Annotated in this window: 112 protein-coding genes, 1 tRNA gene and 1 riboswitch (1 of these 114 running past the window's edge); of the genes, 68 read left to right on the plus strand and 45 right to left on the minus strand. The window is 71.5% G+C overall.

Annotated features, from left to right (window positions below; all coding sequences use genetic code 11):
* Window positions 1-243 precede the first annotated feature (243 nt).
* Window positions 244-453: a DNA-binding protein gene (locus AB0I71_RS11280; RefSeq protein ID WP_357583388.1), complete on the plus strand. Its 210-nt coding sequence runs from the start codon at window positions 244-246 to the stop codon at window positions 451-453.
* Window positions 454-964: 511 nt separating this feature from the next.
* Entirely contained in the window at window positions 965-1,855 is an 891-nt protein-coding gene (locus AB0I71_RS11285; protein WP_357583390.1) for a hypothetical protein, read from the plus strand.
* A 235-nt stretch (window positions 1,856-2,090) separates the two neighbouring features.
* Here the strand turns inward: AB0I71_RS11285 and AB0I71_RS11290 are convergent, their stop codons facing one another.
* The 11 genes from AB0I71_RS11290 to AB0I71_RS11340 form a co-directional block, all read right to left on the minus strand.
* Window positions 2,091-3,515, minus strand: a complete 1,425-nt coding sequence (locus AB0I71_RS11290; RefSeq protein ID WP_357583392.1) for a hypothetical protein — start codon at window positions 3,513-3,515, stop codon at window positions 2,091-2,093.
* A 295-nt stretch (window positions 3,516-3,810) separates the two neighbouring features.
* A complete protein-coding gene (locus tag AB0I71_RS11295; protein ID WP_357583394.1) occupies window positions 3,811-4,221 on the minus strand; it encodes a hypothetical protein in 411 nt (136 codons plus the stop codon).
* A 103-nt stretch (window positions 4,222-4,324) separates the two neighbouring features.
* The gene (locus AB0I71_RS11300; protein ID WP_357583396.1) at window positions 4,325-5,176 is read right to left on the minus strand and encodes a MarR family winged helix-turn-helix transcriptional regulator; all 852 of its coding nucleotides are present in this window, start codon (window positions 5,174-5,176) and stop codon (window positions 4,325-4,327) included.
* Window positions 5,177-5,387: 211 nt separating this feature from the next.
* Complete coding sequence (locus tag AB0I71_RS11305) at window positions 5,388-5,624, minus strand: hypothetical protein (protein ID WP_357583398.1); 237 nt, start codon at window positions 5,622-5,624, stop codon at window positions 5,388-5,390.
* Window positions 5,621-5,887 (minus strand): hypothetical protein, encoded by a 267-nt coding sequence (locus AB0I71_RS11310; RefSeq protein ID WP_357583400.1) that lies wholly within the window; start codon window positions 5,885-5,887, stop codon window positions 5,621-5,623. Before AB0I71_RS11310 ends, AB0I71_RS11305 begins: the two co-directional genes overlap by 4 nt.
* A 146-nt stretch (window positions 5,888-6,033) precedes the next feature.
* Window positions 6,034-6,939, minus strand: coding sequence for a tyrosine-type recombinase/integrase (locus AB0I71_RS11315; RefSeq protein ID WP_357583402.1), 906 nt, complete (start codon window positions 6,937-6,939; stop codon window positions 6,034-6,036).
* Window positions 6,940-7,033: 94 nt separating this feature from the next.
* Window positions 7,034-7,108 (minus strand) — tRNA-Val (locus AB0I71_RS11320).
* Window positions 7,109-7,194: 86 nt separating this feature from the next.
* Complete coding sequence (locus AB0I71_RS11325) at window positions 7,195-7,659, minus strand: peroxiredoxin (RefSeq protein ID WP_357583404.1); 465 nt, start codon at window positions 7,657-7,659, stop codon at window positions 7,195-7,197.
* 54 nt (window positions 7,660-7,713) lie between these two features.
* Complete coding sequence (locus AB0I71_RS11330) at window positions 7,714-8,151, minus strand: DUF3052 domain-containing protein (protein ID WP_204006050.1); 438 nt, start codon at window positions 8,149-8,151, stop codon at window positions 7,714-7,716.
* Between the two features lie 109 nt (window positions 8,152-8,260).
* Window positions 8,261-11,083 (minus strand): transketolase C-terminal domain-containing protein, encoded by a 2,823-nt coding sequence (locus tag AB0I71_RS11335; protein ID WP_357583813.1) that lies wholly within the window; start codon window positions 11,081-11,083, stop codon window positions 8,261-8,263.
* A gap of 37 nt (window positions 11,084-11,120) precedes the next feature.
* Complete coding sequence (locus tag AB0I71_RS11340; protein ID WP_357583406.1) at window positions 11,121-11,612, minus strand: MarR family winged helix-turn-helix transcriptional regulator; 492 nt, start codon at window positions 11,610-11,612, stop codon at window positions 11,121-11,123.
* Window positions 11,613-11,808: 196 nt separating this feature from the next.
* Here AB0I71_RS11340 and AB0I71_RS11345 point away from each other — a divergent pair, with 196 nt between their 5' ends.
* Window positions 11,809-13,476 (plus strand): alkaline phosphatase D family protein, encoded by a 1,668-nt coding sequence (locus AB0I71_RS11345; RefSeq protein ID WP_357583408.1) that lies wholly within the window; start codon window positions 11,809-11,811, stop codon window positions 13,474-13,476.
* Window positions 13,477-13,608: 132 nt separating this feature from the next.
* Here AB0I71_RS11345 and AB0I71_RS11350 read toward each other — a convergent pair whose 3' ends face one another.
* Window positions 13,609-14,013 carry a YjbQ family protein gene (locus AB0I71_RS11350; protein WP_204006046.1) on the minus strand — a complete coding sequence of 135 codons (405 nt, stop codon included), beginning with the start codon at window positions 14,011-14,013 and terminating at the stop codon, window positions 13,609-13,611.
* Window positions 14,014-14,188: 175 nt separating this feature from the next.
* Between AB0I71_RS11350 and aceE the strand changes: the two genes are divergently transcribed.
* The 3 genes from aceE to AB0I71_RS11365 all read left to right on the plus strand — a co-directional run bounded on the left by aceE (window position 14,189) and on the right by AB0I71_RS11365 (window position 19,528).
* Window positions 14,189-16,933 (plus strand): pyruvate dehydrogenase (acetyl-transferring), homodimeric type, encoded by a 2,745-nt coding sequence (gene aceE / locus AB0I71_RS11355; protein WP_357583411.1) that lies wholly within the window; start codon window positions 14,189-14,191, stop codon window positions 16,931-16,933.
* A gap of 376 nt (window positions 16,934-17,309) precedes the next feature.
* The gene (locus tag AB0I71_RS11360) at window positions 17,310-18,599 is read left to right on the plus strand and encodes a choice-of-anchor B family protein (protein WP_357583413.1); all 1,290 of its coding nucleotides are present in this window, start codon (window positions 17,310-17,312) and stop codon (window positions 18,597-18,599) included.
* Window positions 18,596-19,528 carry a hypothetical protein gene (locus AB0I71_RS11365; protein WP_357583415.1) on the plus strand — a complete coding sequence of 311 codons (933 nt, stop codon included), beginning with the start codon at window positions 18,596-18,598 and terminating at the stop codon, window positions 19,526-19,528. The genes AB0I71_RS11360 and AB0I71_RS11365 overlap by 4 nt, the downstream gene beginning before the upstream one ends.
* Before the next feature lie 91 nt (window positions 19,529-19,619).
* Here the strand turns inward: AB0I71_RS11365 and AB0I71_RS11370 are convergent, their stop codons facing one another.
* Window positions 19,620-20,066 carry an SRPBCC family protein gene (locus AB0I71_RS11370; RefSeq protein ID WP_093401307.1) on the minus strand — a complete coding sequence of 149 codons (447 nt, stop codon included), beginning with the start codon at window positions 20,064-20,066 and terminating at the stop codon, window positions 19,620-19,622.
* Window positions 20,067-20,252: 186 nt separating this feature from the next.
* Between AB0I71_RS11370 and AB0I71_RS11375 the strand changes: the two genes are divergently transcribed.
* Genes AB0I71_RS11375 through gltX form a run of 3 tightly spaced genes read left to right on the plus strand, consistent with a single transcriptional unit; the run spans window position 20,253 to window position 24,330 of the window.
* Complete coding sequence (locus AB0I71_RS11375) at window positions 20,253-21,602, plus strand: GH1 family beta-glucosidase (RefSeq protein WP_357583417.1); 1,350 nt, start codon at window positions 20,253-20,255, stop codon at window positions 21,600-21,602.
* Entirely contained in the window at window positions 21,599-22,870 is a 1,272-nt protein-coding gene (locus AB0I71_RS11380) for an MFS transporter (protein ID WP_357583419.1), read from the plus strand. Before AB0I71_RS11375 ends, AB0I71_RS11380 begins: the two co-directional genes overlap by 4 nt.
* A 50-nt stretch (window positions 22,871-22,920) precedes the next feature.
* On the plus strand, window positions 22,921-24,330 hold the full coding sequence (gene gltX / locus AB0I71_RS11385) for a glutamate--tRNA ligase (RefSeq protein ID WP_357583421.1): 1,410 nt from the start codon (window positions 22,921-22,923) through the stop codon (window positions 24,328-24,330).
* Window positions 24,331-24,365: 35 nt separating this feature from the next.
* On the opposite strand, the gene AB0I71_RS11390 is transcribed toward gltX, so the two are convergent.
* Window positions 24,366-24,923 carry a copper resistance CopC family protein gene (locus AB0I71_RS11390; RefSeq protein WP_357583423.1) on the minus strand — a complete coding sequence of 186 codons (558 nt, stop codon included), beginning with the start codon at window positions 24,921-24,923 and terminating at the stop codon, window positions 24,366-24,368.
* Between the two features lie 275 nt (window positions 24,924-25,198).
* Between AB0I71_RS11390 and AB0I71_RS11395 the strand changes: the two genes are divergently transcribed.
* On the plus strand, window positions 25,199-25,846 hold the full coding sequence (locus AB0I71_RS11395; protein WP_357583425.1) for a hypothetical protein: 648 nt from the start codon (window positions 25,199-25,201) through the stop codon (window positions 25,844-25,846).
* Window positions 25,847-25,921: 75 nt separating this feature from the next.
* Here the strand turns inward: AB0I71_RS11395 and AB0I71_RS11400 are convergent, their stop codons facing one another.
* The gene (locus AB0I71_RS11400; protein ID WP_357583427.1) at window positions 25,922-26,287 is read right to left on the minus strand and encodes a hypothetical protein; all 366 of its coding nucleotides are present in this window, start codon (window positions 26,285-26,287) and stop codon (window positions 25,922-25,924) included.
* Between the two features lie 167 nt (window positions 26,288-26,454).
* On the opposite strand from AB0I71_RS11400, the gene AB0I71_RS11405 reads away from it, so the two are divergent.
* The 5 genes from AB0I71_RS11405 to fabF all read left to right on the plus strand — a co-directional run bounded on the left by AB0I71_RS11405 (window position 26,455) and on the right by fabF (window position 31,269).
* The gene (locus AB0I71_RS11405) at window positions 26,455-27,702 is read left to right on the plus strand and encodes a helix-turn-helix domain-containing protein (RefSeq protein WP_357583429.1); all 1,248 of its coding nucleotides are present in this window, start codon (window positions 26,455-26,457) and stop codon (window positions 27,700-27,702) included.
* A gap of 78 nt (window positions 27,703-27,780) precedes the next feature.
* Entirely contained in the window at window positions 27,781-28,776 is a 996-nt protein-coding gene (locus AB0I71_RS11410; protein ID WP_357583431.1) for an ACP S-malonyltransferase, read from the plus strand.
* Window positions 28,773-29,717 carry a beta-ketoacyl-ACP synthase III gene (locus tag AB0I71_RS11415; protein ID WP_357583433.1) on the plus strand — a complete coding sequence of 315 codons (945 nt, stop codon included), beginning with the start codon at window positions 28,773-28,775 and terminating at the stop codon, window positions 29,715-29,717. The genes AB0I71_RS11410 and AB0I71_RS11415 overlap by 4 nt, the downstream gene beginning before the upstream one ends.
* Before the next feature lie 83 nt (window positions 29,718-29,800).
* A complete protein-coding gene (locus AB0I71_RS11420) occupies window positions 29,801-30,040 on the plus strand; it encodes an acyl carrier protein (RefSeq protein ID WP_007072348.1) in 240 nt (79 codons plus the stop codon).
* A 2-nt stretch (window positions 30,041-30,042) separates the two neighbouring features.
* Window positions 30,043-31,269: a beta-ketoacyl-ACP synthase II gene (fabF, locus tag AB0I71_RS11425; RefSeq protein ID WP_357583435.1), complete on the plus strand. Its 1,227-nt coding sequence runs from the start codon at window positions 30,043-30,045 to the stop codon at window positions 31,267-31,269.
* An 88-nt stretch (window positions 31,270-31,357) separates the two neighbouring features.
* Here fabF and AB0I71_RS11430 read toward each other — a convergent pair whose 3' ends face one another.
* A complete protein-coding gene (locus AB0I71_RS11430) occupies window positions 31,358-33,091 on the minus strand; it encodes a glycoside hydrolase family 3 N-terminal domain-containing protein (protein WP_357583437.1) in 1,734 nt (577 codons plus the stop codon).
* Window positions 33,092-33,178: 87 nt separating this feature from the next.
* Window positions 33,179-33,670 (minus strand): DUF3145 domain-containing protein, encoded by a 492-nt coding sequence (locus AB0I71_RS11435; protein ID WP_210940138.1) that lies wholly within the window; start codon window positions 33,668-33,670, stop codon window positions 33,179-33,181.
* A gap of 305 nt (window positions 33,671-33,975) precedes the next feature.
* On the opposite strand from AB0I71_RS11435, the gene AB0I71_RS11440 reads away from it, so the two are divergent.
* The gene (locus AB0I71_RS11440) at window positions 33,976-34,305 is read left to right on the plus strand and encodes a hypothetical protein (protein ID WP_204006014.1); all 330 of its coding nucleotides are present in this window, start codon (window positions 33,976-33,978) and stop codon (window positions 34,303-34,305) included.
* 91 nt (window positions 34,306-34,396) lie between these two features.
* Here AB0I71_RS11440 and AB0I71_RS11445 read toward each other — a convergent pair whose 3' ends face one another.
* On the minus strand, window positions 34,397-35,050 hold the full coding sequence (locus AB0I71_RS11445; protein WP_357583440.1) for a carbonic anhydrase: 654 nt from the start codon (window positions 35,048-35,050) through the stop codon (window positions 34,397-34,399).
* 148 nt (window positions 35,051-35,198) lie between these two features.
* Between AB0I71_RS11445 and AB0I71_RS11450 the strand changes: the two genes are divergently transcribed.
* From AB0I71_RS11450 to AB0I71_RS11475, 6 genes are all read left to right on the plus strand, one after another.
* Entirely contained in the window at window positions 35,199-36,122 is a 924-nt protein-coding gene (locus AB0I71_RS11450; protein ID WP_357583442.1) for an alpha/beta hydrolase, read from the plus strand.
* 133 nt (window positions 36,123-36,255) lie between these two features.
* Entirely contained in the window at window positions 36,256-38,370 is a 2,115-nt protein-coding gene (locus tag AB0I71_RS11455; RefSeq protein ID WP_357583444.1) for an AAA family ATPase, read from the plus strand.
* Between the two features lie 94 nt (window positions 38,371-38,464).
* Window positions 38,465-39,382 (plus strand): cation diffusion facilitator family transporter, encoded by a 918-nt coding sequence (locus tag AB0I71_RS11460; protein ID WP_357583446.1) that lies wholly within the window; start codon window positions 38,465-38,467, stop codon window positions 39,380-39,382.
* Between the two features lie 151 nt (window positions 39,383-39,533).
* A riboswitch (cyclic di-AMP (ydaO/yuaA leader) is annotated at window positions 39,534-39,665 on the plus strand.
* A 4-nt stretch (window positions 39,666-39,669) separates the two neighbouring features.
* The gene (locus tag AB0I71_RS11465; RefSeq protein ID WP_357583448.1) at window positions 39,670-40,773 is read left to right on the plus strand and encodes a hypothetical protein; all 1,104 of its coding nucleotides are present in this window, start codon (window positions 39,670-39,672) and stop codon (window positions 40,771-40,773) included.
* Window positions 40,774-40,938: 165 nt separating this feature from the next.
* Window positions 40,939-41,964, plus strand: coding sequence for a PfkB family carbohydrate kinase (locus AB0I71_RS11470; protein ID WP_357583451.1), 1,026 nt, complete (start codon window positions 40,939-40,941; stop codon window positions 41,962-41,964).
* Window positions 41,961-42,785, plus strand: coding sequence for a 5'/3'-nucleotidase SurE (locus tag AB0I71_RS11475; RefSeq protein ID WP_357583453.1), 825 nt, complete (start codon window positions 41,961-41,963; stop codon window positions 42,783-42,785). Before AB0I71_RS11470 ends, AB0I71_RS11475 begins: the two co-directional genes overlap by 4 nt.
* Window positions 42,786-42,795: 10 nt before the next feature.
* Here the strand turns inward: AB0I71_RS11475 and AB0I71_RS11480 are convergent, their stop codons facing one another.
* Window positions 42,796-43,161 (minus strand): STAS domain-containing protein, encoded by a 366-nt coding sequence (locus AB0I71_RS11480; RefSeq protein WP_099850669.1) that lies wholly within the window; start codon window positions 43,159-43,161, stop codon window positions 42,796-42,798.
* Window positions 43,162-43,498: 337 nt separating this feature from the next.
* Here AB0I71_RS11480 and AB0I71_RS11485 point away from each other — a divergent pair, with 337 nt between their 5' ends.
* The 4 genes from AB0I71_RS11485 (at window position 43,499) to AB0I71_RS11500 (ending at window position 45,844) form a co-directional block, all read left to right on the plus strand.
* The gene (locus AB0I71_RS11485; RefSeq protein ID WP_357583455.1) at window positions 43,499-43,645 is read left to right on the plus strand and encodes a hypothetical protein; all 147 of its coding nucleotides are present in this window, start codon (window positions 43,499-43,501) and stop codon (window positions 43,643-43,645) included.
* Between the two features lie 167 nt (window positions 43,646-43,812).
* Complete coding sequence (locus AB0I71_RS11490) at window positions 43,813-44,226, plus strand: hypothetical protein (RefSeq protein ID WP_357583457.1); 414 nt, start codon at window positions 43,813-43,815, stop codon at window positions 44,224-44,226.
* Window positions 44,227-44,533: 307 nt separating this feature from the next.
* Entirely contained in the window at window positions 44,534-45,223 is a 690-nt protein-coding gene (locus tag AB0I71_RS11495; protein WP_357583459.1) for a BON domain-containing protein, read from the plus strand.
* Window positions 45,224-45,298: 75 nt separating this feature from the next.
* Window positions 45,299-45,844: a DsbA family protein gene (locus AB0I71_RS11500; RefSeq protein WP_357583815.1), complete on the plus strand. Its 546-nt coding sequence runs from the start codon at window positions 45,299-45,301 to the stop codon at window positions 45,842-45,844.
* Window positions 45,845-45,877: 33 nt separating this feature from the next.
* Here the strand turns inward: AB0I71_RS11500 and AB0I71_RS11505 are convergent, their stop codons facing one another.
* Entirely contained in the window at window positions 45,878-48,805 is a 2,928-nt protein-coding gene (locus AB0I71_RS11505) for a LuxR C-terminal-related transcriptional regulator (RefSeq protein ID WP_357583461.1), read from the minus strand.
* Window positions 48,806-49,068: 263 nt separating this feature from the next.
* On the opposite strand from AB0I71_RS11505, the gene AB0I71_RS11510 reads away from it, so the two are divergent.
* The 5 genes from AB0I71_RS11510 (at window position 49,069) to serS (ending at window position 54,378) form a co-directional block, all read left to right on the plus strand.
* Window positions 49,069-49,488, plus strand: coding sequence for a hypothetical protein (locus tag AB0I71_RS11510; protein ID WP_357583817.1), 420 nt, complete (start codon window positions 49,069-49,071; stop codon window positions 49,486-49,488).
* The gene (locus AB0I71_RS11515) at window positions 49,485-50,639 is read left to right on the plus strand and encodes an alcohol dehydrogenase catalytic domain-containing protein (protein ID WP_357583819.1); all 1,155 of its coding nucleotides are present in this window, start codon (window positions 49,485-49,487) and stop codon (window positions 50,637-50,639) included. The genes AB0I71_RS11510 and AB0I71_RS11515 overlap by 4 nt, the downstream gene beginning before the upstream one ends.
* A 43-nt stretch (window positions 50,640-50,682) precedes the next feature.
* A complete protein-coding gene (locus tag AB0I71_RS11520) occupies window positions 50,683-51,870 on the plus strand; it encodes a saccharopine dehydrogenase NADP-binding domain-containing protein (protein ID WP_357583463.1) in 1,188 nt (395 codons plus the stop codon).
* Window positions 51,871-51,915: 45 nt separating this feature from the next.
* Window positions 51,916-52,995 (plus strand): MerR family transcriptional regulator, encoded by a 1,080-nt coding sequence (locus AB0I71_RS11525; RefSeq protein WP_357583821.1) that lies wholly within the window; start codon window positions 51,916-51,918, stop codon window positions 52,993-52,995.
* Between the two features lie 102 nt (window positions 52,996-53,097).
* Window positions 53,098-54,378, plus strand: a complete 1,281-nt coding sequence (gene serS / locus AB0I71_RS11530; protein ID WP_357583465.1) for a serine--tRNA ligase — start codon at window positions 53,098-53,100, stop codon at window positions 54,376-54,378.
* 81 nt (window positions 54,379-54,459) lie between these two features.
* On the opposite strand, the gene AB0I71_RS11535 is transcribed toward serS, so the two are convergent.
* The 4 genes from AB0I71_RS11535 to AB0I71_RS11550 all read right to left on the minus strand — a co-directional run bounded on the left by AB0I71_RS11535 (window position 54,460) and on the right by AB0I71_RS11550 (window position 59,202).
* Window positions 54,460-55,335 carry a cytochrome c biogenesis protein CcdA gene (locus AB0I71_RS11535; protein ID WP_357583467.1) on the minus strand — a complete coding sequence of 292 codons (876 nt, stop codon included), beginning with the start codon at window positions 55,333-55,335 and terminating at the stop codon, window positions 54,460-54,462.
* Window positions 55,335-55,925: a redoxin family protein gene (locus AB0I71_RS11540; RefSeq protein WP_357583469.1), complete on the minus strand. Its 591-nt coding sequence runs from the start codon at window positions 55,923-55,925 to the stop codon at window positions 55,335-55,337. Before AB0I71_RS11540 ends, AB0I71_RS11535 begins: the two co-directional genes overlap by 1 nt.
* A 62-nt stretch (window positions 55,926-55,987) precedes the next feature.
* Window positions 55,988-57,448: an NADH-ubiquinone oxidoreductase-F iron-sulfur binding region domain-containing protein gene (locus AB0I71_RS11545; RefSeq protein ID WP_357583823.1), complete on the minus strand. Its 1,461-nt coding sequence runs from the start codon at window positions 57,446-57,448 to the stop codon at window positions 55,988-55,990.
* Between the two features lie 2 nt (window positions 57,449-57,450).
* Complete coding sequence (locus tag AB0I71_RS11550; RefSeq protein ID WP_357583471.1) at window positions 57,451-59,202, minus strand: ferric reductase-like transmembrane domain-containing protein; 1,752 nt, start codon at window positions 59,200-59,202, stop codon at window positions 57,451-57,453.
* A gap of 285 nt (window positions 59,203-59,487) precedes the next feature.
* Between AB0I71_RS11550 and AB0I71_RS11555 the strand changes: the two genes are divergently transcribed.
* The 3 genes from AB0I71_RS11555 to AB0I71_RS11565 all read left to right on the plus strand — a co-directional run bounded on the left by AB0I71_RS11555 (window position 59,488) and on the right by AB0I71_RS11565 (window position 62,623).
* Window positions 59,488-60,936, plus strand: coding sequence for an alpha-amylase family protein (locus tag AB0I71_RS11555; protein WP_357583473.1), 1,449 nt, complete (start codon window positions 59,488-59,490; stop codon window positions 60,934-60,936).
* 286 nt (window positions 60,937-61,222) lie between these two features.
* Entirely contained in the window at window positions 61,223-62,071 is an 849-nt protein-coding gene (locus AB0I71_RS11560; RefSeq protein ID WP_357583825.1) for a L,D-transpeptidase, read from the plus strand.
* A gap of 105 nt (window positions 62,072-62,176) precedes the next feature.
* Window positions 62,177-62,623 (plus strand): hypothetical protein, encoded by a 447-nt coding sequence (locus AB0I71_RS11565; protein ID WP_357583475.1) that lies wholly within the window; start codon window positions 62,177-62,179, stop codon window positions 62,621-62,623.
* Between the two features lie 31 nt (window positions 62,624-62,654).
* On the opposite strand, the gene AB0I71_RS11570 is transcribed toward AB0I71_RS11565, so the two are convergent.
* Window positions 62,655-64,751, minus strand: a complete 2,097-nt coding sequence (locus AB0I71_RS11570; RefSeq protein ID WP_357583477.1) for a prolyl oligopeptidase family serine peptidase — start codon at window positions 64,749-64,751, stop codon at window positions 62,655-62,657.
* Between the two features lie 66 nt (window positions 64,752-64,817).
* Window positions 64,818-65,621: a hypothetical protein gene (locus AB0I71_RS11575; protein ID WP_357583479.1), complete on the minus strand. Its 804-nt coding sequence runs from the start codon at window positions 65,619-65,621 to the stop codon at window positions 64,818-64,820.
* A gap of 135 nt (window positions 65,622-65,756) precedes the next feature.
* Here AB0I71_RS11575 and AB0I71_RS11580 point away from each other — a divergent pair, with 135 nt between their 5' ends.
* On the plus strand, window positions 65,757-66,896 hold the full coding sequence (locus AB0I71_RS11580; protein WP_357583481.1) for a site-2 protease family protein: 1,140 nt from the start codon (window positions 65,757-65,759) through the stop codon (window positions 66,894-66,896).
* A gap of 75 nt (window positions 66,897-66,971) precedes the next feature.
* Here AB0I71_RS11580 and AB0I71_RS11585 read toward each other — a convergent pair whose 3' ends face one another.
* Window positions 66,972-68,207 (minus strand): D-arabinono-1,4-lactone oxidase, encoded by a 1,236-nt coding sequence (locus AB0I71_RS11585; protein WP_357583483.1) that lies wholly within the window; start codon window positions 68,205-68,207, stop codon window positions 66,972-66,974.
* A 59-nt stretch (window positions 68,208-68,266) separates the two neighbouring features.
* Between AB0I71_RS11585 and AB0I71_RS11590 the strand changes: the two genes are divergently transcribed.
* Window positions 68,267-68,695 carry a hypothetical protein gene (locus tag AB0I71_RS11590; protein WP_357583485.1) on the plus strand — a complete coding sequence of 143 codons (429 nt, stop codon included), beginning with the start codon at window positions 68,267-68,269 and terminating at the stop codon, window positions 68,693-68,695.
* Window positions 68,696-68,851: 156 nt separating this feature from the next.
* On the opposite strand, the gene AB0I71_RS11595 is transcribed toward AB0I71_RS11590, so the two are convergent.
* Window positions 68,852-69,781: an LLM class F420-dependent oxidoreductase gene (locus AB0I71_RS11595; RefSeq protein ID WP_357583487.1), complete on the minus strand. Its 930-nt coding sequence runs from the start codon at window positions 69,779-69,781 to the stop codon at window positions 68,852-68,854.
* A gap of 255 nt (window positions 69,782-70,036) precedes the next feature.
* Between AB0I71_RS11595 and AB0I71_RS11600 the strand changes: the two genes are divergently transcribed.
* A complete protein-coding gene (locus tag AB0I71_RS11600) occupies window positions 70,037-72,199 on the plus strand; it encodes a carbohydrate-binding module family 20 domain-containing protein (RefSeq protein WP_357583489.1) in 2,163 nt (720 codons plus the stop codon).
* A 123-nt stretch (window positions 72,200-72,322) separates the two neighbouring features.
* Here AB0I71_RS11600 and AB0I71_RS11605 read toward each other — a convergent pair whose 3' ends face one another.
* The 3 genes from AB0I71_RS11605 to AB0I71_RS11615 are packed head-to-tail and all read right to left on the minus strand — an operon-like array spanning window position 72,323 to window position 74,294.
* Window positions 72,323-73,018, minus strand: coding sequence for an ABC transporter permease (locus AB0I71_RS11605; protein ID WP_357583491.1), 696 nt, complete (start codon window positions 73,016-73,018; stop codon window positions 72,323-72,325).
* Entirely contained in the window at window positions 73,015-73,938 is a 924-nt protein-coding gene (locus AB0I71_RS11610; protein WP_357583493.1) for an ABC transporter ATP-binding protein, read from the minus strand. Before AB0I71_RS11610 ends, AB0I71_RS11605 begins: the two co-directional genes overlap by 4 nt.
* Window positions 73,935-74,294 (minus strand): GntR family transcriptional regulator, encoded by a 360-nt coding sequence (locus AB0I71_RS11615; RefSeq protein WP_357583495.1) that lies wholly within the window; start codon window positions 74,292-74,294, stop codon window positions 73,935-73,937. Before AB0I71_RS11615 ends, AB0I71_RS11610 begins: the two co-directional genes overlap by 4 nt.
* 150 nt (window positions 74,295-74,444) lie before the next feature.
* Here AB0I71_RS11615 and AB0I71_RS11620 point away from each other — a divergent pair, with 150 nt between their 5' ends.
* Both AB0I71_RS11620 and AB0I71_RS11625 read left to right on the plus strand, forming a co-directional pair.
* A complete protein-coding gene (locus AB0I71_RS11620; RefSeq protein WP_357583497.1) occupies window positions 74,445-74,972 on the plus strand; it encodes a SigE family RNA polymerase sigma factor in 528 nt (175 codons plus the stop codon).
* Window positions 74,969-76,123: a hypothetical protein gene (locus AB0I71_RS11625; protein ID WP_357583499.1), complete on the plus strand. Its 1,155-nt coding sequence runs from the start codon at window positions 74,969-74,971 to the stop codon at window positions 76,121-76,123. Before AB0I71_RS11620 ends, AB0I71_RS11625 begins: the two co-directional genes overlap by 4 nt.
* A 97-nt stretch (window positions 76,124-76,220) precedes the next feature.
* On the opposite strand, the gene AB0I71_RS11630 is transcribed toward AB0I71_RS11625, so the two are convergent.
* A complete protein-coding gene (locus AB0I71_RS11630) occupies window positions 76,221-77,258 on the minus strand; it encodes a hypothetical protein (RefSeq protein ID WP_357583501.1) in 1,038 nt (345 codons plus the stop codon).
* Window positions 77,258-77,527 carry a hypothetical protein gene (locus tag AB0I71_RS11635; RefSeq protein ID WP_357583503.1) on the minus strand — a complete coding sequence of 90 codons (270 nt, stop codon included), beginning with the start codon at window positions 77,525-77,527 and terminating at the stop codon, window positions 77,258-77,260. Before AB0I71_RS11635 ends, AB0I71_RS11630 begins: the two co-directional genes overlap by 1 nt.
* 269 nt (window positions 77,528-77,796) lie before the next feature.
* On the opposite strand from AB0I71_RS11635, the gene AB0I71_RS11640 reads away from it, so the two are divergent.
* The 4 genes from AB0I71_RS11640 to AB0I71_RS11655 all read left to right on the plus strand — a co-directional run bounded on the left by AB0I71_RS11640 (window position 77,797) and on the right by AB0I71_RS11655 (window position 82,418).
* Window positions 77,797-78,165, plus strand: a complete 369-nt coding sequence (locus AB0I71_RS11640; RefSeq protein WP_357583827.1) for a YciI family protein — start codon at window positions 77,797-77,799, stop codon at window positions 78,163-78,165.
* Window positions 78,162-79,415, plus strand: a complete 1,254-nt coding sequence (locus AB0I71_RS11645) for a sigma-70 family RNA polymerase sigma factor (protein WP_357583829.1) — start codon at window positions 78,162-78,164, stop codon at window positions 79,413-79,415. Before AB0I71_RS11640 ends, AB0I71_RS11645 begins: the two co-directional genes overlap by 4 nt.
* A gap of 101 nt (window positions 79,416-79,516) precedes the next feature.
* Window positions 79,517-80,206, plus strand: a complete 690-nt coding sequence (locus tag AB0I71_RS11650; RefSeq protein ID WP_357583505.1) for a dihydrofolate reductase family protein — start codon at window positions 79,517-79,519, stop codon at window positions 80,204-80,206.
* A gap of 73 nt (window positions 80,207-80,279) precedes the next feature.
* On the plus strand, window positions 80,280-82,418 hold the full coding sequence (locus AB0I71_RS11655) for a DUF4153 domain-containing protein (RefSeq protein WP_357583507.1): 2,139 nt from the start codon (window positions 80,280-80,282) through the stop codon (window positions 82,416-82,418).
* A gap of 41 nt (window positions 82,419-82,459) precedes the next feature.
* Here AB0I71_RS11655 and AB0I71_RS11660 read toward each other — a convergent pair whose 3' ends face one another.
* Entirely contained in the window at window positions 82,460-83,695 is a 1,236-nt protein-coding gene (locus tag AB0I71_RS11660; RefSeq protein WP_357583509.1) for an acyl-CoA thioesterase/bile acid-CoA:amino acid N-acyltransferase family protein, read from the minus strand.
* A gap of 159 nt (window positions 83,696-83,854) precedes the next feature.
* On the minus strand, window positions 83,855-84,763 hold the full coding sequence (locus AB0I71_RS11665) for an aminoglycoside phosphotransferase family protein (protein ID WP_357583512.1): 909 nt from the start codon (window positions 84,761-84,763) through the stop codon (window positions 83,855-83,857).
* 268 nt (window positions 84,764-85,031) lie between these two features.
* Here AB0I71_RS11665 and AB0I71_RS11670 point away from each other — a divergent pair, with 268 nt between their 5' ends.
* Window positions 85,032-86,126: a hypothetical protein gene (locus AB0I71_RS11670; protein ID WP_357583514.1), complete on the plus strand. Its 1,095-nt coding sequence runs from the start codon at window positions 85,032-85,034 to the stop codon at window positions 86,124-86,126.
* Between the two features lie 65 nt (window positions 86,127-86,191).
* Here AB0I71_RS11670 and AB0I71_RS11675 read toward each other — a convergent pair whose 3' ends face one another.
* Window positions 86,192-87,100, minus strand: coding sequence for a LysR family transcriptional regulator (locus AB0I71_RS11675; RefSeq protein ID WP_357583516.1), 909 nt, complete (start codon window positions 87,098-87,100; stop codon window positions 86,192-86,194).
* A gap of 70 nt (window positions 87,101-87,170) precedes the next feature.
* Here AB0I71_RS11675 and AB0I71_RS11680 point away from each other — a divergent pair, with 70 nt between their 5' ends.
* From AB0I71_RS11680 to AB0I71_RS11705, 6 genes are all read left to right on the plus strand, one after another.
* The gene (locus AB0I71_RS11680) at window positions 87,171-88,049 is read left to right on the plus strand and encodes a dihydrodipicolinate synthase family protein (protein WP_357583518.1); all 879 of its coding nucleotides are present in this window, start codon (window positions 87,171-87,173) and stop codon (window positions 88,047-88,049) included.
* A 126-nt stretch (window positions 88,050-88,175) separates the two neighbouring features.
* Window positions 88,176-88,583, plus strand: a complete 408-nt coding sequence (locus tag AB0I71_RS11685) for a YciI family protein (RefSeq protein ID WP_357583520.1) — start codon at window positions 88,176-88,178, stop codon at window positions 88,581-88,583.
* A gap of 6 nt (window positions 88,584-88,589) precedes the next feature.
* Window positions 88,590-89,735 (plus strand): DUF6596 domain-containing protein, encoded by a 1,146-nt coding sequence (locus AB0I71_RS11690; protein WP_357583522.1) that lies wholly within the window; start codon window positions 88,590-88,592, stop codon window positions 89,733-89,735.
* Between the two features lie 59 nt (window positions 89,736-89,794).
* The gene (locus tag AB0I71_RS11695; protein WP_357583524.1) at window positions 89,795-90,235 is read left to right on the plus strand and encodes a VOC family protein; all 441 of its coding nucleotides are present in this window, start codon (window positions 89,795-89,797) and stop codon (window positions 90,233-90,235) included.
* Window positions 90,236-90,370: 135 nt separating this feature from the next.
* The gene (locus AB0I71_RS11700; RefSeq protein WP_357583526.1) at window positions 90,371-90,949 is read left to right on the plus strand and encodes a LemA family protein; all 579 of its coding nucleotides are present in this window, start codon (window positions 90,371-90,373) and stop codon (window positions 90,947-90,949) included.
* 11 nt (window positions 90,950-90,960) lie between these two features.
* Entirely contained in the window at window positions 90,961-92,829 is a 1,869-nt protein-coding gene (locus AB0I71_RS11705) for a hypothetical protein (protein ID WP_357583528.1), read from the plus strand.
* A 55-nt stretch (window positions 92,830-92,884) separates the two neighbouring features.
* On the opposite strand, the gene AB0I71_RS11710 is transcribed toward AB0I71_RS11705, so the two are convergent.
* Genes AB0I71_RS11710 through AB0I71_RS11720 form a run of 3 tightly spaced genes read right to left on the minus strand, consistent with a single transcriptional unit; the run spans window position 92,885 to window position 94,049 of the window.
* Window positions 92,885-93,241: a nuclear transport factor 2 family protein gene (locus AB0I71_RS11710; protein WP_357583530.1), complete on the minus strand. Its 357-nt coding sequence runs from the start codon at window positions 93,239-93,241 to the stop codon at window positions 92,885-92,887.
* The gene (locus tag AB0I71_RS11715; RefSeq protein ID WP_357583532.1) at window positions 93,238-93,705 is read right to left on the minus strand and encodes an SRPBCC domain-containing protein; all 468 of its coding nucleotides are present in this window, start codon (window positions 93,703-93,705) and stop codon (window positions 93,238-93,240) included. Before AB0I71_RS11715 ends, AB0I71_RS11710 begins: the two co-directional genes overlap by 4 nt.
* Window positions 93,702-94,049 (minus strand): metalloregulator ArsR/SmtB family transcription factor, encoded by a 348-nt coding sequence (locus AB0I71_RS11720; protein WP_357583534.1) that lies wholly within the window; start codon window positions 94,047-94,049, stop codon window positions 93,702-93,704. The genes AB0I71_RS11715 and AB0I71_RS11720 overlap by 4 nt, the downstream gene beginning before the upstream one ends.
* Before the next feature lie 210 nt (window positions 94,050-94,259).
* Here AB0I71_RS11720 and AB0I71_RS11725 point away from each other — a divergent pair, with 210 nt between their 5' ends.
* On the plus strand, window positions 94,260-95,042 hold the full coding sequence (locus tag AB0I71_RS11725; protein WP_357583536.1) for an aminoglycoside phosphotransferase family protein: 783 nt from the start codon (window positions 94,260-94,262) through the stop codon (window positions 95,040-95,042).
* A gap of 60 nt (window positions 95,043-95,102) precedes the next feature.
* Here the strand turns inward: AB0I71_RS11725 and AB0I71_RS11730 are convergent, their stop codons facing one another.
* Window positions 95,103-98,258: a tetratricopeptide repeat protein gene (locus tag AB0I71_RS11730; RefSeq protein WP_357583538.1), complete on the minus strand. Its 3,156-nt coding sequence runs from the start codon at window positions 98,256-98,258 to the stop codon at window positions 95,103-95,105.
* A 395-nt stretch (window positions 98,259-98,653) separates the two neighbouring features.
* Here AB0I71_RS11730 and AB0I71_RS11735 point away from each other — a divergent pair, with 395 nt between their 5' ends.
* A complete protein-coding gene (locus AB0I71_RS11735) occupies window positions 98,654-99,007 on the plus strand; it encodes an STAS domain-containing protein (protein WP_357583540.1) in 354 nt (117 codons plus the stop codon).
* Window positions 99,008-99,020: 13 nt separating this feature from the next.
* Here the strand turns inward: AB0I71_RS11735 and AB0I71_RS11740 are convergent, their stop codons facing one another.
* Window positions 99,021-100,277, minus strand: a complete 1,257-nt coding sequence (locus AB0I71_RS11740; protein ID WP_357583542.1) for a PP2C family protein-serine/threonine phosphatase — start codon at window positions 100,275-100,277, stop codon at window positions 99,021-99,023.
* Window positions 100,278-100,767: 490 nt separating this feature from the next.
* On the opposite strand from AB0I71_RS11740, the gene AB0I71_RS11745 reads away from it, so the two are divergent.
* Window positions 100,768-101,196 (plus strand): hypothetical protein, encoded by a 429-nt coding sequence (locus AB0I71_RS11745; protein WP_357583544.1) that lies wholly within the window; start codon window positions 100,768-100,770, stop codon window positions 101,194-101,196.
* 134 nt (window positions 101,197-101,330) lie between these two features.
* Here the strand turns inward: AB0I71_RS11745 and AB0I71_RS11750 are convergent, their stop codons facing one another.
* From AB0I71_RS11750 to AB0I71_RS11760, 3 genes are all read right to left on the minus strand, one after another.
* Complete coding sequence (locus AB0I71_RS11750) at window positions 101,331-101,930, minus strand: hypothetical protein (protein ID WP_357583546.1); 600 nt, start codon at window positions 101,928-101,930, stop codon at window positions 101,331-101,333.
* A 72-nt stretch (window positions 101,931-102,002) separates the two neighbouring features.
* Window positions 102,003-102,734 carry a hypothetical protein gene (locus AB0I71_RS11755; protein WP_357583548.1) on the minus strand — a complete coding sequence of 244 codons (732 nt, stop codon included), beginning with the start codon at window positions 102,732-102,734 and terminating at the stop codon, window positions 102,003-102,005.
* A 273-nt stretch (window positions 102,735-103,007) separates the two neighbouring features.
* Entirely contained in the window at window positions 103,008-104,207 is a 1,200-nt protein-coding gene (locus AB0I71_RS11760; RefSeq protein WP_357583550.1) for a site-specific integrase, read from the minus strand.
* 222 nt (window positions 104,208-104,429) lie between these two features.
* Between AB0I71_RS11760 and AB0I71_RS11765 the strand changes: the two genes are divergently transcribed.
* A complete protein-coding gene (locus AB0I71_RS11765; RefSeq protein WP_357583552.1) occupies window positions 104,430-104,642 on the plus strand; it encodes a DNA-binding protein in 213 nt (70 codons plus the stop codon).
* Window positions 104,643-104,651: 9 nt separating this feature from the next.
* Here AB0I71_RS11765 and AB0I71_RS11770 read toward each other — a convergent pair whose 3' ends face one another.
* Window positions 104,652-105,110: a hypothetical protein gene (locus AB0I71_RS11770; RefSeq protein ID WP_357583554.1), complete on the minus strand. Its 459-nt coding sequence runs from the start codon at window positions 105,108-105,110 to the stop codon at window positions 104,652-104,654.
* 476 nt (window positions 105,111-105,586) lie between these two features.
* On the opposite strand from AB0I71_RS11770, the gene AB0I71_RS11775 reads away from it, so the two are divergent.
* The 14 genes from AB0I71_RS11775 to AB0I71_RS11840 all read left to right on the plus strand — a co-directional run.
* Window positions 105,587-105,775, plus strand: a complete 189-nt coding sequence (locus AB0I71_RS11775) for a helix-turn-helix domain-containing protein (protein ID WP_357583556.1) — start codon at window positions 105,587-105,589, stop codon at window positions 105,773-105,775.
* Between the two features lie 4 nt (window positions 105,776-105,779).
* The gene (locus AB0I71_RS11780) at window positions 105,780-105,950 is read left to right on the plus strand and encodes a hypothetical protein (RefSeq protein WP_357583558.1); all 171 of its coding nucleotides are present in this window, start codon (window positions 105,780-105,782) and stop codon (window positions 105,948-105,950) included.
* Window positions 105,947-106,141 carry a hypothetical protein gene (locus AB0I71_RS11785; RefSeq protein WP_357583560.1) on the plus strand — a complete coding sequence of 65 codons (195 nt, stop codon included), beginning with the start codon at window positions 105,947-105,949 and terminating at the stop codon, window positions 106,139-106,141. Before AB0I71_RS11780 ends, AB0I71_RS11785 begins: the two co-directional genes overlap by 4 nt.
* Window positions 106,138-106,290, plus strand: a complete 153-nt coding sequence (locus AB0I71_RS11790) for a hypothetical protein (RefSeq protein WP_357583562.1) — start codon at window positions 106,138-106,140, stop codon at window positions 106,288-106,290. The genes AB0I71_RS11785 and AB0I71_RS11790 overlap by 4 nt, the downstream gene beginning before the upstream one ends.
* Window positions 106,287-106,622: a hypothetical protein gene (locus AB0I71_RS11795; protein WP_357583564.1), complete on the plus strand. Its 336-nt coding sequence runs from the start codon at window positions 106,287-106,289 to the stop codon at window positions 106,620-106,622. The genes AB0I71_RS11790 and AB0I71_RS11795 overlap by 4 nt, the downstream gene beginning before the upstream one ends.
* Window positions 106,622-107,023 carry a hypothetical protein gene (locus tag AB0I71_RS11800; RefSeq protein ID WP_357583566.1) on the plus strand — a complete coding sequence of 134 codons (402 nt, stop codon included), beginning with the start codon at window positions 106,622-106,624 and terminating at the stop codon, window positions 107,021-107,023. The genes AB0I71_RS11795 and AB0I71_RS11800 overlap by 1 nt, the downstream gene beginning before the upstream one ends.
* A 313-nt stretch (window positions 107,024-107,336) precedes the next feature.
* Window positions 107,337-107,663 carry a hypothetical protein gene (locus tag AB0I71_RS11805; RefSeq protein WP_357583568.1) on the plus strand — a complete coding sequence of 109 codons (327 nt, stop codon included), beginning with the start codon at window positions 107,337-107,339 and terminating at the stop codon, window positions 107,661-107,663.
* A 31-nt stretch (window positions 107,664-107,694) separates the two neighbouring features.
* The gene (locus AB0I71_RS11810) at window positions 107,695-107,913 is read left to right on the plus strand and encodes a hypothetical protein (RefSeq protein ID WP_357583570.1); all 219 of its coding nucleotides are present in this window, start codon (window positions 107,695-107,697) and stop codon (window positions 107,911-107,913) included.
* Window positions 107,910-108,371, plus strand: a complete 462-nt coding sequence (locus AB0I71_RS11815; RefSeq protein ID WP_357583572.1) for a hypothetical protein — start codon at window positions 107,910-107,912, stop codon at window positions 108,369-108,371. Before AB0I71_RS11810 ends, AB0I71_RS11815 begins: the two co-directional genes overlap by 4 nt.
* 120 nt (window positions 108,372-108,491) lie before the next feature.
* A complete protein-coding gene (locus tag AB0I71_RS11820; protein WP_357583574.1) occupies window positions 108,492-109,526 on the plus strand; it encodes a hypothetical protein in 1,035 nt (344 codons plus the stop codon).
* Between the two features lie 265 nt (window positions 109,527-109,791).
* Window positions 109,792-110,259 carry an HNH endonuclease signature motif containing protein gene (locus AB0I71_RS11825; protein WP_357583576.1) on the plus strand — a complete coding sequence of 156 codons (468 nt, stop codon included), beginning with the start codon at window positions 109,792-109,794 and terminating at the stop codon, window positions 110,257-110,259.
* Window positions 110,256-110,723, plus strand: coding sequence for a hypothetical protein (locus AB0I71_RS11830; protein ID WP_357583578.1), 468 nt, complete (start codon window positions 110,256-110,258; stop codon window positions 110,721-110,723). Before AB0I71_RS11825 ends, AB0I71_RS11830 begins: the two co-directional genes overlap by 4 nt.
* Entirely contained in the window at window positions 110,720-110,893 is a 174-nt protein-coding gene (locus AB0I71_RS11835) for a hypothetical protein (protein WP_357583580.1), read from the plus strand. Before AB0I71_RS11830 ends, AB0I71_RS11835 begins: the two co-directional genes overlap by 4 nt.
* Before the next feature lie 568 nt (window positions 110,894-111,461).
* Window positions 111,462-111,479, plus strand: partial view of a hypothetical protein gene (locus tag AB0I71_RS11840; protein ID WP_357583582.1) — the start only. It continues 597 nt past the right edge of the window; the window shows 18 of its 615 coding nt (coding positions 1-18); it begins with the start codon at window positions 111,462-111,464; the stop codon falls past the right edge of the window.

Genomic DNA, 111,479 nt, shown 5'->3' on the forward strand with positions numbered 1-111,479 from the left:
CCTCGGCGGGCGGCGGTATCAGCCGCCGGTCGGGGCAGGGCCAGCGGAGGCCGCAGGTGCAGTGCCGCCAGCCCGTCCGCCAGTTCCGGCGGTGGATAGGACCGGCAGGGATGGGGCGGGGTGGGTTCGTCCAGGGCAGCGGCATACGGCCATCGTTGGCCGATGCCCTACCCCTGTCAAGGTGCAGGTTGCACCCAGACAGGGATGCGGTTTGACAGGCTGCGGCGTGGCTACCCTGCGCGAATGCCAGCCAGGCCGAAGCACCTGTACGGGCGCGGGGAGATCGCCCGCCGCCTCGGGGTGTCGCGGCAGCGGGCAGGGGACATCATCGACCGCCCGGACTTCCCGGCCCCGTACGACGTGCTCGGGATGGGCGCGGTGTGGCGGATCGCCGACGTAGAGCGCTGGATCGCGAACCACCGCCCGCACTTGGGTGAGCCAGAGGGCGAGTAGCTGCCCCGCGCCCTGATCGAGCAGTGATCAGAGGAAGATCCGGCAGGCGCTAGGCGATCCGGGTCGCGACCCGGATGCGCACTCCCCGACCACGCGGGGAGAGCTACTGATTGTGCTACCCGTCACACCTATTCGCCGTTCGCGCGTGGCGGGTTGACCGACGAATTGCCCTGCCATGGGAATCGCGTCAAGTGGGGTGTGGTCGAAACCACCACAATCGGTACTTATTACCTCCACATGAGGTGGCACCTCGTCCGAACCGTCCGGACAACGTCGACGCATGAGCCGCGCTGGTGTTTCACATGAGACATAGTGAAGAAGATTCGGATTATCTCCATGACAGACAGTAGTTGATGCTCATGCGCCTCACGCGACTTGTTCACATGAGCCGCATGAGGTACCGTTCCTGCTGCCACAAGTTCCACCTTGGAGAGACCGGCTGGATCACGAGTCGGATCGCCCAGGGTCTCAATCAACGTGCCCTTGTACGGGCGAAGGAGTGAATCAGACTATGGCGCAACCACACCTGCGGTCCGTGCCCGCGACCGAACTGTTCTCCGCGTCGGCCGACGCGGAGAACCCTGCGCCGGCGGCTGCCGCGCCGCCCGCCTCCCCCTCGTCGTCCAACACTCGCGCCGCGAATCAGCGGGTGCGCGCGAGCAAGAGCCTCCCGACCGACCGCATGAAGTTCGAGGCTCAGGTCGAGCTGCTCCAACGGTTCGGCCGCCTGAGCGGCAGCCAGAAGCGAGCCGTGACGAGCGAGGAGGTCGCTAAGGCACAGGGGGTCGTGCCCAACACGGCTTCGCTGAACAACGGCTTCTTCGTTGACGCCGGCTGGCTCCAGCGGTCTGGGCGCGGGAAGTACACCGCCAGCGACGCCCTCCTGGCGTACACGCAGCGGGTGCAGTTCGACTCGGCGAACGCACACAGCGCCGCCGGCCTCCTCGCCGAGGAGATGAAGAAGTCCTGGTACTGGCAGGTCCTCGCGGACCAGGTGAGCGGTGGCGGCCTACCTCGGACGGAGGCCATGGTGCTTCTTTCCACCGCCGCCGGTGCCGGCCAGGAGTACAAGGTCCAGCTTGAGAACGTGCTCCAGTGGCTCCAGTTCGTCGGCCTGGTCCAGCTCGACGAGAAGTTCGTCCGGCCGGGTTCCGCCGCCGGGGTTGTCGCCACGGAGGACGCTCCGACGGCTGGGTCGGATGCTGCCCCCGATGAGCACACGACGGGTGATCACATGGACCAGAGCAAGAACCGCGTACCGGAGCGGAAGGACGTGGTGCTAGCGTTCAGCGCCGATTTCAAGATCAGTGCGGCCGAGTTGAAGGCGCTGTCACCCGATCAGATCCGGGCACTGTTCGAGGCGATCGGTACGGTCACCGCGCTGACGGCCCCTAAGGAGTAGGGGCGCTGGAGCGGCCCGCCCCGTGAAGGAGTGAGATCTCGCCACAAGTTCCCAAGCTCTGGGGCGGGCCGCAATCAGCTAGGGCGAGTGTAACGCAGCCAATATCAACTGGCGCAAGCCCCTGTAATACGACCGTGTCCAACGATACCCGGCATGGACTATCGCAAGACGTTCCGAGCCACGGCGGCCCGCCCCCAGAGGACTGGGGCACGGGCCGCCGTGCTGCCCGTGAGGACTAGAAGCCGGCAGGGGCAGCGAGCCCGGTCCCGCTGATCTTGCCGGGGTTGTTGGTGTACCGGCCGAACGTGTACGCGAAGTATCCGTAGCAGACCAACAGCACCCCGAGCGTCGACGCAGCCGCCTGCTCCGCGCGGATGAACACCGGCGCGTTGGGGTCCTCCCACAGGTGCATCTCCCGGGAGGCGACGACGTAGATCTCATCCTGGCTGCCGCCGGTAGTCGTCGGCACGTTCGCGTCGACGATCACCCGCAGGCCATTCGACAGGATGCCCCGCACCCCCGGTCCCTGGTCGGTGACGAGCTGGATGCCGCCGGACTGCGCGGGTACCTGCGCCGTGCCGATGAAGGGCCAGGAGGTGCCGACCTGCGCGCACAGCCAGTTCCAGCGGCGGGGGTGCATCACCACGTAGTCGGGCATGACCATGCCGCCGAGTGCCTGCTCTAGCTTCGACTGCGCCTGGAAGATGATCGGCCACAGCTCGGGGGCGGTCGGGTCGGCGTCGGTGTACGCGGTGTTCTGCGCCACCGCGCTCAGCCCGGTGGACGCCTGCGTGATCATCGTCCGGTCAACCTCGGACGCGTAGCGGCGCAGCAGGTCGTCCATGACGACGTCCTCGACCCCGGTGCCGCGTTCGACGGCCTGCCGGGAGATCGTCTGCTGACCGGCGGCGGTCTGCACATTGATCGTCAGCAGGGTGTCATCGGCGTTGGTCTCCGAGACGGCGGTGTTCTCCGACGCCTGGAGGGCGACGCTGGTCGCGGTGGTGATCCGGGAGATGTTGACCTGCATACCGTCGGCGGGCAGCGGGTGCGTGTTCGCGGCATTGGCAAGGGGCCGCATGTTGGCGATTGCGGGCGCGTACAGGTCCGTCAGGTATTGCGGGACGACGAGGCCGCCGAACGCGCCCGTACCGACCGCCCGCTGCTCCAGGTAGGCACCGCGCTCGACCTGCTCTTCGCGGGCGTGGCGGGCAAGGCGCTGCTGCGCGCCGGGGTCGTTGAAGAGGAACTGGCGGGCGACGTCGCGCACGAACTGGGAGCCTGTGCGGTCGTTGCCCGGGTTGTAGGTGCGCTCCTCCGCACCTATGCGGGCAACGCCGTCGTAGGCGAGGCGGCGCTGCGGCTGCGCGGCGGTGCGGTACGTCGTCCGCTGGTCGGCCTCAATCTTCCGCTCCTCGTCGCGAGCTTCGTAGACGTGGGCCAGCGTCGCGTCGATGTCCTTGATGTCGGCGTCGGCCTTCGCGCGGGCAGCCGCCCGCGCTTCGAGCTTGGCCTCCTCCTCCACCGTCAGGTGGGTGCGGCCGTCCCGCTCGGCGCGGGCGAGGATCAGCCTGGCGTCGGTCCTCGCCCGTTCGCGCCGCTCGACGGCCTCGGCGCGCTTGGCCTCGCCGTCGCGGATGAGTTCGTCCAGTGTTGGCATGTTTCACACCTCGTGAATGCGTAGTGATCGAGGTGTGCCGCGAGCCATCCCGGAGCGCCTGTCGCCTACCGCGCCCCGCATCCGTGGGCTGATCAGGTGCCAGCGCTCAACGGGAGCCCGCCTACCGGACATCTGCCGCCAGCGGTGCTCCGTGCACAGCGCCCAACTAGCCGGGGAAGGGCGGGTCCGTACATCCGCGTTAGCGGCCCGCCCCGGCAGTCAGGAAAGGAGTGAACTCGGCCATGACTCCGAGATCGACGTCGAAGTTACGCCGAGTGATCACCGAACCGCGAGGTCAGGGCGCACCCCCCGCCCTGCGGGCCGCCGCGTCGGTGAGGAACGCCGCCAGGCGGGCCTCCCAACCATCCGTCCCGTACTCGGTGATCCCGACCCCGTTCCACCAGGCCATCGCGCAGGCGATCAACAGGTGAGGGTCGGTGTTCGCCAGGATGACGGCCGCGCCCTCCTGGTCGCCGCGCAGAAAGGCCAGCGCCAGCGACGCGACCGTCGCCTCATCCGGCGGCTCCGCCCCGTCCGCCCCGGCGGGTACGGCTGTCACGCCCGGACGGGGCGTCTGCACCCCGAACACCCCCACCTCCAGGGCTTCGGCCAGCAGTGCCGCCGCGAACCCGGCTGTGGGCACATCAGCAGCAGCAGCGGCGGCAGCCAGGCGGGCAGCCGTCGCCTCGTTCAGCGGAATCTCCATGATCAAACCCCTCCTTGTGGATCAACTGCATGGACTTACGGCCGGTAGAAAAAAATTGCTCAGGCAAGTGCGCGGCCTGTGCCGGCGGCGGCCCTAAAAACGATCATGAGTTCCCTTCTAGGGCGTCGGCTAGCTCCGCCTCGATGTCGTCGGCGTCCATCTCGTTGATCGTTTCCCGCAGGAAGTTGAGGTCGAGGTGACCTTCGGGCGCGAGGTTCCCCTTGGCGATCCAGCGGCGTTCGGATTCCAGCCAGGCTCGTGTGAGGGCTTCACCTTCCTCGGGGGTCAGCTTCGGGTGGGCATCGACGAATAGCTGTCCGCCGTAGTGGATGTACCGGCGTTCGGCGTCGGTGTAGTCGGCGGCTTGGCCGGTAGTGCTGTGCCGCGTAGCGGTGCACGGCACTACCGGGTCCAAGCCGTGATGTTTTGGAGAAACATCACGGCTTGGAGAGAAGGGCTGGCCTGTGGGCCAGGCATTCCGGGCCTGTGGGCCAGCCTTTCGTGCCTGTGGGCCAGGCATTCCGGGCCTGTGGGCCAGCCTTTCCCCGCGTGAATGCCTGGCCTGCGGGCCAACCTTTCCGACGTTGAATGGTTGGCCCGCAGGCCAGGCATTCTGGTCAGTTGGTGGCGGAGGGGTGCCGGTGATCAGCACTGGCAGCCGGTACGTCGTCTGTGCACCCCGGTAGGCGTAGACGGGTCGCCCCCGGGCGTCGGTGCCCCGCTGCACCCGCACCTCGTAGCCGGCATCCCCGAGGCGTTGCAGCACCCGCGACAACCCGTTGGGCTGGATACCGAGGAGGGCCGCCAGGTCCCATGTCGGGCTAGGCCATGCCTCGCGGGTGCCGTCGTTTGCCCGCTCGGCGATAGCCCACAGCGCCAGCCGCTCCGGTGCCTTGATCGTGTGCGGTGCGCGGGGTAGCCACGCCTTCACCTCGTTGACCAGCTTGAAGCCCATGGCGGAGCCCCCTGTTGTCCTGCGTACCTGCGGGCTCCTGGTCTGGGTGTCACGTAGGTACGCTGGGACGTGACGCCCGCTTGGCTAGTTGGTCTGTGGTCGTTTGGTACTCGGCCCTGCTGCGTGGGCCTTGTCCTAATTGGTCCTTCTGCGGGGACTGCTGCTGATCCGCCCGCCCTCCCGGCCTGGTCACCGGGAGGGCGGCGGTGTCTCATCCGCCGTCGTCAGACTCGGCGTCGGGTGCGGGTGCGTTCGCGGCGATCAGCGCAACCAGCCGGTCCGCCGCCTCCCGGATGTCGGCCCACGCCGCCCGGTCGAATTCGTAGACCAACCCGGGGCGGCGGGCCGCTAGCAGGGCTTCACAGGAGCGGGCTCCTGCGGCGACCTGGTAGGCGCACCCCCGGAACTCCCGGGAGTCGGCGCTGCCGGTGGGCCGCTTCGTCGTCACGCTGCTGCCTGCCGTGCCGACTTCGAGCGGGTGTAGGCGAGACGCGCCATGTGCTCGCGGCGGCGGGCGAGGGCGCGTCGCTCCAACTCCACCCCGGACAGCCGCTCGCCGCGCGCTGCGGCCTCAGCCGCGACCTGATCACGAAATTTGTTGAGGAGCCCTTCCTGCCCGCGCTGCGCGCCCACCTTCGGGTCCTCACGGGACCAGCGGGCGAGGGCCGCGAGGCGGGCGCGGTGGCTACGTTCCTCGGGAGATAGCGGCATGGAGCCTCCAACGTTCAGCGGGGTGCGCTGGATCGCGGCAGGTTCGCCCGCCGCGTTCTAGTTGGTCAGCTCCGGCCTGGTCAGGAGGTCGCGGTGACCTCCTCCGGAGGGGTGCAGGAGCGCAAAGCTAGCACGCCGTCATGCGGTCACAAACGGTCACCGGGTGCCAGCCTGCGCCCGCTATCCCGCGCCCGCTCCGAGGCCGTAGACGCCGCGTAGCGGGTCAACATCTGCGGGGAACGCCAGCCGGCGAGGCGCATGATCTCCTCCTCCGGCATGTGCGCCGTCTTCATCATGTGCGCCCACGAGTGCCGGAGGACGTGCGGATGCAGGCCGTCGATACCGACGGCGTTGCCCCGCCGCTCGACGACCTGGTAGATGCCGGACGGCGTCAGCGGCGGCTTCCCCTTCTCGCCGAGCCACAGCTCGTCGCGCCATGCCTCCTTGTGGCGCTGCCGCTCGGCTACGTACCTGTCCAGCGCCCACGCCGCCTTGCGGCCGAAGGTGACGACGCGATCCCGCCGCCCCTTCCCGCGCACCCGCATCTCCCGGTGGTCTAGATCAACGTCCTCGACGCGGAGCCCGGACAGCTCGGACCGTCGCACCCCGGAGTCCATGAACAGGTACAGGATTGCCAGGTCACGCCGCTGCGTGAACTCCTTGCCCTCGCACGACTTGAGCAGAGCCTTCAACTGATCGGGGCGCAGCACCGGGACCGGCTGTTCGGGCACGATCGGCGGTGCCATCCCGAGCATCGGGTTGGGTGCATCCTCCTCGTTGCTCCACCACTTCCAGAACTGCTGGAGGGCACGGAAGAGGTTGTTGGCGTACCCGGCTGATCGGGTGTCCAGGATGCCGATGATGAAGTCCCGGATGTGCTCCGGGCGCACGTCGGCCCAGTCGGTGACGCCCTGCCCTGCTGCCCAGTCGGCGAACTTTCGGGCCGCCCCGGTGTAGATCGTGATGGTGTTGTCGGACTTGTTTTCGTATCGGAGCCATCGTCCGAAGCTGGCGATTGGCCGGTCGAGTGGGGGTATGACCGATTTAGGCATGGCGGCACTTTACATCTGGCTCAGCGGCATGCACGAGGGCGAGATTGATGCGCGGAAGATCGAAGAGGTGCGTTTTCGCAGGTGAAGGGCTTGCTGGTGGGCGCGGCAGGTTTCGAACCTGCGACCCCTCGCTTGTAAGGCGAGTGCTCTCCCACTGAGCTACGCGCCCGGAACGCCGTACGGCGGGCCGGCGGTTGGCAAGCTTACCCTGCCACCCGCCGGCCCGGGCGGACGCCTCGCACCGGTGCACCCGGCTCAGGCCGCGGCCTCCGCCAGGGCCTTGCGCCAGCCCTGCTGGTCGCGGGCCTCACCGGGCATGTTCATCTCGGCGAAGCGAACCACGCCGGCCCGGTCGATCACGAAGGTGCCCCGGTTGGCGATGCCGGCAACCTCGTTGAAGACGCCGTACGCCTGAGCGACGGCGCCGTGCGGCCAGAAGTCGGACAGCAGCGGGAACTGATAGTCCTCCCGGTCCGCCCAGACCTTGTGGGCGAAGACCGAGTCGACGCTGACGGTCAGCAGCTGGACCTCGTCGTTGACGTACTCGGCGAGGTTGTCTCGTGCCTCGGTCAGCTCACCCTGGCACACCCCGGTGAACGCCAGCGGGTAGAAGACCAGCAGGACGGTGCGCCGGCCCCGGAAGTCGGAGAGCCGGACCTCCTGGTTGTTCTGGTCCTTCAACACGAAGTCGGGCGCCTCGGCGCCAACCTCGATGGGCATGCCAACTCCTCGGATCGGTTCGGGGACGGCCTCGATCGCTCGCCGTTGGTCGGGCTACTTCTTGCCCTTGGCGCCGCGACGTAGCACGAGTCGGGCACCGCTCCAGTCCTTGCCGGCGTTGATCGTGGAAGTCTGCTGGAGGCCGGCGGTGGGTGCCGACTCGGCGACCTCGCTCGGCTCGACGTGGCCCTCGCGGCCGGCCTTGGGCGTCAGCAGCCACACGACCCCGTTGTCGGCCAGTGGGCCGAGGGCGTCGACGAGCAGCTCGAAAAGATCACCGTCGCCGTCCCGGTACCAGACCAGCACCGCGTCGACCACCTCGTCGGTGTCCTCGTCGACAAGATCTCCACAACGGTCGGTCAGGGCGTCCCGGAGATCGGAGTCGACGTCGTCGTCGTAGCCCATCTCCATGACGACCATCCCCGGCTCGATGCCGAACCGGTCCGCCAGGCTGCGTACCCCGTCAGCAGCCTGACCAGCGGTCGCGCTCACTGTCGCGTGCCTCCTCATCTCGTCCGAGCCGGCGTCTGCTCGACGCCGTCAGGCAAAGTCCACACAGTTGTGCCCTCCTGCGCAAGTGGCGCACCGGGTGGAACGAAATTTACCGTGCCAGCAGCGTACGGGCACCCTGGGTGATGGCCTCCTCGGACACCAGGACCTGCCGGGCGGCCGGACCCAGCGGCACAAATGAGTCAACCGCCGCCACCCGGCGTGCCGCACCGACATATCCGGCATCCACCAGCGCGGCGATCACCCCCTCGCCCACCCCACCGGATCGGCGTGTCTCGTCCACCACAAGTACCCGGCCGGTCGCGGCGGCCTCCCGGATGAGGTCGGCCACCGGCAGCGGCGCGAGCCAGCGCAGGTCCACGACGCGGGTGCCGATCCCCTCGTCGGCAAGCGCCGAGGCGGCCCGCAGCGACATCCGGACGCCGTTACCGAAAGTGATGATGGTGACGTCGTCGGCCGTACCGACCCCGTACACCCGAGCCCGTCCCACCGGCACGTGGCCGCCGGCCCAGGCACCGGGCTCGGCATAACCGGCCAGCCACTCACCGTCACCGTCGGTGTAGAGGTCGCGGGTGTGGTAGAGCGCGATCGGCTCCAGGAACACGCAGACGCTGCCGTCCACGGCCGCGCTCGCCAGGCAGGTCCGCAGCATCGCCGCCGCGTCGTCGGGCCGGGCCGGCACGGCGATCACCAGGCCCGGCACGTCCCGCAGCACGGCCACCGAGTTGTCGTTGTGGAAGTGCCCACCGAAGCCCTCCTGGTACGCCAGCCCGGCCACCCGCACCACCATCGGGTTGCGCCACGCCCCCTGCGAGAAGAACCGCATGGTCGCCGCCTCGCCCCGCAGCTGGTCCTCGGCGTTGTGCAGGTACGCCAGATACTGGATCTCCGGCACCGGCAGCATCCCGGCCAGGCCCGCGCCGAGACCGAGGCCGAGGATCGAGGTCTCGTCGAGCAACGTGTCGAACACCCGGGCGGCGCCGAATCGGTCACGCAGTCCCTTGGTCACCCCGTAGACCCCGCCCTTGGCGGCCACGTCCTCGCCGAAGACCGCCATCTGCGGGTGGTTGAGCAGCCCGTCGGTGAGCGCCGCGTTGATGCTCTGCGCGAGGGTGAGCGGCCCGGCCAGTTCCGGGGGTTTACCGCCGAACGCCTCGGCCCGCGCCCCGGCGTCCGGGCCGGCGGCGCGGGCGCCCGCGTCGGCGACCGCCAGGGCGACCCGGACCGGCCGACGCGGCGCCAACGGGGCGATCACCTCGGCGGCGGCGGCCAGCTTCGGCTCGTCGAGCACCTCCTCGGCGATCCGGCGGACCTGCCAACCGATCTCGTCGTAGCGGTCCAGCAGTTCCGTGCCGCTGGCCAGGCCCCCCTCGACAAGCCGCCGCGCGGTGGCGACGACCGGATCCCGGGCCACGTCGGCGGTGATCTCCGAGGCGGGGCGGTACGCGCTCTCGGCGTCCGCGCCGGCGTGGCCCATCAGCCGGACCGTGGTCAGGTGCAGCACGGCCGGGCGTCGGTGCCGGCGTACCCAGGCCGCCGCCTCGACCGCCACCTCGTACGTGCCGACCAGGTCGGCGCCGTCGGCGGCGAAGTACCGGATGCCGGGCTTGGACCGCAGGGCCGTCGCCACCCACCCCTGCGGGGACCGGACACTGATGCCCAGCCCGTTGTCCTCGCAGACGAAGAGCACCGGAATGCGCAGGCCGGTGTGGTCGTACCAGCCGGCGGTGTTGAACGCGGCCGTGGCGCTGGCATGGTTGATCGAGGCGTCCCCGAACGAACAGACCACGATGGCGTCGGCCGCCCAGGGTGCCGGTTCGGGTTCCGCGCCGGTTCGGTTCGCTTCCCCTCGGGCGTCCAGCCGACGCAGCCGCTCCACGGCGAGGCCCATCCCGACGGCCCGGGGCAGGTGCGAGGCGATGGTGGAGGTCGTCGGCACCACGGCGAGGTCGGCGCGGCCGAACACCTTGTGCCGGCCACCGGCGATCGGTTCCTGGCTGGAGGCCACCATGCCGCGCAGCACGTCCCGGGCCGCGTCGGTGTACGCCCGGGACACCGGCCGCTTGACCACTGTCATCCGGATCCCGCCGGGCCCGTCGCCTTCGCCGGGTCCGGTTACCGGCACGGTCACGGTGACCGGCCGGGAGCCGGCCGGTGGTACCGCTGCCGGTTGGTCTCCGGCTGCGGGCAGTTCCCCCGCCGGGTTGCCGCCGGGTTCGACGGCGCCGGTCCCGGTGGGGTCGGCGGTGGCATCGTCCGCCCGGTGCACCGCCGTCGTGTCGGGTTGGTCCGCGCCGTCGGTCGAGTCGCTGCCCGCCGGGACCGGATCGGTCGCCGGCCGGTCCGGCGCGACGGGGGCCTCCCGTCGGCTGGTCCCCGCCGGGTCCGGGCCGACGGACACCTCGGCGGCCCGGCCGGACGGACCGGCCTCGGCGGCGTCCGTAGCCCCACCGGCCCCGGCAGGCTCGGCGGCCCGGCCACCCGACGGCATGGGCGGCACAGACGCGGACGGCACAGCCGGCGCTGGCGGCGGTACAACCGGGGCGGACGGCGCAGCCGGGGCGGACGGGTCGGCCTGGGCGGCGCGGACGCAGTAGAAGGCACCGGAGCGGTAATGCAGCAGGGCCGGGTCCGTGGGCCGCAGGGCCGCCGCCACCGCCGCGTTGCCCTCGTGACCGGCGGAGCCGATGGTGTAGTAGCCCTCGCCGAAGCTGCGCAGCCACCGGCCGGCCAGGTCGAGTTGTCGGCTGGTGACCTGGGCGTCGAAGAGGTCCAGCAGTTGGGCACCGGTGAGCGTGCTGCCCTCGGCCACCTGGCCCGCCGGGTCGGTACGGTGCGGCGGTGCGGCGAGGGCGGCCAGGGACTCCCGGAACCGGTCGTCGAGATCCTGCGGGGTGGTCACGTCCGACAGCATTACCGACCGGGGCACGCCTCGCACAGTCGAGTGTGTTTCACGCCGGCCCGGTCGGGCCGCAGTCCTCCGGGCAGCCGCCGTCGGAGACCTTCCACACCAGGTCACGCAGTGCGGCGAGTTCCTCGGTGTTGAGCGGGGTCAGCAGCCGGGAGTCGGAGAGCACGAGATGGACCCGCTCGCGCATCCGCCGGCCGGCGTCGGTCACCACAAGCGTCTTCTGCCGTCGGTCGTTCGGGTCGACCCGGCGCTCGACCAGCCCCGCCTGCTCCAGCTTGTCGACCAGGCCGGTGACGTTGGACCGGTCGCAGCGAAGCTGGTCGGCCAGTTCGCGGGCGGGCAGCGGTCGGTCCGGGTCGAGTTGGTACAGCGCGCGGGCGACGGCCGGGGTCAAGCCCAGCGCGGCGATGTCGAGATCCTGGTGGTGCCGCAGGGCGGAGGCGACGTGCATGATCCGGCGTACCGCGTCACCGGCCAGCCCGGTGCGGTCGGCCGGTTCCTGGCCGGCCGGGGCGATGATCGGCCGTGACATGGTCACATCCTAGGGTCGCGGACCGCCTTCGACCTCGGCCACCTGGCGATGATGCGGGCGGCGGACGTCCGTCGGTTCTGCTCCGCTCGGCCCTTGTTCGGACAACAGCGGCGGGAAAGGGTCCTTTCTTTCACCCACGATTCATCGACGGAAGCGAGTCTCCCCGTGGACCACGTACCGACCTGGGGAGGCAAGCGTGTCGTTGTCCCGACGTACCATCCTGCTTTCCGGCCTGGCCGCGAGTGCGGCCGGTGCCGCCGGCGTCGCCGGTGGCGCCCTGCCCGCGAGCGCCGCGCCGGCCCCGTCCCGTCCGCGCGTCAGAGCCATGGCCTACCCGTTCACCCTCGGTGTCGCCTCCGGTGACCCTGACCACGAGGGCTTCGTGCTCTGGACCCGGCTGGCGCCGCAGCCACTGGCCGAGGACGGTCTCGGCGGCATGCCCGCCCGCACCGTGCCGGTGTTCTGGGAGCTGGCCGCCGACGAACGGTTCCGTCATGTCGTGCGGCGCGGAGTCGTCGACGCGCACCCGGCGAGCGCCCACAGCGTGCACGTCGAGCTCACCGGCCTGCTGCCCGGCCGGGAGTACTTCTACCGGTTCCGCGTCCAACGGCACCTGTCGCCGGTTGGTCGGACCCGCACCGCTCCCGCACCGTGGACCCTGCCCGCGACGCTGGCCATGGCCTTCGCCTCCTGCTCGCAGTACGAGCACGGGTACTTCACCGCGTACCGGCGGCTGGCCGAGACCGAACCGGAGATCGTCCTGCACCTGGGCGACTACCAGTACGAGTACGCCCGCGACACCTACACCGCACCGGGTGGGAACCCGCGCGATCATGAGGGTCCGGAGACCCGGACGCTTGCCAACTACCGACAGCGGCACGCCCAGTACAAGACCGACCCGGACCTCCAGGCGGCCCACGCGGTCGCGCCGTGGGCGGTGGTCTTCGACGACCACGAGGTGGAGAACAACTGGGCCGACGACGTACCCGAGGCGCCCGACCCGGAGTTCCCGGCCCGGCGGGCGGCCGCCTTCCGCGCGTACTACGAGAACATGCCCCTGCGCCGGACCTCGCTGCCCCGCGGCGTCGACATGCAGCTCTACCGGCGGCTGCGGTGGGGCCGGCTGGCCACCTTCCACCTGCTCGACACCCGGCAGTACCGCGACGACCAGGCCTGCGGTGACGGCTATCAGTCGTGCCCGGAAGCGGCCGAGCCGAGCCGTTCCATTCTCGGCGAGCGGCAGGAGGCGTGGTTGCTGGACGGGTTCCGCCGCTCCTCGGCTCGCTGGGACCTCCTCGCCCAGCAGGTCTTCTTCGCCCAACGGGACCGTGACTCCGGTCCACTCACGGTGACCAGCATGGACGCCTGGGACGGTTACGTCGCCTCGCGGGACCGGATCACCCGGGGCTGGCTGGCCGCCGGGGTACGCAACCCGGTCGTGCTCACCGGTGACGTGCACGCGCACTGGGCCAGCGACCTGAAGCTCGACTACGCCGACCCCACCTCACGCACCGTCGGCAGCGAACTGGTCTGTTCCTCGATCACCTCGGGCGGCGACGGGGCGGACTCGGCGACCGGCACGCACCCGTGGCTGGCCTGGAACCCGCACCTGCGCTTCCACAACAACCTGCGGGGGTACGTCCGCACCATGATCACCCGGGAACAGCTCACCGCCGACTTCGACGTGCTGCCGTACGTGAGCAGCCCGGGTGCCCCGGCCCGTACCCGGGCCCGGTTCGTCATCGAGGACCGCGTGCCGGGGCTGCACCTGACCCGGGACGATCCGCCGGCCGCCACCAGGGCCGTCGGTCCGGAAGCCGACGCGGGGCAACGAACCGTGGAGAGCGAGACCCGTCGCCCCTGACCGGTACGCCCGGCAGGAATCGCCGGGCCGCCGGTGACCGCGCCGTCTCCACCGGGGCGACGCGGTCACCGCGGCGGCGTGACGGGGGCGGGCGAGCCGGTACCGGGTGACGGGTGGGACGGACGGGAGCGGTCAGCCGGCCAGGAAGGAGAAGCGGACCTGCCGGGTCGGGTTGTCGCCGTTGGTGTCGACCAGGCAGATCGACTGCCAGGTGCCCAGGGCCAGCCGCCCGCCGAGTACGGGCAGCGTCGCGTACGGGGCGACGAAGGCGGGCAGCACGTGATCGCGGCCGTGGCCCGGTGAGCCGTGCCGGTGCCGCCACCGCTCGTCGGTCGGCAGTACGGCGTCCAGCGCGGTGAGCAGGTCGTCGTCCGAGCCTGATCCGGTCTCGATGATCGCCACGCCGGCGGTGGCGTGGGGCACGAACACGTGCAGCAGCCCGTCGCCGCTGCCGGCGACGAACTGCTCGGCCTCGGCCGTGATGTCCCGGACGGTCGGCCGGGAACCGGTCCGGACGGTGATCAGCTCACTGCGCACACCCGCATTCTTCCGCACCCGGCCGTGGCCCGCCGAGACCACCGCCGACCGACATAGTTACTGGTGGGTACGTGTGTCGAGCGTCGCCCTTCCGCCGGGTGGACGTGACGGCGAGTGCCACGACGGGGCAGGATGGCGCTAGAGACCTATCCCACACACAACCGAGGGAACGCCTGTGGCTACGGAACGCAAGCGCCCGGTGATCACGGCCGGCCTGCCGAGCCAGCTTCCGGACATCGACCCCGAAGAAACCAGCGAGTGGGTCGAGTCGCTCGACGGTGTCATCGACGACCGTGGCACCAAGCGAGCCCGCTACGTCATGCTGCGGCTGCTGGAGCGCGCCCGGGAGCGTCAGGTCGGCGTGCCGTCGCTGACCACCACCGACTACATCAACACCATTCCGCCGGAGCGCGAACCGTGGTTCCCCGGCGACGAGCACGTCGAGCGCCGGATCCGGGCGTACGTGCGGTGGAACGCGGCGATGCTCGTGCACCGCGCGCAGCGGCCGGAGATCGGCGTCGGTGGCCACATCTCGACCTTCGCCAGCTCGGCCTCGCTCTACGAGGTCGGCTTCAACCACTTCTTCCGGGGCAAGGAGCACCCGGGTGGCGGCGATCACATCTTCTACCAGGGGCACGCGTCCCCCGGCATGTACGCGCGGGCGTTCCTGGAGGGCCGGCTCAGCGAGAACCAGCTCGACGGCTTCCGGCAGGAGCTGTCCCACCCGGGCGGCGGCCTTCCCTCGTATCCGCACCCCCGGCTGATGCCGGACTTCTGGGAGTTCCCCACGGTCTCCATGGGTCTGGGTGGCCTGAACGCCATCTACCAGGCCCGGTTCAACAGGTACCTGCAGCACCGGGGCATCAAGGACACCTCCGACCAGCACGTCTGGGCGTTCCTGGGCGACGGCGAGATGGACGAGCCGGAGACCCTCGGCGCGATCGGGGTGGCCGCCCGCGAGGAGCTGGACAACCTCACCTTCGTGATCAACTGCAACCTGCAACGGCTGGACGGGCCGGTACGCGGCAACGGCAAGGTCATGCAGGAGCTGGAGGCGTTCTTCCGGGGCGCCGGGTGGAACGTCATCAAGGTGGTCTGGGGACGGGAGTGGGACCCGCTGCTCGCCGCGGACACCGATGGCGCGCTCGTCAACCTGATGAACACCACGCCCGACGGCGACTACCAGACCTACAAGGCGGAGTCCGGGGCGTACGTGCGGGAGCACTTCTTCGGCCGTGACCCGCGCACCCGCAAGATGGTCGAGGGGCTCACCGACGACGAGATCTGGAACCTCAAGCGGGGCGGACACGACTACCGCAAGCTGTACGCGGCCTACAAGGCGGCGACCGAGCACACCGGCCAGCCGACCGTGATCCTGGCGAAGACGATCAAGGGCTGGACGCTCGGCTCACACTTCGAGGGCCGCAACGCCACGCACCAGATGAAGAAGCTGACGCTGGAGGACCTGAAGACCTTCCGCGACCGGCTCTACCTGGACATCCCGGACTCGGCGCTGGAGGAGAACCCCTACCTGCCGCCGTACCTGCGGCCGGACGAGAAGTCCGACGAGATGCAGTACCTGCACGAGCGGCGCAAGCAGCTCGGCGGTTACCTGCCGACCCGGCGGACCAGCGCCAAGAAGCTCGCCATCCCCGGTGCGGAGCGCTTCGCCGACGTCAAGCGTGGTTCGGGCAAGCAGAAGGTGGCCACCACGATGGCCTTCGTCCGGCTGCTCAAGGACCTGATGAAGGACAAGGAGTTCGGCAAGCGCTGGGTGCCGATCATTCCCGACGAGGCGCGCACCTTCGGCCTGGACTCCATCTTCCCGACCGCCAAGATCTACTCGCCGCACGGCCAGCGGTACACCTCGGTCGACCGGGAGCTGTTCCTGTCGTACAAGGAGTCGACCGCCGGGCAGATCCTGCACGAGGGGATCAACGAGGCCGGGTCGGTCGCCTCGTTCACCGCGGCCGGCACGTCGTACGCCACCCACGACGAGCCGATGATCCCGATGTACATCTTCTACTCGATGTTCGGGTTCCAGCGCACCGGCGACGGCTTCTGGGCCGCCGCGGACCAGATGACCCGGGGCTTCGTGCTCGGTGCCACCGCCGGACGCACCACGCTCAACGGTGAGGGGCTCCAGCACGAGGACGGGCATTCCCTGCTGCTGGCCGCCACCAACCCGGCGGTCGTCGCGTACGATCCGGCGTTCGCGTTCGAGATCGCGCACATCATGGAGAACGGCCTGCACCGGATGTACGGCGAGGAGCAGGAGAACGTCTTCTACTACCTCACCGTCTACAACGAGCCGATCCACCAGCCGGCGGAGCCGGAGGGCGTGGACGTCGAGGGCATCGTCAAGGGAATTCACCGCTACTCCCCCGCCCCCTCGCTGGACGGGGACGCTCCCCGGGCGAACCTGCTCGCCTCCGGCACCGGCATGCAGTGGGCGCTCAAGGCGCAGCAGTTGCTGGCGCAGGACTGGGGGGTGGCCGCCGACGTCTGGTCGGTGACCTCCTGGACGGAGCTGCGCCGCGACGCGGTGCAGTGCGAGGAGTACAACCTCCTGCACCCGGGCGCCGAGCAGCGGGTGCCGTACATCCAGCGCAAGCTGGCCGACGCCGACGGCCCGAAGGTCGCGGTCAGCGACTGGATGCGTGCGGTGCCGGACCTGATCTCCCGGTGGGTGCCGGGCGACTGGACCTCGCTGGGCACCGACGGCTTCGGCCTCTCCGACACCCGGCACGCGCTGCGGCGGCACTTCAACGTCGACGCCGAGTCGGTGGCGGTCGCGACCCTGCGACAGCTCGCGCTGCGCGGGGCGGTGCCGGCCCACGTGCCGGCCGAGGCGGCCAAGAAGTACGCCATCGACGACGTCAACGCCGCCCCGGTCGGCGAAACCGGCGGCGACAGCTAAACAGCTCCATCCCAAGGGCCCGGCGTGCACCGCACGCCGGGCCCTCCCACATCCCCCCAGCCCTGCCCCTCACCCCGCCCCCACCCCCCCTCTGCCCCGTTGATCATGAGGTTAGCGGCGTTTTGAAGATCGACAACTGCCGCCAACCTCATGATCAACGGGGCTGGGGGCGGGGGGCAGGGCGGGGTCGGGGTGGGGGTGGTATGACGCAGGTGGTATTGGATGGTGCTATCGCCTGTAACAGGGTTAATTCAGAATGGTCGATAGGCGTTTGGCCCTCGTGGGCACTGGGTCGGTTCGGTGGACTATCCCGTCGCGCCGTCCCACCGCCGGCCCGGACGCTGTCGACGCTCCGGCGCGACGGGAGGGAGTGCACATGCGACCTGTCCGGATCGGTCTCGCCCTGGCCGTCGGCGCCCTGGTGGTGTCGATGTTCCCGGCGGGCTCCCCCTCGGTGGCGCACGACCCGGCCACCCCGGCCGGGCGCGCGTCGGCGCAGGAGTTCATGGCCCAGCGCGAGCCCACCCAGCAACTCGTCGCGGCCGCCGCCGCGACCTGCACCAACGGTCAGGCGGCGGGTTACCCCTGCCGCAACGTGGACCTGCTGTCGTTCCTGCCGCTGTCCAGCATCGGCGGCAGCCAGGCCAACGACATCTGGGGTTGGACAGACCCCCAGACCGGCAAGGAGTACGCGCTTGTCGGCCGGCGCAACGGCACCTCCTTCGTGGACGTGTCCAACCCGACCGCCCCGGTCTACCTGGGCAACCTGCCCGCGTACCAGAACCGGACCGCGATCTGGCGTGACATCAAGGTCTACCGGGACCACGCGTACGTGGTGGCGGACGTCTCCGGGCACGGCATGCAGGTGTTCGACCTGACCCGGCTGCGCGGCGTCACCACGCCGCAGACCTGGACAGCGAACGTGCACTACAGCCAGTTCGGCAACTCGCACAACATCGCCATCAACGAGCAGACCGGGTACGCGTACGCGGTCGGCACCAACACGTGCAGCGGCGGCCTGCACATGGTCGACATCCGCACCCCGAAGTCCCCGGTGTACGCCGGCTGCGTCAGCAACGACGGCTACACCCACGACACCCAGTGCGTGGTCTACCGGGGTCCGGACACCGCCTACACCGGGCGGGAGATCTGCGTCAGCTCCAACGAGGACACGGTGACAGTGGTCGACGTGACCACCAAGTCGGCTCCCCGGCAGCTGTCCCGAATCGGCTACACCGGGCGGGCCTACACCCACCAGGGCTGGTTCACCGAGAACCAGCGGTACTTCCTGCTCGACGACGAGCTGGACGAGACCCGGCGCGGGGTGAACACGCAGACCTACATCTGGGACCTGGCCGACCTGGACGCGCCTCGGCACATCGGCACCTACAGCGCCCCGTCCGGGGTCCAGGCCACCGACCACAACCAGTACGTCAAGGGCAACTACAGCTACCAGGCCAACTACCGGGCCGGGTTGCGCATCCTGGACCTGCGCAACGTGGCAGGCGGTCAGGCCACCGAGGCCGGGTTCTTCGACATCTACCCGTCGAGCAACAGCGCCTCGATGAACGGGGCGTGGAGCACCTACCCGTACTACCCGAGCGGCATCGTGGTGGTCAGCGGCATCGAGCAGGGGCTGTTCGTACTCCAGCCCCGCTTGTCATGACCGCCACCGACCATCGGCCGGGCACGGCCGCCGGCCAGGTCGAGGGGGCGTCCCTGCCGGGGCGCCCCCGCCCCGACCCGGCGCCGCCGCCACCGGGCGGCACGGTGGGGCGCTACGCCGCCGCCGCGCTGGTGCTCGGCCTGACCCTGACCGTCGGGTTCTTCGCCGGGCGCGCCGGTGGCCCGGTCGCCGCCCCGGCTCGACCGGCGGCCTCCGGCGCGCATCTCGCCCACGGTCCGGGTGGTCTTGAGGTGTCCCGCGACGGCTGGACGTTGACCCTGGACACCCCGGAGCTGGCCGCCGGCCGGCCCGGCGAGCTGGCCTTCCGGATCACCGACTCGACAGGCGCCGCGCTCACCGCGTTCCAGGAGAACCACGAGCGCCGGATGCACCTGATCCTGGTCGGCCGGGACCTCTCCGGCTACCAGCACGTACACCCGGAGATGTCGGCCGACGGCACCTGGCGGGTGACGGTCACCCCGGCCGCGCCCGGCCCGCTCCGGGCCATCGCGGACTTCTGGCCCCAGGGGGCGCCGGCCGGCGTCACGCTCGGGATCGACGTGCCGGTCCCCGGGCGCTACGCCGCCGGTCCGCTCGCGCCACCCGAGGAGACGATCCTGGTGGACGGCTACACGGTCACCCTCGACGGCGGGCTGCGCGCGGGCGAGTCCAACCAGGTGCTCGTCTGGCTCGGCCACGACGGGCGGCCGGTGAACGACCTGCAACGACATCTGGGCGCGTACGGGCACCTGGTGGCGCTGCGCCAGGGCGACCTGGCGTATCTGCACGTGCATCCGGCCGCGGCCAGTCAGCCCAGCTCGGTGGTGGCGTTCGGCGTCACCGTGCCGTCGGCCGGCACCTACCGGCTGTTCTTCGAGTTCCGGCACCTCGACGAGGTACGCGTCGCCGCGTTCACCGTGATCGTCTGAGCCTTCGACACGACGAGCGGTGGCGGCCCGGGTGCCCCTGGAGGGGACACCGGGGCCGCCACCTTCGCGGGTGACGCCGGGACGCGGCCCGTCAGCCGACGGCGGCCAGATCGGTCAACCGGGCCAGCGAGTCCTCCAGGTCGGCGCCGACCCGACGCAGGCCGAGCCGGAGCAGGGCGGCCTTGACCGGGCCGGCCGGCCAGCGCACGACGATGAGCCGCACGACCGTCCCGCCCTCCTGTTCGTCGGGCGTGAGCTGGACGTATATCTCGGTGCGCGCCTCCGCTCGGGCACCGGCGCCCTTGGCGCGTTCACGCCAGCCGATCAGGGTCGGCTCCTGATAGGCGATCACCTCGGCCTCATGCGCGGCGCCGCGTCCAGCCTGGACAAGCTGCCGCCGACCGAAGCCCTCCCCCGAGAGGACCTCGGCCGCACGGACCCCGGCCAGCCAGGCCGGCAACTGCTCGGCCCGCTGCACCACGTCCCAGACCGCTTCCACTGGCGCCGCCACGTGCGCGCTGCGTTCCACGAGGATCATTTCCGTCTTCCTCCAGTGAGGACATCCCACGATATTCGGCACTCTATGCGCAAAAACGGACGTATATGGACGGGTTCGTAAAAGACACGCCGAAAGGTATTGCTCGTCGCGGCCCGGGAGGCTATGGCGTCCGGTCGCCACGCCCCCTAGAGTTCCGAGCACGTTTCGCGTTTATCGGGAGGGCGCATGCCTACCGCTCCGATCCCCGAGTTCCCCACCGACTTCCGCTGGGGTGTCTCCACCTCCGCGTACCAGATCGAGGGCGCCGCCGGCACCGACGGGCGCGGACCGTCCATCTGGGACACCTTCGCCCACACCCCCGGCCGGATCATCGACGGCAGCAGCGGCGACGTGGCCTGCGACCACTACCACCGGTACGCCGAGGACATCGCCCTGATGGCCGGGCTGGGAGTCAGCGCGTACCGCTTCTCGATCGCCTGGCCCCGGGTACTGCCCAGCGGCACCGGCAAGGTCAACCCCGCCGGGCTGGACTTCTACGAACGGCTTGTCGACGAACTGCTCGCCCACGACATCGACCCGGTCGCCACCCTCTTCCACTGGGACCTGCCCCAGCCACTGGAGGACGCCGGAGGCTGGCTGAACCGGGACACCGCGCACCGCTTCGCCGAGTACGCCGACCTGATGGCCGCCCGCCTCGGCGACCGGGTCCGGCTCTGGATCACCCTCAACGAGCCGTTCATCCACCTGAGCCTCGGGCACGCCACAGGCGTCCACGCCCCCGGCCGGATGCTGCTCTTCGACGCCTTCCCGGTCGCCCACCACCAGTTGCTCGGCCACGGTCTCGCGGTCGCCGCGCTACGTGCCCGCAGCACCAGCCCGGTGGCCATCGCCAACAACTATTCGCCGGTCCGCGTCGTCGGTGGCAGCGGGGCCGACATCGCCGCGGCGGCGACCTACCAGGCACTGCACAACCGGCTCTTCACCGACCCGCTGCTCGGGCGCGGGTATCCGACGGAACTGGGCTTCGACACCGCCGCGGTGCGCGACGGCGACCTGGACGTGATCGCCGCCCCGATCGACGTGCTCGGCGTCAACTACTACAACCCCACGGCGGTACGCGCACCCGAGGAGGGCTCACCACTCCCCTTCGAACTGGTGCCGCTCACCGGCTACCCGCGTACCGCCTTCGACTGGCCGGTGGTTCCGGACGGACTGCGTGAGCTGCTCGGCTGGCTGCACGACAGCTACGGGACGGCCCTGCCGCCGATCCAGATCACCGAGAGCGGATGCGCCTACGACGACGCGCCGGACGCCGACGGGCAGGTGCCCGACCCGGACCGGATCGCCTACCTCGACGGCCACCTGCGGGCGGTACGCGCCGCGATCGACGACGGGGTGGACGTGACCGGCTACTTCGTCTGGTCGTTGCTGGACAACTGGGAGTGGGCCGAGGGCTTCACCAAACGCTTCGGCCTGGTGCACGTCGACTTCGAGACCGGGCAGCGCACGCCCAAGGCGTCGTACGCCTGGCTGCGCGAGGTGATCGCGAACGCCCGGCGGGATCCCTCTCGGTGACCACCGTCGACCCCACCCCGACCTCGCTGCCGGCCGCGCTCGCCGAACCGACGGTGCCGGTCCGGCGAGGGTGGATCGCGCTGCTGTTCGCCGCCAACCTCGGCGTCTGGATGGCCTTCTTCACCCCGATCCAGGTGCTGCTCCCCCAGCAGCTCGGGGAGATCACCCCGGCCGACAAGGAGACCATGCTGGCGGTGGTCACCGGGTTCGGCGCCCTCGCTGCGGTGATCGCCAACCCGCTGGCCGGGGCGCTGTCCGACCGGACCTGCCTGCGGATCGGCCGGCGGGAGTTCGGCCGGCGGCACGTCTGGACCCTCGGTGGCGCGGTGCTCGCCGCGCTGGCCCTGGTGCTGCTCGCCCAGGCGCAGACCGTGCTCGGGGTGGCGGTCGGCTGGGTCGCCGCACAGGTCTGCCTCAACGCGATGCTGGCCAGCCTCACCGCCGCCGTACCGGACCGGGTGCCGGTCGTCCAGCGTGGCGGCGTCTCCGGCTGGGTGGGCATCCCGCAGGCGCTGGGGTTGGTGCTCGGGGTGGTCCTGGTCACCGCAGTGTTCACCGGCATCAACGCCGGTTACCTGGCGATCGCCGGGGCCATCCTGCTGCTCGCCGTGCCGTTCGCCCTGCGTACCAAGGACGACCCGCTGCCCCGCGCGCACCGGCTGACGCTACGTGGCCTGTTCCGCTCGATGTGGGTGTCGCCGCGGCAGCATCCCGACTTCGGCTGGGCCTGGATCACCCGGTTCCTGGTCCAGCTCGGCAACGCCCTGGGCACCCTGTACCTGCTCTACTTCCTCACCGACGAGGTCCGGGTGGCCGACCCCGAGGGTGGCCTGCTGGTGCTGATCCTGCTCTACACCGCCGGGCTGATGGCCACCACTGTGGTCGCCGGTCGGCTGTCGGACCGGTCCGGCAGACGGAAGGTCTACGTGATCACTTCCGGCATGGTGATCGCACTGGCGGCGCTGCTGCTGGCCGTGGCGCCCACCTGGCCGATGGCGATGGTCGCCGCGCTGCTGCTCGGTGCCGGCTACGGGGTGTACCTGTCGGTGGATGCCGCCCTGATCACCCAGGTGCTGCCCAAGGCCACCGACCGGGCCAAGGACCTGGGCGTGATCAACATCGCCAACTCCGCCCCGCAGGTGCTCGGTCCGGCCATCTCCGCACCGATCGTGGTGTACCTCGGTGGCTATCCCGCGCTGTACGCGACCACCGCAGCGGTGACCGTGCTCGGCAGCGTCCTGGTACTGAAGATCCGCTCGGTGCCCTGAGGCGTACCCCTTGGCCGAATGCGGTAGCGCGCCGCCGTAGGCTGGAGGTCGTGACGGTACGTGTGCGCTTCGCCCCTTCACCGACCGGTATGTTCCACGTCGGCGGTGCCCGCTCGGCACTACAGAACTGGATCTACGCCCGGCAGCAGGGCGGTGTGTTCGTGCTGCGTATCGAGGACACCGACGCGGCCCGCAACAAGCCGGAGTGGACCGAGGGCATCCTGTCGGCGCTGGACTGGATCGGTATCGAGCGGGGCAGTTACGAGGGGCCCTACTTCCAGTCCTCGTACGCCGGTGAGCACCGCGCCGCCGCGCGGCGGCTGCACGAGGCCGGCCGGGCGTACTACTGCGACTGCACTCGCGAAGCGGTACAGGCTCGCACCGGTAACCAGTACACCGGCTACGACGGCTTCTGCCGGGACCGGGGGTTGCCGCCCGGCGAGGGTCGTGCGTTGCGGTTCCGCACCCCTGACGAGGGCGCCACGGTGGTGATCGACCTGATCCGGGGCGAGCCGACCTTCGAGAACAAGCTGATCGAGGACTTCGTCATCGCCCGGGGCGACGGCTCGCCGGTCTTCCTGCTGGCAAACGTCGTGGACGACATGACGATGGGGATCACGCACGTGATCCGGGCCGAGGAGCACCTGCCCAACACCCCGAAGCAGCAGCTGCTCTGGGACGCGCTCGGGGTGAAGCCGCCGATCTGGGCGCACGTGCCGGTGGTGGTCAACGAGAAGCGGCAGAAGCTCTCCAAGCGTCGCGACAAGGTCGCCCTGGAGGCGTACCGGGACGAGGGGTACCTCGCCGAGGCGATGCGCAACTATCTGATGCTGCTCGGTTGGGCACCCTCTGGCGACCGGGAGATCGTGCCCTGGCCGGTCATCGAGGACGAGTTCCGGCTGGAGGAGGTCAACCCCTCACCGGCGTTCTTCGACGAGAAGAAGCTGCGCGCGTTCAACGGCGAGTACATCCGGGCGCTGCCCGTGGCCGAGTTCGTCGAGGCGTGCCAGCCCTGGCTGACCGGCACCGGCACCATCGCGCCGCCGCCCTGGCAGCCGGCGGAGTTCGACGCGACCGTGTTCGCCGCGGTGGCCCCGTTGGCGCAGACCCGGATCGCGGTGCTCAGCGAAATCGTGCCGAACGTCGACTTCCTCTTCGTCGACTCCCCGCTGATCGACGAGGCAGCCTGGAACAAGGCGATGAAGGATGGGTCGGCGGAGCTGCTCGACGCCGCCGTCGCCGCCTTCGAGGCTGTCGATTCCTGGGACGCCGAGACGCTCAAGGCCACCCTGGAGGCGGTCGGCGCGGAGCGCGGCCTCAAGCTCGGCAAGGCGCAGGCACCGGTACGCGTCGCGGTCACCGGTCGTACCGTCGGCTTGCCGCTGTTCGAGTCGCTGGAGGTGCTCGGGCGCGAGCGGGCCCTGACCCGGATGCGCGCGGCCCGGGTCCGCCTGGTCTGACCCCTGAGCGCTCCGGCCCGGCCGGGCCGGAGCGCTCAGCCTCGGCGGGCGGCGCGGCGGCGGATCAGCCGGGCCGCGACCAGGATCGCCAGCAGCGGCACCACGGCGACGGCCGCCCACCACCAACCGCCACCGAAGGACGACTCGTCCGACCGGGGTACGGGGGTGACGGCCTCGGACGTGGTCGGTGCCGGGTTGGTCGCGGCGGGGGTGGTCGGGGCGGCGGCACTCGGTTCCGGGGACGGGTCGGCGGGGGTGTTCGTGGTAAGCGTGAACCGCACCTCGCCGGTGATCGGGTGACCGTCGGCGGACACCAGCCGGTAACCGACGATGTACAGCCCCGCCGCGCCGGGAGTGAGCGGCACGCTGACCCGGTTGCCGGCGAAGCGCGGCTGCCCACCTGCCGCGTCGACATTGTCCGGCCCGGTGATCGTGATCTTCGTCGTGTCCTTGTCGAGCCGAGCCAGAAAGCGCAGCTCGACGCGCTCCGGTGCTTCGGCCACCCGGGCACCGTCGCGCGGATCACTGCCGGTCAACTGGTTGTGCGCGGCGGCCGGTGCGGCCGGCATCAGCAGCGACACGCCGAGCGCCACGCCGAACACCGCTGCCCAGGAAGGCGTCAGACGCGCTATCCTGCCCCCCATCATGGCCTCCGCAAAGGTAAGATCCGCCCGCTGCTTCGCGGCTGGTCGTTGGTCGAGTCGCGATCGCGGATAGTTCCAATTAGTGTTCCATCAGCTGCAACCGATCGGCGTTCCGCGGAGTCTTTTGAGTGGGTACCTGTCCTGTGGGCACGGTCACCACCGTCGGCCTTCCAACGTGTGACCCCTGCAGCACAGCCACCCATCGAACGGGGCGAGGAGGCGGCATGGTCCGACGGATGAGGCGACTGGCCGCGGTGACGGTGGGTGCGGTGGCGGCGGTGCTGTTGTCGTTCACCTCCGCCGAGGTGGCCCGGTCGGCGCCGAAGACGCCGCCGGCGGGCGTGGACATCACCGGGCACGGGCTGGCCGAGCCGTTGCGGCTGCGCGCCGAGACGCATCCCGCGCATGTCGTCGCCGTCATCGAGCAGGTCAACCACCGGGGCCTGGTCCGCCAGTCCGGCGGCCCGAAGAAGGCCGACCTCGGTCCGAAGTACACGGTCGTGGTGCTGGCTGGCGACGCTCCGAAGCAGACCTACGACCTGTACCCGAAGGCGGTCGGAGGGCCCCGCGTCTTCCGCCCCGCCAAGCAGCCCGACCGCAAGGTCAGCGCCGCCTGGTACCTCGGGCGGGTCAGCATGTCCGAGACGCTGCGGACCGCAGGTGTGCCGCTGGAACGGACCTACGAGGCGGTCAGCGGGGGCGTCGGCGGGGGTGAACGCATCATCCCGGAGGAGGCGCTCAACCCCGCTCAGGACATCAACGAGGCGTTCAGCGAGTTGCGCCGGCTACTCCTGCTGAACGTCGCCGTGGTGCTGGTGATCACCCTCGGGCTCGCCGGGATCGCGCTGCTGATCCGCCGCCGTACCCACTGACCTCGGCCGGCTCTCGCGGGTGCACTGCGACCCGCGAGAGCCGCCGTGCTGGTCTGACGGCAGGTCGCGGTCCGCTCAGCACCAGCGACGCGGCGGGCGTTCCCGCCGCAGGTTCCGGTGGGCCGGACGAACCGGACCGTGCCGGTGCGCCCCGGCCCAGCCGGGCAGGTCACTGCGGCAGCCGCCGGCCGTCGTGCCGGCCTGTGCCGCCGTGGACGGCTCGATGGCGCGCTGACGGGGCACCTGTGGCTCGCCGCCGCGCGGTCGGGCGGGCGTCGGGTCGTCCTCGGGGCGCTCCGGCACCCGAGCCGCGGCCGGCTCGACCGGATGCGCCAGGCCGGGCGGCCGGCGGTGGTGCTTGGCGAGCGCCGGCTGCTCGTGGGGGCCCGGTCGGCACGGCTCCCCCTGGGCACAGCCGTGGTCGGCCTCCCCGTACGCCATCGGCGTCTCCTCACGCTCGCCCTCACCCGCCGGTGCCCACCCGACGTGCCCTGTCACCGTACTGGCCGGAGCTGACCGGCCGCGCAGCGCGTACCGGTTCACCCGCCAGCGGTGCAGCGCCGACGCCTGCCGGCAAGGTCCAGGTCAGGGCATGTCAGGCTAGGCGGGTGAGCGAGTCGGGCGGCACGGACCTGTCAGCCACGCTGCGCCGGATCGAACGGGCGGCCGGCGCGCTGGCCACCGCGAGCGTGGTCCGGATGGACGAGACCCTGCCCTGGTTCCGGGAGCTGCCGGCCGATCAGCGCTCCTGGGTGATGCTCGTCGCCCAGGCCGGCGCCCGCTCCCTGGTCCAGTGGTTGCGGGGCGGCGGCGGGGCCGGCGAGGGCACCCAGGAGGTCTCCGACGAGGTGTTCGCCACCGCGCCCCAGGCGCTGGCCCGCTCGATCACCCTCCAGCAGACCGTCGCGCTGATCAAGGTGACGATCGACGTGGTGGAGGAACAGGTCGGCGAGTTGGCCGCGCCCGGTGAGGAGCCGCAGTTGCGGGAGGCGGTGCTCCGGTACTCCCGGGAGATCGCCTTCGCCGCCGCCCGGGTCTACGCGCGGGCCGCCGAGTCGCGCGGCTCCTGGGACGCCCGTCTACAGGCCCTGCTGGTGGACGCGCTGCTGCGCGGCGACTCGCCGGACGTGCTGGCCAGCCGGGCCGCCGCGCTCGGCTGGACGGACGCGCCGCCGGTGGCGGTGGCGGTCGGCCCCTCCCCCGGCGGCGAGGTCGCCGCCGTCCTGCACACCGTCTACCGGCAGGCCCGGCGGATCGGGGTCGAGGTGATCGGCGGCGTCCACGGTGACCGCCTGGTGATCGTGCTCGGCGGGGCCGCCGACCCGGTGGCGGCGACCGGCAAGCTGCTCACCGCCTTCGGAGACGGACCGGTGGTGGTCGGCCCGGCGGTGCCGAGCCTGGACGAGGCGACCGAGTCGGCGCGGGCGGCGTTGGCCGGATACCGGGCCGCCCCGGCTTGGCCGGCGGCACCGCGCCCGGTGCACGCGGGTGACCTGCTACCCGAGCGGGCCCTCGCGGGCGACGCCGAGGCCCGCCGACGGCTGCGCCACGACGTGTACGCGGTGCTGGTTCGCGCCGGCGGTGAGCTGCTGGAGACCCTTGACGCCTTCTTCGCCGCGGGCGGCACCTTGGAGAGCGCCGCCCGGGCGCTGTACGTGCACCCGAACACCGTGCGCTACCGGCTGCGGCGGATCTCCGAGGTGACCGGGTTCAGCCCGCTGGCGCCCCGGGACGCCTTCGCACTGCGGGTCGCGCTCACCGTCGGCCGGCTCGATCCGGTGGTGCCGACCCAGACATTGACCCCACCAGTCAGTAAAAGATCACAGCATGGTGATGACCAACGTCAGTCTTTGTAGGATCCCTCCAACTGTCCTAGTGCGGTTTGGTGCCAGCCGGCACAGCGCAACCCATGGGTATCCAGGAGAGTCATAGACGTGCTCGCCGTACTCTGCCCCGGCCAGGGCTCCCAGAAACCTGGCTTTCTGACCCCCTGGCTCGACCTGCCCGACGCCGAGGCCCGACTGCGCTCGTGGTCCGAGCTGGCCGGCGTCGACCTGGTGCACCTGGGCACCACCGCCGACGCCGACGAGATCCGGGACACCGCACGCACCCAGCCGCTGCTGGTCGCCGCGGCACTGCTCGCCGCCGAGCACCTGCCGATGCGGGAGGTCGCGCTCACCGCGGGGCACAGCGTCGGTGAACTCGGCGCGGCGGCGCTCGCCGGGGCACTGCCGGCGGAGGCGGCGATCACCCTCGCCGGCGTACGCGGCCGGGAGATGGCCGCCGCCTGCGCGCTGGAGCCGACCGGCATGGCGGCTGTGCTCGGTGGCGACCCGGACGAGGTGACCGCCGCGATCAGCGGGCACGGGCTGCACGCCGCCAACCGCAACGGCAAGGGTCAGGTCGTCGCCGCTGGTGCGCTCGGCGGGCTGGAGAAGCTGGCCGCGGAGCCCCCGGAGCGGGTCCGGGTCGTCCGGCTGCAGGTGGCCGGCGCGTTCCACACCCCGTACATGGCTCCGGCGGAAGCCGCGCTGGCCACCGTCGCCGCCGGGATCACGCCGAACGACCCGGACCGCATCCTGCTGTCCAACCTCGACGGGACGGCGGTCACCGACGGCGGTGAGCTGCTCGAACGGTTGGTTCGTCAGGTCACCGCCCCGGTCCGCTGGGATCTCTGCATGGCCACTCTCGCCGAACTCGGCGTGACCGGCGTGATCGAGCTGCCGCCCGCCGGCACGCTCGCCGGGCTGGTCAAGCGCGAACTGGCCGGTGCCGGCGCGCCCGAGATCGTCACCTTGAAGACCCCGGACGACCTGTCCGCCGCCCGGGATCTCATCGCCCGGCACGGCACGACGGCGGGCGGCCCGGCCAACGAGAACAGTCCGCACACGTCTCGCGACAACACCGACGCTGGGGAGGCCTCGTCATGACGGGCAGCCGGATCCTGTCCCTCGGGCACTACCAGCCGTCCCGGGTGGTGACCAACGACGAGATCGCCCAACTGGTGGAGACCAGCGACGAGTGGATCCGCGACCGGGTCGGCATCGCGGCACGCCGGATCGCCGGTGACGAGACGGTCGCCGACATGGCCGCGGCCGCCGCCGACAAGGCGCTGGCCAACTCCGGCCTGACCGCCGCCGACATCGACCTGGTGGTGGTCGCGACCTGCACGTCGATCGACCGCAGCCCGAACGTGGCCTGCCGGGTCGCCGCCAAGCTGGGGATCAACGCCCCCGGGGCGTACGACGTGAACACCGCCTGCTCCGGCTTCGCGTACGCGCTGGGCACTGTGGATCACGCGATCCGCGCCGGTGCGTCGCGCAACGCCCTGGTGATCGGCGCGGAGAAGCTGTCCGACTTCACCGACTGGACCGACCGCTCCACCTGCATCATCTTCGGCGACGGCGCGGGCGCGGCAGTGGTCACCGCCGCCGCCGAGGACGAGCCCGCCGGTGTCGGTCCGGTGGTGTGGGGCTCGGTGCCGGAGCGCGGCGACGCGGTACGCATCGAGGGTTGGCGGCCGTACGTCGCCCAGGAGGGCCAGACGGTGTTCCGCTGGGCCACCACGGCGCTGGCACCGCTGGCCCTGCAGGCGTGTGAACGGGCCGGTGTCGACCCGTCGGAGTTGGCCGCCTTCGTGCCGCACCAGGCCAACGCACGGATCATCGACGGCATCGCCAAGCGGCTGAACATCGGCCAGGCGATCGTCGCCAAGGACATCGTCGAGTCCGGCAACACCTCCGCGGCCAGCATCCCGTTGGCCCTGTCCAAGCTGGTGGAGCGCCGCGAGATGCCCTCCGGCGCCCCGGTGCTGCTGTTCGGCTTCGGCGGCGGCCTGACCTACGCCGGTCAGGTCGTCCGCTGCCCCTGATACCCCCACGGCGCGCGGCGCCGAGGAGCGACGGGTGGCGTCGCCGCCCCGTCGAGAGAACCCGATGAGAGGAACCCACCGCAATGACCCGTGACGAGATCACCGCCGGCCTCGCCGAGATCCTCGAAGAGGTTGCCGGGGTGAACCCGGACGACGTGGCCGAGGGGAAGTCCTTCACCGACGACCTGGACGTCGACTCGCTCTCCATGGTGGAGGTCGTGGTGGCCGCCGAGGAGAAGTTCGGCGTCAAGATCCCTGACAACGAGGTGCAGAACCTCAAGACCGTCGGGGACGCCGTGAGCTACATCGAGGCGCAGTCCTGATCATGAGTCGCATCGACGTCGTCGTCACCGGGCTCGGCGCGACCACCCCGCTGGGCGGGGACGTCGCGTCGACCTGGGACGCCATGCTCGCCGGCCGCTCCGGGGTGAGTTCGCTCGCCCAGGAGTGGGCCGCGCAACTGCCGGTCCGGATCGCCGCCCAGCTCGCGGTCGATCCGGCCGGCCTGCTGGACCGGGTGAAGCTGCGCCGGTTGGACCGTTCCGAGGCGATCGCCCTGGTCGCCGCCCACCAGGCCTGGTCGGACGCCGGCCTGGCCGACTCCGGGCTCGACCCGGAGCGGCTCGGCGTGAGCGTCGGTTCGGGTATCGGCGGGGCGCTGACCCTGCTCGCCCAGGACGACGTCCTGGAGGCGTCCGGCCCCCGGCGGGTCTCCCCGCACACCATTCCGATGCTGATGCCGAACGGCCCGGCCGCGTGGGTCGGTCTGGAGCTGGGCGCCCGCGCGGGCGTGCACTCGGTGGCCAGCGCCTGCGCCACCGGTGCGGAGGCGATCGCGCTCGGCATGGACATGATCCGTGCCGGTCGCGCCGACGTGGTGGTGGCCGGCGGCACCGAGGCGGTCATCCACCCGCTGCCCATCGCCGGCTTCTCCTCGATGCGGGCGATGTCGACCCGCAACGACGAGCCGGAGCGGGCCTCCCGCCCGTGGGACAAGGGCCGGGACGGCTTCGTGCTCGGCGAGGGCGCCGGCGTGATCGTGCTGGAACGCGCCGACCACGCCGCCGCCCGGGGTGCCCGGGTGTACGCGCGGCTCGCCGGTGCGGGTCTCACCTCCGACGGCTTCGACATCGTCCAGCCCCACCCGGAGGGGGCCGGGGCGATCCGGGCGATCGCGAAGGCGATCTCCGACGCGGACGTGGCGAAGTCCGACATCGTCCACGTCAACGCGCACGCCACCTCGACTCCGGTGGGCGACATGGCGGAGATCACCGCGTTGCGGGCCGCGCTGGGCGACCACCCGGTGCTCACCGCCACCAAGTCCATGTCCGGTCACCTGCTCGGTGCGGCAGGTGCGCTGGAGTCGATCGCCACCATCCTGGCGATCCGCGACAGCGTGGTGCCGCCGACGATCAACCTGGACGACCCGGACGACGGTCTCACCCTGGACGTGGCGGCCAACAAGGCGCGGCACATGGAGGTCCCCGCCGCGCTGAACAACTCGTTCGGCTTCGGCGGCCACAACGTGGCCCTCATCTTCACCCGCCCCTGACCCCACCCCTGTTGATCATGAGGTTAGCGGCAGTCCAGAGATCAACCATTGCCGCTAACCTCATGATCAACTGCACCCGAGGGGTGGGTCAGTTGGTGCAGGTGGTGGGGGGTAGGGCGGGGACCTTGACCGGGGAGCGGCCGGTCGGGCGGGTCTTGCCGGCGAGTACGTCGGCGAGCGCGGTCATCGAGGCACGGCTGGATGAGTAGGTGGCCAGCAGGGTGGCCGACTTCGCCGACGCCAGCACGTACGGGGTGTCCATGGCCACGGTGACGGCCGCGTCGGACCGCAGATCCTTCGCACCGTCGCCGTAGCCGACCAGGTGGACGACCGTGCCACCGCTCGGTACCACCTTCAGTCCGGCCGAGGTCAACGCCTCGGTCAACGCCGCTCGGGTGTGCGCCCGCCCGCCCGACGAGGTGACGGTGACCGGGCCACGGACGCCCGTGGTGTCGCATCGGCCGCGCAGCACGGTCACCGCGCCGGCGGCCAGCGCCTTGGCCGCCTCCCGGTGCGCCGGTGCGCCGAGCGTGGACAGTTTCGGCGCGGGTGCGTCGCCCAGGGTGAACTTCATGGTCAGCACGCGGGTGGCCGCCTCGACCAGCCGGTTCCGGGGCAGTGTGCCGTCGCGCAACGCGGTCAGCAGCCCCTCGTACGCCTGCCCGACGTGCGGAGGCATCAGGATCAGGTCGTTGCCGGCCTTCAGCGCCCGCACCGCCGCCTCGCCGGGCTCGAAGCGACGGGCCGGCGGCATGTTCATCCCGTCGGTGATCACCACGCCCTGGAAACCGAGTTCCCCGCGCAGCACCTCGGTGAGCAGCTTGTACGAGAAGGTGGCGGCCACCCCCGGGTCGACCGAGCGGACGTCGAGGTGGGCCGACATCACGGCCAGCGCGCCGGCCTCGATGCCGGCGGTGAACGGCGGCCACGCCTCGGCGGCCAGCTTGCCGCGGGACTGACCGAGCCGGGGCAGATCCTTGTGCGAGTCGACGGCGCTGTGGCCGTGACCCGGGAAGTGCTTGAGAGTGGCCGCCACCCCGGCGGTCTGCAGCCCGCGTACCGCGCCACCGACCTGGTCGGCGGCCCGCTGCGGATCCGAGCCGAACGAGCGGGACCCGATCACCGTGCTGCGGGTCACCAGCACGTCGGCCACCGGCGCGAAGTCGACGTTGATGCCCATGGCGGCCAGCTCGGTGCCGGCGGCACGCCAGGCGGCCTCGGTCAGGTCCGGGTCACCGGCGGCTCCGGCACCGAGCGCACTGGGCAGCATGGTGACCCCGTCGGTGATCCGGGTGACCACCCCGTACTCCTGGTCGGTGCCGATCAGGAAGGGCGCCGCGCCCGCGGGTAGCTTCCCGGCGGCCTCGCGCAGTCCGGTGGTCAGCTCGCGAACCTGCTTCGGGTTGTCGACGTTCGTGGTCTCCTGGTTGGCCTGGGTGGGGTCGTCCGCGCTGAAGCCCACCAGGATCAGGCCGCCGAGCCGGTACTTCTCGACCATCTCGGCCGGCGTGTCCACCCCGGCCAGCGCCCGGTTGCCGGCCGCCGAACCGGAGGACACCTTCGTCGCCTGGTCGCCGTAGGCGTACGGCATCAGCACCTGGCCGACCAGGTCCTCGTCGGCGAGTTCGGCGACGAGCGCGGCCGCCAGGGTGGCCGGGTCCTCGGGCGGGGCGCTCGACGGCGGCGCCGGCTCCGTCACCGGGGTCGAGGCGGGTCCCGCACCGGGACGCTGGCCGGCCCCGGAGCAGCCGGTGACGAGCAGCGCGGTCACCAGGACGAGCGCGGCGGCGACGCGCCGAGGGGTAGTCGACACGCGGACCATCCCACCAGTTCACCGCGTACCGGGCAACTCGACCTCCGCCCGGCCGGCCGGCGGGGCCGCCGACGTCCCCGGTCGGGCCGGGGTCGGCTAACCGACCCGGGTGAGCAGGGTCACCGGCGCGCCGTCCCCGGCGTGACGGTACGGCTCCAGTTCGGCGTCCCAGGCGGTGCCGAGCGCCTTGTCGAGGGCGTGCGCGAGGGCCTCCGGCGCCCGCGCGCCGGCCATGATGCTGCGTAGCCGGTCCTCGCCGAGCTGGATGTCGCCGGCGGCGCCCACCGTCGCCCGGAACAGGCCCCGGCCCGGCACGTGCATGAAGCGTTCACCGTCGACGCCCGGACTGGGCTCCTCGGTGACCTCGAAACGGATCATGGGCCACTGCCGGAGGGCAGCGGCCAGCTCGGCACCCGTTCCCGGGCTACCGGACCACCCGCACTCGGCCCGGCGGGCGCCGGGATCGACGGGCTGAGCCGTCCACTGAAGGTTGACCGGCGCGGCGAGGACGCGCGCGATCGCCCACTCGACGTGTGAGCACACGGCGAGCGGGGTCGAGTGGACGTATACGACGCCACGCGTTGGCACGGTGACCTCCCGGAGTGCGAGGTGCGTCTTCCCCTACGACCTCGCCCGATCCGGGCTTGTGGAACACATGATGACTGCTGTGACGGATGGTACGCCAGGGAATCGGAAAATCCGCCGCCCGGAATACCCGGACAGGTGACCGCGGTTCCACCTCGTGACGCCGCGATGACCAGCCGGCATCGTGGGTCGTGTACAGTTCCATCGGCGGCCTGTGCCGCGTAAGCCTCCGCGGGTCTCGCCTCTGACGGCGCCCGCAACAGCCCCCGGACGTTCCGTCCTCCGTACGTCTTGCAAGGAGTACCTCCGTGGCGAGCAACACCTCTAAGACCGCGCGCGCGTCAGTCCGGGCCGGCCAGGCTGGCCAGGGTGGCGCCCTCAGCGTGCTGGGCGAGTTCAAGTACGTGATTCCGCTCAACGGCGGCAAGCACGCCTACGTGCGGAACCTCACCAACGGCAAGACGGCGCACCTGCGCACCGACTCCGAGGCCTTCATCGAGGAGATCCGGGTGCTGGCCGCCGCCGGCCACGCCGCCAAGATCCGGGCCGAGCTCAACGGTCTCAACGCCGCCCACCCGGGTGACGGCTGGGACGCCACCGAGAAGCGCCTGGTCGAGGCCGGCGTCTTCGAGGCCTGATCGGCCGAGGGCAGCACGCCCTCTCCGTAGCATCTGTGAACGCCCGTCGGGTCGCACCCGGCGGGCGTTCGCCGTCCCGGCTCCGCGCGATTCACCTTCCCGGCGGGTCGAGCAGGGCTACCTCGCCGGTGGCGAGGTCGTAGAGGGCACCGGTGACGGCGACCCGGCCTGCGGTGACCGGCGGCGCCAGCCGTGGATCGGCGCGCAGCGTGGTCACCGTGCGGGCCACGTGCCGGCGGACCGCCACGGGCAGCACCTGCGGATCGTCCACCCCCACCTCGGCGACCGCGGGCGCGATCCGGTCGACCAGATGGGCCAGTGAGCCCGGCGGACGTCGGCCGGTGCGCAGCGCGTCGACCGTCGCCTGCACCGCGCCGCAGCGCTCGTGCCCCAGCACCATCACCAGCGGTACGCCAAGCACCTCGACCACGTATTCGATCGAGCCCAGCACCGCCCGGTCCAGCACGTGCCCCCCGGTGCGGATCACGCAGATCGAGCCGAAGGTCTGGTCGAAGATCGCCTCCAACGGCACCCGCGAGTCGATACAGCCCAGCACCACGGCGTACGGCTGCTGGTCGCCGGAGGCGGTCGCGGCCGCCGCGGTCACGTCGTGGCCGTGCACCGGCTGCCCGCTGACGAAGCGCCGGTTGCCGGCGAGCAGCTCGGCCAGGGCCGCGCCCGGCGTGCCCCCGCGCGCCTGGCCGGCGAGCGCGGAGCCGGCGGGTACTCCACCCGTGGATGCCATGTGCTCAGCCTGGCCGGGCCGGTGCCCGGGCGGAGCCGATCGACGAGATCTTCTCAACACCCCGGTTGGCGTGTTGTCATGACGGGTAGCCGGTGTTACCACCGGGTATCCCCGGTGTTACGCATCCGTGCGCCGTGGGGAGGTGGCGATGCCGGAGCCGACCGAGGTACGGCTGGGCGACGACGTACGCCTGCACGTGGAGACCGTCGGCCCGTCCGACGCCGATGTGACAGCCGTGCTGCTGCACGGCTGGACCCTGGACGGGCGCAGTTGGCACCGGCAACGTGCCGCCCTCCAGGAGATGTTCGGCTCGGTCCGGGTGGTCACCTACGACGCGCGTGGGCACGGCCGGTCGAGCTGTATGGCCCTGCCCACGGCCACCCTGGCCCAACTGGGCGACGACCTGGCCGCGGTGCTGGACACGGTGGCGCCCACCGGGCCGGTGGTGCTTGTCGGCCACTCGATGGGTGGCATGACGATCATGGAGTACGCGCACCGCCACCCGGACCATTTCTCGCGCCGCACCGCCGGCCTGGTCTTCGTCTCCACCACCGCCGAGGGGCACACCCACACCGTCTACGGCCTTTCTCCCCGGATCGCCCGGATCATCCGGCTGGCCGAGACCACCGGGGCCGGGGTCCTCGCCCGCTGTGGCGCCTGGCGACCGCCTCGGGCCCTGCTGCGCGCGCTACGTCCGAGCATCCGTTGGATGCTCTTCGGCGACCGTTGCGACCCCACGGACATCCGACTGGTCACCTCGGCGGTGGCCCGCGCCACGCTGCGGTCGATCGGCGGGTTCCGGGCCTCCATCGGCACTCAGCACCGGCTGGCCACGCTTGCCGCGCTGGCTCACCTGCCGGCGGCGGCGCTGGTCGGCGACCGGGACCGGCTCACCCCGCCGCCGTGCGCGGAGTCGATCGCCGCCGCCCTTCCGGCCACCGAGTTGACCGTCTGCCCCGGTGCCGGGCACATGCTGATGATGGAACGGCCCGAGGAGGTCAACGCCGCCCTGGTCGGCGTGTTGCGCCGCGTCCTGGAGGCCCTCCCGGGCCGGCAGCGCGTCGACGGCTGACCGCCACCCGCTCCGGTCAGGGTGCCCGTGCGCCGGGTCCGTCGCAGGTCGGCGAAGATCCGGGAGAAACGCCCGGGGACGCGGGGCGTAATCTCGTGCGGTTGGCCGGGCGGCGTCACGAGGAGAGCGAGCGGTGGATCAGAGCACCCTGGATCAGGAGATCGCCGCCGAGCAACGGCATCTCGACCGGGTGTACGCGCGACTGGCCGAGCTGCGCCGATCCGCCGTTCGCGCGGAGCGGGACGGCTACCGGCTCGCCCGGGTCGGCAACTTCGGTGCGCTTGTCGAGCGCGACGCGATGGTCTTCCACGCCGCGCAGCGACGCCATCTTCTCGACGCCGAGTACGAGGGGCTGGTCTTCGGCCGGCTCGACCTGCGGGACGGGCAGACCCTGTATGTCGGGCGACTCGGGATCCGCGACGAGGACGCCACCACGCTTGTGGTGGACTGGCGGGCCCCGGCCGCCGCCGCGTTCTACCAGGCGACCCCGGCGGAGCCGCTCGGCGTCGTCCGGCGCCGGACGATCCAGTCCAGCGGTGAGCGGGTCACCCGGATCGAGGACGACCTGCTGGACCCGGACGCCGCCCCACCGGACATGCCGGTGGTCGGCGACGGTGCGCTGCTGGCCACCCTGTCCCGCACCACCGGTCGCGGCATGCGCGACATCGTGGCCACCATCCAGCGCGAGCAGGACGAGGCGATCCGCTCCCCCGGCTCGGGGGTGACCCTCGTCTCCGGCGGTCCGGGCACCGGCAAGACCGCGGTGGCGCTGCATCGCGCGGCGTACCTGCTCTACGCCGACCGCAGCCGGTACGCCGGAGGCGGCATCCTGGTGATCGGCCCCTCCTCGGTGTTCGTCGAGTACATCGCCTCGGTGCTGCCGTCGCTGGGCGAGGACACCGCCACCCTGCATTCGCTGGGCAGTCTCTTCCCCGGGGTGGTGGCCACCCGCACCGACCCGCCCGAGGTGGCGGCCGTCAAGGGTTCGCTGCGGATGCGCCGGGTGTTGGAGCGGGCGGCCCGGGACGCGGTGCCCGACTCCCCCACCGAGCTGCGCCTGCTGTACCGGGGCACGCTGCTGCGGCTGGAGCGGGCCGAGCTGGACGCCATCCGGGATCGCGCGCTGCCCCGTGGCGCGCGCCGCAACGAGGTGCGTCGGGCCGGCTTCGACGGCGTGCTCGCCGCCCTTTGGTCGCAGGCCCGCCGACTCGGCATCGGCGGGCTGCCGGAGCAGCGTGCCTTCGAGGACGAGCTGATCGACCGGACGGACTTCCGCGACTTCCTGAAGGCGTGGTGGCCACGGCTGCATCCGCGGCACGTGCTCGCCTGGTTGGCCGATCCGCAGCGGCTGCGCCGGTACGGCGGGGGCCTGCTCTCCGGTGCCGAGATCCGGCTGCTCGGTGCGGCCTACCAGGGGCTCGCCACGGAGGGCCTGTCCGTGGCCGACGTCGCGCTGCTCGACGAGTTGGACGCGCTGCTCGGTAAGCCGATGCGCCCCGCTCGACGGAAGCGGGACCCGTACCAGCTGGCCGGCGGGGTACGTGAGCTGAGCACCTTCGCCGACCGGCAGCGTGCCGCCCGGCAGGCGGCCAGGGAACGTCCCGAGGACTACCGCGACTACGCCCACCTGGTGGTCGACGAGTCCCAGGACGTCTCACCGATGCAGTGGCGGATGGTCGGCCGACGCGGGCGGCTGGCCTCCTGGACGGTGGTGGGTGACCCGGCACAGACCGCGTGGACGGGGGATCCGCAGGAGTTGGCCCGGGCCCGCGACCAGGCGCTCGGACGCCGTCGGCGGCACCGGTTCACCCTCACCACGAACTACCGCAACTCGGCGGAGATCTTCGCGGTGGCGGCGGCCGAGATCCGGCGAGCGTACCCGGATCTCGCGTTGCCCACCGCGGTCCGTTCCACCGGGATCGATCCGGTCCAGCTCGTGGTGCCACCGCCGGAGTTGGAGACCACGGTCGTGACGGCTGCCAGCGCTCTGCTCGGCGAGGTCGAGGGCACCGTTGGCGTGATCACCCCGGTGCCCCGTCGGGACCAGGTCGCAGCCTGGCTGGGGGCGGTCGGCGGGGAGCGGTTGCAGGTGGTTACCAGCCTGGAGGCCAAGGGCATGGAGTACGACGGCGTGGTGCTTGTCGCCCCTGGCGAGATCCGGGCGGAGCCGGGCTCCGGCGTCCGTACCCTCTACGTCGCCCTGTCCCGGGCCACCCAGCGGTTGACCACCATCGACCCGACCGGTTGAGACCGGAGCGCCGCGAGCCCACCCCGACGATTGCGTACATAGCGATGTTGGCATAGATCCTTCCCCGGCCCGACCGACGACGCAAGGTGTCTGGGTGGGCGCCGGTCATGACCACCACCACGCTGCGGTGTCGAACGCCGCGCACCGCCACGTCGGCCGGTTGTGGGCTGCGTTCGCCCTGCTCAGCGTGCTGATGGTGATCGAGGCGGCAACCGCTCTGCGGACCGGTTCGCTGGCCCTGCTCTCCGACGCCGGGCACATGTTCACCGACGTACTCGGCATCGGGATGGCCCTCGCGGCCGTGGCCGCCACCCGGCGGGCCGACACCGATCCGCAACGCACCTTCGGGCTCTACCGGCTGGAGGTGCTCGCGGCCCTGGCCAATGCGGTACTGCTCTCCGGCGTCGCGGTGTACGTGCTTGTCGAGGCGGTACGCCGGTTTGGTGATCCGCCCGAGGTGCTCGCCGGCCCGGTACTCGTGGTGGCGGCACTCGGCCTGCTCGCCAACATCGCCGCGTTCGCTCTCCTGCGCCCGGGGGCGCGGGAGAGCATCAACCTGCGCGGTGCCTACCTGGAGGTGCTGGCGGACCTGCTCGGCTCGCTGGGCGTGATCGCGGCCGCCCTGCTGATCACCGTGACCGACTGGTGGTGGGCCGACCCACTGGTCGCGGTGGCGATCGCCACGTTCATCCTGCCCCGGACGTGGCGCCTGGGCCGGGCGGCGGTGCGCATCCTGGTCCAGGCCGCGCCGGAACATCTTCAGGTCACCGCGGTGCACGACCGGCTCGCCGCGGTACCCGGGGTGGCCGGTGTTCACGACCTGCACGTCTGGACGTTGACCTCCGGGATGGAGGTCGCCTCGGCGCACCTGACCGTCGCCCCCGGCGCCGACGTCGCCGCCGTGCTGGCGGCGGCCCACTCGGCGCTGCATGAGGACTTCCAGATCGAGCACGCGACCCTCCAGATAGAGCCGCGACCGGATCCTGGGGGCTGTGGGGCTACGCGGTGGTGACGGAAGCAATCCAGGAAAAGGACCTATTGTCCGTTTTGGTCTGTTCTACTAGTCAACAACTGAACACCAGGAGTAACAGCAGCTGCACCGGTCACATGGGCACCGGTAGGCTCGGACCCGGCCTCCGCCAGGCGGCACCCACCGGTGCCGGCGGCGGCCGCCGCCTAATCGCCCGCCAGGGCGAACCGGGGAACCATGTTCCTGGGGTGTATCCGCGTCAGCGGTAGGGATCTTCCGTCCCGAACCCGTCAGCTAACCCGGTCGGCGGCTGACGGAAGGACATGTGCATGCCAGCAGTGGCAACGGTAAGACCGGCCGCCCGTACGGCGGCCCTGATCGCGGCCGCGCTCGCCCTCACCCTCGGCGTCGCGCTGGCCCCCTTCACCCCAGCCGCCGCCGCACCGCAACCGTTGCGGGCGGCAGCCCCGGGCGATGTGGACGACGAGGGTGGCACCCCGGCACTCCGGGCCCAACTGGAGGCCGCCAGCAAGGGCTACCTCGACGCCAAGACCGCGCTCGACCGCTCGGTGAAGCGTCAGAAGCAGCTTGCCGAGCAGCTCAAGACGACCGAGAGCCAGGTCGCCGAGCGCGGCACCAAGGTCGCCCAGATCGCCGCGCAGGCGTACCGCACCGGGCGGTTGGGCGCCGCGTCGGCACTGCTCAACAGCGGGTCACCGGCGGGCTTCATGGACCGGGCGGCGGCGCTGGACGCGGTGGCCGCCAACGAGGACCGCGCGCTACGTGAGCTCCAGAACGCCCGGGACGAGGTCAGCGCCACCAAGCAGGCCCTGGACGTGGAGATCCAGGAGCAGCGCAAGCAGGTGGCCGTGATGGCCAAGCGCAAGGATCAGGCCGAGCGGGCGTTGACCGTGGCCATCGAGCGGGACGAGGCGGCCGAGCGGGCCGAGGCCGCCGAGCGGGCAGCCCGGTCACCGTCGCGCAGTGGCGGGTCGAGCCCCACCGCCAAGCCTGCTCCCCGCAACTCCGACGGGTCGTGGCCGTCGGAGTCGTGCAGCGTCAACGACCCCACCCCAGCCAACGGCTGCATCACCCCGCGCACCCTGCACGCGCTCAAGCAGGCCAAGTCGGCCGGCTTCACCCGGTACGTCTCCTGCTACCGCTCCGGCGGCTCAGGCGAGCACCCGAAGGGGCGGGCCTGCGACTTCGCGGCCCAGAAGAACGGCTTCGGCGGGGACGCGACCGGCGGCGACCGGACCTACGGCAACAACCTGGCGGCGTACTTCGTGAACAACGCCGACCGGCTCGCCGTGCTCTACGTGATCTGGTACAGGCAGATCTGGCTGCCCAGCAGCGGCTGGAAGTCGTACAGCGGCGCCCGGGGTGACCCGTCCAGCGACCACACCAACCACGTGCACCTGTCGGTGTACTGAGTTCCTCGTCGCGCCGGGTGAACCGCTCTTCACGAGCGGTTCACCCGGCGTCGCGTTTCCACAGTTCGTCGGCCGGGCACCGTGCCGTCGACGCGCGCTGACGCGTCCCCTTCGTTACCGTCGTACCAGGAAGCGGACATTTATCCGCTAACGGGAGGAACGCGCATGGTCGACCGCAACGAGCCAACCACCGGATTCGGCGACGCCGCGGACAGCGGGCACGTCATGATCTTCGCACCGACCCCGCTGCTGACCGTCACCATCGATCAGCCGAGCGACGCGCCGGAGCTGCACCTGCACCCGGGCGGGCAGGGGGTCTGGCAGGCCCGGATGGTGCTGTCACTCGGCGTCGACGTGGTGCTCTGCGCGGCGCTCGGCGGCGAGGTCGGGCAGGTACTGGAGCCGTTGCTGGTCAGCGAGGGGGTCGACCTCAAGGTGGTGGCCCGCGACTCCGGCGGTACCGGCGGGTATGTGCACGACCGCCGCGAGGGCACCCGCCGGGAGGTCGTCGACGTGACCGGCCAGCCGTTGAGCCGGCACGAACTCGACGAGTTGTACAACCTCGCGCTCGGCGAGGGACTGCGCGCGCCGGTGAGCGTGTTGAGCGGCCCGAACCATCCGTCGCTGGTTCCCGCCGACCTCTACCGGCGCTTCGCCGCCGATCTCGGCGCCAACGGCGGCCGGGTGGTGGTGGACCTCTGTGGCGAGCACCTCACCGCCGTCCTGGAGAGCGGCGTCTTCTTCCTCAAGGTCAGCCACGAGGAGCTGCTCGCCGACGGGCGGGCGGACGGCGACGACGAGGAGCAGCTCACCCGGGCGATGTACGACCTGCACGCCTCCGGCGCCGAGAACGTGGTGGTCAGCCGGGCCGACAAGCCCGCGTTGGCGCTTGTCGACGGCGAGGTGTTCGAGGTGCTGATGCCGCGACTGGAGGCGGCCGACCCGCGCGGGGCGGGTGACTCGATGACCGCGGGTGTGGCCGCCGTGGTGGCCCGGGGTGGCGATGTCCGCACGGCGATCCGTACCGGCGCGGCGGCCGGCGCGCTGAACGTCACCCGACACGGCCTCGGCACCGGCCGACTCGACTCGATCAACGGCCTGGTCGACCGGGTCAAACTGGAACCGGCCGGCAGCCGCCCACAGGAGCGGACCACCCCCGACGAACTGGCGCAGCGGGCGGGTGGCCGATGACGCTACGGGTGCTGATCACCAACGACGACGGGATCGCCGCGCCGGGCATCCAGGCGCTGGCCCGGGCGGCCGTCGACCGGGGCCTGGACGTGGTGGTGGCTGCCCCGCTGGAGGAGGCGAGCGGCACCAGCGCCGCGATGAGCGCCATCGAGCAGGACGGGCAGGTGGTGGTCCGCGAGCATCCGCTGCCGGAACTCGACGGGGTGCCGGCGTTCGGTGTCGGCGGCTCGCCCGGGTTCATCGCCCTCATCGCCGTGCACGGTGCCTTCGGACCGCCGCCGTCGGTGCTGCTGTCGGGAATCAACAGGGGCGCCAACGCGGGGCGCGCGGTGCTGCACTCCGGCACCGTCGGTGCCGCCTTCACCGCCGCGGCGAACGGCTGCCGGGCGATGGCGGTGTCGCTGGACGTGCTCTCCGTCGGCGAGGCCACCGCGGCCAGCGGCGGCGCCGCGGTGGCGGCCGCCGCCCGGGTACGCGACGCGGAACGGAACTGGGCCACCGCCGCCCGGGTCGCCCTGGATCTGCTGCCCCGGCTGACCGCCGGGCCGACGGAGAGCGTCCTCAACGTCAACTCGCCGGATCTGCCGCTGGGTCGACTGCGTGGGGTACGCCAGGCCACCCTGGCGACCTTCGGCCAGGTGCAGATGACGGTCGCCGAATCCGGGCACGGCTTCGTGCGTACCTCGCTGGAGGAGCCGGGCCAGGCGGTGCAGCCCGGTACGGACCTGGCGCTGCTCGCCGACGGCTACGCCTCGGTGACCGCCGTCCGGGCGGTCACCGAGGTGAGCGACGTGGATCTGTCCGGCCTCGACGGCGGCTGACCCGAGACGGTCAGGCCCCGGGAAGCACCTCGGGAGCCGTGGCGGCCCCGGCGTAGTAGGGCTCGGGTGCGCCGAAGAGGCCGAGCAGGCCGGTCACCCAGAGCTGCCGGTGCACGAACCGGCTCGGCTCGGTGACGACCAGCTTCACCCCGCTGACCTCGGCGGTCTGGAAGCCGGCGACCATGGCGCTGATGCCGACCGAGTCGATGAAGGTGACCAGCCGCATGTTGAGCTCGATCCGGGCCGGACGCCCCTTGGCCAGCACCTCGGCGATGGCCTCTTTAACCTCGTACGCGGTGTCGACGTCGATCTCGCCCCGAGGGGCGATCTCGATGACACCACCGGGCCGAACCGTCTGCAGGATCGACAGGCTCACGCGAGCACCTCCACTCGCCCGTACGACGGGCGCCTCATCAGTACGCGGGCCGCGACCGACAGTATTCCTTCAACGGCCTCGGTCGCCACCCCTCGGGATGAGCAATTCACGGACTCGGGCACGGCAAATCGCCCTTATCCGAACTTTATTGGTCTTTTCTCCCGGCACTCGGCACTGCCGACGCCGCCGAACCAGGGTAGCGGGCCGGTGCCAGCGCCGTCGTTTCCCCGCTCTGCCGGCGTGCCCCACGAAACCCGGCCTGACCTGCGCTCGGCGAGCGCCAGTGGCATGGTGTGCCTAGCATCACGGGTGACCCTTACAACGGGAGGACCACATCATGCTCCGCAGACTCGCCGCGCTCGCCGGTGTCAGTGCCCTGCTCGCCCTCGTGCTGGCCTGCGGTTTCGGCGGCGGTGACGGTGACGACGACGATGACGACGACGACTTCGCCCGCGCGGCGGTGGTGGCGGTCGTCGCCCGCTGACCCTGGACCGGGGCCTCGGACCCCGCTCCGGTCCGTGCCGAGAGCGTCGGTGGTTTGCGGCCGGGCCGGTGCGGGCACAGCCTCGAATGCGAGCCGCCACCGGCCGGACAACGCCGCCGACAGCTGATGCGTGCACCGGCTCCGGCACTGTCGAGGAGGGAACCATCATGTTCGGAACACATCTGCTGGAGCGCCGCAGCAAGCCGGAGCGGATCGCGGACCAGGCGTGGCAGCACCTCGTCTCGGCGGTGAACAACGCCGGCGACAGCATCCGCGACACCGCCCGCACCGCCCGGCACAGTTCCGCGGGCTTCGCCGGCGACGCCGGTGACCTGGTCGAGTCGGCCGCTGAGGAGGCCCGCCACCGCGCCAGCCGCGCCTTCGACGCGCTCGCCGGACGCCGGCCGGCGCTGCCCTGGACGTTGCTGATCGGCGCCGCACTCGTCGGTGCCGCGGTCGGCTGGGCGGCCGGCACCGCCGCACGCGCCGCCGGAAGCCGTGACCGGGCCCTGGACGACATCGAGTTCGTCGACGTGGACCGGCCCGACTCCCCCGCCGACCCGGCCAACCCCGCCAACTGACGCTCTCCGTGACGACGGGCCCCACCGACCGATGAGGTCGGGCGGGGCCCGTCGCGCTGCACCCACCGAGGCACCTCACCGCCACCAGGGCCACCCGAACCTTGCCGCCTCGGCGGCCGTGTCGTTGCTGATCAGCCGGCTGCCGCGCCGCGCGGCCCTGATCACCTCTCGTCCGATCCGGGTGAGGCCGATTCACCCGGACCGTCACCAGGCTCGGTCACGGCGGACCTGGTTGCCGACCCGCGCCCAGCGGCGCGGTCGTGCCGGCGCGCCGGTTCGCGCCATCCAGGTGAGAAGGGAGCGACCGATGGCCAGCATCTCGATGATCAACCGCACCGACCAGGACATCCGGTCCGCGGTGCTTGACGAACTCGACTGGGAGCCCCGGGTCCGACCGCACGAGATCGGAGTGATCGTCACCGAGGGCGTGGTGACGTTGACCGGGCGGGTCGACAGCTACGCCAAGAAATGGGCGGCCGAGCGCGCCGCACACCGGGTCACCCAGGTACGGGCGGTCGCCAACGACCTCGCGGTGCGGCTGGTCACCGGCGCTGAACGCACCGACCCGGAGATCGCCGCCGCGGTCCAGCACGCGCTGCAGTGGCAGGCGTTCGTCCCTGTCGACGCGCTCGACGTGACGGTCTCCCAGGGCTGGGTCACCCTGCACGGCGAGGTCGAGTGGGAGTACCAGCGCCGGGCCGCCGAGCAGGCCATCGGCCAGTTGACCGGTGTCCGTGGGGTCAGCAACGGCATGACAGTCCGACCGCCGGTACGCCCGGACGGCGCCCTCCTGGCCCGGCGCATCGTCGACGCGCTGGCCCGCAACCGCGCCACCGACGCCGAACAGGTGACGGTACGCGTACACGGCGACACGGTGCTGCTCGGCGGGTTGGTGCACTCGATGCCCGAACGCGCCGAGGTGGAACGGGTCGTCTGGTCCGCCCCCGGCATCCGTGAGGTGCAGAACCACATCGCGGTCGCCCCGGTGCTGCGCTGAGCCGGCGGAACCACCCGGGTCGGGTGAGCCGCGCTCACCCGACCCGGTCCGAGGCTGGGGGGTATGACCGATCGGCTGACCACGCCCCTGCAGGTCACTGCGCGACTCCGCACACCCGTCACGGAGCACGACCACATCCGCGGTCCGCTGAACGCACCGGTGACGATCGTCGAGTACGGCGACTTCCAGTGCCCCTTCTGCGGCCTCGCCCACGCCAACCTGACGGAGGTGCTACGGCAACGCGGCGACACGGTCCGTCACGTCTACCGTCACTTCCCGATCACCAACATGCACCCGTACGCCGAGCGGGCCGCCGAGGCCGCCGAGGCCGCCGGAGAGCGCGGCCGGTTCTGGGAGATGCACGACTGGCTCTACGAACACCAGGATCAGTTGGATCCGGTACACCTGACGCTCGGTGTCGAGCAGCTCGGCCTGCCCGTCGACGAGGTGGAGGCGGAGATAGCACGGCACGCCCACACCGACCGGATCCGGCAGGACTTCGTCGGCGCGATCCGCAGCGGGGTGGACGCCACCCCCACCCTCTTCGTCAACGACATCCGGCACGACGGGGACTTCGACCCGTCCACCCTCCTCGCCGCCGTCGACGCCGCCACCCCCTGACCCGAGTCGGTCGGGGGTCGCGGGGTGGGGCGGTCAGATGAGACGGAGTTGGCGGGCGCGGCGGACAGCGTCGCGACGGCGGGTGGCGTCGAGCTTGCGGTAGATGTTGCGTACGTGGGTCTTGACGGTGTTGACGGAGACCGAGAGTTCGGCGGCGATCTCCACGTTGGACAGGATGCTCTGCAGATAGCGCAGGATCGTCAGCTCCCGTTCGGTGAGCGGCTCGTCCAGCGGCGCCATCGCCGCGTCGGCGGTGCCCGTACCGCCCGCCAGCCCGGCCGGCGTGTCGGCGGCGCGCACCAGGTCACTCACCAGTGACCAGTGGGCGGTGCCGGAGTCGAGGTGGGCGGCGAGCAGTTCCCGCAGCCCCGGCTCAGCCCGGCGGAACGGGCGACGGTAGCCCTCCGGTGCGGCCAGGTCGAGGGCCTGCTCCAGCGTCCGGCCCGCCCGGCGGTCGTCACCGGCCCGCACGGCCAGCACCGTGGCCAGCAGCGCGGCGTCGAGGCGTACCGGCAGCGGCCAGTCGGCGGTCGGTGCGGCGGTCCAGTCCGGCAGCAGGCGGTCGGCGGCACGTGGGTCACCGGCCCGCAGCTCGGTCCGGGCCGCCGCGACGGCCAGCGACGCCGCCGCGCCGGTCACCGGGTCCGTCGGCCGGTCACCGGCCAGTTCCCGGGCGGTCTGCACGTCGCCCCGGGCACTGTGCAGGTCCAGCTCGGCGGCGCGCAGCCACGAGCCCAGCTCACCGCCACGCCCGCCCCACCCGGCGCGAGCCTCCACCAGCAGCCGGTGGCCGGCGCTGAACTCCCCCTCGTCGTGGCGCAGGTACGCGCGGCACCAACCGGCGACCGCGTCGGCCACCGGTTCGCCGCCGGCCGGCGCGGCCAGCCCCAGCTGCGCCTCGGCCTCCGCCGGCTGGTCCCGGTGCAGCGCCACGACCGCCAGCGCCAGGTGCGCGTACCCGCAGTCGAGCAGCGCCGCCCAGCCCTGGCAGGGTGGCAGGGCCAACGCCGCCCGGGCCGCCTCCTCGGCGGCACGCAACTCCCCACGCAGCGCCGTCACCAGGGACCACCGGCTGGCACAGACCAGCTCGGTGCGCGGGCGTGCCGCCGTCCGGGCGGCCGCCAGCGCTCCCGCGAGGCCGGTGGCCGCCCCGGCCAGATCACCGTCGTCCAGGGCGAGCAGGGCCAGCGCGGTGCCGGCCACGGCCCGCACGTCGGCGTCCTCGTCGGCATGGCCCCGCGTCCCCGCGACACCACTGCCGGCCACCATCGCCCCGCCCGCCACCGCTGCCGGGCCAGCAACCCCGGGCGGCGACGATCCCACGCCGGCCGCCGCCGGGCCAGCAACCCCGGTCGGCACTCCCGCGCCGGCTGACAGCGCTGGTGGGCCAGCGCGGCCGGTCGGCGGCCCGGCGGGGGGCGCGACGGTGCGGGCGGTCGGCGGATCGTCGGCCGTCTGCTCGCCACCGGTGGCGAGCAGACGGGCGGCGGCGGAGCGTACGGTCTGCGGGTCGCCGGCCAGCCGGGCCAGGGTGAGTTCGACAGCGGCGACCAGCCGACCGAACCGGGACCGGCGCGGTTGCGGCAGCCGCCGGGCGTGCCCGGTGGCCAGCCGCAGATACGCCACAGCCGCCTCGGTGTCGCCGTCGAGAGCCCGTTCGGCGGCGCAGGCCAGCGCGAGTTCGGGGTCGCGTTCCACCGCCTCCGGCGGTGGTGGCGCGGGCGTCGGTCCGGTGCCGGCCGGCTGCTCGTAGGGCACCAGTTCCGGCCACCGGATCACGAACAGGTCGGTGGCGGCCGTCCAGTCGCCGGCGGCGAGCGCGTGGCGCAACGCGTCGGCCGGCCGGCCGTTGCCGGCGTACCAACCGGCCGCCCGCAGGTGCAGGTCGCGCAGCTCTTCCGCGGGCAGCCGGACCAGTTCCCGGTGCAGCAGGTCGGCCAGGAGCGGATGGCACCGGTACCAGACCGGCCGGCCGCCGTCGTGGTGGAGCAGGCCGCTGCCGTCGGCGAGCGCGTTCAGGCGTTCCTCGGCGTCCGGGTCGTCGCTGAGCGCGGCGGCGAGACCGGCGCAGACGGCGTCGACGATCGCCGCGCGGCGCAGCAGCTCACGGTCCGGCGGCTCCAGCCCGGCCAGTGGTTCCGCCCGCAGATAGCCGGCGATCTCCGGCTGGTCGGCACCGAGGTCGGCGATCCACCGCTCCGGGTCCGGTTGGTCGCGCAGGGCGAGCGCGGCGATCCGCAGCACGGCCGCCCAACCCCCGGTCCGCTGCCGCAGCCGGGCCACGGCGGCAGCCGGCACCACCACCCCGTGCGCGGTGAGCAGGTCAGCGATCTCGTCGCCGGTGAACGCCAGGTCGTCCGGGCCGATCTCGGTCAACTCACCGGCCAGCCGCAGCCGGTGCACCGCCAGCGGCGGCCCGGTCCGCCCCGCCGCCACCAACCGAAGCCGCTGTTCACTGTGGCGCAGCAGAAATTCCAGCCCGGCCAGTGCCGCCGGATCGGTGATCCGGTGCAGGTCGTCCACGACCAGCACCACAGGCCGTTCCCGGGCGGCCAGGGCGGCGGCGAGGATCTCCAACTCGTCCGGACGCGGTGCCCGGTCGGGCAGTGGAGTCTCCGCCGGGTCGACGACGGAACGCAGCGCGGCGCCGAGGTACGACCAGAGACGGTCCGGGTCGTCACCCACCTCGACCGATACCCAGGCCGGCGCCGGGGCCTGCGGGTCGCCGTCCTGCCGGGTCCGCTGCCAACTGGCGAGCAGGGTGGTCTTGCCCCACCCCGCAGGTGCCCGGAGCAGAGTGGCCGGGCGGGTCACCGCCTCGTCGAGCAACCGGGCCAGCCGGGGCCGTAGGACCGTCGGTTCGGGCGGCACGGCGGGCGTCAGCCGGGAAGCCAGCAGGGGCGGGCCGCCCGGCGTACGGACCGCCGCGTCGACCCGGACGGTGCTGCGGTCATCCGGCATCCGGCCCACCCCCACGGACGCGTGTTTCCTCCCCCGGTCCTGCGGCGGGCGGTTACCCGACCCGCGACGGTTCACCCCTTCCGGGGGACCCGGGTTCACCCGGCCAGCGGCGACGCTGGCCCTGAGCTGGGCGGACGCGCCGCAGATCCCACCGGGTCGAGCGCCGCACCGTTCCGGCGACCGGACGGGACGGCCGCCAGCGCAGGTCGGAGGTACGAGTGGGACGGGTCGGGACAGTCGTCGCGGTGGCCGGTGCCCTCGGCGTGGCAGCGGCCAGGGCCACGCGTACCGCCGTCACCCGGCAACGGGCCCGGCGGGTCGCCCGCCCGGGGTGCTGGCAGGTGGTGACGGTCGACCGGCCACCGGAGCAGGTGCTGCCCTCGGCGGCCTGGCCGGAGCCGCTCCGCCGGCTCGACGGTGCCGTCGAGGTCGCGGTAGCCCCCGCACCCGGCGGTCGGGGTACCGAACTGGCGGCCCGAGCGCGGCCGCACGCGGTCTGGCCCGGACTCGCCGCGCACCTGCTGGGCGATGATCCTGGCCTCTTGGTACGACGCACGTTGTGGCAGGTCAAACAGCTCGTCGAGACCGGTGAGGTGCTGCGCGCCGACCGTACGCCCGGCGAACGTGGGCCGGTGCCGCCGATCGACGCCCCCCGGTGGCCAGCGGACGGGCCGCCACGGTGAGGGCGCTGTGCTGGACCTCCGGCGGCGAGTTGGCCGTCGGTCAGGTGCCCGATCCGGAACTGCGCAACGACCACGACGTGATCGTCCGGGTACGGCGCAGCGCCACCTGCGGCGCTGACCTGCCGCTGCTCACCGGTCAGGTGCCAGGTCTGGCCGCCGGTGAGGTGCTCGGCCACGAATTCCTCGGCGACGTGGTCGAGGTGGGTGCCGGGGTACGCCGGCACCGGGTCGGCGACCGGGTGGTGGTCTGCGCGTCGGTGGCCTGCGGTGCCTGCTGGTACTGCCGACGAGGGCTGCCGTCGTGCTGCGACAACGGCAGCACCGACCCGACCGCGAACGAGGCGGAGTGGGGGCACCCGGTGGCGGGCTGTTTCGGCCTGCCCCGGGCCGCCGGGGGCTTCGCCGGCAGTCACGCCGAGTACGTGCGGGTGCCGTACGCCGACGTCGGGGCGTTCCCGGTGCCGGAGTCCGTCGGCGACGACCGGGCCCTGTTCGCCTCGGACGCCGCACCGGCGGGCTGGCTGGGTGCCGAGGGCGGCGAGGTGCGCCCCGGCGATGTGGTGGCGGTGTGGGGCGCGGGTGCGGTGGGTCAGCTCGTCGCCCGGGCGGCCTGGCTGCTGGGTGCCGAGCGGGTGGTCGTCGTCGATCGGCACCCGGCGCGGCTGCTGATGGCGCGGCGACACGTCGGCGCTGAGACCATCGACCGGCGGGACACCGATGTTGCCGCAGAGTTGCGGGAGTTCAGCGGCGGGCGGGGACCGGACGTGTGCGTCGAGGCGGTCGGCGGGCCCGCGGGGGAACACCTGTCGCTCGCCGCCCGGTTCAGCGGCCGTGCCCGGGCACCGGAGGCGGTCCGCGAGGCGGTGTACGCCTGCCGCAAGGGTGGCAGCGTCTTCGTCCTCAACGGCGGCGCCCGCCATGTCGACGCGTTCCCGGTCGGCACCGTCGTGCAGAAGGGTCTGACCGTGCGCGGCGGACGCCAGCACGGCCAGCGGCACATCCCCATGCTGCTGGACCGGATGGCCCGCGACGAGCTACGTACCGAGTACCTGGCCACGCACCACTTCCCGCTGGAACGGGCCGCCGAGGGGTACGCACTGTTCCGGGACCGGCCCGAGGAGTGCCTGCGCGCCGTGTTCACTCCGCACTGACCGGCACCGGGCGGATCGGCGGCGACGGTGGCATGATCGCGGGATGGCTGCCCAACGGTCGTACGACGTGGTGTTGTTCGGGGCGACCGGGTTCACCGGCGGGCTCACCGCACGCTACCTGGCCCGGCACGCGCCACCGGGGCTGCGCTGGGCGATCGCCGGACGCAACCCCGACAAGCTGGCCGCGGTCCGGGACCAGTTGACCGGGATCGACCCGGCGCTGGCCGGGCTGCCGCTGCTCACCGCCGACGTCACCGACCCGGCCTCGCTGCACGCGGTGGCCGCCGACGCCCGGGTGGTGGCCAGCACCGTCGGCCCGTACGTCCACCACGGCGAGCCGCTGGTGGCCGCCTGTGCCGCCGCCGGCACCGACTATCTCGACATCACCGGCGAACCGGAGTTCGTCGATCGGATGTACCTGCGCCACCACGCCGAGGCGGTGCGCACCGGCGCCCGGCTGGTGCACGCCTGCGGCTTCGACTCGATCCCGCACGACCTAGGTGTCTGGTTCACCGTCAAGCAGCTGCCCGCCGACACCGCCGTCACCGTGGACGGATACGTGCGAGCGGGCGGGCGGTTCTCCGCCGGCACGTACCACTCGGCGCTCACCGCCTTCTCGCGTACCGGCGAGGCGTCGCGGGTGGCCCGCGAACGCCGCGCTGTCGAACCACGCCCGGCCGACCGTCGGGTCCGGGCCGTGTCGGGCCGACTGGCCCGCTCGCGGGACCTGCCCGTCTGGGCGGTACCGCTGCCGACCATCGACCCGCAGGTGGTCCGCCGCTCGGCGGTGGCCCGCCCCGAGTACGGTCCGGACTTCCGCTACCGGCATTTCGCGGCCGTACGGCGGCTGCCGACGGTGCTGGCCGCCGGTGCGGGACTCGGTGCCGTGGTCGGGCTGGTGAAGCTGCCGCCGACCCGGCGCTGGCTGCTCGGTCGGCTCGCCTCCGGGCAGGGACCGAGCGCCGAGCAGCGGTCGAAGTCGTGGTTCACGGTGCGTTTCGTCGGCGTCGGCGGCGGGCGACGCGTGGTGACGGAGGTGGCCGGTGGCGACCCCGGCTACGACGAGACCGCGAAGATGCTCGCCGAGTCGGCGCTCTGCCTGGCCTGCGACGACCTGCCGGCCACCGCCGGTCAGGTCACCCCGGTCACCGCGATGGGCGACGCGCTGCTGCACCGTCTCACCGCCGCCGGTATCACCTTCCGGGTGCTGAAGGAGGAGCCGGCGGCTTGACCCTCGACCAGGTCGAGGGGGCAGGATCGGACCGTGAACAGCGACCTGCGCAGCATCGGTGAGCTGGCCCGGGCCAGTGGGCTGACGGTGAGCGCGCTGCGGTTCTACGACGCCGCCGGGGTGCTGGTCCCGGCCCGGGTCGATCCGACCACCGGGTACCGCTGGTACGCCGACGACCAGGTGGCACCGGCCCGGCTGGTGGCCGGGCTGCGCCGGGTCGGCCTGCCGGTGGCCGAGATCGCCCGGGCGGTACGCGCGGAGCCTCCGGTGGTGCACCGGTTGCTCGACGCGCACCTGGGGCGGCTGGCCGACGGGTTGGCCGAGGCGCGTCGGGAGGTCGCCCGGATCCGTCGGCTGCTCGCCGACGACCAATCTCCACCGGCCACCCGGCTCGTGCTGACCGGGAGCGACCTGTCCGCCGCCGTGGACGCCGTCCGGTTCGCCGTCGGCACCGACCCGGCGCTGCCGGGGTTGGCCGGGGTGCTGCTCGACGTGACCGACGAGGGGGTACGGCTGGTGGCGACCGACCGGCACCGGCTGGCGGTGGCGACGGCCGGCGCGGCGGTGCACGGACCGGCGGTGCGTGCGCTGCTGCCGGTGGCCGCGGTGGACCGGCTGCGCCGGCTGTCCGGTGACGTGGGAACCGGCGAGGTGCGGCTGACCCTGGTCGGACGGCAGGTCGTCGCCGACGTCGCCGGGCGCCGGTTGCGGGTGACGACCCTGGCGTACGACTTCCCCGACTACCACGCCCTGCTGCCGGGAACGAGCGGTGGGCCGGCCCGGCGGGTGCCGGTCGACGCGCCGTGGCTGGCCGCCGCGCTGCGCTCGGGAACCGCGACGGTGACCAGGGATCACGCGGGCGGCCAACTGCCGGTGACCGTGCTGGGGCTGGGTGGCCGGGACGCGCTACGCGTGCTCGGCCCGGACGACCTGGCCGACGACCGGGCCGGTCGGTGCGACGCCGAGTTGCGGGTCGGCGTCAACGGCGGATATCTGCTCGACGCGCTGGACGCGGCGGGTGGCCCACGCCTGGTGCTGGAACTGGACGGCCCGGTCACCCCACTGGCCATTCGCCGGCCTGACGACCCGGCCGCCTTCTCCATCCTGATGCCGATCCGACTCTGACCGCCGCTGCCGGGTGGGTCGGGTGCGGGAGGCGGGGCGATTCGGGCGCGACGGTAGCATCTGGAGGTCCACCCGAGCCCGGACGGAGGCGTACGGAGCAGCATGCTCGACATGGAGTTGATCCGGAAGGATCGCGACGCGGTGGCAGCCGCGCTGGCGAAGCGGCTCGACGCCGCCGAGGTCGACCGGGCGCTGGAGGCGATCCAGCAGCTCGACCGGGAGCGCCGCCGGCTGATCAGTGAGATCGACGGGGAACGCCAGCGCCGCAAGGCCGAGGCCCGGGCGTACGCACAGGCGAAGCGGGCCGGTGTCGAGCCGGAGGTCACCTCCGACGACGGCCGTAAGCAGATCGCCGAGTTGGAGGCCGAGCTCGACGAGGTGCAGTCGCGGCTGCGTACCACAATGAGCGAGCTGCCCAACCTGCCCGCCGAGGACGTGGTGCCCGGCGGCAAGGAGGCCAACCGGGTGGTGAAGACCTACGGTGAGCCACCGGCCATCGAGAAGGTCCGCGACCACGTCGAGCTGAGCCGGATGCTGGGTCTGGTCGACCACGAACGCGGCGTCAAGCTCGGTGGCTCCGGCTTCTGGATGTACACCGGCGTGGGTGCCCGGCTGGAGTGGGCGCTGATCAACTGGCTGATCGAGCGGAACATCGAGGCCGGGTACGAGTTCCTCCTCCCGCCGCACCTGCTGCTGGACAGCGCCGGGTTCGCCGCCGGCCAGTTCCCCAAGTTCTACGACGACGTCTACCACCTGGACAAGCAGTCCGCGCCGCGCGGCCAGTTCCTGCTGCCGACGGCGGAGACGGCGATCCTCGGGGCGTACCAGGACGAGATCCTGGAGACCGCGAAGCTGCCGCTGAAGGTGTTCGCGTACACCCCGTGCTACCGGCGCGAGGCGGCCGGCTCGCACTCCGACGAGCGGGGCACCGTCCGGGGCCACCAGTTCAACAAGGTGGAGATCTTCCAGTTCACCCTGCCCGAGCAGGCCGACGCCGCGCTGGAGCAGATGGTCACCCACGCGGAAAGCCTGGTCGAGGGGTTGGGCCTGCACTACCAGCGCAGCCTGCTCGCCGCCGGCGACTCCAGCGCGTCGATGCGCAAGACCCTCGACATCGAGGTGTGGATGCCCAGCACCGGCAAGTACAAGGAGGTCTCGTCGGTCTCCTGGGGCGGTGACTACCAGGCCCGCCGGGCGGCGATCCGCTACCGCGAGCCGGGCGGCAAGCAGACCCGCTTCGTGCACACCCTCAACGGTTCGGCCCTGGCCACCAGCCGCCTCTACCCGGCCATCCTGGAGCAGTTCCAGCAGCCCGACGGCTCCGTCCTGGTGCCCGAGGTCCTCCGCAACCACCTAGGCACCGACCGCCTCACCCCCCGCTGACCCCACCCCCACCCCACCAATTCGCGTTGATCATGAGGTTAGCGGCAGTTCTAGAGATCAAGAACGCCGTTAACCTCATGATCAACGCGGTGGGGCGGGGGGTTCGGGGTGGGGGTGGGGAGTTCGGGGGGTTCGGGGGGTTCGGAGGGCTAGGGCTAGGGCTAGGAGGGCGACAAGCGCCACCGCCAGGGTGGTGGGGCCGGCGGTGGTCAGGGTGGCGGCGAGCCAGCGCTGGACTGCGGCGGCGGTGGTGACAAGGGGATCGGTGAGGGCGTCGCGGTTGCCGGCGGCCAGCCGCGCCTCGTACCAGCCGTACCAGGCGACGTAGCCGCCGGCGAGCAGCAGCACCAGGCCACTGAGCCGGGGAGCCCAGGCGCCGGCGCCGCGCAGCCGGGCCACCACCTCGCCGCGCAGCAGCGCCACGCTTACCGCGGCCACCGCGACCACCAGCCCCATCCCGAGGGCGTACGCGCCGAACAGTGCCAGCCCGCGTGCCGTCGAGCCGGCCTGGAGGCTGGTCACCACGGTCGCCAGGAACGGCGCGATGGCGCAGCCCAGCGAGGCCGTCGCGGAGGCCATCCCGAACAGCACCATCGACGGCAGCGAGCGGGTCAACCGGGGCGCCCGGGCCAGCGGACGCAGGGTCGGCAGTCGCCGGCCGGCGAGCAGCCAGCAACCGAGCAGCACCAGCAGCAGGCCCAGCCCGACGGTGAACCAGGGCAGCCGGGGCCGCAGCCAGCCGGCGATCGGGGCCAGCGCCAGCCCGAAGGCACCGAACACCAGCACGTACCCGAGGGTGAGCCCGCCCGCGGCGGTCAGCGCCCGGCCGACCGCGCCCCGGGTGTCGGTGGTGCCGGCGACAAGCAGCGACAGGTACGCGGGCAGCATCGCGAAGCCGCACGGGTTGACCGCGCCGAGCATGCCCGCCGCCAGGGCGAGCAGCAGCGGCGCTTCCATCAGGCCGCCAGTGCGGTGACCCGGCGGGTGAGGTCCTCGCCGTCCAGCCAACCCTGGTGGATCACCCGTCCGTCCCGGTCGATGATCACGAAGGTGCTCTGCTCGACGACCTCGAAGCGCCGCCAGATCGCCCCCTCACGGTCCTCGATCTGCGGCATCGGGCCCAGTTCGAACTCGGTGACGAAGTCGGTCATCGCCTTGCGTTCACCGAGCCCCGCGACGCCGATGATCGGCACGCTCTGCCGGAAGCCGGGCTCGATCTCGGCGATCGTCCACGCCTGGCTGGCGCAGGTGGCGCACCAGGGCGCCCAGAACCAGAGCACCACCGGCCGGCCGGCCAGGGTGGCGGCGTCGAAGGCCGCACCGTCCAGGGTGGTGCCGGTGAACCGCAGGGTGTCCGGCACCGGCACCGGGCTGGCCGGCCCGGCCGACGGGGACGTGGCGTCGGCCGTGGCGGACGCCGGGCCGCCGGCCGGTGAGGCCGCCTCGGCGTTCGGTCCGGTGCCGCATCCGGCGGTGGCCAGCACGGCGGCGAGCAGGGCGGCGGTGGCCGCCCCGGTGACCCGTCCGGTTGGTGGAACCGGCCCCATCGGCGTCTCCTTCGGTTCGCTCGCCCGTCACCCGGGCAGCCACGCCGCCCCGGCCGGCGGACTCAGGCCTCGGTCAGCCGCAGCGCCAGCGCCGGGCAGACCTTTACCGCCTTCACCGCGCCCTCCCGCAACCAGGTCGGCACGGGAGTGGGCGGGAAGGCCGGGTATCCGTTCTGGTCGAGCCGGATGAAGTCCGGCACCACGTGAGCGCAGAGGCCGTGCCCGTCACAGCGGGACCAGTCCAGGACCAGCTTCTGCGGGTCGGGATCGGGAGCGCCGGGCAGGCCCATCATGCCCTTGACCCGCCGACCGCAGCCCTCGCCGGTGGTGTGCTTCTTCAGGTCCTCGGCGAAGACCTCCATCGCCGAGAGCGCGAATCGGGACGTACCGTCAGGGTGGCTGCACGCGCCGCGGCCCTTCACGTCGCCGGCGGCGGCCCGGACGACCTCCACCGGCGCGCTGCCGGAAACCGCCAGGTCGACGGCGCGGGCGAGGTCGGGCAGCCCCCGCTTGCACGGGCCGCACTGCCCGGCGGACTCGCCGGCCAGGTAACGCACCACCTGCGCCGCCTCACCGAGCGGGCAGGTGTCGTTGGCGAGCGGGACGATGATGCCGGCGCCGAGCGTGCCGCCGACCGCGGCGAGCCCCTTGCGGGAGACCTCGGCCTTCTCCGCCGCCTCCCGGGTGATCCACTTACCGTGGTAGCCGCCCATCAGGATGCCGGGGCCGTCCGGCACCTCGCACAGTTCGAGGATCTCGGCCAACGGGGTGCCGGCCGCGCACTCCACCACCGCGTGGCGCTTCGCCGCACCGGTGATGCTGAGCAGCACCGTGCCGGGTTCGTCATCGGTGCCGAGCGCCGCGTACTCGTACGGGCCGAGTCGGGCGGCGATCGCCATCTGGGCGTACGTCTCGGCGTTCGACAGCAGGGTCGGCATCCCGCCGACGCCGGAGTCGCTGGAACGCTTCTTGGTGCCGGGCGGGATGTGCGGCAGCCCGTTGATCCCGTTCACCAGCGCGCCACCCTCACCGCTGATGAACCGGTGCGGCACCGTCACGACGCTTGTCGGCGCCGGCATCCGGCGTTCGTCCAAGGCCTCCATCAGGGACTCCCGGCCCACCAGGTCGTCGGCCACGCAGAGCACGATCTCCTCGGCGTCCAGCGCGAACGCGGCCAGCGCGGCACCGTCGAGGATCAGGTGCGGGGCCCGGGTGAGCAGGACCTTGTCCTTCCAACTGGCCGGCTCACCCTCGGTGGCGTTGACCACCACCACGGGCGGCAGATCCTGACGTTCACAGGACTCCAGCACCGCCCGCAGCTTCCGGGCGAACGGGAAGCCTGCGCCGCCCTTGCCCTTGAGCTGGATGCCCTCGGCCAGACGCAGCAGGTTGGACGGCTCCATCGGGCTGATGGGGCCGTGCACCAGCTCGTGGGCGCGCAGGTCGAGCCGGCCGAATTCGGCGAACCCCGCGGTGAGCCGGGGCTCACCGACGGCGGCCACCGGGGGAACCGTGGTTCGCATCGTCACTTGGCCTCACCCCGCAGCCCAGCCCAGTAGGCACCGTCCACCGAGTCCGGGTCGGCCCGGCGGCGACGCCGGCTCTCCGCCGACGTGGCCCGGCGGGCACGTCGGGAGGCCAGGTCGACAAGGGTGGGAGTGTCGTCGTCGGCCTCGTCGTCCGGGGCGTACCGGGCCGGCGGGCGCCAGTAGTCGGTCTCCGCCTCCGGCAGGTCGTCCTCGGCGCTGTGTCGACCACCACCGCTGCGGGGCTCGGCGGAGATCGGCGCACCGGAGATCGGGCCGGCCGAGATCGGGGCGCTCGACTCCCACCGACGCGGGCTGTCCCAGGGCTCCTCCGGTTCGTCCTCCACGCGCTGCGGCGGAGCCGAGTACCGGCTACCGGCGTCGGCCCGGGACCGGCGGGAACGGCCGTACTCCTCCTCGTCCTCCTCGTCGCGGCGGCGGCGACGCACCGGCTCCTCGTACTCCACCAGGTCCTCGTCGCGACGGGCGGCGCGGCGGCCCACCGGCTCGCGCTCCTCACGCCGCGACCGGCGGCCTGTCGTTTCCTCGTCGCGCCGCGACCGGCGGACCACCGGCTCCAGCTCCTCCTCGACCCGCGCCGAACGCCGGCCGGTGGTCTCCAGCTCCTCGTCCCGGCGGGAGGAACGCCTGCTGACCGGCTCGGCGTCGCGGCGACGGCGCGCCACCGGCTCCAGCACCTCGGTCTCCCGGCGCACGACCCGCTCCAGCTCCTCCTCCTCGCGGCGCGAGGCACGCCGGACGACCGGCTCGAACTCCTCGTCGCGACGGTCCCGGACGGGCTCACGCAGCGTGCCCGGCTCGGGGACCACCGGCACGGTGAACCGCTCCGGGTCGTTACGCCGGATGGTCGGGCTGGCCCAGGTTCCGGAGGTGCTGTCGGCCCAGCTGGTGTCGCGGCGGACCCGCTTCTCGCGACCGTCGTCGGCGGCGCCGCGGCGGCCGGTCAGGGTGCCGAGCAGATTCTTGCCGAGGGTGTCCTCGGTGGACTTGCTGCCGCTCATGACCTCGTTCAGGACGGCGGCCTGCTGCTGCTCGCGGCTGCGCCGTTGCAGGGTGACCGAGAGGCGCACCATCAGGGCGAGCACGACCAGCACCACGCAGGCGAAGTAGCTCAGACCCACCCAGGTGGCGGGCGGCCGGCCGGCGAGCAGACCGTGGAAGATGGCGAACGGCCAGGAGACGTACGCCAGGGAGTGCAGGGCTCGCCACACCCACTTCGGGCCGACGTCGGCGAACCGGGCCCGGATGATGCCGGTCCAGAGCACACTCACCATGAGCAGCGCGGCGATGGTGCCGAGCCCGACGTAGAGGCCCCGACCACCGACGAACGGTACGGCGGCGTCGGTCACCCCCGCCCGGCCGCTGGCGATCTTCGTGATGACGTGGAAGCCCAGGCCGGCCACGCCGAGGATGCCGGTGGCCCGGTGTGCGGACTGCAACAGCACCCGGTGCCGGATGAGCAGCACCAGCCGGTCGGTGGCGAGCAACCCCATCATCACCGTGAGGCTCAGCGCGACGAGCGCGATCACACCGGCGAAGAACTCGGTGAAGAAGAAGCCCATCGCGTACATCTTCTGGCCCGCGCCGGTGAGCATCGTCAACGCCCACAGCGCGGCGAGGCCGGACGCGGAGAGCGCCATGACCTGGCCGCGGGACCAGACGCGGATCCCTCGACTGCTGCTGCTGGTACGGACGGCAGCCGCCTTCTCGTTCTGCGTAGCCCGGGCCATCTGCTCCTCGATCGTCTCGCGGCGGCGTACCGCCGGCCGACCCTGTTCCCCACTCCAGTACGCAGCGCGGCCCCTGTCGGATCAGTGTCCTAAGAAAAAATCTCGACGAGTTGTCGAACCGCCCCGCCACCCGGCGCGTGTAACGCCCGCGCCACCGGGCTCCCGCACCTGCGCATTGACAGGCATTGAAATGAGCTTGTAACCTTTCCGAAATTTTCAGCCCTGATTGCAAGATCCGGGCAACCGCACCGCCTCCCCCGTCCCCCGGCACCCCTGGAGCACCCGATGCATCGACGTCGACTCCGCCCGGCGATCGTCGCCCTCGCCGTGATCGCCGGCCTCCTCGCCCCCGGCGTGGTGACCGCACCCCCGGCCGTCGCCGCCCCGAGTGGCGGCAAGAAGGTCATCGCCAACCTCTTCGAGTGGAACTGGCCCTCGGTCGCCAGCGAGTGCAGCAGCACGCTCGGCCCGAAGGGCTACGGCTTCGTCCAGGTGTCCCCACCGCAGGAGCACGTACGCGGCAACCAGTGGTGGGTGGCCTACCAGCCGGTCAGCTACCGGATCGAATCCCGCAAGGGCACCCGCGCACAGTTCAAGACCATGGTCGACACCTGCCACGCGGCCGGCGTGAAGGTGATCGTCGACGCGGTCATCAACCACATGTCCGGCCAGGACAACGGCGGCACCGGATGGGCCGGCTCGACCTACCAGCACCATGTCTACCCGGGCATCTACCAGGCGCAGGACTTCCACTACTGCGGCCGCAACGGCAACAACGACATCGTCAACTACAACGACCGTTACGAAGTGCAGAACTGCGAACTGGTGAACCTCTCCGACCTGAAGACGGAGTCCGACTACGTCCGCTCCCGACTGGCCGCGCACCTCAACGACCTGCTGTCGCTCGGCGTGGACGGCTTCCGGCTGGACGCCAGCAAGCACATGCCGGCGGCTGACATCGCCAACATCCGCAGCCGGCTCAACCGGTCGGCGTACATCGTGCAGGAGGTCATCTACGGCGCGGGCGAGCCGATCACGCCGAACGAGTACACCGGCAACGGTGACGTGCACGAGTTCCGCTACGGCAAGGACCTGGCCCGGGTGTTCCGCTCCGAGCGGCTCGCGTATCTGCGTAACTTCGGCGAGGGCTGGGGCCACCTGCCCAGCAGCGTGTCCTCGGTCTTCGTGGACAACCACGACACCCAGCGCGACGACGGCGGGGTGCTGACCTACCGCGACCGGGGCATCTACGCCCTGGCGAACGCGTTCATGCTGGCCTGGCCGTACGGTTCCCCGACGGTGATGTCGAGCTACACCTTCAGCAGCCGCGACGCCGACCCGCCCTCGGACGGCAGCAACAAGACGCTCAACGCGGTCTGCTACTCCGGCTGGGAGTGCGAGCACCGCTGGCCGGTGATCGCGAACATGGTCGGCTTCCGCAACGCCACCGAGGGCGCCGGGGTCAGCAACTGGTACGACAACGGCAACAACCACATCGCCTTCAGCCGGACCGGCCGGGGCTTCATCACCATCAACGACGAGGGCTCCGCGATCAACGGTCGCTCCTACTACACCGGGCTCCCGGCCGGCCGCTACTGCGACGTCATCCACGGCACCTTCACCAACGGCACCTGCTCCGGCCCGGTCATCACCGTCGACGCCAACGGCTGGTTCGCCGCAAACATCCCCGCCCACGACGCCATAGCCCTCCACCTAAACGCCCGCCTCCCCTAACCCACCCCACCCCACCCCACCCCACCCCCACCCCACCCCCACCCCCGCCGCGTTGATCAAGAAGTTTTGGTCGCCTCGGGCCTCAATCCCGACGCAAACTTCTTGATCAACGGGGGCCGGCGGGGGGGGCGGGGGCCCGGGGGGGTGGGGGGCGGGGTTGGAGGAGTGTGTGATCTGGGGTTTGGGGAGTTTCGGGGGGCTTGGGGGGTACGGTGGGCGGGTGGGGGTTTTGGGAGTTTTGGGGTCGCGAGGGCGGCGGGGAGTCGCTCTCGGGGCCGGCTTGGCGGTGCTGATGGGTGGGGCCGCGTACACCGGATGGGCGCTGACACCGGCACCCGCGACAACGCCGGTCGCCGGGCCCACCGCCGGGGCGGTGCTGCCGACCGCGGAGGTGCCCCCGTCGTCCGACGCCGAGCGGGTGCTGCTCGCCGCACCGGCACCGGACGGGCTCCCGGTGATCGACTACGACCCGGCCCCCGCCGGCTTTCCCGACGACCCGGACACCCTGGACACCACACCGCTGACCCAGGGCCTGCACCCGACCCGCAAGCTCGCCGCGTACGACGCGCCCGGTGGCCGCCCGCTGGCGTTCCTGATGCCGACCATCAGCGAGGTGGAGCTGACCGTGCCGATCGCCCGCCGCGAGTCCGGCTGGACAGCGGTGCTGCTCCCCTCGGCCAACCGCAAACTGGCCTGGCTACCACCGGGCGGCTTCCGCACCGTCGCGCTCCGCGACCAGATCGTGGTCGAACGGGCACCCTTCCGGCTCACCTGGTACCGCGACGGCACCGCCAAAGAATCCTGGCAGGTCAGCCTCGGCCAACGCGGGCAGGAAACCCCACTCGGTCGCACCTTCGTCCTGGGCCGCACGCCACCACCGGAGTCGGTCTACGGCGGGGTGGACATCTACGCCCTCGGCTCGATCCCCGACGACCTGGACTCGGTGCCGGCCGGGCTGCGCGGCGCCCACATCGGCATTCACACCTGGTACCACGACGGTGAGCTGGGCCAGCAGACCACGAACGGCTGCATCCGGTTGACCGCCAGCGGCCAGCGCCTGCTGCTGGAGAAGGTGCGCCCCGGCACCCCGGTGGTGGTGGTCGACGAGTTGCCCGACCCGCCCCCGACCGCCTGAGTCCACGTCGGAGGCCAGCCGTCCCCATCATCCGCTGGCTGGTAGTGGTGACTCGTTGCACTTCGGCGTTCGTCACGAAGTGGCGGTCCGGCTCGTCGTGCAGGTGTGAACATCAAGAGCAAGCGTGCGATCGTCGGGCTGCTCGCCGTGACGGCTGCGGTCGTCGGCGTGTGGGCGGCTGCATATCCCCAGTCGTTCTACACCGATTTTCCCTGGCCCGGGCGCAACTGGGTTTCCGCACTCGGGCCGTACAACGAGCACCTGACCCGCGACGTCGGTGCCCTCTACCTGGCGTTGCTCGTGCTCAGCGTGATGGCCTGGCGGCGACCGACGCCGTCCGCGCTGCAGATGGCCGGCGGTGCCTGGCTGATCTTCACCGCGGTGCACTTCCTCTGGCACTCCCTGCATTTGCGGATCTACCCGCCAGCAGACCAGATCGGCAACGTGATCGCGCTCGGCGGCAACCTGGCGCTGGCCATTCTGCTGCTGCTACCTGACCGCCCGCTCGCGACACGGGAGCATGACGCCGTCTCGCCAGACCAGCCGTCCTGACGCCCCCGCGTGGCGGCGTTGACGGTGGGGCTTACTGGCCGGCTACCGGCGCTCGATCGTCCGATCGGATGCTCTGGCGCGGCGGGACCATCTGCGAAGATCCGAGTTTTCGCCAGAGGAACTCCAGTGACATGGCCTCGATGAAGGCGCGCTGCTCGTTGTTGGCCGCCGCGCCGTGCCCACCCTCCACGTTCTCGTAGTACGACACGTCGTGGCCGTGCTCGCGCAGCCGGGCGGTCATCTTGCGGGCGTGCCCGGGGTGGACCCGGTCGTCGCGGGTGGAGGTGACGAACAGGACCGGCGGGTACCGCACCTCGCGCCGCACGTTGTGGTACGGCGAGTACTCCCGCAGGTAGGCCCAGTCCTCCGGAACGTCCGGGTCGCCGTACTCGGCGATCCACGAGGCGCCGGCCAGCAGCCGGTGGTAGCGGCGCATGTCCAGCAGTGGGACGTTGGCGACGACGGCGCCGACGAGCGACGGATAGCGGGTCAGCATCGCCCCCATCAGCAGGCCACCGTTGCTGCCGCCCTCGACACCCAGCATGGCCGGCGTGGTGATGCCCCGGCTCACCAGGTCGCTCGCCACGGCCGCGAAGTCCGCGTACGCCTTCGGTCGGTGCTCGCGCAGCGCGGCCCGGTGCCACCGCGGGCCGTACTCGCCGCCGCCCCGGATGTTCGCCACCACGTAGGTGCCGCCACGGGCCAGCCAACCCCGGCCGACGATCCCGTCGTAGCCGGGGGTCAGGGAGACCTCGAAGCCGCCGTACCCGTGCAGCAGCGTCGGCCCGGCGGGCGCGGCCGGATCCCCGACCACGAAGTACGGCACCCGGGTGCCGTCGGCGGAGGTGGCGAAGAACTGGCGTACCGCCAGGCGGCCCGGGTCGAAGAACGCCGGTGCCCGCTTGAGCGTCTCGACGCCGCCGCCGACCTGCCCGAGTCGCAGCGTGGCCGGTTGGAGGAAACCCTCCGAGGCGACCAGGTAGGCGTCGTCCCGCTCCGGGTCGGTCTCGACGAGGCACCCCTGCTCGTCCGCCGGCACCCCGGGCAGGGGCGCGCGCCGCCAGCCGTGCTCACCCGGGGTCAGCACCTCCAGCCGGCTGCGTACGTCGGTGAGGGTGGTCAGGATCAGGTGATTGCGAGTCCAGGCGGAGCCGCCGAGTGACGTGTGCTCGTCGGGTCGGAACAGCACATCGAGGTCCCGCGAGCCGGCGAGGAAGTCGTCGAACCGGATCGCCAGCAGGGCCCCCGCCGGGTGGGTCAGGTCACCGACCGGCCAGGGCGTACGCGGCTGGACCAGCAACCACTCCCGGCACACCCCCCACTCCGCGTCCTCGGGCACCGGGATCCGGACCCGCTGCCCCGCGCCGGTCAGCAGGAAGCTCTCGGAGCGGTAGAAGTCGAGGCTGCGGCTGACGAAGTCACGCTCGAAGCCGGGCGTGGAGTCCCGCCATCCGTACGCCCCGACGTCCACGGTGGACGCCTCGAAGACGACCTCGGCGTCGGTCAGCGGGGTGCCCCGCCGCCAGCGCAGCACGACTCGTGGGTAGCCGGAGTCGGTGAGCGAGCCCGGTCCGACGTCGGTGCCGATCCAGATGTGGTCGGCGTCGATCCAGCAGACGTCGGTCTTGGCTTCGGCGACGGTGAAGCCGCCGTCGACGAAGGTCCGGTCGGCCAGGTCGTACTCGCGTACCACCACCGCGTCCGCACCGCCTCGGGACAGGCTGACCAGGCAGCGCCGGTGCTGCGGCGGCAGCGTCGCCACGCCACCCCACACCCAGTTCTCGCCCTCCCGCTCGGCCAGCGCATCCAGGTCGAGCAGGACGTCCCACTCCGGCTCGGATCGGCGGTACTGGTCGAGCGTCGTACGCCGCCACAGCCCGCGTGGATGTGCGGCGTCCCGCCAGAGGTCGTAGTAGAAGCCGTCGCCACGCCAGCCCGGGTACGGGATGCGGTCGTCCGCGTCGAGCACCTGCCGGATCTCGGCCTGGCGGGCGACGAACGCGGGGCCGCCGGTGAGCGCGGCGACGGTCTCGGCGTTGCGGTCACGGACCCACGTCGCGGCCTCCGGGCCGTCCAGGTCCTCCAGCCAGAGGTACGGGTCACAGCTGTCATCGGTCGAGATCGCCACCCTCGAACTATCGCTGAACCTCGACGCGCCACCCGACCCGGCTGCTGTCGACATCGCGACTGGCGCTCAGTGGCGGGGGCGCGGTACGTGAGAAGTGAGGCCGTCGCGTTCCCGGCGAATGCCGTCGGCGTGAGCGCGGAAGGCCGGGCCGTGGTGTGCGAGCGCGGCGGAGACCGCCTCCGCCCGGTCGAGCAGGTGGGCAGCCAATCGCAGGTCGCCGGCGACCGTCACCAGTCGGCTGATGATCCGCAGGACCTGGGCCAACTCGCTGGCCTCGAAGACGCCGTCGGCGGCGTGCCGCTCGAAAACCGCGACCGTCCGGGTCGCCCGGTGGATCATCTGATCGAGGTCGCCGGCGACTTCCGCACGCCGTCCCGCGATCACGGCTCGGGCGAAGTCGTCGGCGCTGGCCGTGAAGAGGAAGACCTCCAGTCGAGCGCTCGCGTGCTCACCGTGCGGGCCGGTGGCCCGGTCAGCCGCGTCGGCGACCCGCTCCATCACCTCCGCGGCTTCCGCCGTCCGGTGGGTCGTCATCAGCACCGGAATGACGACACCCAGCCAGTACGCGATCCGTGCCACGACCCGGTTCTGGTCCTCGGCGGGGTCGGGTCGCTCCAGCAGTGAGCGGCACACCACCCACCAGCGCAAGGCGTACTCCTGCGCGGTCTGGGGGTTGCCGGAGTTCGCCGCCGTCAGCCGCCACAGGGACCGGGCCAGACGGAGCCGCCCGCCGGGCACGCCGTCGGCGGCGAGCGCCTGCGCGGCCGTGACGGCGTCGCGCGCCGCGCCCACCGCCCGCGCGGAGGACGGCTCGGACCGCGCCAGCTCATCGGCGTGGTCGGCCATCGCGTCAACGGCCTCGATTCCCACCCCGCCATTGAAGCAACGGCGGGTACGACAGCGGTACGCGAGCGACAGCCGGATTGACGACAGGCGGGTGGGGCTGCGCCGTTCGGTGACGTTCGGCCCTGGCATGGGAACGGGCTGCCGGGGTATGACCGAGACATGAGGGCGAGTTTCCGGCTCGGCCGGATCGTGGGCGTACCGGTCGGGGTCAACTGGAGTGTCCTGGTCATCTTCGCGCTGATCTGGTGGGGGCTGTCGGCCAACCTGTTCCCGCAGTCGTACCCGGGCCGGTCGGTGGTGGCGTACCTGCTGGCCGGGCTGACCGCTGCGGTGGTCTTCTTCCTCGGCCTGCTCGCCCACGAGGTGTCCCACGCGGTGGTGGCCAAGCGCAACGGCCTGGGCGTGCAGGGGATCACCCTGTGGCTCTTCGGCGGGGTCGCCGAGCTGCGGGGCGAGGCCCGCTCGCCCGGTGCCGAGCTGCGCATCTCCGGGGTCGGGCCGCTGGTAAGTCTGATCATCGGCGCCTTCTTCGGGGCGATCGCGACGCTGCTCGCCCTGGCCGGGGTGCAGGGGTTGCTGCTGGGCGTGATGGCCTGGCTCGGCGGCATCAACCTGCTGCTGGCCGTGTTCAACATCCTGCCGGCGGCACCGCTGGACGGCGGGCGGCTGCTGCGGGCGGCGGTGTGGAAGGCCACCGGGGACCGGACCCGCGCCACGGTGGTGGCGGCCCGGGCCGGCTGGATCCTCGGCCTGGCGCTCATCGGGTTCGGGCTGTGGCGGTTCCTCACCGGTGCCGGCGTCGGCGGGCTGTGGCTGGCGCTTATCGGCTGGTTCCTGATCGGCGCGGCCACCATGGAGGAGCGTCAGGCCCGGGTCGGTGACGCGCTGCGCGGCATCCGGGTCGCCGACGTGATGACCCCGCAGCCGCAGACCGCCTCGGGTGAGCTGACGGTGGCCGACTTCGTGGACAACTACCTCTTCGCGTACCGGCACACGGCGCTGCCGCTGATCGAGGACGGTCGGCCGGTCGGGCTGGTCACCCTCGACCGGGTACGTGGCGTGCCGTCCGACGAGCGGGGCAGCACCACCCTGGCGGCGGTGGCCTGCCGCGCCGACGATTTGGTGCTCGCCTCCCCCGACGAGCCGCTGACCGAACTGCTGCCCCGGCTCAGCGACTGTGCCGACGGCCGGGCGCTGGTGGTCACCGACGGTCGCCTGGTCGGCATCGTCTCCCCCAGCGACATCAGCCGCGCCGTGCAGCGCAGCAGCATGCGCGACCAGCTCACCACCGGCCGCTAGGTTCCCTCGCGGCGATGCCGAGGTAGCCCCGCTCCACTCTCGCAGCCGGCGCCGCGTCGGTCCGCCGGGCCCTCGTCAGCGGGGGAACAGGTGGTCGAGTTCCTCGGTGCGGAACCTGCCCTCGGGGTCGAGGCGGGCCACAAGCGCGGCGAACTCGGCCCAGCGGGGGTAGCTGGCGGCGATCGTCCCGGTCGGCATCGTGAAGACCTTGCCCCAGTGCGGCCGGGGAGCGAAGGGGGCCAGTGCCCGCTCGACCTCGGCGACGACAGGCAGTACCGCAGTCGGGTCGGCGATCCAGGTGAAGTGCACCGCGAGGCTGTCGCGGTCGGACTGCGGGCTGAGCCACAGCTCGTCGGCGGCGATGGTGCGCAGCTCGCTGGTCTGCGTCACCGGGGCGATCAGGTGCGCCACCTCGTCCAGCGCGGCGAGCGCGTCGGCGGCCGCCGCGCGGGGCAGGTGGTACTCGGACTGCAACTCGTCGCCGTTGCTGGGGGTGAAGCCGAGCCGGAAGTGCGGCAGCCGCTCGTGCCAGGGGCCGGGCACGCCGAGCTGCTCGGTGCAGTTGACCACCGGCATGCCGGGCACCGGATGCCACGGCCGGTCGGCCGCCGTGGTGCCGAGCCAGTCCGCCGGGGGCGCGGGCTGGTCCGCGAGCTGCTTGCGCCAGACCTGGGTGCCGCGGGTGGAGCGCCAGTCGGTGAAGACACTGACGCTGTACGCCGAGGCGAGCGCCTCGTCCAGCGCCTCGCGGGGCAGGTCGAGACGGACGTACTGGCGTACCTCGAAGGTCGGCACCACGTCCAGGGTGAGCCGGGTGACGATGCCCAGCGCGCCCAGGGAGACCACCATGCCGGCGAAGTCGGGGGTGGTGCGGTCCACGGTGAGCAGGTCACCGGCGGCGGTGACCAGTTCCAGGCCGGCGACGGCGATGGCGAGGTTGCCGACGGTCTCGCCGGAGCCGTGGGTACCGGTGGCGACCGCACCGGCCACCGAGATGTGCGGCAGCGAGGCGAGGTTGGCCAGCGCGTACCCCCGTTCGTGCAGCCAGGTGGCCAGGTCGCCGTAGCGCAGCGCGGCCGGCACGTCCACCACCCGCCGCTGTTCGTCGAGTCGCACGGTGTCCGGCAGCCCGGCCAGCGTGACCAGGTCGCCGGTGGTGTCGCCGAGTCGGTTGAACGAGTGTCCGCTGCCCACCGCCCGGATCCGGTCGCTGCCGGCGACCAGCTCACGCAGCTCGTCGACCGACGACGGCCGGTGGTACGCCCGGGCTGCGTACTCCACGTTGCCGGCCCAGTTGCGGTGCGTCGACACTCCCGACCCCCTCTCCGTGCCGGCGGTTACCGCCGGCTTCGTCGGGGAACCCTACGCCGATGAGCAGCTACCGTGATCCCGCCCCTCGCGGCGACGTGTACCCCTCCGAGGAGGAGATCGACCCGGCCGGCAGCGGCGTCTATCCCGCCAGCGGTCCCACCGGCATCGTCGACGCTTCCACCGCCACCTGGTCCGATGCCGGGCCGTGGGCGAGCCAGCCGGATCCGCAGCCCAGCCCCACCCCGGAACCGGTGCCGGCACCGCCGCCCACCCCCGGACCACCGCCCCGGGTCGAGGCCGGTGCCCGGTCGATCGTGACCCGGCACATGGACGGTTCGGTCCAGGTGGTCACGGACTTCGACGGCGACGGCGTGGCCGACGTGGTGCAGTTCGACCTCGACGGCGACGGGCTACCGGACGTCACATACCTCGACCGCGACCGGGACGGCCAGCTCGACACGGTGCTGCGCGACGAACACCGGGTCTGAGATCGACTCCGATTGCGGCATGCCGGTGTCTCCGGGGCCGCTGATACCCCGGTTTGCCAATCGGAGCAGCCCGCGACAGACGGAGCCGCCCGCGCCCCACCACAGGTGTCCGCGTCGCGCCACGGTGTCCGCGTCACGCCGGACCTCGTCGGCCGGTCAGAGCTGGCGCATCACCTCGCTGGCGACCAGGTCGAGGTGGTCCAGGTCGGTCAGGTCGAGCACCTGAAGGTAGAGGCGCTGGCTGCCGACCTCGGCGTACCGGCCGATGGTCTCGATGACCTCGGCGGGCGTACCGGCGAGGCCGTTGGCGCGCAGCTCGTCCGGTTCGCGACCGATAGCCGCGGCCCGCCGCGCCACCTCGGCGTCATCCTTGCCGCAGCAGAGCACCAGCGCGTTGGACCAGGTCAGCTGGGCCGGATCCCGACCGATGTCGGCGCAGGCGGCGCGGACCCGCTCGAACTGGGCCACCGTCTCGTCGATCGAGACGAACGGCAGGTTGAATTCGTCGGCGTAGCGGGCGGCGAGCTGCGGGGTACGCTTCGCGCCCTTGCCACCGAGCAGGATCGGCGGGTGCGGGCGCTGTACCGGCTTGGGCAGCGCGGGTGAGTCGCTGACCTGGTAGTGCCGGCCGGTGAAGTCGAACGTCCCGCCCGACGGGGTACGCCACAGACCGGTGATCACCGCCAGCTGCTCGTCCAGCCGATCGAACCGCTCCCCCAGCGGCGGGAACGGAATTCCGTACGCCTGATGCTCGGCGTCGTACCAGCCGGTGCCGATGCCCAGTTCGACCCGTCCGCCGCTCATCTGGTCGACCTGGGCGACGGTGATCGCGAGAGGGCCGGGCAGCCGGAACGTCGCGGCGCTCATCAGCGTGCCGAGCCGGATGGACCGGGTGTCCCGGGCGAGTCCGGCAAGGGTGGTCCAGGCGTCGGTGGGGCCGGGCTCGCCGCTCACCGATCCCATTTTCAGGTAGTGGTCCGAACGGAAGAAGGCGCCGAAGCCGGTCTCCTCGGCACGTCGGGCCACGGCCAGCAGGTCGTCGTAGCTGGCACCCTGCTGGGGTTCGGTGAAGATCCGCAGTTCCATGGGTCGAGCATAGAAAGCCGCCGGCTGTGGCGCTCGGCGACGCTCGCCGGTCGTTTCCGGAATCAGGGTCGGAAATCTTTGCAGATATTGCAGGCAGCCACAAGAGCCTTCTCCCCGTTGCACCGTGTTGTGAAAGATAGGTTCCCAACTATCGATGCCACTGTTACGGTCACGCAACCACCGCAACTTCTTGCACAACTTGCAGGAATCTTGACTGTCGCCGACGTCTGCCTGACCGTCCCCGAGGAGGGCACCGTGCGTATCCCCCGTCCCCGCGCCGCGATCCCCGCGGCCCTGGCCGCGATACTTGTCGCGGCCGGTCTCACCACCGTCACCGCCGGCACCGGGCCCGCCAGCGCGGCCGACGTACGTGCCAACGGCGACGCGATCGTCCACCTGTTCCAGTGGCGGTGGACCTCCGTCGCCGACGAGTGCGAGTCCACCCTCGGCCCCGACGGCTGGGGTGGCGTGCAGGTCTCCCCGCCGCAGGAACACGTGGTGCTGCCCAGTGCCGAAGGCGCCACCTATCCGTGGTGGCAGGACTACCAACCGGTGTCGTACCGGCTCGATCAGACCCGACGCGGCACCCGGGCCGAGTTCGTCGACATGGTCCAGCGCTGCCGCGCCCAGGGCGTGAAGATCTACGTGGACATGGTGCTCAACCACATGAGCGGCACCGGCTCGGCCGGCAGCGGCCCCGGCAGCGCGGGCACTGTCTACAGCAAGTACAGCTACCCGAACCTGTTCAACGACGGCTCCGGCGACAGCTACGGCTACGCCGACTTCGCGCCCTGCTACCGGCGGATCAGCAACTGGGGCAACAAGCAGGAGGTCCAGGACTGCGAGCTGCTCGACCTGGCCGACCTGAACACCGCCGACCCCGAGGTACGGCGGAAGATCGCCAAGTACATGAACGCGGTGATCGACCTCGGGGTGGCCGGTTTCCGGGTGGACGCCGCCAAGCACGTGCAGGAGGCACACCTGGCCGACATCATCAGCCGGCTGCGGGACGTGCCCGGCTTCGGCGGCCGGCCCGACCTGTTCCACGAGGTGTACGGCGACGGAACCATTCCCTACACCGCGTACGCCCCGTACGGCGGGGTGACCAACTTCGACTACCAGCGGGCGGTGTCCTCGGCGTTCCGGGACGGCAACATCGCCCAGTTGGGCAACCTGCCCAACTACGGCGGGCTCACCGCTCATCAGGCGATCGTGTTCATCGACAATCACGACACGCAGCGGGAGAACCCGACACTCACCTACAAGAGCGGCGCCCGCTACTACCTGGCGGACACGTTCATGATGGCCCACCCCTACGGTCGACCCCAGCTGATGTCGAGCTACGCGTACGGATCGGTGCACGGGCAGGGACCACCCAGCAGCTCCAACGGCACCACGCTGGCCACCGACTGCGCCAGCGCCGCGTGGATCTGCGAGCACCGCGACCCGGGGGTGGCCGGCATGCCGGGCTTCCGGAACGCGGTCGCCGGCACCGGCGTCGGGTCGGTCATCACCGACGGCAACGGCCGGCTGGCGTTCGGCCGGGGCGACCGGGGGTACGCCGCCTTCAACGCCACCGGCAGCACCTGGAGCCGCAGCTTCGCCACCTCGCTGCCGGACGGCCGCTACTGCAACGTCGGTCGCGGCGCCTACGACCGGTCGACCGGAGCCTGCCCCGGTGGTGCGGTGACCGTCGCGGGTGGCAGCTTCACCGCCGCGATCCCCGCCGACCAGGCGGTGGCCCTGCACGTCCAGGCCCGCCTCGACGGCGTCACGCCGAGCCCCACCCCGACCGCAACGCCGACGCCGACCGCGAGCCCGTCCCAGCCGACCGGGTCGACCCGGTTCACCGCTACCGTCTCCACCGACCCGGGCCAGGAGGTGTACGTCGTCGGTTCGATTCCGCAGCTCGGCTCCTGGAACCCGAGCAGCGGGGTGAGGCTGTCCACCACGTCGGGCAGCTACCCGACCTGGACCGGGGCGGTGGACATTCCGAGCGGCACCGCGTTCGAGTGGAAGCTGGTGAAGGTCGGCAACGGCACGACGCAGTGGGAGAACGACCCGAACCGCACCGGCACCGGTGGCACCGCCGCCACCGTCACCTGGAACCAGCAGGCGAGCAACCCGCCCGGCGACGGCGCGGTCTCCGTCCAGGTCACCGCCAGCACCACGTACGGGCAGCAGGTGTACCTGGTCGGCGATCTGCCCGCCCTCGGCGGCTGGGATCCGGCCCGAGGGATCCGGCTGGCGCCTACCGGATACCCGGTCTGGACCGGTGCGGTGAACCTGCCCGCCGGCACCACGTTCTCCTACAAGTACGTCAAACGCACCGATGCCGGCCAGGTGGTGTGGGAATCGGGCGCGAACCGTACCGCCACCGCCTCCGGGTCGCTGACGCTCACCGACACCTGGCGCTGACCCACCCGCTGCGAACCGACCGCACCGTGCGGCCCCTCCCGACAGTCGGTCGGGAGGGGCCGCCCCCGTCGTGCCACGGTGCGCCGCGCGGCTGCCCCACCTCGGGCGCCGGCCGGTCCACGGTCAGGGCGTCGCGCGCCGGATGATCAGGTAGCTGACGACGGCGAGCGGGAGGGCCAGCAGCGCCGGCCAGCCGACCAGCAGCGCCCACCCCGGCTGGTCGGCGAACCAGCCGCCGATCGCCGACCACCAGCCCTGCCAGGTGGCGAGCACGACGAGCCCACCGATCCCGGCCAACGCGACGGTGCTCAGCATCAGCAGGCCGTTGACGCCCCAACGCTTGAAGACCACGGCGATCGCGATGCCGATGAAGCCGAGCAGCAGGAACGGGATCGCGAAGCCGAGGAACCGCAGCACCGGGTTGTCCACCAGCAGGAAGGGAATGCCGAAGAAGGTCAGGTTGACGCCCCACCCGTCGGTGGCCTCCTCGATCACGGCCAGCAGGTAGAGCACCGCCGCGTAGCTGATCGCCTGCCCGGCGAAGTGGAGCACGTTGCCGAGGTAGAAGCTGCGGCGCGAGACACCCAGCCCGAGCGCGAACGGGAAGTCCTGGGTGATCGCGTTGACGCTGGCGACGAACATCACGACGTAGATGCTCATCAGCCCGCCGGTGGTCGGCTCGAAGTCGTCGGCCTCGTTCATCGCGCTGAACAGCGCCAGGTTGATGAGGAAACTCAGCGCGAGGATCCCCCACGGCCAGCCGACCACGCTGCGCCAGGCGACGAACTGCAGCCGGGCGACGGTCAGGGCGCGGTTCATCGGACAGCCTCCTTGTTGGCCGCGGCGCTGCCGGCACCGGCCGCGTGCCCGTTGTGCGACGTGGACAGGCGGACGACGATGTCCTGAAGCGAGGACGCTTCGAGACCGAGGCCCAGGGACCGGGCGCGGTCGTGCGCGGCGGGGCCGAAGTCGCCGCGTACGGTGGCCCGGGCCGTCCCGCCGAGCAACGCCCGGTGCAGTTCGGTGCCGCCACGGGCGAACTCGTCGACCGCCGCGACCGGGCCGGAGACGGTGACCACCTGGCCGCGCAGAGCTTCCGCCTCGACGTCGAGCAGGACCCGACCCCGGTCGATCAGCAGGACATGTTCGATCAGGTCGCTCACCTCGTCGATGAGGTGGGTCGACAGCACGATGGTGCGGGGGTGTTCGGTGTAGTCGGCCAGCAGCTGGTCGTAGAAGAGCTGCCGGGCCACGGCGTCCAGGCCCAGGTAGGGCTCGTCGAAGAAGGTGAGTGGGGCACGCGAGGCGAGCCCGACGACGATGCCGAGCGCGGAGAGCATGCCGCGGGAGAGCTTGCGGACGTTACGCCCGCGCGGCAGCTGGAACACGTCGACAAGTCGCTTGGCGAACTCGTCGTCCCAGCCCGGGTACACCAGGCGGGCCGCCCGCAGGACGTGCCCGACCCGGAGGTTCGACGGGTAGGTCTGGCTCTCCTTGATGAAGGAGATCCGGGAGAGCACCTGTTCGTTCTCGTACGGGTGCTGACCGAAGACGGCGACCTCCCCGCTGGTGGCGAAGTTCTGCGCGGTGAGGATCTGCATCAGGGTGGTCTTGCCGGCCCCGTTGCGCCCCAGCAGGCCGTGGATCCGATTCTCGGCGAGTGAGAAGCTGACGCCGTCCAGGGCGGCGACCCCTCGGTACCGCTTGGTCAGATCGGTGACGGTGACGACGGCGCTCATCGACCCTCCTCCCAGGTGTCGATCATGTTCTTGAGTTCGGCCGGTTCGATGCCGAGCTTGCGCGCCTCGGTCAGCAGCGGCCGGACGTACTGCCGGGCGAACTCGTCGCGGCGCCGGCCGCGGAGCTTCGCTCGGGCGCCGGATGAGACGAACATGCCGATTCCTCGCTTCTTGTAGAGAGTTCCGTCGTCGACAAGCTTGTTGACCCCCTTGGCGGCGGTCGCGGGGTTGATCCGGTGAAAGGCGGCCAGTTCGTTCGTCGAGGGCACCTGGCTCTCCTCGGCGAACGTCCCGTCCAGGATCGAGTTCTCCAGCAGCTCCGCGATCTGGAGGAAGATCGGCCGGCCGTCCTCCATCACGTCCACCATTCCCAGTCGCCACACTGGTTGGCTGGTTCATTACTCATGTAACTAACCATGCAACCAGTGTGGCACCGCTGTCAAGGCATGGGTGACGGGCGTTAACCTTCCGGCCCGGCCGGCGCGTCTACCTGTCGGGAGGTACGCATGACCGACAGGTACCCGGCACCACCGGAGGGCTTCGCCGACTTCGTGGCGGCCCGGTCCGGTGCCCTGCTGCGCTCAGCCTGGCTGCTCACCGGCGACGCCGGCCGCGCCGAGGACCTGCTCCAGACCGTGCTGGCCGCGGCGTGGCGGCGCTGGCCGGCGGTTGTCGCGGCCGGGCATCCCGAGGCGTACCTGCGTCGGGCGCTGTTCACCACCTACGTCTCCTGGTGGCGTCGCCGGTGGCGGGCCGAGTTCCCGGCCGCCACACCGCCGGACCACACCGGTCCCGGGGACCTGGCCCGGGAGTCGGCCGACCGGGACGCGGTCCGCCGGGCGCTGGCCCGGCTCAGCCGACAGCAGCGGGCGATCGTGGTGCTGCGCTACGCCGAGGACCTTTCCGTCGAACGGACAGCTCAGGTGCTTGGCTGTTCGACGAACACGGTGAAGGTGCAGTCGTCGCGCGCCCTGCGCAGCCTGCGTATCGATCCGGACCTGAGCCTGTTCACCAACCGGGAGGTCGTACCGTGACCCGCGACGACGAGGACATCCGAGGTCTGCTCGCCGGGGCCGTACCACCGCTGGCCGCACCGCCGGACCGGGTCGCCGAGGTCGGCATCCGGGTACGCCGGCACCGCCGCCGGGTGGCCGGCGGCGCCGCGGCGGCGGTCGCACTCACTGTCGGCCTGGGCATCGGCCTGCCGGCGTTGGTGGCCGCTCCGGACGGCGACCGGGGCACGCCGGTGACCACGCCTAGCCCGCAGGGCCAGGTCAGCTGCCCGACCGGCCTCGGCGCCCGGCCCGACCTGGCGTCCGTGCGCTACGGCGACGACGAGCCGCTGGTGCCGGCCGGGGCCGTGGAGGTCACCAGCTGCCAGGTGCCGGTCGGCGGCGGACTCCGCCCGGCGGACCGGATCGGCCCCCGGGTGCTCACCACCGGCGTCGACGAGATCGTCCGGCTGCTCAACGCCCAGCCACCGACCCAGCAGGACGGACGGGGCCGGCCGTTGCCGGCCGGCGAGCAGATGAGGTGCACGCTGAAGGCAACCTACGAGGAGACGGTCCTGGTGCTGCGCTACCCGGACCGGGACCCGGTCACGGTCTGGACTGACGAGAACTGCCGGGTGGCGGTCACCGCCACCCACGGCCGAGGGGCGGATTTCGGGGTGCTCAGCGCATTCCTCGACAGGTACCGGGCGCAGCTCGTCGCGACCACCGACCCGGCCACCGTCACCACCCCCGCCTGCGCGGCCACGTTCCCGGTGCAGCGAATGCGGAAAGGCTCGGAGGACGGGCCACTGGACCGGATCGATTTCAACAACAGCGATCCGTACCTCGCCCTGCCGACGCCGCTGATCGAGGTCACCGCCTGCCGGTACAAGGTGCGCGGCGAGACCGGCGAACTGGTCGGACAGCAGCGGCGGCGCGCGGGCGCGGACCAGTTGCGGGCCGTGCTCAACCAGGCTGTCGGCCGATCGGCGGAGCGCAGCAACTGCGGCGACTGGCCGGACTACGAGGAACCGACCCTGTTCGACACGCTGACCGTCGCTGACGCCACCGGCGCGACGGCCGAGTTCTGGATCCGGCACGAGCCGTGCCGCAGCGTCAACTTTCTCCACGCGCTCACCCCGCAGTTGCGGGAAGTCATGACCGACCTGCTCGGCCAGCCGCCGTCGCGGTGAGCCGGTGCCACGCGGGTCGGACCTGACGGGGGTCGGCCCGCACAGCGCACGCCGGTCCGGTCCGGCAGCCGGACCGGACCGGGCCGGCGTACCGGGATCAGCCGTACGGTGGCCGGGCGTACGCGGCCCGCAGCGCGGCCAGCCCGGTCGCCTTCGGGCTGAGGGTGCCCCAGCCGGAGTTGAAGTAGTTCGTCCGGGCGATGAGGGGGCCGCGTTCGGCGTTGAGTCGGGCGATGGCCGGCGGCACCGTGGCGATCCAGGCCGCCTGGTCGGGGATCTCGATGACCCGGACGCCCCACTCGGCGATGAGCACCGGACGGGACAACGCGACCGGGCCGAGATCGGCCACCGCCCAGTCCTTGGTTCGCCGGAACCGCTCCAGCGCGGTGTGGCTGGGACTTGTCGCGTAGACGTTCCACTGGAGGTAGTTCAGCCGCGTCATCAGCGCCTCCGGGTGGGTGCGCCGGAAGCAGTCCCGGTCGAAGCCGCCGAGCCCGACCGAGAAGGTGCTGTCCTGGGGCAGTCCCTTGGCCCTGAACCAGTTGACGATGTACGTCACCGCCTGCACCGCCCGGGCGTCCGACTCGGCCCAGGTGTACGCCTTGCCGGCCTCCGTGGTGCCGAACTCGTGATCGGTGTCCAACTCGGAGGCGAGCTGGATGTTCACCCCGAAGCCCATCGTCCGGTACTGCGACAACGCCCGGGCGAACAACCCGTCGCACTGCCCGGCGAGGACCTGGCCGTAGCCGTACGCCTTCGGCCAGACCGTGCCCGGCCGCTGCTGGATGGTCATCGCCGGCGCCGGCACGGTGTACGTCACCCCGTCCACACTGAAGGTCTGTGGCCCGGTGTCGGGCGCGCCGTAGTGCTTCAGTTCGAGCACCATGTTGAGCCGCACCCCGGCCCGGCCCAGGGTCACCAGCCAGGGCCGCTGGTAGCCGGGGAAGATGTAGGCGTCGGCGAAGCTGCGGTACTGGGTCAGCGACCGGAAGTTGCCACCGGCCATGTCGGCCGTCGGGTCCGCGCCGCCGGAGAGGTAGTACCCGCCCAGTACGGGCGGCAGCACGGTGTAGGCGACTGTGGCGCTGGCGGTCCGGCTGGCGGAGTCCCGCACGGTGACTGTCACCCTCGGCATCACGCCACCGCCCGGAAGACGGCCACCGCGCCGCTGTCGGAGACCCGGGACCAGGTGCGCCCCGAATCGTCGGCGACGGTGATGGTGAGCGGGTCGATCACGGCGGTCACCGAGACGGGGGCGCTGCGGTTGCCCTGCGCATCGGTCACGGTGACCGTCACGGTGAGTCGCTGGTTGTCCGCGTCGCCGTAGTTGACGGTCAGCAGCATCTGCTCGCCGGGTGAGTAGGTGGTGGAGTTCAACGAGGCGTTGGCGGTGGGAGCGGCCATGGCGGCTCCTTCCTGGCTTGGCCGTCGCGACCAGCGGTGCAACACCGTCGGTGCGGCTAGTCTGCGACGGCGGGCCGGAGCCGGACGGCGCGGCGACGCGCCCCGGCGGGTTCCGTACTGGCGGCCGGCGGGACCCACGGTCCCGACCCGGCCGGAGGATCGGATGTGGCCCGCCATCCGCGGCCTCGCTACCTGCTACAACAGTGCGTCGGGACAAGCCCTGGCGTCCTGTCCGTTTCCGGACATATCGATCCTTATGGAGGCGAGACGTGAAGTATCTGATGTTGATCTACGGCAACGAGGAGATCTGGAGCAGCCTCCCGGACGGCGATCTCACCGCCCTGATCGGTCAGGTGGACGCGTTCAACGAGGCGCTGCGGGCCTCCGGCGAGTTGGTCGACGTGCAGGGGTTGGTGTCCCGACCCCGGTCGGTGCGGATCATCGCCGACACCCCGGTGGTCACCGACGGGCCGTACCTGGAGGCCAAGGAGTACGTCGGCTCGTACTTCGTGGTCGACGTCGACGACGAGCAGCGGGCGTTGGAGATCGCCCGGGAGTATCCGGGTGTGCGGTTCGGCTCCGCCAGTGGCGGCATCGAGATCTGGCCGTTGATGGCCGGCGACGGGGCGGAGCACTGAGCCTCGACGAGGCCACCGTCGACCTGCTGCGCCGGCTCGCTCCGCAGGTGCTGGCCACCCTCGTCCGTCGGTGCGGCGACTTCGGCCGAGCAGAGGACGCCGTACAGGAGGCGCTCGTCGCCGCCGTCGAGAGGTGGCCCCTCGACGGCGTTCCCGAGCAACCGTCGGGCTGGCTGCACACCGTCGCCGCCCGCCGCTACGTCGACCTGGTACGCACCGAGGCCGCCCGCACCCGCCGCGAGCGTACGGTGCTGGACCTCACCCCACGCGACGCGCTTGTCGCCCCACCGCCCGACGTCGCGGCACCCCACGACGACCTGCTGGAGCTGTTCCTGCTCTGCTGCCATCCGGCGCTGCCCGCGCCCGCGCAGCTGGCCCTGACCCTGCGGGCGGTGGGTGGGCTCACCACCGCCGAGGTCGCCGCCGCCTTCCTGGTGTCGGAGCGGACCATGGGGCAACGGATCTCACGGGCCAAACTGCGACTCCGGGAGGCCGGGGCCCGGTTCGCACCGCCGCCGAAGGCGGAACGGGAAGCACGGCTGGCCGTCGTACGCCAGGTGCTGTACCTGATGTTCAACGAGGGCTACAGCGCCAGCAGCGGCCCCCAGCTACGTCGCGCCGACCTGACCGGGCAGGCCCTGCGGTTGGTCCGCCGGCTGCACGAGCGGCTGCCCGACGACGGGGAGACGGCCGGCCTGCTCGCGCTGATGCTGCTCACCGAGGCCCGAGCCGCGGCCAGGGTCGGCCCGGACGGCGAGCTGGTGCCGCTGGCGGAGCAGGACCGCCGACTGTGGGACCGGAAGGCGATCGACGAGGGATGCACGCTCGTCGAGCGGAGCCTGACCGCCTCGCCACCGGGGCCGTACCGGATCCAGGCCGCCATCGCGGCGGTGCACGTCGAGGCACCGACCACCGAGGCCACCGACTGGCCGCAGGTACTCGCCCTGTACGAGCTGCTGGAGCGCCTCGCGCCCAATCCGGTGGTCACGCTGAACCGGTCGGTGGCGGTGGGCATGGTCCGCGGGCCCGCCGCCGGGCTGGCCCTGCTGGACGAGGTGGAGTCGGGGCTGCTGGCCGGACACCACCGACTGCACGCCGTCCGGGCACACCTGCTGGAACTCGCCGACGACCGGGCCACCGCCGCGGCACAGTGGCGGGAAGCGGCGCAGCACGCCGGCAGCGAACCCGAACGGCGGTACCTGCTGCGCCGAGCCGCCGCGGTGAGCGACCCGAGCCCCACTGCACAGTGACCCAGGTCACCTTCGAATCCGGTAGAAGCGACAGGTCCGGCTCCGATCCACAGGTGGATCGGCACCCGATGTGGGTGCCGCCGGATCCGGGAGGAACGGACATGACGAAGGTGACCGCCCAGCTGTCGGTGTCGGTGGACGGCTACTACGCCGGCCCGCAGCACGACGGTGACGGCGACTGGCTGCGGTCGGCGGAGAGCCACGGGTTCTTCCGGGTGACCCGGTGGGCCACCGAAGCGATGGCGTGGCGCGAGCGGCAGGGCTTCGCCGGCGGCCGGCACGACGCCGACTCCGAGATCATCGCCGAGTCGTTCGCCGCGGCCGGCGCGTACGTGATGGGTCGCCGGATGGCCGACGGTGGTGAGGTGCCGTGGGGCGACGAACCACCGTTCCGCGCTCCGGTCTTCGTGGTGACCCACCGACCCCGCCCGACGCTGCACCGTCAGGGTGGCACCAGCTTCACCTACGTCACCGACGGACTGGCCAGCGCGGTGGCACAGGCCCGGGCCGCGGCCGGTGGCCGGAACGTCGCGGTGGCCGGCGGCGGCAGCCTGGTCCGCCAGGTGCTGCGGGCGGGGCTGCTCGACGAGTTGGAGCTGCACGTGGTGCCGGTCGTCCTCGGCGCCGGGCTACGGCTCTTCGACGACCTGGGGCTCGACGATTTCGAGGCGATCGAGCTCACCGCCGACCGGGTGATCCCCAGCCCGCAGGTCACCCACGTCCGGTACGCGGTGCGCGGCCGCGCCCCGCTGGTCCTCGACGACCGTGGCCGCGGTACCGGCACCGCGTAGGTCGGCGGCGGGACAACCTGACCGCGTGACCGGCCCTAGAGTGACGGCACACATGTCGATCTAGGAGGGCGCGGTGTCCGAGCCGCCACCCGTCGACGGTTCCCCGAGCACCGGGGAACCGGTCGAGCTTCCCGTCGCAGCCGGTCCCGAGGCTGCCGCCAAGCCGGCTGCGACGGCACCCCGTCTGCTGGTCATGCCGCCCACGGACGGGATGGCACCCATCGCCTGGCCCGGGCCGGCCGACCAGCCCGCCTGGGCGATTCCGGTCACCGTCCCGCCCGGCACCCAGGGTTACGCCATCTTCCTGCCCCTGGTGCCGGAAGGCGTGCGCCCGGCCAGTCCCACGCCCCCGACGCAACGCACGGCCACGCAGTCGGAGGGCCTTTCCACCACCGGGCCTGCCGACACCCAGGCCGTACGCCAGGTGCAGGACCCGGCCACGGAACAGCCCACGACGCCAGCCGCCATCACGACGCCCGCCAGTACAACTGTTGACCGCGTGACAGCCGGCAGCCCGGCGGCCGCCGGGCAGACAGTGGCCACGACCGCTGTCGGCAGCACCACCACGGTCGGCACGCCGGCGGGTGGGCCGACGACCGGTGACCGGACCGGGCCGGTGGCCCCGGCGGGTCCACCCGGTCCGCCGTCGACAATGCCCGGCTACCGGCCGTCCGGCCCGTACCCGTTCCGGCCGTTGCCACCGCAGCAGTCGTTCTTCGACCGGGTGTGGCCCGGGCCGGCACCGGCCCGGAACCTGGCCACCCCGCTGGCCGTCCTGGCCGGGGCGCTCGGCGTGGCCACGTTCGTGCCGTTGGGTCGTACCGGTATCGGCTGGTTTCTCGGCTACTTGGTCCTCGCCGCCGGCGTCGCCGTCGCGGTGCGGCAGCACCTCGCCGACCTGCCCCGGCCGGAGCGGTGGATCCGGGCCGGTTGGGCCGGGGCGGCCCTGGCGCTGCTCGCGGTTCTCGGCCTCCGCAACGCCTGGTGGCTCGTCACGTTCTGCGTGCTGGGCGCGCTGGCCTGCACGGCACTGGCGATAGTCGGTGGACGGCGTATCCGGTCGATCCTGTTCAGCCTGGTGGCCACCCCGATCGCGGCGTTACGCGGGCTGCCGTGGGTACGGGCCCACGTCCGGGCGCCCGGCGAACCCCGGACCACCAGCCGGATCGTCGGTTCGGTCGTCACCACGCTTGTGGTCCTAGTCGTGTTCGGGGCGCTGCTCTCCTCCGCCGATGCCGCCTTCTCCCAGGTGCTCGGTGCCCTCATCCCGGAGATCAGCGTGAGCGGGGTGTTCCGCTGGCTGTTCCTGGCCGCCGTCGGTGCCCTGATCGCCGTGGCCGCCGTCTACACCATCGCCGCGCCGCCGGAGCTGTCCTCGGTGGACCGCCCGAGCGCCCGCAGTATCGGGCTCGTCGAGTGGGCGCCGCCGATCGCCGCCCTGACCGCGCTGTTCGGCGGCTTCGTCGCCGTGCAGTTCACAGTGCTCTTCGGCGGGCAGCGGCATGTGCTGGACACCACCGGCCTCAGCTACGCCGAGTACGCCCGCAGCGGGTTCTGGCAACTGGTCGTGGTGACCGTGCTGGCCCTGGCGGTGCTCGGCGGCGTGACCAGGTGGGCACGTCGGGACCGGCCGTCGGACCGGCTGCTGCTGAGCATCCTGCTGGGCCTGCTCAGCGCGCTGAGCGTGGTCATCGTGGTGTCGGCGTTGTCCCGGATGTACACCTACCAGAAGGTCTACAGCTTCACCGGCGAGCGGATCTTCGTGATGGCGTTCGAACTGCTGCTCGGTGCCGTGTTCCTGATGATCCTGGTGGCCGGCGTACGCTGGCGCGGCGGTTGGATCCCGCGACTGACCGCGGCCCTCGCGGTGGTGATGCTGCTGAGCCTGGCGGCGCTGAACCCGGAGGACTACGCGGCCCGCCGCAACATCGCCCGGTACGAGCAGACCGGCCGGATCGACGCCTGGTATCTGCGGGCGCTCTCCGCCGACGCCACTCCCGCCCTGTCCACCCTGCCCGATCCGGTCCGCCGGTGCACGCTCAGCTGGATCGCCGACGATCTGGCCGAGCCGGACCCCTGGCACGCCTGGAACCTGGGCCGCCAACGGGCCCGGGAGGTGCTCGACCGGTTGGGCCCCGACGCCATCGGCAACCAGCGTGACTGCCGCCGCGCCGACCAGTTCGACCTGCCGAAGACCCGGACGCCCCGCTGACCGCCCGGAGAGCCGATCCGACCGGGGTCGGCTCCCGGCGGTCAAAGGGTGGCGAGGAAGTTGAGCACCTCGGACCACCCGTCCCGGCGGGCGGCGGCGTCACCCGCCCGGGACCCGCCGTGTGTCTGCTCGCCGGTGCGCCCCTGATGCACCGTCTTCGACGGCAGGTACGGGAAGGTGCCCACACCGTGGCCGGCGTCCGGGTAGAGCAGCACACGGTGGGGTGGGCCACCGAGGGCCAGCAGCAGCTCGGCGGCGTAGGTCGGCGCGTCCCAGAGCTGGTCCTCCTCACCCGCGATGGCCAGTACCGGTCCGTCGATCCGGTCGACAGGTATCCGGCCGGTGGGCACGGGTCGGCCACGGTAGGTCCAGGCGGGCGCTCCCGAGTACGGGTAACCGGGATGGACGACGCTGCTCGGTGCGTAGACGACGACCGCGCGGACCAGGTCGGGACGCTCCTGTGCCAGCAGCAACGCAGCCTCGGTGCCGCGCGAGTAGCCGGTCACCGCCACCTCGCCACCGGAGTGCGGGGCGAGGAGTTCGGCGGCGGTGACGAAGTACTCCAGCGGGATGTCGTGCAGGCTGTCCGGCAGTCCCGACGCTCCGAAGTAACCCAGACACAGCACCGGGTGCCCCCGGGAGGCGAGCAACGGCGCGTCGTACAGCCCGCCGACGCCGCCCTCCGAGCCACCGAACCACAGCACTGCTGCCCGCCGAGGCGTCCCCGGCGGCGGGAGGACGAGCAACCCGCGAACTCCGTCCACCTCCGTGGTCAGCTCGGTGAACGAGACCTCGCCCGCCGCCCAGTCCCGCCGTACGGTGACGGCGGCCGGCTCTCGCTCGTCGGCCACGGCCGACAGCCGGACCGGGAAGTCACTTTGTACGTGTGGCCAGGCCGGCGCGAAGTAGGAGGCCTCGCCGTCCAGCGGATCCATCGACCAGAACAGACCCATCGGGTCCACGCCCGAGTAGGAGCCGTCGACAGGGGCGTCCCGGGACACGTCCACCACACCGTTGGTGTCGGCGACGAACGTCGCCTCCGCACGCCACAAGCGCCCCGCGTGATCCAGTGCCTCGGCGTTGACCACCACCCGTTCCCGCGCGGCCAGGCCACTCACCCGTAGCCGGAGCGGCTCGTCGGCGAGCGCGACGGCCGGCGCCACGTCCAGGCGCAGCCGCGGCGCACCGCCCCTGCCCCGGTCGCCGACGAGCATGGTCGCGACCAGCAGCCCCACCATGGCGGCGGGCAGGATCCTGGACGTCCTCGAACGCGGCATCGATGACACCGTATCCCCGGCGGTCCACCCACCCGTCACGCCGGCCGGGCCGACCGACGTACCGTCCCGGCGCTCAGAGGTCGTAGCCGCCGGAGACCTGCGCCTGCGGCACCCCGCGCCCACCGTGCCGTAGCCGCTCGTCCGCTCGGCACCGGCCGGTCACGACGTGCCCTCGTCGGTGAGGATCGCCTGGAGGCGGGCGCGGCACTCGGCGACGAACGCCGGGTAGCTGTGCTGGTAGTACGGGATACCGCTGGCGGCCACGGCGATCGCCCAGGCGCGGGCACGTAGCCAGGTCGAGTCGTCGACGTCGACGGTGTTTCGGTACGCGTGGCGCGCCTCGGGCGGCAGATCCCACACCGGGGCGTGCTCGGCATCAGGCAGGCCGACCGACAGGGCACCGAAGTCGATCACCGCGTGCAACCTGCCGTGTCGTACCAGGAGGTTCGTGGGCCGGAGATCGCCGTGCAGCCACACCTGCGGCCCGCACGGCTCGGGCAGGGTCAGCGCCGTCTGCCACAGCCGTTCCAGCAGCTCGACGTCGACCTCGGCGCCGAGGATGTCACGGCAGTCGGCGAGGGCGCCGCCGACCCACTCCGCGCAGGCCCGCAGCTCTCCCCCGCGGTACCAGCTCAGCTCGCCCGCGCGGGTCGCCCCCATGAGGTCCACGCCGTGCAGCTCCCGTACCACGGCCGCCAGGTCGGTGCCGAACGCCGCCCAGTCCGAGACGGTCTCCGGCCCGGCCTCGTCGCCGTCGATCCACCGGTAGACCGACCAGGGCAGCGGAAATGAGCCGCCAGGTACGCCGGTGTGCAGCGGCTCCGGGATCCGGCAGGCGAGCAGGGGCGCCAGCCGGGGCAGCCATCGCTGTTCCTTGCGCAGCGACGGTGCCTTGTCGGCGGTACGCGGAAGTCGGACGAGCAGGTCCGCGCCGAGCCGGTACATGGTGTTGTCGGTGCCCGCGCCAGCCCGGGACAGCGGCAGGTGTGCCCACTGTGGGCACTGCTCCGTCACCAACGACCTGACCACACCTTCGTCGACCGGAATCTCACCCTGGTGCAGTGTCACGCCGAGATCCTTGCGCCGGGCGCGCGGATGAGCCACCCAATTCTTCGCGTACCGAGGTTGTGAAGGGGTCACGGGGTGGAGCTGCCAGAACGGCCGGGGAGGCGGCATCTGATGTGCGGTCGGCCGACACGCCGGCCGCACCGACGAGCCCCGAGGAGAAGCTTGTGCCGAGCACCCGTCCCACCGGTTGTAGGCAAGCCGACTGTGACCTTGACCGGGGCCCGGAACAGTGACAGCAAGCATCGACTACTGCCGATTGGAGTGGACCATGTCTCTCCGCCTCCGTCTCCGTCACCTCGCCGCCGCCACAGCCGTGATGCTGGCCGCGGCGCTGTCGATCCCGGGCGCGCCGGCCACGGCCGCCACCGCCGACCGTTTCGGATTCGCGTACGTCGACGACCCGGCGGTGCCGATCTGGACGCCGCTGCCCGCGGCCTACCAGTTCGGCAGCTGGGCGCCGGGGCCGGTGGCCACCGGCGGCAAGGTGGCACCCGGCCGGTTCCTGGTGCGGTTCCCGGACATCGGCCTGGGCTCCCGGGGCAACGCGCACGTCACCGCGGTGGCGAAGGACGGCCGCTTCTGCCAGCTCGTGCGGTGGGGCAGTTCGGGCACCGACGAGATCGTCGACGTGCAGTGCTTCCGGCCCGGCGGCACCCCGGCCGACACCCCGTTCACCGTGTTGTGGACGGTCAGCTCCGGCATCCTGCCGGCGGGCGTCGGCGCGTACGCCTCGGCGCAGGTGTTGTCCAACGCCCTCGCCCAGTCGTACAACTCGACAGGTGCGCCCGTCACCGTCGCCAACGTCGCGGTGGGCATCTACGACGTGCGCTTTCCGGCGGTCGGTGCGCCGGCCGGCGTGTTGTCCGGGAACGTGCAGGTGACCGCCCAGCAGCCGAACGCACAACCGCGCCGTTGCAAGATCCTCCGCTGGGGTGCGGCCGGCCCGGACGCGGTGGTCTACGTCGCCTGCCACGATCCGGTCACCGGCGCGTTGATGAACAGCGACTTCACCGTGTCGTTGCATCGGGAGCGCTCGGTCTACGCGTCGTTCGGCCCGCCGAAGCACTTCGGGTACCTCGCGACGCCGTTCGCCGGCCCGACGAACTACTCGTACCCGCTCGGCGTCGGCGCCAACGGCTTCGGTCCCACCGGCCCCGGCACCTTCGTCGTCAAGTATCCGGCCCTGCACGAGAAGAGCACCACCGCGCAGGTGACCGCGATCGGTGACGGTTCGTCGTACTGCACCGTCCAGGAGCTGTGGGCGCAGTTCGGCAGCGACGCGGTGGTGCCGGTCGCCTGCTTCAGCAACGTCGGCCGTCCGCAGGACGTCGCGTTCAGCTCGACCTTCTCGTCGAGCGTCTGAGCCCGCCGGTCCCCGTCCAGGAACTCTGGACGGGGACTGACGGCGGGTACGGGGGCGGCGTCAGCTCAGGTCCCGGCCAGCTGCCCGGCGGGCAGGTCCCGGGCGGCGGCCCGCAGCGCGGCGACGCTCGCGGCGACCGCGGGATGTCCACCCGCCCCCTGCCGGTAGGTGATCCGGGTACGCCGTCGGATGGTGAGGGGTACGAGGGCCACCCCGGTGGGCGGCCACCCGACGGCCAGTTGGGGTACCAGCCCGACGCCCTGACCGGCGGCGACCAGGGCGAGCACCGCGGTGAAGTCGTCCGCGTGGTGCCGGACGGTCGGACGGAAGCCGGCCAGCTCACACGCGTGCAGGGTCACCGAGTGACAGAGCGTGCCCGGGCTGCCCACGATCCAGTCGGCGTCGCGTACCGAACGCATCGGGTCGCCGGTGAGGCTCCGGTCCGCCCCGACGGCCAGATACACCGTCTCGTCGAGCAGTGGCACCGAGTCCAGGGCCGGATCCGGCTCGACGGGCACGATGTCGTAGTCGTGCACGAGGGCCACGTCGAGGCGGCGGTCGCGCACCGCGTCCGGCACGGCGACCGGGTCCAGCTCGCTGACCATCAGGTCGAGCGCGGGGTGGTCGCGGCCGAGGGCGACCAGGGCGGGCAGCAGCAGCGTACGTACGGCACTGGGGAACGCGCCGATGCGTACCGTGCCGGAGAGCCCGCCCCGCGCGGCGGCCACTGTCGCGTCTGCCGCCTCCAGCGCGGCGAGGATCACCTCGGCGTGCCGAACCAGCGCCTCCCCGGTAGGAGTCAGGGTGACTCGCCGACCGGCCCGTTCCAGGAGCGCGACACCGGCCTCCCGTTGCAGCGCGGCGAGTTGCTGGGAGACGGCAGACGGCGTGTAGGTGTGCGCCTCGGCCACGGCGGCGATGGTGCCGAGGCGGGACAGATCCCGCAGCAGACGCAGCCGGCGAACGTCAAGCATCAGTTCAGCTTACGTGTTCGATGAGCAACCGGAACTGGTGCTTCACCTTCTGCTGTCGGAGGCTGGCAGCATGACACCTGCCGGGCTCTACGTACCCATGATCACGCCGTTCGACGAGAACGGTGCCGTCGCCCTCGACGCGCTGAGCACTCTCGCCCACGAGATGCTGACGGCCGGCGCGGTCGGTCTGGTCGCCCTCGGCACCACAGCCGAGCCGCACGCCCTCAGCGCCGTCGAACAGCAGACGGTCGTCGACGCGCTCGCGGCTGCCTGCCGGGAGCACCGGGCCGGTCTCCTGGTCGGCGCGCACACCGAGCAGGAACTGCGGGCCCTCGCCGAGCGACCCGAGGTCACGGCGGCACTCTGCCTGGTCCCGCCGTTCCTACGCCCCGGCGAGGAGGCGGTACTCGCGCACTACGCCCGGCTGGCCGAGGACTCCCCCGTGCCGCTTGTCGCGTACCACGTTCCGTACCGCACCGGGCAGCAGCTCCGCGCCGGCACGCTGCGCCGCCTCGCCGGGCTGCCCGGCCTGGTGGGCCTCAAGCACGCGGTCGGCGGCATCGACGCCGACACGATCGCCCTCCTCGCCGACCCGCCACCCGGCTTCGCCGTGCTGTGCGGCGAGGACGCGTACGTCTCGCCGCTGCTCGCCCTCGGCGCGCACGGCGGCATCCTCGCCTCCGCGCACCTCGCCACCGCCGCCTACGCCGACCTGGTCGCGGCCTGGCGGTCCGGCGACGTCGCCCGGGCCCGGCCGCTCGGCCACCGGCTCGCCGCCCTCTCGGCCGCGCTGTTCGCCGAACCCAACCCCGCGGTTGTCAAGGCGGTGCTGCACGCCCAGGGGCGCATCCCGACGCCGCTCGTCCGCCCTCCGCTGCTGCCCGCCACGTCGACGGCCACCGCCCGGGCGCTGTCCTGCCTGTCCGGGGTGACGGCAGTACTGGCCTGACCGCAGGGGCCTTGCCGCCGGAACTCCGCCGGAAGTTTTTCCCGGCGGCATGTCGAGAAGCCGGGTCGGGCTCCGTCCCTGCTGCGAACGCGGCCACAATGGCCCGTACCTGACAAGGAGCATCCGATGGCCAAGTACCTGCTGCTCAAGCACTACCGTGGCGGCCCCACCCCGCTGACCGACGTGCCGATGGACAAATGGACGCCCGAGGAGATCTCGGCCCACGTGCAGTACATGCACGATTTCGCCGCGCGACTCGAAGACACCGGTGAGTTCGTCGACGCTCAGGCAGTCTCCCCGGAGGGAACGTTCGTCCGGTACGACGGCGAGGGGCGACCGCCGGTCACCGACGGCCCGTTCGCGGAGACCAAGGACCTGATCGCCGGCTGGATGGTGATCGATGTCGAGAGTTACGAGCGGGCGCTGGAGCTGGCCGGCGAGTTGTCCGCGGCACCGGGCGTCGGCGGGAAGCCGCTCCACGAGTGGCTCGAGGTACGCCCGTTCCTGACCGCGCCGCCGACCATAGCGGAGTGACGCACGGTGGAGGAGGCCGTACTACGTGCCCTTACTCCTGCCGTGATCGGCGTCCTCGTCCGTCGCGGGGTCGACTTCGCGACGGCCGAGGATGCCGTGCAGGACGCGCTTGTCGAGGCCGTCCGGGTGTGGCCGACCGACCCGCCGCGCGACCCCAAGGGCTGGCTGGTCGCGGTCTCCTGGCGGAAGTTCCTCGACGCGGCCCGCGCGGACACCTCCCGGCGGCGGCGCGAGGTGCTGGTGGAGGCCGAACCCGCGCCCGGCCCGGGCGAGCCGGTGGACGACACGCTCGCGCTGTACTTCCTGTGCGCGCACCCGTCGTTGACCTCGGCCTCGGCGGTCGCGTTGACGCTGCGGGCGGTGGGCGGCCTGACCACCCGCCAGATCGCCCAGGCCTACCTGGTGCCGGAGTCGACGATGGCTCAGCGGATCAGCCGGGCCAAGCGGACCGTCGCGGGAGTCCGGTTCAACCAGCCCGGTGACGTCGCCACCGTGCTGCGCGTGCTCTACCTGGTCTTCAACGAGGGCTATTCCGGCGACGTCGACCTCGCCGCGGAGGCGATCCGGCTCACCCGCCAGCTGACGGCGAGGATCCGGCACGAGGAGGTGGCGGGCCTGCTGGCGCTCATGCTGCTGCACCACGCCCGTCGGGCGGCGCGGACGGCCGCCGGCGGCCGGCTGGTGCCGCTGGCCGAACAGGACCGCAGCCTCTGGGACACCCGCCTCATCGCCGAGGGCGTGCAGGTGCTCCAGAACGCCCTGGCCCGCGACCGCCTGGGCGAATACCAGGCCCAGGCTGCCATCGCCGCGCTGCACGCCGACGCCCGCACGACCGAGGAGACCGACTGGGTGCAGATCGTCGAGTGGTACGACGAACTGGTGCGCCTCACCGACAACCCGGTGGCTCGCCTCAACCGGGCCGTCGCGGTCGGCGAGGCCGACGGAGCACGAGCCGGCCTGGCCGCCCTGGCGGGTCTCGACCACGGCCTGCCCCGGTACAGCGCTGTCGCCGCCCACCTGCACGAGCGGGCCGGTGACCTGGCGACCGCGGCGCGGCTCTACGCCGAAGCCGCCCGGTCGGCGCCCAGCCTTCCCGAACGTGACCATCTCACGCGACAGGCCGCCCGGCTCAACCTGGCACTACGCCGTTGAGCCGGTGGGGCGGCCGGTCAGCGGCCGCAGTGGCCGCATCATCTGCAAGGAGACCAAACATGGCGATCCAGCGGTTGGACAACGTCCTGATCGTTGTCGACGACCTCGACAGGGTCATCTCGTTCTTCGTCGAACTCGGCCTGGAACTGGAGGGCAGGGCACCGATCGAGGGGCGTTGGGTGGAGCGCGTGATCGGGATCGACGACGTCCGGCAGGAGGTGGCGATGCTCCGGACCCCCGACGGCCACGGCCGCATCGAGCTGGCGAAGTTCCACACGCCGAAGGCGATCAGCCCCGAGCCGCGGAACGCACCGGCGAACACCCTCGGCATCCGTCGCATCATGTTCGCCGTCGACGACATCGAGGACGTCATCGCCCGCCTGCGCACCCACGGGGCCGAACTGGTAGGTGAACTGGCGCAGTACGAGGACAGCTACCGGCTCTGCTACCTGCGCGGCCCCGAGGACATCATCGTCGGCCTGGCCCAACAGCTCGGCTGAACGCCGCCGCCGGCGGGGCGCCAACCGTTCGCCTGATTGCGGCCGGTCGCCGGTGTCCCCATGCTCGTGCCAGTCGGGGACGCCGGCGGCGATCAGCCATGGTCGTCGTCCACGGGACGGATTCGGGGAGTTCGGGTGCAGACCGGTTTCATCCTGGCCGCCGGAGGGCTGTTCTGCCTGCTGGTGGCGGTGATGATCGGCTGGGCACTTGCCGCCTACAACCGCCTGATCCGCCAACGCAACCAGGTGCAGGCCTCGTGGGCACAGATCGATGTCCAGCTCAAGCGCCGGTACGACCTGGTCCCCAACCTGGTCGAGACGGTCAAGGGTTACGCGGCACATGAGCGCGGCACGCTGGAGGCGGTGCTGGCCGCCCGCGACGGCGCGATCGCCGCCGCCGCAGCGCCCGGGTTGCCCGCCCGCGCGGGAGCCGAGGACGCCCTGACCCAGTCGCTCGGTCGGCTGTTCGCGCTGGCGGAGGCGTACCCGGACCTCAAGGCGAACCAGAACTTCGCGGTCCTCCAAGGTGAACTGGCGCGAACCGAAGACAAGATCGCCTACGCGCGACAGTTCTACAACAGCGCCGTCCAGACGTACAACACAAGTACGCAGTCCGTCCCGAGCAACCTCATCGCCGGGCTGGGCGGCTTCCGGCCGATGGACTACTTCGAGGCCCTCGACGGGGAACGTGCCGCCGTCCAGGTGCGCTCCTGACGAGGCGCCCGGTGGACCCCCGACTGCTTCTCGACCTGGTGGTGAGCGCGGTCGCCCTCGCCGGCTGGTTCGCCGCGTACGGCCTGGTCCGCGTGCTCACCCGGCCGGCCAGTCCGACGCCCGCGCCGGCCACCATGGAACTCGGTACCGAACCACCCGCCGTGGTCAGCCTGCTGGTCAGCCGGTGGTCGGTGACCGAGGACGCGGCCGAGGCGACGCTGCTCGACCTTGCCGCCCGTGGCTTCGTCGAGCTGCGTCAGCCGGACGACGATCCGATGCGGACCACGCTGCACCTGCCGCCGACACCACCCGACGACAGTGGGCTGCGGCCGTACGAACGCCGGGTGCTCGACCGGGTGCGCGGGCTGGCGGTCGACGGCGTGGTACCCCTGACCGCGCTGACCTTCCGCGACCGGGCGCAGGCGAAGACGTGGAACCGGCGGCTGCGCGCGCAGGTGGTCGCGGACGCCCGGGCCGCCGGGCTGTCCCGGCGGCGCTTCGGCCCCACCGTGACCAGCCTGTTGACTGCTGCCGCGGTGGTCGTCGGAGTGGCCATCGGCATCGTCGTCTGGCACTACAGCATCTGGCATCAGGCGGAGGAGAACCTGGCCATCGAGGCCGGAACCGCAACCTTCGCCGCGCTCACCGCCATCGCCGGACTGTCACCCGGCGAACGCGACACGCCCCTCGGCCGTCAGGTGGCCGCACGCTGGCTCGGGGTCCGGGACTGGCTGCGCGGACACGAGCAGTTCGACGAACTGCCCCCGGCGTCGGTGGCGATCTGGGACCGCTACCTGAGCTACGGCGCGGCCGTCGGCGCCACCCGACGGACCAGTACGGTCCTCGACCTCGGCATGGGCGACCGTCGGTTGCTCTGGTCGTCGTACGGCGACACGTGGCATCGGGTCCGGGTACGTTATCCGCGCTTCTCCGCCCGCTACGGCCAGACGCTGCCGAAGCTGCTGCTACGCGCGGCAATCAGCATCGCGGTGGGCGGGTTCCTGCTGAAGGTCTTCGGCGTCGCCTTCGACCTCGTGCCCACCTCGGCCGACCAGGCGGAGCGGGTCTTCGCGTTCGTGGCCGACGGCATCGTCGTGGTGGGCCTCGTGCTGCTGGTGTCCGGCGGCCACACCCTGGTACGCGGCGTCGCGGACCTCGTCACGGAGCGAACCGTCACCGGCGAGGTGCTGTGGCTGGAGGTGTGGCGCACGACGGGCCAGGGCGACGACCGGCCGGCCCGACCGTGGCTGCACTACCTGGCGGTGGACGACGGCAGCGGCGACCGGACCACCGCCTGGGGCCTGCCCAGCCAGTGGGCCGGCGACTGCCACGACGGGGACATCGTGACGATCCGGGTCCGCCCGTGGACCCGGCGGGTGGTCGCCTTCTCGGTCGTCGGCCACGGCCGCTCCCGAGGGTCGGTCGAGCCGATCGGGACCGACCAGACGCGTACCCCGGTGGCCGAACGCGGTGGGCGGGCCGGTTCGACGCAGGCGGCCCGCGGGCCGGCGGAGCTGTTCACGGTGGACGAGGTCGGACAGGCGCTCGGGCTGCCGGTGCGGCCCGCCGAACGACTCGACCTACCCGGCCCAGTGACGGGTGTCCAGTTCCGTGCGGCCGGCGACGGTCGGCCCGTCCTGGCGGTCGCGACGCTGAGCGGGGCGGCGGCGCAGTGGGTCTGGCGGCTCAACTCCCGGGGGCGGGAGCTGCCCGGCATCGGCGACGAGGCGTACGCGTCCGGCGAGCGGGCCGTCCTGCGGGTGCGGGACAGCATCGTGCTGGTGAGGGTGCTCGGTGACGCCCGTGACCGGACCGCCCGCCTGCCGTGGCTGCTGGCGCAGGGCACCGCCCGGATGCCTGCGGGACGCGACGGCGGATGAGCCCGTCCGCCGTCGCCGGATCGCTGGCGGACGTCGCCGGGCCGGAGGGGCCGTCTCAGGGAAGCGGGACGACGTAGGAATCGACGCGGGCGATCAGGCCGTCGCGGAAGGTGAACAGGTCGTTGAAGGCGAACCGGAACGGCCCGTGCTCGACGCTGGTGCCGCGCCCCTCGCCGGTGGTGATGACCACCGGGCCGTCCTCGTGAACGCGGTGGACGTCGAGTTCGGGGCTGCCGGTGAACGCCGGGTTCTCGATCTCGCTGTCGAACTCGGCCTTGCCTCGGGTGGTCCGGTGACCGTGGATGACCCACTCGACGTCGTCGGTGAGGGTGGCGAGGATTCGCGGGTGGTCACTCGTCCGGAAGCCTTCGAGGTAGTCGGCGACGAGGTCGCGCTGGGTCTGCCGGGTCATGGTGTGCTCCGTCCTGGGGTCGCATCGGGGTGTCGCAGGTGGGCCGCCAGCGCGTCGAGGATCGAGGCGAGCCCTTCGGCTGCCTGGGTCGTCCGAAGCTCAACGGGAAGCCGACGTTGGTGCACGGTGAGATCCGTGCCGCCGGCAGCGGGTCTGACGCTGACTGTTGTCCGCAGCCCGGTCAGCGGTTCGTCGAACACGAGCTCGTGCGGTGCGGTGACGCTCACGTAGACGAACCGGAGCCGGCGGGTGGTGCCGTCCGGCGCGCGGGTGTCGAGCGCGAACTCCCCGCCGGGACGCAGGTCGACGAGCACCGACTCGGGCGGAACGGTGGCGTGCGAACCGCCCCAGAACGCTGCGATGCCCGCCGGTGAGGTGAAGGCGACCCAGACGCGTTCGGGCTCGGCCGGGAGGTGGCGTCTGGCGATCAGCTCGTCGCCGTGCAGTTGCGAGCTGGCGGTCATCGGACCGCCTCCTTGTCGACGAGGTGCCGCTCAAGCGCGTCGAGCCGGTCGTCCCAGATCCGGCGTTGGTCGTCGATCCACGTGCCGAGCATGGACAGCTTGTCGACGCTGAGCCGGCAGGGACGCCTGGTGCCCTCGCGCCGCTGCTCGATGAGGCCGCACCGCCGCAGAACCCCGACGTGGTGGGAGATCGCCTGTGGAGTCAGGTCGAAGGGTTCAGCGAGTTCCCCCACCGTGGCGTCACCGCGCGCGAGACGGGTCACCAGGGCGCGCCGGACGGGGTCACCGAGAGCGGCGAAGGCGGAGTCGAGCTCCGGGGCGGGTGCCGCCAGCGAGGTGGACATGGCCCGACGTTAACACAAACAATCATTTGCGCAAACTATTGTTTGCGCATTGGTCCCTGCTCTGCCGGCCGGGTTCGGCGCAGCCGCTCGCCTGCCGGTCAGCAACGGCCGAAACGGCTTCGTATCGTCGTACTGTCAGCTTCGGTCGTCGACGCGTGTTGGTGCGACGCGGCCGGACGGTGGTCGGACGTCGACGCAGCGGAGTGGCGGATGGTCGAGCGGGAGATCCTGACGGGCGGCGGCGTCAACGAGGTCGTTCGGATCGGCGACACGGTGCGCCGCCCCACCGGGCCCTGGTCCACCCGGGTCCACGAACTGCTGCGGCAGCTCGCCACCGAGGGCTTCACGGCGGCACCCCGGGTACGCGACACGAGCGAGCCCGGCTTCGAGATCCTCGATTTCCTGCCCGGCGAGGTGTCGAACTATCCGCCCACCGCCGCGGCGGCCTCGATCGAGGCGCTGGAAAGTGCGGCCACGCTGCTCAGGGCGTACCACGACGCGACGACCGAGTACGCGCGGCGGGCGCCACGCGACGGCTGGCAGGTGGCGGCGACCGAACCGGTCGAGGTCATCTGTCACGGTGACTACGCGCCGCACAACTGCGTGCTCGACGGCAACCGCGTCGTGGGTATCATCGACTTCGACCATGCGCAGCCCGGACCCCGGATCTGGGATGTCGCCTACGCGGCCTACCGATGGGTGCCGATGACGGCGCCGGAGAACACGGACGGCTTCGGAACCACCGAACAACAGGCCGCCCGGTTACGGACGTTCTGCGACAGCTACGGGCTGGACGACAGCGCCCGAGCCGGTCTGGTCGACGTGACCGTCGCCCGGTTACGGGCACTTGTCGACTTCATGCAGGCCCAGGCCGCGGCCGGCAACGCCGCCTTCGCCGGCCACCTCGCGGACGGACACCACATCCAGTACCTCAACGACGTGAGGTACGTACGCACGAACCGCCTGGTCTTCGAACGCGCCCTGCGCGACTGAAGCCGCCTGGCCGGCGCGGGGCGCCGGCCACCACCGTCCCGACCACACCTGCCGGCGGCGCTATCGGCCGCCCCAAGCGTCGCCCGCGTGGGCGTCGTCGCGGGCGGAGCCGGCCTGGTCGTCGCCACCTGGCACGGACCGGGACGGCGCTAGCTCGGACAGCTTGTCGCGGACGTCGGCGGCCTCGGCGTGGCCGAGTTCGTCGAGGATCCGCAGCGCCTCCCGCCAGAGGTCCCGGGCCGCCGTCACGTCGCCGGCCGCGCGGTTCGTGTCGCCCATGTGGTTCAGCACCAGCGATTCGTGGTACCGGTCCGTCGCCTCACTGTAGAGCGCCAGGGCCTGCCGGTAGGCGGCGAGTGCCTGCTCATGGTCACCGAGGTGGTGGTGTGCGTAGCCCAAACTGTCCCACGTGTCGGCCTGGCCTCGCCGGTCGCCGATCGCCTGTTGCACCGCCAGCGCCTGCCGGCACAGGTCGAGCGCCGACCGATGATCGCCCAACTGGATCTGGTACCAGCCGATCGTGTTGAGTGAGTCCGCCTCGCCGGCCGGGTGCCGCGCCGAACGGTAGAGCGTCAATGCCTGTTCCGCGTGGTGCAGCGCCTCGGTGAACCGCTGGCGGCGGTCGGCCACCCAGCCCAGGTTCAGGTGCGTCGACGCCGCGCCGGCCAGGTCACCGATCTGTTCGTACAGGCCCAGGGCGCGCCGGTAGTACGCCGTCGCCTTCTCGAAGTCGCCGGTGTGGGCGTGCGCGAGCCCGATGTTGCGGTGGGCGTACGCCTCACGCTGGAGATCCCCGAGCCGGCGGGCTGCCTCCAGTGCGATCAGCTGAGTGTCCGCCCACTGCTGCCAGTGTCCGCTCCGTTGCAGGTGACCCGCGAGCGCCCAGCCCAGCCACCACGTCCGGTCGTCCATGCCGGCACCTGTCGACGTGTCCCGGACGGCCGCCTCCGCCGACACGGCCTGCGCGGCGAACAGATTCTGTTGTTCCGCAGCGAACCAGGCAGTCGCCTGGGCCGGGCTGTCGAAGTGTCGGTGCCCGACCGGCGGGTGCCCCGGCATGGTGGCCTCGCGGTGCGGGTCGAGGACCCCGCTGGCGCCGATGGCGCCGGACAGGTAGTGGTCGATCATCCGTCGAGTGGCGGCACGCCGGTCGGTCGCGGTGTCCACCGCGCCGGCCAACTCCAACGCGTACATCCGCAACAGGTCGTGCAGCGTGTACCGGTCGTGTGCTGCTTCCTCGATCAGGCTGCCGCGCACCAGTTCGGCGAGCGGCGCACGCACCTGGTCGACCGGGCAGCCGGCCAGGCTCGCCGCGGCCTCGACGCTTATGTCCGGACCGGGATGGGCGCCGAGCAGGCGGAACAGGCGGGCGGCAGCTGAGCTCAGCACGCCGTACGACCAGGAGAAGACCGCCCGGATGTCGATCGTCGTCTCGTCGCCCCGTAGCGCATCCAGTCTGTCGCGTTCCGCGCGCAGGTGCGCGACGAAGGAGGCCAACGGGAGATCCGCCTGGACGGTCGCCCGGGCGGTCAGGATCGCCAGCGCCAGCGGGAGGTGACCGCAGAGGCGGCCGATCTCGGCGGCGGCGTCGGGCTCGGCCGCGAGTCGGGCGGCACCGAGACGACGACTCACCAGCTCACGGGATTCCTCAGGGCTCAGCACCTCCAGGCCGACAGGCGTGACACCCTCGACCGCGACCAGCCCGGTCAACCTGTTGCGGCTGGTCACCACGGCGGCGGAACCGACACCGCCGGGCAGCAGCGGCCGCACGTGCTCGGCGTCGCGGGCATTGTCCAACACGACCAGGACCCGCCGATCAGCCAGCAGACTCCGGTAGAGGTTGACCCGCCCCTCCTGGCTCTGCGGGATGCGTCGCGGTGCGACGCCGAGGGACTCCAGGAAGGTCCGCATGGCCTCGTGCGCGGACACGACCGGCCCGGTCGGATGGAACCCACGGAGGTTCACGTACAGCTGTCCGTCCGGAAAGTGCTCACGCACCGAATGCGCCCAGTGCACGGCGAGGGCGGTCTTCCCGGTGCCGGGGCCACCGGAGATCGCCGCGATCGCGGCTGCCGGCCGCCCGTCCACGGTGCCGGGCAGCAGCCGGTTCAGGCCCCGCAGGGCCTGGGTGCGACCGACCAGGAACGAGGTAGCCGCCGGCAGCTCGAAGGGGGTGACGTCCGCGCGCTGAGCGGTGTCTCTCCTGGGTGCGGGCCGGCCCGCCGGCCCACCGGGCAACTCCTGGCGGAGGACCCTCAGGTGCGCGTCGGTCAGCTGAGGCCCGGGCTCGACCCCGAGCTCCTGGACGATACGCGCCCGGACGGAGGCGAAGTGGTGCAGCGCCTCGGCTTGCTGACCGGAGCCGGCCAGGGCCAGCAGCAGACGGGCGTGCAACCCTTCGTGCAGGGGCTCCTCACGACTCAACGGGTCGAGCCAGCGCACCGCCGCGTCGTAGCGCCGGAGATCGATCGCCAGATCGGCGAAGGCCAGGGTCGCGACGATCCGCTGTTGGGCGGCCGCCACCGCGGCGGGATGGTGGTGGATCGCCGGGTCGACAGGTCCGCGCCAGCACTGCAACGCCTGCTCGTAGTCGTCGTACGCGTCTTCGCGCCGGCTTTGACCGCGAGCCCGCTTCACCAGTTCGTCGAACCGGGCCAGATCGATCTGGTCGCGGTCCAGGGCCAGTCGGTAGCCGTTGACGCCGGTGACGACGACGTTCCAGCTCGATCGGGACTCCCGTTCCGGCTCCAGGCTCTTGCGGAGCGCGCCCACGTACCCGTGGATCAGGTTCGGATGAGTAGCCGGCGGACGACCGGCCCAGAGCACCTCGACGATGTCGGCCGTGGGCACCAACTGCGCGGGGTGCAGCGCGAGCAGTCCGAGCAACCGACGCTGCATCAGGGAGTGGATCGGCACCTCGCGGCCGTTGTGGTGCACCGCCAGCGGACCGAGGACGGTGATGTGGATCCCACCGCGACGCGGTCGCGGCACGGGACTGCCGAGATCGCTGAGTCCGACGGCTGACGCCAGCCGCTGCAAGGTCTGCGGCCGCGCAGAGCCACCGCAGCCGCGTTCCAGATTGCGCACCGAACGCACGCTGATGCCCGCCCGCCGGGCGAGATCCGCCTGCGTCAACCCCAACGAGGTGCGCCGGGTCCGCAGGATGTCACCGATCGCCTGCGGATTGTCGCCATCGGGCTGCACCGGGCTGCTCACGTTCGGATGTCCCCCACCGCCGACCTCGATGCGGCAGTTTCCGGGCCGAATTTGCCGCTTTCGTTGCCGCCATCGCCGAACGACAGGCACTTTCCCAGCCCAGACGGGTGCGGGCAACCGGAACACGATACAGCTTTCCTCAAGACCATGGCCGGGTGCGTGCCGATAGCGTCATGCGTATCGCTGTAGTCGGTGACGCGGGGGCTCACCGCCTACAGCGAGCCCACATCGCCACCTCGCCGGCCGGCCCCGCGAGGTGACTCCGGAATTGCACGCCAGCGTCGGTGGGGCTGTGCCGAAACGGCCACGGCACCGCCTCGACGCGAGCCGTCTGCGGCGGTTCTGCCGCCGGACCCATAGGGTGGGGTGCGAATCGTCCGCGCTGGGAGGCTGTTGTGGATCTGCTGTTGTCGGCTCGGCCGGGGCGGGGGTGCACCGTCGTCGAGGTGAGTGGAGATCTCGACATGGCGACCTCCCCGCAGCTGCGCGACAGCCTGCAGCAGGTGATCGACGCCGGCGACCGGCAGGTGGTGGTGGATCTGGCCGGAGTGGGGTTCATCGACTCCAGCGCACTGGGCACGCTTGTGGTGATGTTCAAGGCGTTGCGCGAGGTCGGCGGCCGGCTCTGCCTGGCGGCGGTACAGCCCGGTGTGCGCCGCGTCCTGAGCATCACGTCGGTGGATCGGGTGATCGACATCTACGACGACGTACCGAGCGCCGAGGCGACTAGCCGTCCTCCGGCGGCGTGACCGCGGGCAGTGGTCAGTCGGTGAGCGCCGGGCTGGCACGCTCCAGGTCCGCGCCCGCGCGGGCACGCCGGCCTCGGTGATGCCCGCCGTACCAGTCGAGGATCAACAGGGTCGCGTCATCGGCGAGGGTGGGCCCGGCCACCTCAAGCACGGCGTCGGCCAACGCCCGGACAGCCTCGCGCGGATGCAGATCACCGATCGACCGCAACACGGCCGGCAGGTCCAAGCCGGCGGCGTTGCGCTCCAGCATGCCGTCGGTGACCACGACCAGGCGATCGCCGGGTTGCAGCGTGATCTCCTCGTGGTGGTACTCGGCGTCGGCGAACATGCCCAACGGGAAGTTCCCCGGCAGCGACACGGGCCGCGCGTCACCGCCACGTACGAGCAGCGGCGCGACGTGCCCGGCGTTGAGCAACGCGCACACTCCGGTGCGTAGGTACAAACGGCCGAGAACCGCAGTGACGTAACTGCCGCGCACGCCGGCATGTTCGGCTACCGCGGCGTTCGCGGCGGCTGCCTGCTCGACCAGGCCCGCGTTACGGCGGCGGGTGTTGCGCAGGCTGCCCACCCCCAGGGTGGCGGTCAGGGCGCTGGCCACCCCGTGGCCCATCGCGTCGGTGACACTGAAATGCAGCACGTCGCGGCCCAGGCTGTAGTCGAAGGTGTCCCCGCCGATGCTGGCCGCCGGTTCCAACCACCCGGACAGGGTGAACGCACTGGCCTCACAGGTGAACGAACCCGGCAGCAGGCGGCGTTGGATCTCGGCAGACAGCGTGAACGGGGTCGTGCGTTGCCCCCACTCGAACAGGTCGGTGTGTCTCCGGTTCGCAATCACCACGAATGCCAACGCGTGCGCCGTACGGACGATCTCCCCCAGCGCCTGCCTGTCCGGCTCCGTGGGTAACGCCATCTCCAGCAGGCCGATCGCCTCACCGCGGTCGGTCACCGGCGCCAACACCGTCCAGCCGTCGGATCCCTTTGTCACCTGCATCTGCTGCGTACGCAGCGCCTGCTCCGCAGGCCCCCCGTCGAACGGCAGCACGGTGGCGACCTCATCGCCGTGGCGGCGGGCCCCGACCGCGTGGTCAAACGGCACGTAAGCCAGTCGGACCAACGCCCGACCGCTGAGATCGGCAATCAGGAACGAGACCGCCGACGCGCCGAGCGCCTCGCCGACCTCACGGGTGACCGCCTCGACCGCCTCCACCGGCGAGGCATCCTCCGCCGCGTCCAACAAGCCGGCCAGAACTCGCCCCTGACTGCTCTCCACCCTGAAAGTCTACGAACAACCCCGACGAGCAGCACCGAGCGTGCGGACCCGCTCGGCGAGTACCGGAGGGACGGGCACCAGCTCGGCCTGCTGGTCACGCCCACGGCGCAAAACAGCGCGTCGCACCGCGCCACAGCCAGCTGGCTGACACGAAGATCAACAGGGTGGGCGGAGGTACCACCACGCGAACCGCACGGCCACGATCGCCGGCGATCCGCCCCCACAGGCACCGCCCCATCTCACCGCCGAACGCATCGGTGCCCTTGTCGCACCTGCCTTGCACCACTTTTGCTGGCACCGGGTCCGCGGCACCGCCAGCGGACAGCTTCAGGGCAGCGGTGGAACGCCGGATCTGTCACGCTGACCGCCGACCAGCCCCTGCTGTTCGATATGAACGGGGAAAGAGAGCGTGACGGGACACCCGGCTGCACCACGGTCGGCACTGACCGGGCCGCGCCTGGAGAATTCGGGCCGTCTGGCGGTGGGGCAGATGGTCGTGGTCGGTGTGGCAGCCGCCCTGCTTCTGCGAAAGACCACAATCGACTCCTGGGTACTGCTCATACTCTTCGTCGGCCATGTCGTGCTGCTCATCGGCGCGGTGGCGCTACTGGCGGTGACCTATCTGCTCGGCACTCTCACCCGCCACGGGTCGCGACTCACGGAAGGTCCCGGCGGCCGGTGCGGCTGGACACTGCTCATCTGGGCCGGCGGTGCCGCACTGGTCGGCTACGGCCGTGCGGCCCTCAGCCGACTGGGCGTCGAGCTCGACCGGCATCCCGAGGTCAACCCCTGGCTGCTCGGCGTGGGGGTGGCGCTCGTTGTGGGCCTGCTCAGCCGGTCACGACGTGTGCGAGTCGGCTCGGCCGTACTGATCTCGCTCTTCGTCGTAATCACGGCCGCGCTCCAAGCCCTCAACTGATCACGACAAGACCGTCAACGTCTCCGATACTGAAATGGCCAGGGCCAGCGACGGCGGCATCCGCACCGTCCGACGCACCAATGGCTGGCCGGTGCGCACATCAAGATCAGTCGACCCGGTACTCCGACCCGAGATCAGCCGGTGAACCCGGCGACGTACGCCGCGAGCGACATGCCGCCCGACCCGCCACCGCCGACTGTCACACAGCCGTCGGCCGGAGCACGCTCCCCAGCGGGATACGCGACGACCCGCAGCGGATGCTGGAAGTGCACGGTCAGGAAGCGCCAAGCCGCCGCGTTCAGCTCTGGTTGCCGAGAATTGGCCACCTCACCCGAGTCGCCAGCGTGAAACAGCAACAGGGCACCTGCGCGATCCCGCAGCGCCCGGCCGAGGGCCAGCCGCTCAGGGCAGCGTTCGCAGGTCAGAAACCCTTCGTCGGTGCCGTCGAAGCCAGCGGACAACAAATCTGCGAACCCATCCTCCGGCCAGCCGGCAAGGTAGGCCGGAAGGGGTATGTCCAGGTCGCCGTCCGCGTCCAGCATGGCCGGCAGCACACCGCTCTCCATCTGACGATGCAGTTCGGGATCCCAGTCGTGAGCCACCCGAAGCTGGTGACCGACGTGGTCGGCAAGCAGCTTCCACAACGCGCTGGACGGCAGTCGGGACTTCGAGAAGACCGGCTGACCGGGATTGCCGGCATACCTGATGACAGTGCCGCCGGGCTGCTCGCTCAATGGCTTACCGAGCCCCCAGCAGATCCGGTTACACGAGCAGTAGAGAAACACCGATGCCCCCACGTGTCACCCCTAACCGGGTACGCCCATCCCACGAGCCCCCAGCATCCACAACCCTGCCGGCCGACCATCCGGCGTGTGGAAGGCAACGTACACGTCCGCGTATCTCGCCAGGCGGCGATCGTCGCGATTCTTGGCCCAGAACGCCTCCATCAGCCGTCGTACGTCTGTACCTCTGGGGACCTGCACATACAGCTCGCCCCGGTAGTCCAACTTCTTCGCATAGTCCTCGAACTGCCGAGCGAACGTGGTCGGCGCCCCACTAAAGGTCTTGACCTCTCTCCGGTACACCTCCCGCCCGCTGGCATCTCGGAATGAGACGTCCGGTGGAGGCTTGTTGGCACCGGCCAGTGTCGGCGTCGAGCCGGCCGGCCCGTACAGTGCCCGCTCCGCGTTCGCCTCGGTGAGCACGAAGTCCTTGTGCTGGGCGTGCTCCCTCATTAACAGGTGAATCGACTTCTGAACCGTTGGTTCGTTGAGATTGAGCTCCGCACCGCAGCCCTTGCAGGCAGTACGGGCCAGGCGAATATTGTTAGACAGAATCTCGTGCGGCGGCCGGGGAGGTTCCGCCACCTCAGATGCGGTCTCTGACGGCAACAAGCCCGGAGGCGCGCCCACTGTGGGTGCGGCGGTACCGTCGGACGATGCCTGCGGCACTGTGGTACCGCAGGCCGCCACCGCGAACAGGGCCAGGCCGACCACAACTCGAGCGACACCGCGAGGAATTCGGCCGAGGGAATCCATCTGGGGAACATACGGTGATGACACGTCCCGCCGCTGTCCCGTCACGCTGCGGCCTCAGCCGACCCGCTCGATCGACGCGCGTGATGCCAGCCGTAAGTGGGGCGGGCGGGACTCGAACCCGCGACCGAGGGAGTCTGCTTAGCCCCCATAACGAGAGATCCCCCGGTATCCCGAATCTGGCGTCTGACCTGCTCAGATACCAGTCTCGGAGGTACCGGGGGATCACTGCGTTTCCTGCCCCGTCCCGCTCAATCTGGGGACGTAGGTGGGGAGTCAGAGCAGCGCGGCGACGTCATCCCGAGGGCCGGTGAAGTCCCGCCCCAGGTACACGCTGGCGGTCATCGCCGGGTCGCTGTGGCCGAGCTGGTCGGCGATCCTCGCCACCGGCACGCCAGCCTCGTGCAGCAGGGTCGCCACCGTCCGCCGGAACGTATGAGGCACCGCCCAAGGGAAGCCAGCACCGTCCAGGACCCTACGCACAGCCGTGGCGCTGTTTGAGCGGTCCCAGGGGCTCTCAGACGAGCGAACATGGGCGGGCGTAGAGAGGAGGTACCCCACGCTTCCCAGACGCTCCTGGCGGGCTCTGAGGCGGTCCACGAGCCATCCGGGGAGGGTCAGGCGACGACGAGCGGACCGAGACTTCGTGCCGTGGACATCAGCCCACCCCGCATCGAGGTCGACGTGCTCCCAGCGGAGCATCCGAGCCTCGTCAATCCGCACGCCCGTACCAGCCATGAACGCCACCAGGTCGGCGGTCACCTGAGCCTTCCGAACCGACCGAGGATCAAGCGACGGCCGGAGGACCTGAGCGTCGGCGTAGGCGATCACAGAATCCCGCTCTGCCCTGGTGAACGCGCGAGTACGGTCCCGCTCGTCTTCCCGCTCCACCTGCGACTTGACTGGCCGCACCTGGCGGATCGCGTTGCTGGTCAGCACCCCGTCGTCCACCGCCTGACCCAGGACACCGGCCAACACGCTGCGGACCATCTTGGCGGCCCCGGTGCCCTGCCGGTCGGCCACCTGCTGGAGGAAGCCGCGCAACCGCTGAGGATCGTTCGCCTGGCCGAGGGTCAGACCCCGGATGGCACTCCCCCGGCTCTCGACATGACGCTTCCAGCTCCCCGAGTAGTCACTGATCGACCGGGGCGACAGGCCCGAGTCGCTGCGGGCCATCAGTCCCAGCCAGTGACGCCCGGCGTCAACCAGAGGTGTGGCGAGGGTCAGCCCGGCGGTGGCGTGGCCCTGGAGGCGTTCCTGGACCCGATCCTGGACCTGCCGGTTCACCTCAGCCTTCGTCCTGGCCGTGGCGGTCACCTCGCGCCGGATTCCGTCCATGCAGCGGACGTAGACCCGCGCCCGATACCTCTCCGGCCGGACTCCGGGCTCGGCACGCACCCACCGGCCGTCTACCTGCCGCTGAGGGGTGATCTCAACCTCGCCTGTCTCGCCCAGGCCCAGCGCTCGTCTACCCACGGCGGCGATGGTACCCGGTTCCTCCGTCCCCACTATGGGGAGCGTTCGGGAGCCCCGCGCGGACGATGGAGAGGGCCCGTGAGCTGCCGTTAGGGTTTGTGACACCAGCAGGGCAGGACCAACTCTCACAGACCCAGGAGCACATGACGCGGGCCTTCCAGCCCGGTCCAGAGTGACGGTCGCCGACGTGGCGACGGCGCTGCGACGAACAGGAGCACCACTGTGTCGGACAGCGACACCAGCACCACCACCCTGCCCGAACTGATCACCCCGGCCGCCCTGGCGACCCGGTGGGGGATCTCCACCCGCACCCTGGCCAATCAGAGGTCCCTGGGTACGGGTCTGCCGTTTCTGCGCCTCGGTGGGCGCGTGGCGTACCGGGTCAGCGACGTCCTGGCGTACGAGGACGCCTCTCTGGTGGTGGCGGGCAGGTGAGCGAGCCTGTCAGTGCCTCTGTGGACGCCTGCGGGCGGTGCTGAGCTGAGTCTTGACCGTGTGGGGGCTGATCCCCAGCGCCTCGGCCAGCACCTGGACGGGTCGCTCGCTCCCGGCGGCGGTGAGCTGGTCCATGGCGTCCACCAGGCCGTCGTAGTACCGGTCGCTGTCCACCCGAGGGCTGGGGGGCATCTTGGCGGCGAGTTGGAGAGCCAGCGCGCGTGCCTGCTCGTCGGGGTCGGCAACGCCCTTGACCTGGGCCGCCGCCTGCTCGCTCATCGCGGTCACCAGGGACTCGGCCTGCCGCATCACGGCGGTGGAGATCCCACGGGCACGGGTTGCCGGGGACGCGCCGTCCTCAAGGGAGATCACCAGCTCTGCGGGGTGCCGACTGGTGATCCGGCCATCGTCGGTGAGCTGCCACCAGGCCGTGATCTTCCACCCCTGGCCGAGCGGTCGCTCGATCATCACTGTCTCCACGGGCCCGAACGTACCAGCCCTGGGACTGTCACGGGGGGACCGATCTGTCCGGTGACAGACGATTGGTGGCGGTGTCAACCACGAGTTTCCGTGAGCCCGGACACAGTTGCGCGTAAAAACCGGGCCTGCGACCGATCTAACTGTGAGACCATCTTTCGCCCACCCCTGTCAAGGTCCGTTACCAAGACGTGACTATGAGCCAGGTCACAACAGGGCATGAAAGCCGCAAGATCATCCCGTCTTAATAGTGAGGGCAACTTCCACGGCACCCGATGCTGTGACCTGAGCCACACCAGCGCATAGAAGTCGGTCCTGATCTGGACTTAACTATGAGGGCACTTCACGGAGCCCCGCGAGCACCACCCCACGCAGCCGCTGCACCCGTCCAGGGTCGGCGGCTTTTTTCGTGACCCACACCAGGGACACCTCAGGAGTCCCAATCATCCAGGAAGGACACCCAGCCAGTGCTGATCATCGACGGCACCGAGTACCTGACCGCCCGCGAAGCTGCCGAACACCTCGGCGTGAGCGCAGCCACCCTGCGGAACCAGCGCAGCATGGGCCGGTCACCCATGACCTACATCGTTCACCTCGGGCGGGTCCTGTACCCGGTCGAGCAGGTCGAGGCGTACGCCCAGAAGCTGGGCCGGTGACCCTGTGACCGCTCCGACCGACACCACCCCTGATGCCGACCTGTTGGCTGCCGCCGGCCTGACGCCCGACGCCTGGCGGTACCTGGTCGACCTCACCGGCACCAGCGAGACCGGACGCGTCATCCGTGGTGGCGTGGTGCTCCGGCGACTGCGCGAGCGGGGTGTGAGTCTGTGACCGCGACCAGGCGACAGGTAGGGCGACCGAGACAGGTCCCCTTCGCCAACGCCCACCACCGCTGCGCCGGCTGCGGCGAGAAGCGGCACGAGTACCTGTACCCGTACGCCGACCGGCGGCGTATCGAGCGAGACCTCACCCGCTGCCTGCCCTGCATCCACGGCGACTCGGGTGGAGAGCTGCGGGAGTGACTGACGACGACTCGCTGCCCGACGAGCTGCCACCCGGCTGGCGGGTGGTCGATGCCCGTGGCGGCATCTGGCACGTCCTGATCCGGTCCAGCGGCCGAGTTGAAGCGATCTATGTGGACCACGAGGACGAGGAGGGCGAGACAGAGTGAAGGACGACGGACCTGACGGCGTGATCTACCTGGACAGCGAGCGGATGAACGCCGGCCTTCAGGTGGCCTGCGACATCGTCAACTCGACCGAGCAGCGCGTCCGGGTGTCACGCAAGCAGTACCTGGCCCTGGTGTACTTCATGGTCAACGGCATGGCCTTCTGCGACGACCCCGGCCCCCGTGCGATGCACGAGTGGCGCGGCAGGCGGCACCCGGACGGGTCGCGGAACATCAGCGGACAGCAGCTCGCAGCGATGCGGGACTACTGGACCCGGAACCTGGAGACCATCGTCCAGGTGGGCACCACCCCCCGCGCCTACGGGGCAGCCTGATGGCGGGGCGGGCCTGGGCACCCGACGAGGACTTCTTCATGCTCGACACAGAGATGTGCGAGGGGTTCGCCGACAACGCCACCATCAAGCCGCTGTACGTGCGTCTGGTCTTCGCCGCGTACGCCCGCGCCAACGACATCGGACATGCCGAGTTCGAGCCCGGCGAGCTGTCCCGGATCCTCGGGGAGGCTCTGCCTGACGGCGAGCTGATCCTGGCCAGCCGCCAGACCGTCTACTCCGCACTCCAGCAGGCCGAGGAGTTCGGCATGATCCTGCCGGGGTCGGGTGTCCGCTGCATCGTCCTGCCGAACGGGTTTCGCCGGGGCGGCCGGGATCGCAAGTGCTTCTGGCACAAGGTCGGCCTGGACAGGCGCAGGCGGCGTCCCCGGCAGCGCCCCTGACCAGCACGTTGTACGACGTGGCCATACATTTCTATGCCACTTTGTTTGACGTGGCCGTACATTTCGAGGCCAGTTGTATGACGTGGCCATACATCGCAACGCTCTGACCTGCACTGATGCCACGCTCTCTTGATCTTCTCAGTGCATGTTGAGGTTCCCCGCGCATCCCTGAGCCCCCCAGTAGGTCGGCAGCGAGGCTCGCCCTTATTCCCACAGGCCCCTCCGGGGCGGGGGGCTGGCCGACCGTGCTGCGGCCCTCCCTCGGGGATGACGCGACGGCAGGCCGCTGACGCGGCCAACCCAGGGATTCCAGTTGGTGCCCCCTCCGGGGGCGCAATCGATCAACCAGCAGACAGGAGACCCCACCATCAGCGAGACACCCCTCACCCCTTCCCAGGCCAGGGCCGCCACCGACCTGGCATCCCAGCGCCTGGCCATGGCGTTCGACTCGAAGCAGCAGGCGGCAACGACCCTGCGTCTGACCATGGCCGACCCGAAGGCCAGTAACGAAGACCTGGCCATTGCCACGGTGCGGTTCCAGGAGGCCGTCGACCGCTACACCGACTGCCAGCTCGCCCTGGCGATGGCGCAGAGAGTCGAGGCGGCGGCGAAGCGCCCCGCCCGCAAGAGCAACCGCTGACCCTGCAACCCCGAAGGACACCGAACCACCAGTGAAGATCAAGCTGCCAGACTCTGATGCCCAGAAGCGCCGCGAGCGGGGAATCGCCCTCGGGGACGTGAAGGACGCCCAGGCCAACCTCGCCCGCTGCCAGTTCGCCTGGCCCGATGTGGACGAGCAGGAGTACGCCGAGGCTCAGGCCCGCCTCGGTGCCGCCATCCGTCACTACGCCTCACTGCCTCGCCCGAGCCGTGGCGGTGGTGGCCGGTGACCACCTACGCCCCCGCGCCTGACTTCCAGCCCATCCTGCGGGGGCTGTTCGAGAACTGCTACGCCGACACGTTCATCAACACTCACCAGTTCGCCACCACCGCGCGGTGGATCTCTGCGCCGTCGAAGCACAAGACCCCGTATCTCGGGTGGCGCATGGTGCGGGACGTTCCGCTGGTCAGTCAGAGCCGGCGGGTGTGCCGGTTGGACGTCTCCCTGGTGTCCTTCTCGACCGACGCCTACATCCACCTCGACAACCGGGACCTCTGGATGGACAGGGCCGAACAGGTGGCCCCCTACCAGGTCGACCCGATCTTCCTGTCCGACCCGGACGTGGTCCTCAGCGTCCAGGAGAACCGCAAGCCGGTCGAGGCGTGCGAGCGCGGGATCTACCGGGTCGCCCACCGCTGGACGTTCTCCGCTCCGCTGGCGATGCCCCGGCGGTCCCAGGCGGCCTGAGAGCCCGCCCCCATCCAGTCCCACCCCTTCCAATCCTGAGGCCGTCAGCGTGGCGCTCAGGCCCCTCAGCGTGCCCTTCTGCGGCACGTCTCCCACAAGCTCTGAAGGAGCACAGCAACAGTGGCTACCAAGAAGAACATCACCACCCCGATCAACGAGTCCTACGCCGCCCTCAACACCGCCCGCGAGACCCTGGCCAACCGGCAGGCCCTGGTCGAGTCCGTCACCGAGGCCCGCGAGGAGCTGCTGGCCCGCCTCGACAGCGGGGATGAGAGCGTCACCGCCGACGACATCGCCGCCGCAGACTTCGGGGTCCGCCGGGCTGAGGGTCTGGTCAACGCCGCCAAGCGGGACCTGGACCAGGCCGAGCGTGCCCACCGCAAGGTGCTCGCCGATCACGACCCGACGCTGGCCGAGTTCGTCGCCGCCGAGATCCAGAAGAACGCCTGGGCCTGGTCCCTCTACGGCGTGCCGGTGAACGTCGGCCGCCCCGGCAAGGACGCCCCCACCCCGTCTGCGTGGGTCTACCAGGACGAGCCCGCGAAGGTCGGCAAGCTGGGCGAGCTGTCCGGGCTGGTCACCCTGGAGGTCCGCACGCCCAGTGGTGCCCCGTACGGCCACTCGGCGCTGATGCACGCCATCCACGAGCTGCACCCCTCGGCGAACGGCAACCCCTCGCCCGGCCCGACCGGCGGCACGGTGCGGCTCCGCCTGGACGGCGTGAAGGCCAGCCACCCGGTGCTTCCGGCTGGTCCGCTGCGCGGCCTGGCCGCCGACATGGTGCTGTCCGATGTGGTCACCGAGGTCACGGAGGCTGGTCCGAAGGTTGCCAAGCGGTTCGGCGTGCTCGGCCGGCGGGCGCACGTCCCGGCGATCAGCGGCAACGTCCGGTCGGCCCAGGAGGTCGACACCAAGGCGGACGGCAACTTCACCCGGCACACCGTCGAGGGCGTCATCTCGTTCACTCGGGCCAGCGACGAGCTGATCCGCCAGGCCCTCGCTGACATGGTCGGCTACTGGTCCGCCAAGGCCGGCAGGGTCGAGTCCGTCGTGGTCACCAGCGAGCGCGTGGAGAGCAACCCCAACAACCCGGCCCTGGACGTCAAGGTGCTGTCCGTGCGGGTGGTCGTGGTCAGCCGGAACCTGCTGGCCTGACGAAGCTGACAGCGGGGAGGGATGGGCAGGTCCGCGCCTGTCTCTCCCCTCTGTCCTCACTGTCCAGTGCTGCTGTGGGGGCCGATCTCCTGCGGTTTGCACGAGGGGCCTACCAGGACTACCCCTTGGCGATTCAGGCCCAACCACCGAGCCCGCCAAGCCTCTGACCTGCGGTTTCACCCAGCCGCGGTGTCCTATTCATGCCTGTTTGGATGCGAAGTTTTGCAGGGGCCATCCTCCTGCGCGTTCTCAAGGAGTCGAGCAAGTGAGCAAGCGATGCACCAAGTGCGGCCAGGCCAAGCCCCTGGAGGAGTTCGGCAAGGACCGCAGCAAGAAGGGTGGGCGGGCGTACCGGTGCCTGGCCTGCGAGCGTGAGCGAGACAGGCAGCGTGACCCGGTCCGCAACACCACGGCAGCCCGCCGAGAGGAGCAGTGGGCGAAGATGGCCACCCAGCGCGCCCGTAGCTTCGATGCGCCAGCGGTCGAGGTGGTGCGGCGGCTCGATGTGTTCCAGGCTGACGGCTGGATCTGCTACATCTGCGACGACCCGGTGCTGCGGGACCTGGACGACTACCTCAACCCGCTGGCAGCCACCGTCGACCACGCGGTGGCGCTCTCCCAGGGCGGCAGCCACACCATGGCCAACTGCGTGACCGCGCACCGACGGTGCAACCAGTCCAAGAGCAACCTGGACGTGGACGACTACCTCGCCAACCAGGCGGTGGCGGCGTGAGTCTGACCCCGCAGCCCGACCACGGGTACGCCCGCGAGCGTGACGCCATCCGGGCCGAGCGGCTGAAGCAGCCGACCACCATCCTGCCCGGCGAAGAGTCCGTGACCATCCCGCCGTCGGACGAAGCCTGGCACCCGACCATCCAGCGGATGTGGGGCGCGCTGGTCGTCAGTCCGCACGCCGCAGTCTTCACGAGCATCGACTGGGAGATGGCTCGATTCACCTTCGGCGAGGCCAACGCCTACCTGACCGGCGGGTACACCTCCGGCGGTCGGCAGCGTGGTCGGTCCGCCATCGCCCTGCAGACGATCTACGCGATGCTCAAGGACTACGTCCTGCCGCCGGCCGAGCGGGTGAGGTTGCGTATCGCCATCCAGGCACCGGAGCCACCGGCACCGCGTGAGCTGTCCATGGACGAGCTGCGGGACGAGATCGCGAAGGCGAGAGGAGTCACCAGCGAGTGAGTAACGAGAGCGACCCGAGCACCCATACCCCGGAGACGGTCCTCGCCGACCTCGCGCGGGCGTGGTGGAAGACCTCGCTGCACCCGCCGAACGGCATGACCACGGACGACTGCCTCGACCAGGCGGAAGGCTTCCTGGAGATGCTGGAGCAGGTGAAGCGCGGCGAGTAGTGCGGTGATTGGGGGCCTTCGGGCCCCCTCTTCGCCTGTTGGAACGGGTCTGGGAGTCGCGCCCAACTATTCGACGCCCCAGGGGGCACCGCGGAGCCCTAAAACGGCCAGAAACGGGCGTTTGACGACCCCCGGGCGACTCGCTCGATCAGGGCCGCTAAGACGGAGCGGTGCGGCCGGGCGGCTACCAGGGGTCATGCCCCCTACCCCGTACCCGTACCGCCCTCCACACTCGACACCTCACACCCTCCACCCTGGACATCCTCGCGGCAGGCATCCACCACTTCGGACTATCCACACCCGACACCCCACCCTCCCCCACCCTCGCCACCGCGTGCCGAGCACCCGCGACAGGCTGACCGATCGGATGGTTGACAGGACCGCCGAGACGGTGTAGCCGCGCAGCGCGGTTCCTCCCCTCCCCCACCGAGCCCTGCCCGACCAGCGGATCCAACATCGTACTTTCGGCTGACCTTCCAGTCCCGGCCTTGACAGTCCCGGGATTGGCAAGGGAGCGTCCTCCCCAGCACCGGGACAGTCCCGGTCCTGACAGTCGGAGGACTGAACGATGGGACGCAAGGCAGCG

It is taken from the genome of Micromonospora sp. NPDC049891 (assembly GCF_040660295.1).
In the GTDB taxonomy this organism is placed as follows: domain Bacteria; phylum Actinomycetota; class Actinomycetes; order Mycobacteriales; family Micromonosporaceae; genus Micromonospora.

What these genes read in the sequence shown, in the direction of transcription:
- AB0I71_RS11280 (WP_357583388.1), top strand. Translation starts at nt 244, where the DNA reads ATGCCAGCCAGGCCGAAGCACCTGTACGGGCGCGGGGAGATCGCCCGC.
- AB0I71_RS11285 (WP_357583390.1), top strand. Translation starts at nt 965, where the DNA reads ATGGCGCAACCACACCTGCGGTCCGTGCCCGCGACCGAACTGTTCTCC.
- AB0I71_RS11290 (WP_357583392.1), bottom strand. Translation starts at nt 3,515, where the DNA reads ATGCCAACACTGGACGAACTCATCCGCGACGGCGAGGCCAAGCGCGCC.
- AB0I71_RS11295 (WP_357583394.1), bottom strand. Translation starts at nt 4,221, where the DNA reads ATGGAGATTCCGCTGAACGAGGCGACGGCTGCCCGCCTGGCTGCCGCC.
- AB0I71_RS11300 (WP_357583396.1), bottom strand. Translation starts at nt 5,176, where the DNA reads ATGGGCTTCAAGCTGGTCAACGAGGTGAAGGCGTGGCTACCCCGCGCA.
- AB0I71_RS11310 (WP_357583400.1), bottom strand. Translation starts at nt 5,887, where the DNA reads ATGCCGCTATCTCCCGAGGAACGTAGCCACCGCGCCCGCCTCGCGGCC.
- AB0I71_RS11315 (WP_357583402.1), bottom strand. Translation starts at nt 6,939, where the DNA reads ATGCCTAAATCGGTCATACCCCCACTCGACCGGCCAATCGCCAGCTTC.
- AB0I71_RS11325 (WP_357583404.1), bottom strand. Translation starts at nt 7,659, where the DNA reads ATGCCCATCGAGGTTGGCGCCGAGGCGCCCGACTTCGTGTTGAAGGAC.
- AB0I71_RS11335 (WP_357583813.1), bottom strand. Translation starts at nt 11,083, where the DNA reads ATGCTGTCGGACGTGACCACCCCGCAGGATCTCGACGACCGGTTCCGG.
- AB0I71_RS11340 (WP_357583406.1), bottom strand. Translation starts at nt 11,612, where the DNA reads ATGTCACGGCCGATCATCGCCCCGGCCGGCCAGGAACCGGCCGACCGC.
- AB0I71_RS11360 (WP_357583413.1), top strand. Translation starts at nt 17,310, where the DNA reads ATGCGACCTGTCCGGATCGGTCTCGCCCTGGCCGTCGGCGCCCTGGTG.
- AB0I71_RS11365 (WP_357583415.1), top strand. Translation starts at nt 18,596, where the DNA reads ATGACCGCCACCGACCATCGGCCGGGCACGGCCGCCGGCCAGGTCGAG.
- AB0I71_RS11370 (WP_093401307.1), bottom strand. Translation starts at nt 20,066, where the DNA reads ATGATCCTCGTGGAACGCAGCGCGCACGTGGCGGCGCCAGTGGAAGCG.
- AB0I71_RS11375 (WP_357583417.1), top strand. Translation starts at nt 20,253, where the DNA reads ATGCCTACCGCTCCGATCCCCGAGTTCCCCACCGACTTCCGCTGGGGT.
- AB0I71_RS11395 (WP_357583425.1), top strand. Translation starts at nt 25,199, where the DNA reads ATGGTCCGACGGATGAGGCGACTGGCCGCGGTGACGGTGGGTGCGGTG.
- AB0I71_RS11400 (WP_357583427.1), bottom strand. Translation starts at nt 26,287, where the DNA reads ATGGCGTACGGGGAGGCCGACCACGGCTGTGCCCAGGGGGAGCCGTGC.
- AB0I71_RS11415 (WP_357583433.1), top strand. Translation starts at nt 28,773, where the DNA reads ATGACGGGCAGCCGGATCCTGTCCCTCGGGCACTACCAGCCGTCCCGG.
- AB0I71_RS11420 (WP_007072348.1), top strand. Translation starts at nt 29,801, where the DNA reads ATGACCCGTGACGAGATCACCGCCGGCCTCGCCGAGATCCTCGAAGAG.
- fabF (WP_357583435.1), top strand. Translation starts at nt 30,043, where the DNA reads ATGAGTCGCATCGACGTCGTCGTCACCGGGCTCGGCGCGACCACCCCG.
- AB0I71_RS11430 (WP_357583437.1), bottom strand. Translation starts at nt 33,091, where the DNA reads ATGGTCCGCGTGTCGACTACCCCTCGGCGCGTCGCCGCCGCGCTCGTC.
- AB0I71_RS11445 (WP_357583440.1), bottom strand. Translation starts at nt 35,050, where the DNA reads ATGGCATCCACGGGTGGAGTACCCGCCGGCTCCGCGCTCGCCGGCCAG.
- AB0I71_RS11450 (WP_357583442.1), top strand. Translation starts at nt 35,199, where the DNA reads ATGCCGGAGCCGACCGAGGTACGGCTGGGCGACGACGTACGCCTGCAC.
- AB0I71_RS11465 (WP_357583448.1), top strand. Translation starts at nt 39,670, where the DNA reads ATGCCAGCAGTGGCAACGGTAAGACCGGCCGCCCGTACGGCGGCCCTG.
- AB0I71_RS11470 (WP_357583451.1), top strand. Translation starts at nt 40,939, where the DNA reads ATGGTCGACCGCAACGAGCCAACCACCGGATTCGGCGACGCCGCGGAC.
- AB0I71_RS11475 (WP_357583453.1), top strand. Translation starts at nt 41,961, where the DNA reads ATGACGCTACGGGTGCTGATCACCAACGACGACGGGATCGCCGCGCCG.
- AB0I71_RS11485 (WP_357583455.1), top strand. Translation starts at nt 43,499, where the DNA reads ATGCTCCGCAGACTCGCCGCGCTCGCCGGTGTCAGTGCCCTGCTCGCC.
- AB0I71_RS11490 (WP_357583457.1), top strand. Translation starts at nt 43,813, where the DNA reads ATGTTCGGAACACATCTGCTGGAGCGCCGCAGCAAGCCGGAGCGGATC.
- AB0I71_RS11495 (WP_357583459.1), top strand. Translation starts at nt 44,534, where the DNA reads ATGGCCAGCATCTCGATGATCAACCGCACCGACCAGGACATCCGGTCC.
- AB0I71_RS11505 (WP_357583461.1), bottom strand. Translation starts at nt 48,805, where the DNA reads ATGCCGGATGACCGCAGCACCGTCCGGGTCGACGCGGCGGTCCGTACG.
- AB0I71_RS11520 (WP_357583463.1), top strand. Translation starts at nt 50,683, where the DNA reads ATGGCTGCCCAACGGTCGTACGACGTGGTGTTGTTCGGGGCGACCGGG.
- serS (WP_357583465.1), top strand. Translation starts at nt 53,098, where the DNA reads ATGCTCGACATGGAGTTGATCCGGAAGGATCGCGACGCGGTGGCAGCC.
- AB0I71_RS11535 (WP_357583467.1), bottom strand. Translation starts at nt 55,335, where the DNA reads ATGGAAGCGCCGCTGCTGCTCGCCCTGGCGGCGGGCATGCTCGGCGCG.
- AB0I71_RS11540 (WP_357583469.1), bottom strand. Translation starts at nt 55,925, where the DNA reads ATGGGGCCGGTTCCACCAACCGGACGGGTCACCGGGGCGGCCACCGCC.
- AB0I71_RS11545 (WP_357583823.1), bottom strand. Translation starts at nt 57,448, where the DNA reads ATGCGAACCACGGTTCCCCCGGTGGCCGCCGTCGGTGAGCCCCGGCTC.
- AB0I71_RS11550 (WP_357583471.1), bottom strand. Translation starts at nt 59,202, where the DNA reads ATGGCCCGGGCTACGCAGAACGAGAAGGCGGCTGCCGTCCGTACCAGC.
- AB0I71_RS11555 (WP_357583473.1), top strand. Translation starts at nt 59,488, where the DNA reads ATGCATCGACGTCGACTCCGCCCGGCGATCGTCGCCCTCGCCGTGATC.
- AB0I71_RS11580 (WP_357583481.1), top strand. Translation starts at nt 65,757, where the DNA reads ATGAGGGCGAGTTTCCGGCTCGGCCGGATCGTGGGCGTACCGGTCGGG.
- AB0I71_RS11590 (WP_357583485.1), top strand. Translation starts at nt 68,267, where the DNA reads ATGAGCAGCTACCGTGATCCCGCCCCTCGCGGCGACGTGTACCCCTCC.
- AB0I71_RS11595 (WP_357583487.1), bottom strand. Translation starts at nt 69,781, where the DNA reads ATGGAACTGCGGATCTTCACCGAACCCCAGCAGGGTGCCAGCTACGAC.
- AB0I71_RS11605 (WP_357583491.1), bottom strand. Translation starts at nt 73,018, where the DNA reads ATGAACCGCGCCCTGACCGTCGCCCGGCTGCAGTTCGTCGCCTGGCGC.
- AB0I71_RS11610 (WP_357583493.1), bottom strand. Translation starts at nt 73,938, where the DNA reads ATGAGCGCCGTCGTCACCGTCACCGATCTGACCAAGCGGTACCGAGGG.
- AB0I71_RS11615 (WP_357583495.1), bottom strand. Translation starts at nt 74,294, where the DNA reads ATGGAGGACGGCCGGCCGATCTTCCTCCAGATCGCGGAGCTGCTGGAG.
- AB0I71_RS11620 (WP_357583497.1), top strand. Translation starts at nt 74,445, where the DNA reads ATGACCGACAGGTACCCGGCACCACCGGAGGGCTTCGCCGACTTCGTG.
- AB0I71_RS11630 (WP_357583501.1), bottom strand. Translation starts at nt 77,258, where the DNA reads ATGCCGAGGGTGACAGTCACCGTGCGGGACTCCGCCAGCCGGACCGCC.
- AB0I71_RS11635 (WP_357583503.1), bottom strand. Translation starts at nt 77,527, where the DNA reads ATGGCCGCTCCCACCGCCAACGCCTCGTTGAACTCCACCACCTACTCA.
- AB0I71_RS11650 (WP_357583505.1), top strand. Translation starts at nt 79,517, where the DNA reads ATGACGAAGGTGACCGCCCAGCTGTCGGTGTCGGTGGACGGCTACTAC.
- AB0I71_RS11660 (WP_357583509.1), bottom strand. Translation starts at nt 83,695, where the DNA reads ATGCCGCGTTCGAGGACGTCCAGGATCCTGCCCGCCGCCATGGTGGGG.
- AB0I71_RS11670 (WP_357583514.1), top strand. Translation starts at nt 85,032, where the DNA reads ATGTCTCTCCGCCTCCGTCTCCGTCACCTCGCCGCCGCCACAGCCGTG.
- AB0I71_RS11675 (WP_357583516.1), bottom strand. Translation starts at nt 87,100, where the DNA reads ATGCTTGACGTTCGCCGGCTGCGTCTGCTGCGGGATCTGTCCCGCCTC.
- AB0I71_RS11680 (WP_357583518.1), top strand. Translation starts at nt 87,171, where the DNA reads ATGACACCTGCCGGGCTCTACGTACCCATGATCACGCCGTTCGACGAG.
- AB0I71_RS11685 (WP_357583520.1), top strand. Translation starts at nt 88,176, where the DNA reads ATGGCCAAGTACCTGCTGCTCAAGCACTACCGTGGCGGCCCCACCCCG.
- AB0I71_RS11695 (WP_357583524.1), top strand. Translation starts at nt 89,795, where the DNA reads ATGGCGATCCAGCGGTTGGACAACGTCCTGATCGTTGTCGACGACCTC.
- AB0I71_RS11710 (WP_357583530.1), bottom strand. Translation starts at nt 93,241, where the DNA reads ATGACCCGGCAGACCCAGCGCGACCTCGTCGCCGACTACCTCGAAGGC.
- AB0I71_RS11715 (WP_357583532.1), bottom strand. Translation starts at nt 93,705, where the DNA reads ATGACCGCCAGCTCGCAACTGCACGGCGACGAGCTGATCGCCAGACGC.
- AB0I71_RS11720 (WP_357583534.1), bottom strand. Translation starts at nt 94,049, where the DNA reads ATGTCCACCTCGCTGGCGGCACCCGCCCCGGAGCTCGACTCCGCCTTC.
- AB0I71_RS11725 (WP_357583536.1), top strand. Translation starts at nt 94,260, where the DNA reads ATGGTCGAGCGGGAGATCCTGACGGGCGGCGGCGTCAACGAGGTCGTT.
- AB0I71_RS11745 (WP_357583544.1), top strand. Translation starts at nt 100,768, where the DNA reads ATGGTCGTGGTCGGTGTGGCAGCCGCCCTGCTTCTGCGAAAGACCACA.
- AB0I71_RS11755 (WP_357583548.1), bottom strand. Translation starts at nt 102,734, where the DNA reads ATGGATTCCCTCGGCCGAATTCCTCGCGGTGTCGCTCGAGTTGTGGTC.
- AB0I71_RS11770 (WP_357583554.1), bottom strand. Translation starts at nt 105,110, where the DNA reads ATGATCGAGCGACCGCTCGGCCAGGGGTGGAAGATCACGGCCTGGTGG.
- AB0I71_RS11800 (WP_357583566.1), top strand. Translation starts at nt 106,622, where the DNA reads ATGGCGGGGCGGGCCTGGGCACCCGACGAGGACTTCTTCATGCTCGAC.